The organism is Aliivibrio friggae (genome assembly GCF_057368515.1).
The window spans coordinates 1,153,427-1,268,769 of sequence record NZ_CM170649.1; the positions used below are offsets into that span (position 1 = coordinate 1,153,427).

General features: G+C 38.8%; 87 protein-coding genes (1 of these 87 cut by a window edge). 43 read left to right on the plus strand and 44 right to left on the minus strand.

The genetic code is table 11. The features are described from left to right. Positions 1 to 14: 14 nt before the first annotated feature. The 5 genes from AC2INI_RS18740 to AC2INI_RS18760 form a co-directional block, all read right to left on the minus strand. On the minus strand, positions 15 to 170 hold the full coding sequence (locus AC2INI_RS18740; RefSeq protein ID WP_174213442.1) for a YoaH family protein: 156 nt from the start codon (positions 168 to 170) through the stop codon (positions 15 to 17). Further along, positions 167 to 1,075, minus strand: a complete 909-nt coding sequence (locus tag AC2INI_RS18745; RefSeq protein WP_486305998.1) for a DUF2861 family protein — start codon at positions 1,073 to 1,075, stop codon at positions 167 to 169. Before AC2INI_RS18745 ends, AC2INI_RS18740 begins: the two co-directional genes overlap by 4 nt. Positions 1,076 to 1,080: 5 nt before the next feature. Continuing rightward, entirely contained in the window at positions 1,081 to 1,737 is a 657-nt protein-coding gene (locus AC2INI_RS18750; protein ID WP_486305999.1) for a response regulator transcription factor, read from the minus strand. Further along, complete coding sequence (gene vxrA / locus AC2INI_RS18755) at positions 1,712 to 3,157, minus strand: sensor histidine kinase VxrA (protein WP_122033583.1); 1,446 nt, start codon at positions 3,155 to 3,157, stop codon at positions 1,712 to 1,714. Before vxrA ends, AC2INI_RS18750 begins: the two co-directional genes overlap by 26 nt. 82 nt (positions 3,158 to 3,239) lie before the next feature. Continuing rightward, the gene (locus tag AC2INI_RS18760; protein WP_122033582.1) at positions 3,240 to 3,491 is read right to left on the minus strand and encodes a hypothetical protein; all 252 of its coding nucleotides are present in this window, start codon (positions 3,489 to 3,491) and stop codon (positions 3,240 to 3,242) included. A gap of 105 nt (positions 3,492 to 3,596) precedes the next feature. Between AC2INI_RS18760 and AC2INI_RS18765 the strand changes: the two genes are divergently transcribed. After that, positions 3,597 to 4,559, plus strand: coding sequence for a coproporphyrinogen III oxidase (locus AC2INI_RS18765; protein ID WP_486306000.1), 963 nt, complete (start codon positions 3,597 to 3,599; stop codon positions 4,557 to 4,559). Positions 4,560 to 4,653: 94 nt separating this feature from the next. Here the strand turns inward: AC2INI_RS18765 and AC2INI_RS18770 are convergent, their stop codons facing one another. Then, the gene (locus tag AC2INI_RS18770; RefSeq protein ID WP_486306001.1) at positions 4,654 to 6,372 is read right to left on the minus strand and encodes an SgrR family transcriptional regulator; all 1,719 of its coding nucleotides are present in this window, start codon (positions 6,370 to 6,372) and stop codon (positions 4,654 to 4,656) included. Between the two features lie 126 nt (positions 6,373 to 6,498). Between AC2INI_RS18770 and AC2INI_RS18775 the strand changes: the two genes are divergently transcribed. The 3 genes from AC2INI_RS18775 (at position 6,499) to ppnP (ending at position 8,534) form a co-directional block, all read left to right on the plus strand. Then, a complete protein-coding gene (locus AC2INI_RS18775) occupies positions 6,499 to 7,296 on the plus strand; it encodes a helix-turn-helix domain-containing protein (protein ID WP_122033579.1) in 798 nt (265 codons plus the stop codon). 60 nt (positions 7,297 to 7,356) lie between these two features. Next, positions 7,357 to 8,175, plus strand: a complete 819-nt coding sequence (locus AC2INI_RS18780) for a phosphate ABC transporter substrate-binding protein (RefSeq protein WP_486306002.1) — start codon at positions 7,357 to 7,359, stop codon at positions 8,173 to 8,175. Positions 8,176 to 8,252: 77 nt separating this feature from the next. Continuing rightward, a complete protein-coding gene (gene ppnP / locus AC2INI_RS18785) occupies positions 8,253 to 8,534 on the plus strand; it encodes a pyrimidine/purine nucleoside phosphorylase (RefSeq protein WP_122033577.1) in 282 nt (93 codons plus the stop codon). A 125-nt stretch (positions 8,535 to 8,659) separates the two neighbouring features. On the opposite strand, the gene AC2INI_RS18790 is transcribed toward ppnP, so the two are convergent. Next, positions 8,660 to 10,042, minus strand: coding sequence for a DEAD/DEAH box helicase (locus AC2INI_RS18790; protein WP_486306003.1), 1,383 nt, complete (start codon positions 10,040 to 10,042; stop codon positions 8,660 to 8,662). A gap of 123 nt (positions 10,043 to 10,165) precedes the next feature. On the opposite strand from AC2INI_RS18790, the gene AC2INI_RS18795 reads away from it, so the two are divergent. After that, positions 10,166 to 10,993 (plus strand): DUF2797 domain-containing protein, encoded by an 828-nt coding sequence (locus AC2INI_RS18795; RefSeq protein WP_122033575.1) that lies wholly within the window; start codon positions 10,166 to 10,168, stop codon positions 10,991 to 10,993. 93 nt (positions 10,994 to 11,086) lie between these two features. Here the strand turns inward: AC2INI_RS18795 and AC2INI_RS18800 are convergent, their stop codons facing one another. From AC2INI_RS18800 to AC2INI_RS18810, 3 genes are read right to left on the minus strand one after another with little or no spacing between them, the layout of a single operon-like run. Then, entirely contained in the window at positions 11,087 to 12,007 is a 921-nt protein-coding gene (locus tag AC2INI_RS18800; RefSeq protein WP_122033574.1) for an OmpA family protein, read from the minus strand. A gap of 11 nt (positions 12,008 to 12,018) precedes the next feature. Then, on the minus strand, positions 12,019 to 15,546 hold the full coding sequence (locus tag AC2INI_RS18805; protein ID WP_486306004.1) for a hypothetical protein: 3,528 nt from the start codon (positions 15,544 to 15,546) through the stop codon (positions 12,019 to 12,021). Between the two features lie 39 nt (positions 15,547 to 15,585). After that, entirely contained in the window at positions 15,586 to 25,653 is a 10,068-nt protein-coding gene (locus tag AC2INI_RS18810) for a DUF11 domain-containing protein (protein WP_486306005.1), read from the minus strand. Positions 25,654 to 26,321: 668 nt separating this feature from the next. Between AC2INI_RS18810 and ylqF the strand changes: the two genes are divergently transcribed. Then, positions 26,322 to 27,257 carry a ribosome biogenesis GTPase YlqF gene (gene ylqF, locus AC2INI_RS18815; RefSeq protein WP_122033571.1) on the plus strand — a complete coding sequence of 312 codons (936 nt, stop codon included), beginning with the start codon at positions 26,322 to 26,324 and terminating at the stop codon, positions 27,255 to 27,257. 79 nt (positions 27,258 to 27,336) lie between these two features. On the opposite strand, the gene AC2INI_RS18820 is transcribed toward ylqF, so the two are convergent. Continuing rightward, positions 27,337 to 28,311: a CobW family GTP-binding protein gene (locus AC2INI_RS18820; RefSeq protein WP_486306006.1), complete on the minus strand. Its 975-nt coding sequence runs from the start codon at positions 28,309 to 28,311 to the stop codon at positions 27,337 to 27,339. 175 nt (positions 28,312 to 28,486) lie between these two features. Between AC2INI_RS18820 and AC2INI_RS18825 the strand changes: the two genes are divergently transcribed. From AC2INI_RS18825 to gltS (AC2INI_RS18835), 3 genes are all read left to right on the plus strand, one after another. Beyond that, positions 28,487 to 30,313 (plus strand): ABC transporter ATP-binding protein, encoded by a 1,827-nt coding sequence (locus AC2INI_RS18825; protein WP_122033569.1) that lies wholly within the window; start codon positions 28,487 to 28,489, stop codon positions 30,311 to 30,313. A 181-nt stretch (positions 30,314 to 30,494) separates the two neighbouring features. Then, a complete protein-coding gene (locus AC2INI_RS18830; protein WP_486306007.1) occupies positions 30,495 to 31,478 on the plus strand; it encodes a Solitary outer membrane autotransporter beta-barrel domain in 984 nt (327 codons plus the stop codon). 215 nt (positions 31,479 to 31,693) lie between these two features. After that, entirely contained in the window at positions 31,694 to 32,917 is a 1,224-nt protein-coding gene (gene gltS, locus AC2INI_RS18835; protein WP_122033567.1) for a sodium/glutamate symporter, read from the plus strand. An 86-nt stretch (positions 32,918 to 33,003) separates the two neighbouring features. Here gltS (AC2INI_RS18835) and AC2INI_RS18840 read toward each other — a convergent pair whose 3' ends face one another. The 3 genes from AC2INI_RS18840 to AC2INI_RS18850 are packed head-to-tail and all read right to left on the minus strand — an operon-like array spanning position 33,004 to position 35,750. Then, on the minus strand, positions 33,004 to 34,758 hold the full coding sequence (locus tag AC2INI_RS18840; protein WP_486306008.1) for an HD domain-containing phosphohydrolase: 1,755 nt from the start codon (positions 34,756 to 34,758) through the stop codon (positions 33,004 to 33,006). Between the two features lie 30 nt (positions 34,759 to 34,788). Further along, positions 34,789 to 35,280 (minus strand): hypothetical protein, encoded by a 492-nt coding sequence (locus tag AC2INI_RS18845; protein WP_486306009.1) that lies wholly within the window; start codon positions 35,278 to 35,280, stop codon positions 34,789 to 34,791. A gap of 47 nt (positions 35,281 to 35,327) precedes the next feature. Further along, the gene (locus AC2INI_RS18850) at positions 35,328 to 35,750 is read right to left on the minus strand and encodes a DUF3010 family protein (protein ID WP_122033565.1); all 423 of its coding nucleotides are present in this window, start codon (positions 35,748 to 35,750) and stop codon (positions 35,328 to 35,330) included. 439 nt (positions 35,751 to 36,189) lie between these two features. Between AC2INI_RS18850 and AC2INI_RS18855 the strand changes: the two genes are divergently transcribed. Continuing rightward, positions 36,190 to 36,660, plus strand: a complete 471-nt coding sequence (locus tag AC2INI_RS18855) for a CreA family protein (protein ID WP_122033564.1) — start codon at positions 36,190 to 36,192, stop codon at positions 36,658 to 36,660. Positions 36,661 to 36,720: 60 nt separating this feature from the next. On the opposite strand, the gene AC2INI_RS18860 is transcribed toward AC2INI_RS18855, so the two are convergent. Continuing rightward, positions 36,721 to 37,347: an OmpA family protein gene (locus tag AC2INI_RS18860; protein WP_486306010.1), complete on the minus strand. Its 627-nt coding sequence runs from the start codon at positions 37,345 to 37,347 to the stop codon at positions 36,721 to 36,723. Between the two features lie 207 nt (positions 37,348 to 37,554). Here AC2INI_RS18860 and AC2INI_RS18865 point away from each other — a divergent pair, with 207 nt between their 5' ends. Both AC2INI_RS18865 and AC2INI_RS18870 read left to right on the plus strand, forming a co-directional pair. Further along, on the plus strand, positions 37,555 to 37,992 hold the full coding sequence (locus AC2INI_RS18865) for a DUF3069 domain-containing protein (protein WP_122033562.1): 438 nt from the start codon (positions 37,555 to 37,557) through the stop codon (positions 37,990 to 37,992). Between the two features lie 44 nt (positions 37,993 to 38,036). After that, a complete protein-coding gene (locus AC2INI_RS18870; RefSeq protein WP_122033561.1) occupies positions 38,037 to 38,282 on the plus strand; it encodes a DUF2960 domain-containing protein in 246 nt (81 codons plus the stop codon). A 5-nt stretch (positions 38,283 to 38,287) separates the two neighbouring features. Here the strand turns inward: AC2INI_RS18870 and viaA are convergent, their stop codons facing one another. After that, entirely contained in the window at positions 38,288 to 39,736 is a 1,449-nt protein-coding gene (viaA, locus tag AC2INI_RS18875; RefSeq protein WP_486306011.1) for an ATPase RavA stimulator ViaA, read from the minus strand. Positions 39,737 to 39,769: 33 nt separating this feature from the next. Continuing rightward, positions 39,770 to 41,419 carry an ATPase RavA domain-containing protein gene (locus AC2INI_RS18880; protein WP_122033559.1) on the minus strand — a complete coding sequence of 550 codons (1,650 nt, stop codon included), beginning with the start codon at positions 41,417 to 41,419 and terminating at the stop codon, positions 39,770 to 39,772. A 198-nt stretch (positions 41,420 to 41,617) separates the two neighbouring features. On the opposite strand from AC2INI_RS18880, the gene AC2INI_RS18885 reads away from it, so the two are divergent. After that, positions 41,618 to 42,055, plus strand: coding sequence for a GtrA family protein (locus AC2INI_RS18885; RefSeq protein ID WP_486306012.1), 438 nt, complete (start codon positions 41,618 to 41,620; stop codon positions 42,053 to 42,055). A gap of 74 nt (positions 42,056 to 42,129) precedes the next feature. Here AC2INI_RS18885 and AC2INI_RS18890 read toward each other — a convergent pair whose 3' ends face one another. Together AC2INI_RS18890 and AC2INI_RS18895 are read right to left on the minus strand one after the other, a co-directional pair. Further along, positions 42,130 to 43,557, minus strand: a complete 1,428-nt coding sequence (locus tag AC2INI_RS18890) for an ArnT family glycosyltransferase (RefSeq protein ID WP_486306013.1) — start codon at positions 43,555 to 43,557, stop codon at positions 42,130 to 42,132. 11 nt (positions 43,558 to 43,568) lie between these two features. Continuing rightward, positions 43,569 to 44,594, minus strand: a complete 1,026-nt coding sequence (locus AC2INI_RS18895; protein ID WP_486306014.1) for a glycosyltransferase family 2 protein — start codon at positions 44,592 to 44,594, stop codon at positions 43,569 to 43,571. A gap of 189 nt (positions 44,595 to 44,783) precedes the next feature. Between AC2INI_RS18895 and ltaE the strand changes: the two genes are divergently transcribed. Next, positions 44,784 to 45,788, plus strand: coding sequence for a low-specificity L-threonine aldolase (gene ltaE / locus AC2INI_RS18900; protein ID WP_486306470.1), 1,005 nt, complete (start codon positions 44,784 to 44,786; stop codon positions 45,786 to 45,788). A 65-nt stretch (positions 45,789 to 45,853) separates the two neighbouring features. Here ltaE and mlc read toward each other — a convergent pair whose 3' ends face one another. Beyond that, the gene (gene mlc / locus AC2INI_RS18905) at positions 45,854 to 47,068 is read right to left on the minus strand and encodes a sugar metabolism global transcriptional regulator Mlc (protein ID WP_486306015.1); all 1,215 of its coding nucleotides are present in this window, start codon (positions 47,066 to 47,068) and stop codon (positions 45,854 to 45,856) included. A 184-nt stretch (positions 47,069 to 47,252) separates the two neighbouring features. On the opposite strand from mlc, the gene queE reads away from it, so the two are divergent. Together queE and pyk are read left to right on the plus strand one after the other, a co-directional pair. Further along, positions 47,253 to 47,933 carry a 7-carboxy-7-deazaguanine synthase QueE gene (gene queE / locus AC2INI_RS18910; RefSeq protein WP_486306016.1) on the plus strand — a complete coding sequence of 227 codons (681 nt, stop codon included), beginning with the start codon at positions 47,253 to 47,255 and terminating at the stop codon, positions 47,931 to 47,933. Positions 47,934 to 48,038: 105 nt separating this feature from the next. Next, a complete protein-coding gene (gene pyk / locus AC2INI_RS18915; protein ID WP_122033552.1) occupies positions 48,039 to 49,484 on the plus strand; it encodes a pyruvate kinase in 1,446 nt (481 codons plus the stop codon). A gap of 91 nt (positions 49,485 to 49,575) precedes the next feature. Here pyk and treC read toward each other — a convergent pair whose 3' ends face one another. The 6 genes from treC to nagZ form a co-directional block, all read right to left on the minus strand. Then, positions 49,576 to 51,246 (minus strand): alpha,alpha-phosphotrehalase, encoded by a 1,671-nt coding sequence (gene treC / locus AC2INI_RS18920; RefSeq protein ID WP_486306017.1) that lies wholly within the window; start codon positions 51,244 to 51,246, stop codon positions 49,576 to 49,578. An 88-nt stretch (positions 51,247 to 51,334) separates the two neighbouring features. Continuing rightward, positions 51,335 to 52,759 carry a PTS trehalose transporter subunit IIBC gene (treB, locus tag AC2INI_RS18925; protein WP_486306018.1) on the minus strand — a complete coding sequence of 475 codons (1,425 nt, stop codon included), beginning with the start codon at positions 52,757 to 52,759 and terminating at the stop codon, positions 51,335 to 51,337. A 147-nt stretch (positions 52,760 to 52,906) separates the two neighbouring features. Next, positions 52,907 to 53,851, minus strand: a complete 945-nt coding sequence (treR, locus tag AC2INI_RS18930; protein ID WP_122033549.1) for a trehalose operon repressor TreR — start codon at positions 53,849 to 53,851, stop codon at positions 52,907 to 52,909. A 134-nt stretch (positions 53,852 to 53,985) separates the two neighbouring features. Then, a complete protein-coding gene (locus AC2INI_RS18935) occupies positions 53,986 to 57,051 on the minus strand; it encodes an efflux RND transporter permease subunit (protein WP_486306019.1) in 3,066 nt (1,021 codons plus the stop codon). Positions 57,052 to 57,063: 12 nt separating this feature from the next. Then, positions 57,064 to 58,164, minus strand: coding sequence for an efflux RND transporter periplasmic adaptor subunit (locus AC2INI_RS18940; protein WP_486306020.1), 1,101 nt, complete (start codon positions 58,162 to 58,164; stop codon positions 57,064 to 57,066). A 197-nt stretch (positions 58,165 to 58,361) separates the two neighbouring features. Continuing rightward, the gene (nagZ, locus tag AC2INI_RS18945) at positions 58,362 to 59,357 is read right to left on the minus strand and encodes a beta-N-acetylhexosaminidase (RefSeq protein WP_486306021.1); all 996 of its coding nucleotides are present in this window, start codon (positions 59,355 to 59,357) and stop codon (positions 58,362 to 58,364) included. Between the two features lie 172 nt (positions 59,358 to 59,529). Between nagZ and AC2INI_RS18950 the strand changes: the two genes are divergently transcribed. From AC2INI_RS18950 to AC2INI_RS18990, 9 genes are all read left to right on the plus strand, one after another. Further along, a complete protein-coding gene (locus tag AC2INI_RS18950) occupies positions 59,530 to 60,633 on the plus strand; it encodes an anhydro-N-acetylmuramic acid kinase (RefSeq protein ID WP_486306022.1) in 1,104 nt (367 codons plus the stop codon). A 31-nt stretch (positions 60,634 to 60,664) separates the two neighbouring features. Continuing rightward, complete coding sequence (locus tag AC2INI_RS18955) at positions 60,665 to 61,534, plus strand: (2Fe-2S)-binding protein (RefSeq protein WP_486306023.1); 870 nt, start codon at positions 60,665 to 60,667, stop codon at positions 61,532 to 61,534. A gap of 174 nt (positions 61,535 to 61,708) precedes the next feature. Further along, positions 61,709 to 62,647 (plus strand): porin, encoded by a 939-nt coding sequence (locus AC2INI_RS18960; RefSeq protein WP_486306024.1) that lies wholly within the window; start codon positions 61,709 to 61,711, stop codon positions 62,645 to 62,647. Positions 62,648 to 62,815: 168 nt separating this feature from the next. Beyond that, entirely contained in the window at positions 62,816 to 63,052 is a 237-nt protein-coding gene (locus tag AC2INI_RS18965; protein WP_122033542.1) for an RNA recognition motif domain-containing protein, read from the plus strand. Positions 63,053 to 63,188: 136 nt separating this feature from the next. Then, the gene (locus AC2INI_RS18970) at positions 63,189 to 64,907 is read left to right on the plus strand and encodes an RluA family pseudouridine synthase (protein WP_486306025.1); all 1,719 of its coding nucleotides are present in this window, start codon (positions 63,189 to 63,191) and stop codon (positions 64,905 to 64,907) included. Position 64,908: 1 nt separating this feature from the next. Next, positions 64,909 to 66,618: an RluA family pseudouridine synthase gene (locus AC2INI_RS18975; protein ID WP_486306026.1), complete on the plus strand. Its 1,710-nt coding sequence runs from the start codon at positions 64,909 to 64,911 to the stop codon at positions 66,616 to 66,618. A 239-nt stretch (positions 66,619 to 66,857) separates the two neighbouring features. Continuing rightward, positions 66,858 to 67,937 (plus strand): rod shape-determining protein RodA, encoded by a 1,080-nt coding sequence (gene rodA / locus AC2INI_RS18980; protein ID WP_122033539.1) that lies wholly within the window; start codon positions 66,858 to 66,860, stop codon positions 67,935 to 67,937. Between the two features lie 222 nt (positions 67,938 to 68,159). After that, the gene (gene gltS, locus AC2INI_RS18985; RefSeq protein ID WP_122033538.1) at positions 68,160 to 69,383 is read left to right on the plus strand and encodes a sodium/glutamate symporter; all 1,224 of its coding nucleotides are present in this window, start codon (positions 68,160 to 68,162) and stop codon (positions 69,381 to 69,383) included. Positions 69,384 to 69,580: 197 nt separating this feature from the next. Beyond that, positions 69,581 to 70,246: a DedA family protein gene (locus AC2INI_RS18990; RefSeq protein ID WP_122033537.1), complete on the plus strand. Its 666-nt coding sequence runs from the start codon at positions 69,581 to 69,583 to the stop codon at positions 70,244 to 70,246. A gap of 105 nt (positions 70,247 to 70,351) precedes the next feature. On the opposite strand, the gene gnd is transcribed toward AC2INI_RS18990, so the two are convergent. The 9 genes from gnd to lolC all read right to left on the minus strand — a co-directional run bounded on the left by gnd (position 70,352) and on the right by lolC (position 81,260). Next, positions 70,352 to 71,800, minus strand: coding sequence for a decarboxylating NADP(+)-dependent phosphogluconate dehydrogenase (gnd, locus tag AC2INI_RS18995; protein ID WP_122033536.1), 1,449 nt, complete (start codon positions 71,798 to 71,800; stop codon positions 70,352 to 70,354). A gap of 28 nt (positions 71,801 to 71,828) precedes the next feature. Next, on the minus strand, positions 71,829 to 72,545 hold the full coding sequence (gene pgl / locus AC2INI_RS19000) for a 6-phosphogluconolactonase (RefSeq protein ID WP_045103843.1): 717 nt from the start codon (positions 72,543 to 72,545) through the stop codon (positions 71,829 to 71,831). After that, the gene (zwf, locus tag AC2INI_RS19005; RefSeq protein WP_122033535.1) at positions 72,542 to 74,044 is read right to left on the minus strand and encodes a glucose-6-phosphate dehydrogenase; all 1,503 of its coding nucleotides are present in this window, start codon (positions 74,042 to 74,044) and stop codon (positions 72,542 to 72,544) included. Before zwf ends, pgl begins: the two co-directional genes overlap by 4 nt. Before the next feature lie 176 nt (positions 74,045 to 74,220). Then, the gene (locus tag AC2INI_RS19010) at positions 74,221 to 75,267 is read right to left on the minus strand and encodes an HlyD family secretion protein (protein WP_486306027.1); all 1,047 of its coding nucleotides are present in this window, start codon (positions 75,265 to 75,267) and stop codon (positions 74,221 to 74,223) included. Positions 75,268 to 75,272: 5 nt separating this feature from the next. After that, on the minus strand, positions 75,273 to 76,586 hold the full coding sequence (locus AC2INI_RS19015; protein WP_486306028.1) for a glycosyltransferase family 2 protein: 1,314 nt from the start codon (positions 76,584 to 76,586) through the stop codon (positions 75,273 to 75,275). Beyond that, complete coding sequence (locus AC2INI_RS19020) at positions 76,579 to 77,937, minus strand: TackOD1 domain-containing metal-binding protein (RefSeq protein WP_486306029.1); 1,359 nt, start codon at positions 77,935 to 77,937, stop codon at positions 76,579 to 76,581. The genes AC2INI_RS19015 and AC2INI_RS19020 overlap by 8 nt, the downstream gene beginning before the upstream one ends. A gap of 161 nt (positions 77,938 to 78,098) precedes the next feature. Beyond that, entirely contained in the window at positions 78,099 to 79,343 is a 1,245-nt protein-coding gene (gene lolE, locus AC2INI_RS19025; protein ID WP_486306030.1) for a lipoprotein-releasing ABC transporter permease subunit LolE, read from the minus strand. After that, entirely contained in the window at positions 79,343 to 80,059 is a 717-nt protein-coding gene (gene lolD, locus AC2INI_RS19030) for a lipoprotein-releasing ABC transporter ATP-binding protein LolD (protein WP_486306031.1), read from the minus strand. Before lolD ends, lolE begins: the two co-directional genes overlap by 1 nt. Then, a complete protein-coding gene (gene lolC / locus AC2INI_RS19035) occupies positions 80,052 to 81,260 on the minus strand; it encodes a lipoprotein-releasing ABC transporter permease subunit LolC (protein WP_486306032.1) in 1,209 nt (402 codons plus the stop codon). The genes lolD and lolC overlap by 8 nt, the downstream gene beginning before the upstream one ends. Positions 81,261 to 81,432: 172 nt before the next feature. Here lolC and AC2INI_RS19040 point away from each other — a divergent pair, with 172 nt between their 5' ends. The 5 genes from AC2INI_RS19040 (at position 81,433) to bamJ (ending at position 87,700) form a co-directional block, all read left to right on the plus strand. Next, entirely contained in the window at positions 81,433 to 82,002 is a 570-nt protein-coding gene (locus tag AC2INI_RS19040; protein WP_151655231.1) for a PilZ domain-containing protein, read from the plus strand. A 15-nt stretch (positions 82,003 to 82,017) separates the two neighbouring features. Beyond that, positions 82,018 to 85,473: a transcription-repair coupling factor gene (mfd, locus tag AC2INI_RS19045; RefSeq protein WP_486306033.1), complete on the plus strand. Its 3,456-nt coding sequence runs from the start codon at positions 82,018 to 82,020 to the stop codon at positions 85,471 to 85,473. 89 nt (positions 85,474 to 85,562) lie between these two features. Next, positions 85,563 to 86,456 carry a peptidoglycan binding protein CsiV gene (locus tag AC2INI_RS19050; protein ID WP_486306034.1) on the plus strand — a complete coding sequence of 298 codons (894 nt, stop codon included), beginning with the start codon at positions 85,563 to 85,565 and terminating at the stop codon, positions 86,454 to 86,456. Between the two features lie 117 nt (positions 86,457 to 86,573). Continuing rightward, entirely contained in the window at positions 86,574 to 87,197 is a 624-nt protein-coding gene (locus AC2INI_RS19055) for a thiol:disulfide interchange protein DsbA/DsbL (RefSeq protein ID WP_162922489.1), read from the plus strand. Between the two features lie 29 nt (positions 87,198 to 87,226). Further along, positions 87,227 to 87,700, plus strand: coding sequence for a BamJ family beta-barrel-assembly machinery protein (bamJ, locus tag AC2INI_RS19060; RefSeq protein ID WP_486306035.1), 474 nt, complete (start codon positions 87,227 to 87,229; stop codon positions 87,698 to 87,700). 94 nt (positions 87,701 to 87,794) lie between these two features. Here bamJ and AC2INI_RS19065 read toward each other — a convergent pair whose 3' ends face one another. After that, the gene (locus AC2INI_RS19065) at positions 87,795 to 88,406 is read right to left on the minus strand and encodes a class I SAM-dependent methyltransferase (RefSeq protein WP_486306036.1); all 612 of its coding nucleotides are present in this window, start codon (positions 88,404 to 88,406) and stop codon (positions 87,795 to 87,797) included. A gap of 180 nt (positions 88,407 to 88,586) precedes the next feature. On the opposite strand from AC2INI_RS19065, the gene hutC reads away from it, so the two are divergent. After that, positions 88,587 to 89,288: a histidine utilization repressor gene (gene hutC / locus AC2INI_RS19070; protein WP_486306037.1), complete on the plus strand. Its 702-nt coding sequence runs from the start codon at positions 88,587 to 88,589 to the stop codon at positions 89,286 to 89,288. Positions 89,289 to 89,343: 55 nt separating this feature from the next. On the opposite strand, the gene AC2INI_RS19075 is transcribed toward hutC, so the two are convergent. Then, on the minus strand, positions 89,344 to 90,774 hold the full coding sequence (locus AC2INI_RS19075) for a pyridoxal phosphate-dependent decarboxylase family protein (protein ID WP_486306038.1): 1,431 nt from the start codon (positions 90,772 to 90,774) through the stop codon (positions 89,344 to 89,346). Between the two features lie 259 nt (positions 90,775 to 91,033). Here AC2INI_RS19075 and hutI point away from each other — a divergent pair, with 259 nt between their 5' ends. The 7 genes from hutI to AC2INI_RS19110 all read left to right on the plus strand — a co-directional run bounded on the left by hutI (position 91,034) and on the right by AC2INI_RS19110 (position 100,213). Beyond that, complete coding sequence (gene hutI, locus AC2INI_RS19080; protein ID WP_486306039.1) at positions 91,034 to 92,275, plus strand: imidazolonepropionase; 1,242 nt, start codon at positions 91,034 to 91,036, stop codon at positions 92,273 to 92,275. Further along, the gene (gene hutG / locus AC2INI_RS19085) at positions 92,265 to 93,296 is read left to right on the plus strand and encodes a formimidoylglutamase (RefSeq protein WP_486306040.1); all 1,032 of its coding nucleotides are present in this window, start codon (positions 92,265 to 92,267) and stop codon (positions 93,294 to 93,296) included. Before hutI ends, hutG begins: the two co-directional genes overlap by 11 nt. A gap of 42 nt (positions 93,297 to 93,338) precedes the next feature. Further along, a complete protein-coding gene (hutU, locus tag AC2INI_RS19090; protein WP_122033519.1) occupies positions 93,339 to 95,027 on the plus strand; it encodes a urocanate hydratase in 1,689 nt (562 codons plus the stop codon). A gap of 102 nt (positions 95,028 to 95,129) precedes the next feature. Continuing rightward, positions 95,130 to 96,662 carry a histidine ammonia-lyase gene (gene hutH / locus AC2INI_RS19095; protein ID WP_486306041.1) on the plus strand — a complete coding sequence of 511 codons (1,533 nt, stop codon included), beginning with the start codon at positions 95,130 to 95,132 and terminating at the stop codon, positions 96,660 to 96,662. A 163-nt stretch (positions 96,663 to 96,825) separates the two neighbouring features. Continuing rightward, positions 96,826 to 98,142, plus strand: a complete 1,317-nt coding sequence (locus AC2INI_RS19100; protein ID WP_486306042.1) for an MATE family efflux transporter — start codon at positions 96,826 to 96,828, stop codon at positions 98,140 to 98,142. A gap of 9 nt (positions 98,143 to 98,151) precedes the next feature. Next, positions 98,152 to 98,397, plus strand: coding sequence for a DUF2164 domain-containing protein (locus AC2INI_RS19105; RefSeq protein ID WP_486306043.1), 246 nt, complete (start codon positions 98,152 to 98,154; stop codon positions 98,395 to 98,397). A 187-nt stretch (positions 98,398 to 98,584) separates the two neighbouring features. After that, complete coding sequence (locus tag AC2INI_RS19110) at positions 98,585 to 100,213, plus strand: methyl-accepting chemotaxis protein (RefSeq protein WP_486306044.1); 1,629 nt, start codon at positions 98,585 to 98,587, stop codon at positions 100,211 to 100,213. 77 nt (positions 100,214 to 100,290) lie between these two features. Here the strand turns inward: AC2INI_RS19110 and copI are convergent, their stop codons facing one another. The 5 genes from copI to AC2INI_RS19135 form a co-directional block, all read right to left on the minus strand. Beyond that, positions 100,291 to 100,851 (minus strand): copper-resistant cuproprotein CopI, encoded by a 561-nt coding sequence (gene copI / locus AC2INI_RS19115; protein ID WP_486306045.1) that lies wholly within the window; start codon positions 100,849 to 100,851, stop codon positions 100,291 to 100,293. 85 nt (positions 100,852 to 100,936) lie between these two features. Further along, positions 100,937 to 104,068 carry an efflux RND transporter permease subunit gene (locus AC2INI_RS19120; RefSeq protein ID WP_486306046.1) on the minus strand — a complete coding sequence of 1,044 codons (3,132 nt, stop codon included), beginning with the start codon at positions 104,066 to 104,068 and terminating at the stop codon, positions 100,937 to 100,939. Then, positions 104,065 to 105,534 (minus strand): efflux RND transporter periplasmic adaptor subunit, encoded by a 1,470-nt coding sequence (locus AC2INI_RS19125; protein ID WP_486306047.1) that lies wholly within the window; start codon positions 105,532 to 105,534, stop codon positions 104,065 to 104,067. The genes AC2INI_RS19120 and AC2INI_RS19125 overlap by 4 nt, the downstream gene beginning before the upstream one ends. 10 nt (positions 105,535 to 105,544) lie before the next feature. Further along, complete coding sequence (locus AC2INI_RS19130) at positions 105,545 to 106,879, minus strand: TolC family protein (RefSeq protein WP_486306048.1); 1,335 nt, start codon at positions 106,877 to 106,879, stop codon at positions 105,545 to 105,547. 107 nt (positions 106,880 to 106,986) lie between these two features. Then, on the minus strand, positions 106,987 to 107,403 hold the full coding sequence (locus AC2INI_RS19135; protein ID WP_375320474.1) for a hypothetical protein: 417 nt from the start codon (positions 107,401 to 107,403) through the stop codon (positions 106,987 to 106,989). 191 nt (positions 107,404 to 107,594) lie between these two features. Here AC2INI_RS19135 and AC2INI_RS19140 point away from each other — a divergent pair, with 191 nt between their 5' ends. Further along, a complete protein-coding gene (locus AC2INI_RS19140; RefSeq protein ID WP_486306049.1) occupies positions 107,595 to 108,620 on the plus strand; it encodes an acyltransferase in 1,026 nt (341 codons plus the stop codon). Between the two features lie 65 nt (positions 108,621 to 108,685). Here AC2INI_RS19140 and AC2INI_RS19145 read toward each other — a convergent pair whose 3' ends face one another. Continuing rightward, entirely contained in the window at positions 108,686 to 109,531 is an 846-nt protein-coding gene (locus AC2INI_RS19145; protein ID WP_122033507.1) for an alpha/beta fold hydrolase, read from the minus strand. A 206-nt stretch (positions 109,532 to 109,737) separates the two neighbouring features. Here AC2INI_RS19145 and AC2INI_RS19150 point away from each other — a divergent pair, with 206 nt between their 5' ends. The 4 genes from AC2INI_RS19150 to AC2INI_RS19165 all read left to right on the plus strand — a co-directional run bounded on the left by AC2INI_RS19150 (position 109,738) and on the right by AC2INI_RS19165 (position 114,765). Further along, the gene (locus AC2INI_RS19150) at positions 109,738 to 110,922 is read left to right on the plus strand and encodes an NnrS family protein (RefSeq protein ID WP_486306050.1); all 1,185 of its coding nucleotides are present in this window, start codon (positions 109,738 to 109,740) and stop codon (positions 110,920 to 110,922) included. Positions 110,923 to 111,079: 157 nt separating this feature from the next. Further along, complete coding sequence (gene nagE, locus AC2INI_RS19155; protein ID WP_486306051.1) at positions 111,080 to 112,543, plus strand: N-acetylglucosamine-specific PTS transporter subunit IIBC; 1,464 nt, start codon at positions 111,080 to 111,082, stop codon at positions 112,541 to 112,543. 211 nt (positions 112,544 to 112,754) lie between these two features. Beyond that, complete coding sequence (locus tag AC2INI_RS19160) at positions 112,755 to 113,432, plus strand: response regulator transcription factor (RefSeq protein WP_486306052.1); 678 nt, start codon at positions 112,755 to 112,757, stop codon at positions 113,430 to 113,432. After that, positions 113,413 to 114,765: a sensor histidine kinase gene (locus AC2INI_RS19165; RefSeq protein WP_486306053.1), complete on the plus strand. Its 1,353-nt coding sequence runs from the start codon at positions 113,413 to 113,415 to the stop codon at positions 114,763 to 114,765. The genes AC2INI_RS19160 and AC2INI_RS19165 overlap by 20 nt, the downstream gene beginning before the upstream one ends. Here the strand turns inward: AC2INI_RS19165 and AC2INI_RS19170 are convergent, their stop codons facing one another. Then, positions 114,766 to 115,343 carry the 3' portion of a DNA-J related domain-containing protein gene (locus AC2INI_RS19170; protein WP_486306054.1) on the minus strand. 37 nt of this gene lie beyond the right edge of the window, so only the last 578 of its 615 coding nucleotides appear in the window; the start codon falls outside the window, past its right edge; the stop codon is at positions 114,766 to 114,768.

Genomic DNA, 115,343 nt, shown 5'->3' on the forward strand with positions numbered 1-115,343 from the left:
ATCTCGGCTTATCATTATTTTTTTGCTTTCTCTGCTAGTTCAGCACGGATTTGATCAGAGATCATCTTAATTGCTTCACCACTGCTTACGCCTTGACGCATTAATTCTTGAATTTTTTCAACCGCTTGTTGTTGCTCTTCATGGGTTAACGTTGGTAAATCTAACATCAGTTACTCTCTACATTTTCGATGGTATCAAAATTGATGACTTTAGTTATTGCTTGTATTTCTTGAATTGAAATGGGCCCTTGAAAACGTTTGTGATTAAACGAAACGCTTAAGATATAACTGCCAGGTAATACATTCGTCGGTGGGAGGCTTTGAGGGAAATTTTCTTCATACGACTCCTCCCATAATTTGATGTATTCACTGTCTTGATGATCATAAACGCCAATAGACATTTCCGGTAAAGGACAATTGGACTTTAGTAAACCCGTTTGCACTGTTTTCCACTTTTCTTTACCTAACCACGAGACCGCCATTTCGGTTTTCGGTGTTGTTAAAATTATCCATGATTCCCATTGAGTTTTATTAGTATCATCGGCAGTGATTGTTAACTTATATAATCCATTTTTAACTCGATTATTCAATGACTCACTTGCATAGATGTATTGAGTTACACTCTCATCTTGAGTCGGTATTGTTTTAATCGATGGATTTGTTAGCTGTTCTTGATCTGGCCATTTAGTAAAAGCTAAGTTAGCGATGCTTTTCTTTGTATCAAATTGAACCATCAAGCGATGATGCAAGCGACCTGGACTTTGGATAATCATTCGTTGAATACTTAAAGAATTCAACCAACTAGGTACACCTATGGTTGAAAAATCTCGCCCACAATCGTTTGAAACCGCAGAGCTAATCAACTTATCAATATTCTGTACAATACTCTTTTCATTTGTACTTTGTAGTACTTCTATAGAGGTTTGAAATCCCTTTAATGGATCGCCCTCAAGAAATTGTTTATGGGCACTAAAAAGCGCAGATTGTTCATTAAACCATTCTGCTGCGCTTGTTGTAGTGCCACACACTAAACAAAAAAAACCGATAATGGTGGCAATTTTTCGTTTAAATATCATAAGAGTTAAGCTTTCATTTTATAGCCGACGCCACGTAGGGTTTCAATTTCAATCCCTACAATCTTTTGACGAAGTTGCAAAATATGCGTATCAACAGTACGGGTCGTTGGGAAGTGATTATACCCCCAAACCTGATCAAGTAATTCGTCACGAGTAAATACTTTACCTAAGTTCGATGCTAAGAACAGTAATAAATCAAACTCTGTTCGAGTTAAAATTACGTTTTCACCCGAGTTAATAACATCTCTTGTCGATGTATCAATTATTAACTGCCCAACCGTAAGCTGAGTTTTTACTTCATCTGATTCTGGTGAACGTAAATGCGCTCGTAATCTCGCGAGCAGTTCCGCCTCTGCAAATGGTTTTGTTAAATAATCATTTGCTCCGGAATCTAATCCTGTCACTTTATCTCTTATCGACACCAACGCCGTTAATAGAATAACTGGTACGTCTTTAATTTGTTTCCATTGAGGTAACCAAGTTAATGAATCTCCTTCTGGTAACTGACGATCAAGGATCACTATATCAGCATCTGGCCATAAACCCGATACGTTCGCTGCGTTTTCAGAATGTAGACAGTGATAACCCGCCTCTTCTAAACTTACAATTAAGCCATCAGCTAAGTTTTTATCGTCTTCAACAAGTAGGATTGTCTGTTTCACAAGGTATCTCCAATATAAATGTTGTTGGTGGCCCCTGAAGTGTCATGGTGCCTCCCATTCTTTTTATCATTGATTCGACAATGGTTAAGCCTAAACCTAAACCTGCTTCACTAACAAAAGGCGTTTTTAATTCTTTCCAATTTGCTTTTGTTAATTGTCCGCCATCAATGACTTCAATTCTTAATTTTTTATGTTCTACAATAACATTCAATATAACCGGTTGGATACCGTATTTATGAGCATTACTAATTAGATTATCTATACAGTTACCAAGCCAATAAATATTAACCTTAACTGCAGAGTCTTTACTTAGTTTAAATTCAACGGGCTGACTGTACTCCATACAGCGATAGCTTAACCATTCCTCTACAGAGGGGATCCACTCCGTTGAAAATCCTTTATCTTCCGATTGCAGATAATCTTTACTCGCTTCAGCTAATTGGCGTAAACGCCTTGAATCTTCACATAGGCGTCTAAACTCGTCATATAGCGATTCCGGCAAAGATTCAAACTGTCGCCTGAAACCTTCAACGGTCAGCCCTAAACTGGCAATCGGTGTGCGTAATTCATGCGTTAATATTTGCAGAACTAACATTCGACTTTTCATGTCCCGGCGCTTACCGTTCCATCGTGATATCCCCCAACCAATAGCTAAACAAAGGTTAGCGAATACGAGAAATAGAACAACAAATGAGAGCGTTTTTGAGTTACTTTCTTCCAGCCAGCAAACATTACCATTTTTAACATAGCAACTATCTCCTTGCTGAAAAACCGACATTTCTAGGTCATATTTATCCAAATTTTTACGCTTTAATTCCATTGGATATAAATAGTAACGGCTTCCTTTTCTTAACCAAAGCAGTTTATCGGCAATAATGGTATCTGAACCACTAATAATCGCGCGTATTTCATTATCATCCATCATTTGTAAATGGTGTAATAACGTTCCTTCCTCTGCTCTTTTACGTTCTTTAATATGCATATACGTAGCTAACTGATCTGTGCGTTCAGGAAAAGCTTGAGCATAACGATATGCATAAGAACCACCACCAGGGTGAATCATGCCAGAGCGTGCAAACCAACTTGCTGGAAGGGTGAACCCTTTACAAAGCGCACGAACAATGACCAAAGGCTCGCCTACCGCAGGGCTTACAGGCCATGGACCAGAACAGGTTTGTGCACTTTTATATAATTTTTGTAATTGCTTATAAGGATATGATGCTGTTTGTGGCAACAAGGTATCTGGGGATAATAATACCGTTGGATATTCTTTTTGTATCAAGCGAATGTCATATATTTCGACAGCTTGCTCTTTTTTAAACGAATTTTTAAAGCTATCAATTTTTGAAGCTAAACTCACCGCGTGTGATGAGAAACTAGTTAGCAATAAAAATGGAAGTAAAAAACGCTTATTTATCAACAGAAAGTCCTTGTGAAAATGATTTAATAAAGATCAATTTAATCAGTATATTACAATTAGGTTCGAATACGAATAATTTCAATCATTTCATCATCACTTTTCCACCTATCATCTTAAAAGCAGGAGTTCCTCTAACTAAAGCTTCTCGTGCAAATACGCTATTACACTCAGGACATACACAAGGAGTGACCGTGTGATCTTCTACGATTCGTTCTATAAAGCATTTAACCAAAGCACCTTTGCCCCCTTTTCTGTATTTATACAGTAGCGTTCTGCATTTTGAACAGTAGATTTGTACCGTTTTAGTGGGGCCCTTTTTATTTGGTTTTGCCATCTCTAATTTCAAGTTCCCTAGTTGCTATCTATAAGTACTTTATTTTACACTCAATTAATTCGATTTTTCCGTCTTTTTGATTTTTTGTTATCTACAGGTCTTCTCATGCGAATTTACGCTCAAAATGCACAAGCGAAACACGTTCTCAACTTACTTTCTGAAGTGCAATCCTACTTTAAAACTGAACTTACAAAAGTCAGTGATTTGCATTCTATCCCAACTGAATTTATTCCCGTAGATTGGTTGCGTGATGAAGGGGTTCACGGTGGTGGCAAGCGCTTTGAAGCACTTGAAGGTGGGCTATTTAATCGCGCCTCTATCAACGTTTCACAAATCCATTACGAAGATCAACCAGAAAAGTCATACGATAGCGCAACCGCCCTATCTACAATTATTCATCCAGCGCATCCGTTATTACCATCAATCCATATGCATTTTAGTTGGACGACGCTAAAAGACGGTTCAAGTTATTGGCGCATTATGGCTGATCTAAACCCTTCTCATTTTGATAAAGATGATAAAGAGTACTTTGATCAAACCTTGAAAGTTGCAGCGAAAAGCTACTATGCACAAGGTACAAAACTTGGTAATGACTATTTTGCTATTCCTGCATTAAATAAACGCAGAGGTGTAAGTCATTTTTATTTAGAAGGGTTTAATCCAGTAGAAGAAGATGGGGCTATTTTTGCGAAACAATTTGTGACAAAAGTAATTGATACCTATGCTCACATTTTAAGTTCGCACTTAATTAACTTACCTCAAGCCACTGATGCTCAGTTACAACAACAATTGGATTATCACACGTTATACTTCTATCAAGTTCTGACGCTAGACAAAGGAACCACTGCCGGTCTATTGGTTCACAATCAAAATGATATTGGCACCCTAGGTTCTATACCATCGCATATAAACAGAGATTTGCTTGAAGAATGGCAAGGTGTCTCACCTGTGCCTATAAATGGCCTTGTCGCGGAATTAATTAACGTCTTACCTAAAGACTCTCCTTGTCCTATCACTTCAAATACCAAAGCTAAGTTAGCTCAAGCGATTCGAACGTTCTATCTTTAAAACCTAAGGTAATTTTCATAACGAATAAGACAATAACTAGAGCCATTAAGTTTAGAATAATGGCTCTTTAAATAACACTGACTTCGGCCTGACTCTACGATTTAAGATCTGGTTTTATCCAAACCGTATCGAAATCAAACCAACCTAATCCATTACAAGATGCATTCTGAATGCTATTGTTCGCGTCTTCACTTATTCCCATCCAGCCATGAAACAGTGGGGTTATTTGACCGCTATCTACTAAGAATCGACAGATTTCATTCACTGGAAAATGTCTCTGAGGGGTTGATTGCCATTCTTCTATTAATGCTGTGATGCACTCAAATTCAACGATTGGCATAACACGCTCAATTTCATCAAATGCAAAAAGCCACGACAATAACGCCTCTGGACACTGCGTCCCTAAACTCATGCCTCTTAACCAAATATCAATATTGGCCGTTTTCTCATCATCAAGCAGCTCAAGCGTATCTAATGGGTGCACCTTCAAAATAATTCCATCTTGAGCTAATCGTTGTTTGATGATTTTACCTAACAGTGGGTAAAGAGGATGTTCTTTCTCATAGCCCAAATTTACGACACTGCCTTTCTCTGGTAAGTCATACTCTGCTCTAGGTCTATTTAAACAATGCTGTAATCCTGGTAATAATCCATACGCATTAAATAAACCAATGCCATTCATATTTGAGTTTTGTAGCTCATTTAACAGTAGTAAAGGTGTGATGGTTTGAGTTAAGTACGAAAGCCAATTTTTATCGGTTGTGATCCCCGTTCTTCTATTAAATAGAATATAGCTACACCCTCTATCTACATCGACTTTTTCACCATAAGAGATAGGTGATAGCTCAGTCGCGTCATAAACTTCAAGGCCTAGTTTCAATTGAATAGGCGCAATATCAGGTAAAACCCACACTTCAACGGAATCAATTAAAGGTCGGTAACCAAAATAATGTTCATTAGCAACGAGGATCAATTTTTTATCCGTATTTTCACTTATTTTATACGGTCCAGTTCCAATAGGAAGTCGGTTAAACTCTTGTGTATTATGTGCTAATGCTGGAATGATTTTGGCGTTAAACTGTGCAAGTTTCGACGGCAAACAATGATCATTTTTGTCTAATATAAAATCAATGACGTTAAGACTTGGACTGGATATGTCATTAATATGATTAAACACAAAATTGGGAGTAAGGGCTAAAAAGGTCGCTTTAATGTCTTCAAAGGTTAAAAGTTTACCATCATGAAAACTTATGCTTGGTCGTAGGTAGAAACGCCAATGTTGTGGAGTGATCATTTCCCAGTGATGAGCAATGTCCCCTTCAACCTCTCCTCTTTTGTTCCATTGCGTTAATCCATTAAATATCTGTTGAACAAGGTGCTGCTCTGAGCGCCTTATTGCCATGACTGGATTTAGAATTTTAAGAGGTCGATAATAGGGCAGTTTAACAACGTGTTTGCCCTTTTCATGGGAAACACCTAACACATTATGGATAAGATCTAACAAGGCGTCTTGATTACCTTCTAGGATATCTAAAGCGACATCAAGCTTCCCTTCTTCTACGCTTTTTCGAGCAAGTAGTGCATATACGGTTTCAGGGCTTGAGGTAAATTCAAGTATTGAACTTTTTCCTCTCCCAACCGCTGGGCTCCATATTATCCACTGTTCCTCAGACATTTTTTTGAGCACCATTCGAGTATTCCGACGAGTACAGCACAATAAATCAGCAATATCATCAATCTGAACACCTGAAGTGCTTTGATGATAATGCTGATATAATTTTTCAAATTGCTTTCGTAAACGTGGACTACCCATAACGCACCGCTCATTAAATTGATACAAGTCTTAGTATGAACTCAAATGTTGAGAGTTTGAGGCTATACTCTTGATTTTTCAATAGGTAAGTTTACACTAAATCTAGAAAAATAAGAGGAAATCATTATGCCCCCAGCTGAGTTACGCCAGTTCAATACACAAACGAGACGTAAGTCTGACCGTTACCCTGTAGAGCGCAATGGCGTATACATTGTAAAATCTGGTCAGTTCCACTATCGAGATAAGTCAGGAGAAGACATCATTCTCAACGCTGGTGACTTTCTTCTTTACAGTTCTGGTGACATTTCTAATGTAAAAATGATCAATACAAGCGGTAATTTTGAAGCAGAATCCTTAATATTTGACGTTTCTATTTTTCAAAAATTTATCACTTATACCAATAGTACAAGCTATCAAGCATCGGCTAGAGAGTCCTTCATTTTTACGCCTGAAGATACCTCAATTGTAAAACTATTAAACTTAATCAAAGAGCAATCATCAAATAATACCTGTGATGCTTCGGTTGAATTTTTAATTCTGGCTCTCTTAAGTGAAATGGTTAATCAGTTCCCAGATCTTATCGCTTTCATTCATCGAATCTCTGTACTGACAACCTCACAACAGTTAATTCGTTATGTAGAACAAAATATCTCAACAGATCTTACTATTGATACTGTTGCACCTAAACTAGGTATGTCATCCTCGACACTTAAGCGAAAATTACAATCCGATAAGCTCTCTTTTGCTCATCTGGTCAAAGTAAAACGCATCAATTACGCAGCCACTCAGTTAAGAGTCACTCGTAAAACAATCACAGAAATCGCTTATGAAACGGGATTCAAAACTGCGGCGCACTTTAGCACGACCTTTAAATCTATTCATGGGTTAACACCAAAAGAATTTAGAGAATCAATTCACTCATAACTGTCACATTGGTGTAACACTGTCACTTTATCATGCCTTTTTTCATTATGGATTTAGGTTATGTTAAAAGCGCTTAGTTACACTACTTTTGTTACAGGGTTACTTTTTTGTTCATCTGTTTATTCTGCAAACTCGAATACTGTTATTGCCGGGTCTACTTCTGTCTCTAACCTACTCGAACCCTTTATTGAAAAATACAATAATACCAATCAAGTTCAAATTGATTTACAAAGCATTGGTTCTAGTGCTGGTATTAAATTACTGGTTGATAACACGGTAAATTTAGCAATTAGCTCTCGCCAACTCTCCAATAAAGAAAAAGAAACATTAAACTCAACGATTATTGCGTATGATGCGATTGCTGTTGTTGTTCACCCTGAAAATAAAATTACTAGTTTGTCTGCCGACAATATTTGGAAAATTTATCATGGTGACATCAAAAATTGGAAAGAAGTCGGTGGTGCAGATAAGAAAATAGCAGTGATTACAAGAGAACTGGCTTCTGGCTCCCGTTTCTCATTTGAAAAGAACTTAGGATTAACTAAAGAAATCAATTCTTTTACGGTGTCAGATATTAGTTCAAGTGCGATTGTGGTAAATGGTACGAGCATGGTGAAAAGTATTGTTGCTAGAAACCCTCACGCGATAGGTTATGTCTCTGCTGGGTCTATTGGTGATCTTGCTCAATTACAAATTGTTAAAATTGATAATGTATTACCATCACCTAAAGCAATTATTGAACACAAATACCCATTATCTCGTCCTTTCTTATTTGTGTACAAAAACAAGCAGCTATCACAACAATCAAAAGATTTTATCACTTACATCAATTCGGATGATTCATCGTCTACAATTCAATCACTAGGCTATGTTAAATAAACGTTGCATCAATAATTTGTTGTAATAACACTTTTAATAACCTATTGTTTAATAGATTTTAATTACAAGGTTATATCATGCTAAGTGTAAACAGTTATTTTGAAGACAAAGTAAAATCTATCGGTTTTGACCAAAATGGCAATGCTATTTCTGTTGGAGTTATGTTACCTGGTAACTATACTTTTGGAACGAATGCTGCAGAGAAAATGACAGTTATCAGCGGCTCACTTGAAATCAAACGTACAACCGATATTGATTGGGTTACTTTTGTTTCTGGTGAAGATTTCTCAGTTGAAGGTAATTCATCTTTTGATGTAAAAGTAAGCCTTGAAACTGCTTATCTATGTGAATATTTATAGTCTTATATTCTGCATAACTTAATATAAAAAATGCCAAGTGAGATAACTCACTTGGCATTTTTATTGTCTTAAGCTTTATTGCCTTAAACTTTATTCTCTTAAACAAAAAGACTTAAAAATCAGTCTTACTCGTCATCAACAATCAACGTCTTTGGTTTTTTCTTCGGCATAAACACTTGATCACCCACAGCTACATTGGTGTGGAATGAGTTATCACGCTTCTTAGCTGTTTTTGGTTTGTGAGAACCACGTTTCGCTGTCGTTTTCTTAGCGTCGCCTTTCTTAACAAACGTACGTTTCTTCTTAGGTACAAGACCTTTAAATTTGCCTTTTAGATCTTCAAATACAGAGAACGTTAATTCTTTCTGCAGGAAGTTTTCTATACGCTTAAAGCTTTCCCAGTCTTTTGGTCCTACTAAAGAAATTGCCGTCCCTTTTTTGCCGGCACGACCAGTACGACCAACACGGTGAACGTATTCTTCCATATGTTTTGGCATATCGAAGTTGATAACGTGAGTTACGCTAGTTAAATCTAAACCACGAGAAGCAACGTCCGTCGTAACTAGAATTTTGTGTGCACGACGCTCAAACTGACTCATGATGTTATTACGAGCGGTTTGGTTCATGTCACCACTTAGCGCTACTGCTTTAAGCTTACGCTCATTAAGTAGTTCAGTTAGACGATCAGTATCAGCGCGAGTAGCTGTGAAAATCATGATTTGGAAGTATTTTTCCGTCTCAATGATTTTGTCTAATAAAGCTTGTTTATGATCTAAATGATCACACAAGTAAAAGCTTTGTGTAATATCAGTATGTTCATCTGTTGATAAACCAACAGAAACAAACTTAGGATTATCAAGCATATTACCAGCAAACTGAGTCACTGCATCATGGTCTAATGTTGCAGAGAACATTAATGTTTGACGACGACGGTGATTCGCTGCTTTATGGATCTTCTGAAGATGCTCAGCAAAGCCTAGATCAAGCATACGGTCTGCTTCATCAAGGATTAAGGTTTCAAGACCATTCAAGAACAAAGATTGATGTTCTAGGTGATCAGCCAAACGACCTGGTGTTGCTACGATAAATTTAGGGAATTTACGCAGTGCATTTACTTGGTCATTGAAGTTTTCACCACCCGTAATTAGGGTAGCGTCATAACTTAACCCACCTAACATGCTACGTAGGTGTGTGTATACTTGTTTTGCTAATTCACGCGTTGGTGCCAAGATCACTGCACGAGGATCATTCTTAGAGAACGATTTTGATTTCAGTGATTTATGAAGCATTGGCAAGACAAACGCTAACGTTTTACCTGAACCTGTTTTTGATGATGCAAGAATGTCTTTACCTGCCATCGCAACAGGGACAGCTTTACGCTGAATTTCTGTCGGTTTTTTAATGTTCTGGTGAGCGAGATTTTTTAATAGGCGATTATCTAAACCTAAATCTTTAAATTGCAAAAGCTGCACTCCAATTTCGAGTATTGTTGATGGGTAACCAGTCATTCTGGTCTAATGCGGCGGAGTATAGCATAAGTGTCGTTTATCTTGCTACAATATGCACAAACAGATAGAAAGTCTTAACGCATAAAAAAACTAACTTAAATTATAAGAAAAGTAGAAAAGTCTATGAGCATTCAAATTACTGGAACATTAGCAAAAATGCGCGCATCACTGCTTGACGGTGCGGTTCAATATCGCCTACCTGTTGGTGAAGAAGAAGTCGAACTCAACGCACTCATTGGTAAAACACTAACACTAACGCATACGGGCAATATTTTCTGTTGTTCTTGCGGTAAAAAAACAAAGAAAAGTTACTCTCAAGGCCACTGTTTTGTTTGTATGAAAAAACTGGCAAGCTGTGACATGTGCATCATGAAGCCTGAAACTTGTCATTTTGCAGAAGGGACTTGTCGTGAGCCACAATGGGGTGAAGATAACTGTTTTGTGGACCACTATGTTTATCTTTCAAATACGTCGAGCATAAAAGTGGGTATTACTCGCCATACTCAAATCCCGACGCGCTGGATTGACCAAGGTGCAACACAAGGGTTACCGATAGCTAAAGTTAAGAACCGTTTAATTTCAGGATTAGTTGAAATTGAATTAGCAAAATTAATCGCTGACAAAACCAATTGGCGCACTCTGCTAAAAGGCAATAATGAGCCTCTAGCCTTAAAAGAAGCGGCATTAGAGTTATTACCACAAGTTGAAGAAACCATCGCTAAAATTCAAGTTGAACACGGTGAAGATTCTGTTGAACTATTAGATGAGAATATTCTTGATATCACATTCCCAGTCAATGAATTTCCAACCAAAATTATCAGCCATAACTTTGATAAAAATCCTGAAGTTACTGGCGTATTAAATGGCATAAAAGGTCAATATTTACTGTTTGATACGGGTGTGATTAATATTCGTAAATTCGGGTCTTATGAAGTAACCGTGACCGCGTAACTTAATAAGGGCGTCCATTGTATAAATGAATGCCCTTCCCTAATTATTTTATTTCTAAGGTAAGTGCTACTTAGAAAAGCCTTTAATAAAAAATCACTCTTTCTCTGTCAACGATTCAATCTTCTCTTCAGGTAATGGGCCTTCTTTAAAAACAACAAATGCACGACGGTTTTCGGCATTGGCTTTCAAAGAGTGCTCTTCAATAATCGGGTCATTTTCACCAAACGATTTTACTTCCCATACAAACTGCGTTGGATCTACTCTCGTTTTTAAGTACTCTTGAACCGCAATTGAACGTTCTCTAGCTAGTTTCTCGTTATAACTTACAGAACCTTGATAATCTGTATGCCCCGCAATCAAAATTCGTCCAGTTAACCCTTCTAGCTTTAACCCTAACTTGTCTAACTCAATCTTATCTTTTTCTTTTAATATCGATTTATCAAAATCAAAGTGAGATGCCATCGTGACATAAACTTTACGCTTTGGCTCTGGTGGTAAACAAGCAGGGTTTGTCTCTTTTTCGACAGTTTGCTCAAACACTAAGAAAGCACGACGGTTAGCGGCGTTTGCTTCTAGCGTTTTGCCCTCAACTAATGGTTTTTTCTCACCGTAGTATTTTATTTCCCACTCATAATTGTCAGCATTAAGATTTTGTAGTAAATACGCTTTTATAGATTCTGCTCGTCTAAGTGATAACTGCTCATTGTATTTTACTGATCCTTGGTAATCCGTATGACCAACAATAGCAACTCGCCCTTTTAGCTTTTCTATATCACGAACAAACTGATTCAGTGACGGAAAATCAGCTTCCATGACTTCTGATTGATCAAATTCAAAATGCTCTGCCACCCCAATTTGAATTTCTCGTTGAGGAACTAAACACTCTGCGATTAAAAACTTTTGAACTCGTTCATCGTATTTATCAATATTCTCTTGGCTAACATAGGTGTCTGTGCTGCACCCAAATAAAGAAAGAAGACTTAACCCAACCAGTAATTGTTTTTTTCTATTCATCTTCTCTTCCTTTAAATTTTGCCAATGAGGTTAATAAAGACCCCTCTTGCATCATAATCATCATCATTCGTTAAATTGTCATCAAAACGAGAGAAGTTATAACCAATACCCATTTTAAAGTTATCTGTTAGGTGTTTATTAAATGAAATTAATGCGCCGTCTTCCATTTCGTCATATTGTGTATCAACCTTCCAATGATATTGCCCAGTGACATCCCAATTTTTCATAATACGATAAGAAGCGCTAAGACCCGTCAGATAAATTTGGCTGTTGACATCAACAGTAGCACCAGAAGCTCGGTCAAAACGTTCGTATTTATCTTTATAAGCGTATTTAGCACCAAAGTCCCAATGCGCATCCCACGAATAAATTGCTTCTGTTTCGATGATGTGGCTTTCTTCATCAGAATATTCTACGTCTCGATTTAAATTATCAAAATCAACTAAGTAGGTATAGCGTGCTAACAGATTAAGTTTGTCGTTATAAATAGGACGGTAGGCTAAGCCGATGCTTGATTCAATAAATCGCGCTAACATTTCATTGTTTGTTTCATTTTCAGAGCGAGAATAATTAAACTTACCAAATACAGTGTATTCTTCCGTTAAGTGGTGAGTGTAACTATTGGTTGTTACCCACTGCTCTATTTTTTCATTCGTTTCTTCAGTTTCATCTACGCGGTATTCGATCTTATTTTTCAATAAGACATCATCGAGATCGAAACTAACATTAAAGCTCACTGCCTTACGATAAACAATGCCAGTAATGCTATTATCTGGATCATTATTGTATTCAATTTCGCCTTGTTGATAAGCAATACCAATATCTATATCATCGGTAAATTCATTATCAAAGCCAAACGAATCAATGCGCCCTTTGCCATTATTCTCATTAACAAATTGGTTTTCTTGATAGAAATCGACGGTTTGTGTTAATGCTGCTCTCTGACCTAAAATAACGTTATTCTGGTCTTGATAATTATCATCAACATAGGTGACATAAGTCGAGTAATCTTGAGTTACATCATAATTTACCGTTGCTTCTGCAGCATCACCTCGACTGCCCGTGGTATACGCGCCACCTAGCGTTAAATCGTCTAAAACACGGGTTTCTGCACCAAGAGTGATGCTGTCATTATCATCATAAGAATCCGTCGCATCGACAGTAGTTTGCCCCTTAATGTAGACGCTATTTTCGCTGTCCCACAAATATTCTGCTTTGGCTCCAGCCAGTGATCCTGTCCCTGATTCTTTTTGCTGATTCAGCTCTTGAATATGCTTACCTGCCACTGACAGTTTTATATGTTCAGTAACCAAAAATTGCGCTTCAGCTTCAATTTGCTCTGTGTCTGTTTCTAAGGTGCCATCTAGCTCTTTCTCTTCCATCGAGGTAAAACGTGTAGATATTTGAACACGGTCGCTCACTTGTAAGCGAACTTCAGTACCGTAAGACTCTTGCTCTAAATCATCGCTTTGACTTGCATAAGAGTAACCAGCATCTTTAGATTTGTACCAGGCTTTAACGTCATTACCTACTGCCCCAAATAATTCTGGCGCTAAGTCATATAAACTTGCTACACCAAGAACTTGTATATTATTACCTTCACGATCATCCGTATTACCTGATGAAATTGGTGTGAAAGTCAAACCGCCATCAAAAGAGACAAAGTTACTGTCTGCCTGTGTTCCTGTCGTATGACCAAATTCCGTTTTTAAATAGGTACCTTCTGTTGCTCGAAGCGTTAGGTCTGTTGAATACAATTCGTAATCTTGGCTGTCTTTCTCTTCCGTAATATAAGTAGCACCAATACCAATATAATCGTTCGCCCAACCTTTAACTCGGCCACCATAAGCCATTGCATCTTGAGCATCTTTTCCGCGAGGAACATATTCATAGTCAACTGAAAGGTAATTCTCATAACCACCACGTGGAGAGTCATCAATGACCGAACCAAAACTGTCTGAAACAATATCAGATAAAGGACGAGTTAAAATAATTCGGCCTTGATACTCATCAATTTCATAATCTCGACCAGGTTGTAATGGAAGTTCCTTCTCGACAATACCACTGTCTTTATTCATGACTTTTATCATGACTTTATCACTGCCTGGAAGTACTTCACCATGCTGTAGGAAATACAGTGAACCACCAGTACCTAAAAATTCATCATGTGAGTACAAAGAATCAGCTTGTGATGCAAAACCAACAATATTTAAGCGGTCTTCACCATATATAGTGGTTTCTCTTGTTCGATAATCCCCTCTAAAACCATAAAGGCTTCGATTGTAATCACCGTTATCTGTTCCTGTTATTCCTGTATTAAAGTTACCCCATAGGTATTGAGATTTATCATATTGAACATCCAAATACACTTTACCTTTGGTATTGACAACTTTTTGGATATTCGCACCATCGCCATAGTTGCCATACATCATCTCATCATCTCCATCGACAATATCAAAAACAGTTGAACTGTCATTGGCTGCAAATGGATTTTTAAACATGTCTTTTACGGCACTTTCTTTAGTATCGACATGGGCAACAACGCGCAGTTTATCTCCAAATTTACCTTGCCCGAAATAGGCGAGACGCCCTTGGTTATAGATATCTTTAGCATACTGGTCATTAACCTCTAGTGCTCCAGCACTACCACCAACACGATTTGCACCGACATAAAAATCAGCTAGACCTGCTTGCGCATAGTAGGTGTCAGGAATTCGTGCGTACAATGAAAAACGACGCTCTTCACCAGAGTCAAATACGACCGTCGTAGGAAATCGATAAGCGTCAGTTGGTAAGAATATTTCGGCGTAAAGTTTTCCTTCTGTAACATCAAACTCATCTTCTCCAATAATAACTTTATCAACACCATCTAGTCCTGTACCAATAAATTTAGCCAATCCTGATGAGGTTGGAATGTTATGACGCATTAGGGTCGACTTCCCAAAATGACGACCATTATCTTCATCATTTTCATTCTTATCTATCGACAAATCTTTATCTGGACGAACTAAATCAACCACACCAATAGTGGTAACATCCATATTGCCATCTTTATCCCACACTTTAAGTCTAAACAATAATTGCTCGCCAAGCTTAAATTGATAATCCACATCCGTAGAACCATCCCATTCAATATCGGTGCTATTGGCTAAAGTATCACCTTTTTTTATCACTAAAGGCTCTGACAAATGGCGATCAGCGCCTCGATATACTTCTAGCTGCCACGTTTTTATGTAATAACTGTAGTTTGTGTTAACTGAAAAATTCACTGAATTAACTAAACTGCCATCCGAAATTTCAACTTCATCGTTAACGCTTAAATCCAATACTGGATCAAATTTAGTGATATCACGACTTGCCCAAATAGCCCCTTCCTCTAAATAGATGCGAGAGCTGTCTGTTTGTTCATGGGCATCTACTGAAATACCCATACTGTCTGAATCCAACTGCTGTAAATTGTCGGTATTTTTTGCGAGCACCATTATAGGTAATGCGGATAACACGCACACCGTTAACTGACTCTTTTTAAATACGTTCATATATCTCCTAATAACTTCTATTCTTATTTTTATATTGAGTTATTTTTCATCTTTGCTTTGAATACTGAAATTAAATTTTGTCAGTGCGTGCGGTGTTATACGTAACACCTTTGGGTTTTCACTGATAACGGTCATGCCTGTTGGCAATGAATCACTATCAACCTTTACAAGGAATTGTTTGCCTTTTTTATCCAATACCCACTGATCTGGCACGTGATAGCGACCATATTGATCCGTTTCAATAATAATACCTTCAACCGTAAGTAGCCTAACGCCAGGAATACCATCTTCATATAACCCCATATTCTCTATGATAATTTCCCATAAATAATAAGAGCCATCTTTATAGAGATTTCGAGTGATGTTCAGATTTTCTCCGGTTAGGCCCTCTTGACGCTCATCGGTATGGCTTGTGATCACTGAATCATCTTTTTTGAACAGTATATGAGTGCCATCTTCAGTCGTTACCGTAAAATCAAACTTATCTCGAGTGGTGGTTGCAAATTGAAGTACCGCTTTATTGCCTTCAGGTAAGGTTCTGTTTCTAGAAAGCCCAAATAAATGGTCAATAACAATACTTTTATTTATTGGTGCTACTTCTTTTTCAGTAAGCGCCTCTTCTTGGCCTTGAATTTCTAAAGTCGTTGAATTCACGACATAAACGGATGACGGAATATCAGCAGTGATCGTAATATCAAATGCAGTGGCTTCTGCTTGGTAACCATCACCATTATGATCTTCAAACACTTTCCCGATAATTGAAGCGGTATCAAATAGCTTATCAGGGGTTATTTCAACCGTTGCGCTACTCATGTTTGATTTAATTTCTAATGGTCCGCTTGTCATTCCTTCTGCCGGTGTCATGGCATAAGCCGTATTCACATAACTGCCAAATGTGGCACCTACCGTGACTCGCAATAAGTATCGAACACGAACTTTCTCTTGAATTGTTGAACCGCTTGAACCATACGCCAACATATCGCCAATATTGAATGTTAAAACGCTGGTGATGCTTGGGTCTTGGTTGGTAAATACATCATCAAATGTATCAAATTCGCCATCTGGACCACTGTTAGTAATTTCAGTCGAACCTTCAAGGTATTGAAAACCTGATGGGTATCTATCTTCTAGTTTAACGCCTTTAAATTCGGCTTCATTGTGATTTTCAATAATCACTTCATACTCAATAACATCACCTACTTGAGCGCTGTCTTTAAGTGCTCTTTTAGTTACTTGAAGTTCACCTTCATTATCTGCAAACTTCTTAACGTGTATTGTGACGCTGTCTTCTGCTGTTATTCCACTTGGTGTGGTCACCGTAAAAGTGTTAGTAATATCATCATCAAGTCCTTTACCTATTTTACCGACAACGATAATTTCAAAAGCATTACCTTCATAAGCTTTTAGAGTCTGTGTTGAGTTAAGATCTATCGAATCTTGGGTTTCGATAACTGCTGACCCCGGAAACTCAATAACTTTTGCCGTCCACTCAGTAAATAGTGGGTTACCATTAGCCCCTTGAAGCGCTGAAATTTCATCAACTAAGCGTACTCCGGATACATCTGCTGAGCCTCGATTCGTAACACCTAGTGTAAAGGTAATTTCGTCGTCATCATTTGTGTATTCTGCTTTATCTGCGATTTTTTTCACCATTAAAACCACTTCTTCTGGCTTTAACACGGCAGTTGAGTCTATCGTTGCTGCGCCATCATCCATACTTGCTGTATTCGAGATGTCGCCCAGAGCATTGGAATTTACAATGCCTTTAACAATAAAATCAATTGTCGCATTTGGTGCTAAATCAACAGTAACATCGATATCTTTCCCTAGCGGCAGTGGATCAATTGTTGTTGTGCTGTATTTATCATTTTGTATGTCATAGTTAATATCCCATGAACTAAACGCATCTTCAGTTGCACCTAAGATTGTCGTTACTTGTAGGTCACTAATGATGTCGGTGATCTGTATATTTTGAGCAAAGCTAGCTGCATTATTTACTAAAGTAATATGAAATTCTGCTTCTTCTCCTGCAATGTATTTCGCCTCTTGAGACCCATCTTTTACTGTTTTAATAAAAGAGACATTTTGTGCTGCAGGTTTTAATTCGGCATCATCCGTTACTGTTATGCCATTAAATTCCATTGTGGCGGTATTTTTTATAACACCAGTGGCTTTTACATTCACCTCTCCGCTAACTGTAAATGTCACGGTATCAAGCGGAGCGAGATCAATATTGACCTGAATATCTTCATTAATCGTCGAACTGGTTCGTGTTATAACGGTATCAGAATCATTCGCTTCAACATCTAGAACCCAATGGCTGAATGCTTGCTCTTGTATGCCATCTATCGTTTCTACAGTTAAAGCTGAAATGATGTCGTCTAATTTAATGTCGTCGGCAAAGCCATTGGTGCCATTGGTCACGGTAATAACAAAATCTGATGTTTCACCTGGAACATAGGTCTCAACCGGCGCTTCTTTTAGTAAAGTAACGACTGGAATAATAGGAAGGCTAATCGCTTCTGCGGTTTGAGTAACACCATCCAGTTCAACGGTAACTGTATTTTTAACTTCACCGTGAATCATTGGTAGTAGCTTACCGCTAATGTTAATTTCCAACTCATCGTTTGGCGCAATCTCAATCATTCCATTAATGTCACCGGAAGTAATCGTTGGGATAACCGTATGCCCGGTTAATGAACTTCCAGAAATACTAATAGAAGCGGGATCAAATGCAGTTAATGTATTTCCATCGATTGTTGGGCTTTCAATTGTAGATACAAAATCACTAATCTGGACATCTTTGGCCCATGCTGCAGTCGTATTTGTCACTTTAATGGTATACGTTAATGTATCACCAGCTTCATAGATTGGTTTATCTACTACTTTCGTTACCGTTAATGATGCTTTTTCCGGTGTATAAGTAGCTTCTGCTCTTTTTATTTTGTTTTCAACATCTGTAACATTAACAATATTAGTAATATCCCCCATTGCATCATCGTTTACTTTTCCTTCTAGATGCAGATTGATGATATGTGATGGTGCGATATTGTAATTAACCTCATAGCCATCAGTCCCTGTAACTTCACTGCCTGCTACCATTTGTGATAATGACGGTTCCGCTCCAATAACTGATACATCAGTAATGTCCCACTGTTCAAATGCGCGTCCTTCTCTGGCTTGGCCTGCAAAATCAGTTTTTATTGATTTACTTAGATCGCTAATATTGGCATTAGTTACATAGCCACCACCTGTATTCTCAACTTGAACATCAAACCCAATTGTCTCCCCAGGAACATAAGTAGCCGGAATTTTAGATGCAGTTTTTGTTACGGATAACTCCCCCTTTTCTGGAACAATATAGCCGACATCAACTTGATACTTTGCTCCGTTGACAGTTACCGTGTTTGTAAACTGGCCAATCGCATCTTTTCTGATCACACCATCAATAACAATCTCAACTTCTGTCATGGTTGAATCAGTATTTCTTGCTGCCATTTTTATAACAGAATTAATGTCTCCACTTGTTGGTAAGCTACTGATATCGGTATAACTCGGAGATGAATCATGATCACCATCAGAAATTACACGTGAAGTGATTGACCATGACCCTAAAGCTGGTTGCATAGAGCCGTCTGCTGTTTCAACCATAAATGTAGAGATAGAATCAACAACCGTAACTTCAGTGTTGGTATCAGATTTATTTAATACTCGAATAGTGTATTTAATTGGCTGCCCTGGTGAGTAAGTGCTGATATCAGAGGCTTTCATGGCAACTATCTTAGCCGTGCCCGCTGCCAATGTTACATCATTAGAATTTACACCATCTATCTGAGCGGTATTTACTATTGACCCTGTAGCATTATTTGACACCGTTCCTGATATCTCAAACTTCAAGCTATCCCCAGACATTAAATCAAACGTTGCGTTTAAATCCGATGAACCATCATATTGTCCAGATATAGAAAATCGAGAAGGATCTGGCTGCTCAATAAGATGCACATTACTTGATGTAAATGCATCGATACCATCTGAAGTTTTTAAAGCGCTAACTAAATCTTTTATTACGATATCATTAGCAGTACCTTCACCGTCATTTCGCACCATGACTTCATAAGTCACTTGTCCGCTTGGGTTGTATTGACACCCACTGCCAGTCGTTGACGGAAATGAACACGTATTACTGTCTGATGTTGTGTTAATCACTGTTTTTTCAAATACTAATAAAGGTGCTACTGGTGGAATAGGATCTGTTGTAACTGTGTTATTACCACCTATTGCCGTATTGGCGTCAACAACCCCCACAGCATCTTCACGAATATCACCAGTAATGGTAAAAGTAATCTCTTCCATTGGAGCAATATCTAAGCCATCTGACGCTTTAATATCAAGATCATCTTTAGGATCGTAATCTAAAGGCTTTGTATCAATATCAGCATCCAAACCTGTTGTTACTACATCCGTAATATTGGTGTTGATTAATGCAGGCTCTATCGCCCCACCAATAACTTCTACTTTTAATTCAGAAAGTAAATCTTGAATGATCGTATTATCACGCCAAACAGGTTGAATGTTTTTTACAACAAATTGATATTCTACACTGTCACCCGGCTTATAAGTGTCACCGCTACTATAAGAATTGCCTGCAATTGATATGATCTTTTTAGTAACTTCCAGTCCACTAGGGTCTGAATTAATATGTGATTTTGAAAAACCACTGCCATTATATAAAGGCTTAATTTGAATGGCATCTAAGCTATCGTCACGGATTTGTGATTCCATTACGAAGTCGATCCATCCATTAGGTGCAATAGACACATAAGCCAAATCAATATCTGCATTAACACCACCAACATAGGAACCAATAGAAGTCATCGATTCGCCTGAAGTTGTCGCTGTAACACTCCAACCGTTTGGTTGATATACGATACCTTTCTCGTTATCACCTTGGCCTAAAGCCGTTTGTGCTAATCTCACTTTTAATTCTGAGAACTTCTCAACCAACGATTTGCCATACTCAGTACCATCACCATTATTCTCTAAACGTAAGTGATAATAAACTTTCTGATCATCAACTTGGTGATTATAAGTCGTTTTAACAGCACTAAAGCTGCTATCTGAATAGGCTTTATGTGTTTTCTTAATGACCGAAGGTAGCATAACGGAACGATCAGAACTCACATGAAACCGGCCCGCGATGAGCGCTTCATTTTTAAACTCGCCAACAGCCTTCTCTACTATATGAGCTTTTATTTTATACCTAACAAACGAGCCTAATGGAGTGGCACTTTTTGCAGCTAGATCAAAGGTTGTGTCAATATTCTCGTTATCTTTAACGATTCCCGGATTAGATATTGGACTTCTATCCGTTTCCGTTATGATTTCCCAACGATCAAAAGCAGGACATGTCTGTACACTACCTGTATTGGGGTAATAACAATCTGTTGTTACTGATTGAATTCTGTCAGTAATCGCAACATTATCTAAATGCACTTCATTGTCATTAATAATTTCAATTTGATATTCAACAAATCCCCCCGGTTTATAGCCAGCTAAACCAGAGCTCAACTTAGTAACACCATCAGTATCGTAATAAGCTAAAATGGCTTTTGAATAATCAAATTTTTGAGCATCAGGCTTAGATATGGCACTCACTCGGTCACCATTAACTGATAATATGTTAATAATATCCCCAACGGCTTTAGGGTTTACGGTTGTAGTCACGACATAATCAATGGTCGCACCTGCTGGGATAGATGCTCTTGTATTAATGTCTTTTCCATCTGTTACCGTACCTACTTGGGCATTACCTCCAGCAGAACCACCAGTGACAACTGGGTTTATTGTCCAACCAGACATAAATGCAGAGCCTAAATTACCATCGACAAGCTCAACCTGAACTTTTGATATTTCATCAAGTACAGGAATATCGTAAGCATTACCTTTTCCGTCATTAGTAATAAGCAAATGGTAAGTTAGAGGTTCTCCCGGTTTATAGTTAATCTCATCAACTTCTTTAGAGAAGGTTAAATGAAACTCATTTGGTCGAATCGTTATACCACCAATATCAATATCACCTACGGCATCATCACGAACAATACCTTTTACGGTATATAAAACATAATCACCACCGGCTACATCTATTGTGGTATTAATATTTTTATTATTTTCAACCGTTCCGTCGAGGGTACCATCCGTAGTACCACGACCACCATTAGCATCATCTTTAATTACATCAACAGAGAATACGTTTGTGAATGGGTTTTCTGAAGTACCGTCCATAAGTAGAACGTTCAAACCTAAAATATCCTCAGATACTTTATGGTTATTTAAGTAACCCGTTTTAGAAAGCACTTTGATGGTATAAGTTAATTCATCACCAGGGCTGTAATACTGATTAGGAGAACCATTAACCAACACCTGTCTAATGGTATCAGCACCATTCCAAGTAATTTCATTTTCATGATGTGAAATATGAGATTGTTCTGTCACTTCTCCAAAATCACGATAAACATAAGCATCATTAGGCAGTAAATTCGTTAATGAGCCTGACATTACCGTACCAACGTAATTATCTTTAACCCTAGCCTTAATTTGAAAGGTTTTTACTTCTTGTGGTGCAAGCTCTAATACATCAGATGACCCTATTGCTGGATAAATAAAATCATCCGTATTTTGAGGGCCAAAAGAGGCCTCACCATCAAGTTTTATTTGCCAATAGTCAAAGGGAGACTGGTTTACATCATTTTCAAAATGATCATCTTTATCGTTTGCTAATACCGATTTTATTTGAGTCATTAAATCGGCAACAGTCAGCCTTTTTGCCGTTATCGTCGTACTGTTGTTCAATAATGATATGCTATAGGTAATATCTTCACCAGGAACTACTTTCACTTTATCTGAAGTTTTTAAGATCGATATATTAAATTTTTCTGTTACGGCCCCTTTACCTATTTCTGCCGTTGATGAATGATCCGTACCTGTAGCAGGATCATGGATTTCTACCGTATTTGATATTTCATCTTTCACATAATCGGATTTAACCGTGCCAGTGACTTTATAAACAACATAGCCCATGCCATTATAATCACCAGATGATTCTTTTGGATCAATATCAACTTTAGATTGAATATTTCCACCATCTGGCCACGTTGACTTTATATCAGCATAACTGCCACTCTTAGGGTGTCCTTCTGTACTTGCTTGAATTGTCCAACCTGGTTCAAATACGTCCATGCCAATAATATCATCACTGACATCTACGTCATTGGCATAACCTGCTCCTTTATTGAAAACATAAATATTGAACTCGACAGTTTCTCCAACTTTAAACACATCATTAGGCGTTGTTTTAGTTACCAATACATCCGGGTCTTTAGGATGAACCCATGCATTATCACTATTCGACTTTCCATTATCTGGTGTAGAAACTGTGGCAATATTATTAAACTTTCCCCAAACAATTTTATTATCATCAGTACGGTCAATCTGTGCTGTAATCGTATAAATAATGCGTACATTCGGCGGGATTTGTGCTGTTGTATTTAAGTCTTTATTATTCTCGACGATACCTACATCAGTAGCAGCCAAAAGCTCTGCTTCTTCTTGTGATGACAAACCAGAAGCATCAATTACTTCTTTTTCCGTTGCAATTGTCCAAGTAGTAAATACTGGAATTTGAGTATTATCCGGTTCTAATATATCCGCTTGAACACTCGAAATAGGATCTACAATATTTACATTAGTAGCATAACCATTTGATTTTTCATTTTTTAATACAAGTTGATACGTAACTATTGTTGCCGGCTTTGAATATGACGTTTGCTCTCCACTAAAGGTTGCTGCACCATCAATTTTTACCGATTTATTTATAGAAACATTGAAATCTCTTGGTACAGATCCTCTATCTGCGATTGCTTTACCATCAACAATCACCTCATTTGTTATCGTACTATTTGCTGTTGCAATTGTTCTTGCACTTATGGTGTAAGTTATTGTTGTTTTTGGTTCAATTGTCGCTTTTACATCTAAAACATCGGGATAAACAATAGATCCAGAGAGCCCTGTATCTGTTGAGTTTGCAGGGGTTCCATCAATATGCTCCGCGCTTGCTGTAACTGTCCAATAAGAATAAGCGGGAACAGAGTTGCCATAAATATCAGTCACCATAATTGCCGTTAAATCATCAACAACAGAAACTTGATCGGCAAAACCATCGCCGTTATTTGTTACTTTTATAGTATAAGTAAGCAATTGACCTGATGAATAATAATAAGAATCGACATCTTTTGTTACCGATAAACTGTCATCAGGCATTTCAACCCCAGTACCATCTTCTATGACATCATCGGTACAGCTTGGATCATTATCAATAATAATCCCAACGCTAGTGTCATTGACCGTAGCTGTCAGTTTATAGATAACCTTTTTACCGGGAGCGACATCGGGTGAAACAACTACATCACCCGTGCCTGACGCTGTAAATTTACCCGCATCTGTTCCTTGATTATCACTGCCATCAGTAACTTCTAACTTCCATGATTTAAAAGCACTTGCCGAGCCTGCACCACCCGCTTGCTCTGTTTTAATACATGATAATTTATCGACAACAATCAAATTGTTAGCAAAGTACTTACTTGACGTATTTTCAACCGTAATGTCATAAACCACCTCACCGCCTGGGGTATACTGACTTTGTGATGTCGATTTAGTGATTTTAATTTCTGGGTCGGCAGTTTGTAGCACTTTTTCAGCATTAATCGGAGTCGTAATTTGGCTCACCGAGCTAGCTAAAGACCCATCAGATTTTAAGGCTTTTGCGGTTAAATTCTTAATTTCACCGATAGTTACAGGTGTGATTGTTGCTGAAATCAAATAATCAATTGTCTCACCAGGATATACAGAAACCACATCATCAAATGCTGTATCTGTTAATTCACCACTGTTATTAAGAGCCGATACTGAATTGCTACCAATAGTATTTACTTTAGATACCCAAGAATTATATGGGTTTCCTTGTACGTCAGCCTGATCAAAATTAAGCTCATTTAAATCGTTACCTAAAGTTGATAACAATGCGGCAATATTATGTTGAACATGATAGTTATGAACAATACCACCGCCGGTATTTTCAACACTAAGATGAACTTTCATTTCGCCATTAACCAAATAAGGCGTTGTATTTTCAAATTCATGATTTGTAATGGTCAACTCACCAATAATTGGTGGCGTTGTGAGTTGGTTACTACTTAGGTTCCCTTCTTTGGTTACTGAGTCAGCAGAAGTGACAATGTCACCGACCAAAGTACCAATAACAGCAGCTTTGATTGTGTAGGTTATGCTTCCACTAACATCAAGAGTAGCATCACTAACAGCAAGATCTCCTTGTGAAGCAAAAGTACCAGTTTCACTGTCTGCTCCACTTTTTTTTGCTGTGATAGAAGCCGATGAAAATGGAGAAACTAAATTGCCATCAATAGATTCAACCGCTAAAGAGGAAAACAATTGGTTAATGGCTAGGTGCTGTACTTTATAACTGCCTGTATTTTCGGCTTTTAATGTATAAGTTAATAGATCATTTAATGCGTATTGGCTTTTATCGACAGAAAGAGTCAATGTATATTCATAAGGTGCGGGTGTGATTATTTGTGTATTTGAATCAATATTTTCGGATGATGAAGTTACATTTGCTTGAATGGAAATATCAGTAATAGCGGTATCTGAAACTCTTGCTAAAACAGTGTAAGTTAACACACCACCCTGTTGTAATTTGGCATTGCTAACCATAAGGTCACCCGACGAACTAAAATCCCCTTTATTAGAGAACCAAGTAGCAGAGCCTGAAATTTCCGTCGATTGAAAAGCGGGTTCAGACCCTGACATTGTAGACAGAAAATCTGCCGAGACAGTAATATCATTAATTGTATTTAGAGATGAGTTGGTAATTGTTATCTGATAGGCAACAATTTCATTATTTTGGTATACAGGGTCATTCACCTTTACTTCAATCGCTAAGTCTGCCGAAAGTACAGAAGTAGAAAAGAATAAACTGGTAAATAACACCAGTAACTTATTAAATAAATTGTAGCTAAATCGAGAAATAAACATACTTATCAATAAACTCATCAAATCAAACTGTCAAAATGTTAATACCAGAACAAACTCACTATAGAGTAAATAGTCAATTTAATGACATGGTAACGTTAAGTTCTGTTCATATTAAATTAATACATGTAACATTTGTGAGAATGAGTTAACAAAAGTTTATTCGTGAGATCTATTCCCCATGTTTTTTTATTTTTCTTAAATTATCATTTACAAAGTAAATAAGTATCAGAAATTCATTAATTCAGTTAATAAAAAAGGTGACTTAAAGCCTCCTTTTTATTCGTGTTACCAATTACCAAGTTTTGAATTTAGCTGGGTTTGATCCAGCTTCGAAACAACCTATTCAAGTTTGTTACTGGCTAAATCAGTATCGCGAGCTTGAGTTGTTCCTTCACGAGATACTCATGAATTGCTTCAATATTTTTCCTATATCCGCACTTACTATATGCTGCTCTTCCGATGTAGAAGCGATTTCAGCTTGTTTAACGGTGTGAACTGTCATCATCAGTAGTTACATATGGATTAAATAATATTGGTTACTTTCACGGCGGTTTATAAGAAATCACCATAGCGATACCCTAACAAAGTCATAGAGCTCTATAACTTCCCTTTACTCTTGTGACTTTGCCGCTAAAATAGCGTTTTTGATTTTTTAAAGGATTCACGCTATGTCCATCCAATGGTTCCCTGGTCACATGCATAAAGCACAAAAAGAGATCGCAGAAGTGATCCCTAAAATGGATGTGATCATCGAAGTACTTGATGCTCGTATCCCTTTCAGTAGTGAGAATCCGATGATCGCCTCTCTACGCCAAGATAAGCCTTGTATTAAAGTTTTGAACAAGCGTGATTTAGCAGATCCTGAAGTGACTCAACTTTGGATTGAACACCTTGAGAAAGAGCAAGGCGTTACAGCAATGGCAGTGACAACCAGTAACCCTGATGAAATCCATAAAATCATGGAAAGATGTCGTAAGCTGGTTCCTCACCGTGAAGCGATGGGAAAAAACGTTCGTACCATGATTATGGGTATTCCGAACGTAGGTAAATCAACTATCATTAATACCTTAGCCGGACGTATGATTGCAGTAACCGGTAACCAACCTGCCGTAACTCGTCGTCAGCAACGTATTAACTTACAAAACGGGGTCGTTCTTTCTGATACTCCTGGTATTTTATGGCCTAAAGTTGAAAATCCACACAGTGGTTTCCGTCTTGCTGCCACTGGTGCAGTTAAAGATACAGCAATGGATTACGATGAAGTGGCTTTCTATACTGTTGAATATTTAGCAAAACAGTACCCAGAGCGTTTAAAAGAGCGTTATAACTTAGATGACTTACCAGATAACGATTTAGAGTTAATGGAAGCGATTGGTCGTAGTCGTGGTTGCTTGCAAGCTGGCGGACGAATTAATATCTATAAAGCGTCTGAAATTCTGCTTCATGAACTTCGTTCTGGCACATTAGGTCAATTGACTCTGGAACTTCCAGACATGATCCCTGCTGAACTTGAAGCCGTTGAAATTGCAGCAGCGCTTAAAGTTGAACAACAAATTAAGAAAAAAGAAGAACGTCGTAAGCGTTACTTGAAAAACAAACGTTAATTCTTTTTAAACATATATATAAAAAGAGAGGTTAACCAATAAGTTAACCTCTCTTTTTTTATTCTTATTACTGAACCTATTACTCTTCAATAAGTAAACTTAATAACACACCTTCCAACTGATCCCAAGGTAACAGCTGAGTATCAATCACTTCTAATTTTGATTCCATGCCATCGATACTAAGTAAATTGACAGAAACAACACCATTAGCAACATTGAATGCATAAAAACCTTTGTTCGTGTTCATCACCGCTTTAACACGCTCAGCAGTCAGTGCTGAAAGCATTGAAAATAGTTCATCAAAATCAAATACCGACTCGGCTCCAAAGAACCAGCCACAGCTGACATAACCCTGTCCTTTATTTTCTTTACGGCAGAATTTTTGGCCCGGTTCTAATACCATTTCCACAATATCTTGTTCAGCATGATGGTGATGGTGCTCTTCAATAACTAACTCAGTCGTTCGCTCTTCATCTAACCACTGTAGAGGCAATTCACCATGGTTAATGGTGGTTGATTTTGGTTGATGTGGTAACGATTTAGCCCAAGAATGAAATAAACATTCATCATAGTCTGTCGTCATGTCCATTTTAGTCCCGACAACGACATCAGAAATATTCAGTTGGTCATTAAAGTTTTGATTACTCGTATACTTCTCATCAGAGAGATTTCGAGGATCAACAAGGCCAAGTGTTGCTTTTAAATCAATGTAATTCTTATAGTTTTCTGACTGTAAAATTGCCAATATTTTTTTAGGATGACCTAAGCCCGTTGGTTCAATAATCAAGCGGTCTGGTTTTTGTCTTAAAAGCGCATTAATTCCAACCGACATTGGTAAACCCGCAGTACAACACATACAACCGCCAGGCACCTCTTTCACCATTGCACCACTTTCCGTTAAGAAAGCACCATCAATACCAACTTCACCAAATTCATTGACTAAAACAGCCCAAGACTCTTCTTCTGGTTTGTTTTTTAACAGCTGTAATATTGTGGTGGTTTTACCGACACCAAGGAAGCCGGTAATAATATTAGTTGGTATTTTTTTCATCATATTACTCTTTATTAGTACAATCTTTTTTTATGATACCTCTAGTGTGTCTCATGATACTAATTATTTTAGAAAACTTATCTATTAACTTATAAAATCAATTACATAAAGTTCTATTTTGAGTTATGTTAATCATATGTAGACATACCGTCTATTTTCTAATTTAAAGGTTTTATGTATGTTTAACTTCTTTGAACGGCTTACTACCGCTTTTCCAAAGCAAGAACCAAAACAGCCGCCTAAAGGCTTGTATGCATTTTGTCGTCATTATACAAGAGGTTATGAGATCCCTCTTATTGCTATGTCTTCTCTAAGTGCCATTATTGCGGTAATTGAAGTCTCTTTATTTGGTTTTATGGGGCAATTGGTTGATTGGTTATCAACACATGATAGAGAGACATTTCTAGCTCAAGAAGGGCACACTTTAATGTGGCTAGGTCTACTTGTGGTGGTTGGGGTTCCTATTTTAATCCTTATACACTCTCTTATTACCCACCAAACGTTATTGGGAAATTACCCAATGGCTATTCGCTGGCAGGCCCATCGATACCTTTTAAAACAGAGTGTGTCATTTTATTCCGATGATTTCGCCGGACGTATTGCGACAAAGGTAATGCAAACCTCTCTGTCTGTTCGTGAAACGGTAATGAAATTACTTGATGTATTGGTGTATATCTCCGTTTATTTCACCTCAATGATCGTTATGGTTGGTCAAGCAGACTGGCGTTTAATGGCACCAATGCTGATCTGGCTAGCGGCCTATATTGCTATCCAGTTCTACTTTGTTCCAAAATTAAAAGCGATTTCTGAAAAACAAGCCGATGCTCGTTCGACCATGACAGGCCGTATTGTTGATAGCTATACAAACATTAATACAGTGAAACTATTTAGTCACAGTAAACGTGAAACAGAGTACGCCGAAGAAGGTATGAAAGAGTTTCTTGGTACTGTACATAAACAGATGCGTTTAGCTACTGGGATTAATATCTCTGTTGAAATTATCAACTATCTTCTTGTTTTTTCTATCGCTGCGGTATCTATCATGCTGTGGATTGATAATGTTCTTTCTGTAGGTGCCATTGCTATCGCGATTAGTCTAGCTTTACGTGTTAATGGTATGTCTCACTGGATCATGTGGGAAATCAGTTCGTTGTTTGAAAATCTAGGTACTGTAACTGATGGGATGAATACCCTCGCAAAACCTATCACCATTAACGATAAACCGAATGCGACAGAACTAAAGGTTACTCAGGGCAGTATTAAATTTGATAACGTTAATTTTCATTATGGCGAAAATAAAGGCGTCATTAACGATTTAACCCTCGAGATCAAACCAGGCGAAAAAATTGGCTTAGTTGGTCGCTCTGGTGCGGGTAAATCCACATTAGTTAATCTGTTACTCCGTTTTCATGACATTGAATCAGGTTCTATTTCTATTGATGGTCACGATCTACGGGATGTAACTCAAGATTCATTACGTAGTCAAATAGGTATGGTTAGTCAGGATACTTCCCTACTTCATCGCTCTATCAGAGATAACATCAAATATGGTAGACCTGATGCAAGTGATGACGAACTGTTTGCAGCAACCAAGCAAGCCCAAGCTCATGAGTTTATTGAAACCTTAACAGACTCATATGGCAGTAAAGGCTACGATGCACAAGTTGGTGAGCGAGGGGTTAAACTTTCTGGTGGCCAGCGTCAACGTATTGCTATATCACGAGTACTCCTCAAAGATGCACCGCTATTGATCTTAGATGAGGCAACCTCAGCACTTGATTCTGAAGTAGAAGCCGCAATACAAGACAGCTTAGATGAATTAATGGAAGGTAAAACAGTAATAGCTATTGCACACCGTTTATCAACCATTGCCGCAATGGATAGATTATTAGTGATGGATCAAGGCAAAGTGGTTGAACAAGGTACACACCAAGAGCTTGTTCAATTAGGAGGGATTTACGCTCAACTTTGGGCCCACCAAACTGGCGGATTTATCAGCGATTAAGAAAAGATAATTTATAAGTGAAAACATAATTTGATATTTTTCTTATTGTGTTTTCACTTTATATTCATATAGTAGCTAAGAGTATTAATTTTAGGACACTTTATTATAACAGGCTGATTTAGTGTAGATTTTAAGGATAATTTCTACTACATTATGAGTAACTCTTTTCAAAGGACTGACCATGCTACGCGGACCAATCTCCCTTCTTATTGTTTTATTACTTAATGTGGTAATGGACAAGGCTATTGCCCGGGATATTACCCCTGCCGATAGATTTGAAGCTGCATTCGCGACCTCGTTAGTTCTATCTGATAGTAATATGATCACCTTTGGTATCGCTGATTTTAATCCTAATAACTATTTAGAAACCGATAACGAAAATATTGGTAGCTCCGATTCTATTGATTTACGCAGTAAAATGACGGTTTACTCCCTCCCTTATACCTTTGAGTTAACTGATGATCCCGATTCTCTCTGGAGTCATGAAGTTACCTTACGAGCTTCTTATGTAAATACTGATATTGATGTTAAATTTGATGATAAATCCTCTCCAGATTCTGATTTAGATGAAGTCTTTGGTCTTTATGCTGAATACGCACAAAATTATGTTTTCCGTGAGAACTGGACCATATCCTTTGGCAATGCTTTCCACTTAATGCATTACAAAAATACACATAAATATAATTCACGTTTTAGCCAAACTCTATCCCCTTACCTCGATGGTAATTACTATAACGTAACGACGAATACATTTGTGATTGAACCTAAAATCACATTTGAGTACAAAAAAGAAACAGACTGGGGAGAGTGGCGATTCAATAATAGTTATCACTATGCATTTGGCCAAGGTTTTGGTGGGTCATCAGATGTTAGTTCTGATGTTAATCCTGAAGTGTGGCGCTTTGTAAATAGCGTTCAACTTAGATACAACATGGCGCATTGGAATCGCTTGGCTCAAGTTCTTTACTTAAAAGCAAAGCGTGTAGATCTTGGTGGTGATGTGAACGAACCTCTAGGTACTGATTACTATTATGAGTTCAATATTGCATGGTTAATCGATACTAGAAAATGGATTTCCCTTGTGGATAATGTAGGCATTGGTTTCACTTTTAATGTAGGTAGTGCTCTACGTGGTGGAAGTATTGTCTTGTTTTACGATGAATAACTACCAAAAACATCATTAAAAATAGCAACCATAACAGTGAATTTATATATTTTACTTCACGATAACCCTATCGCATTGATAAAAATGGTACTATCGCCCCTTAAAATCAGACAATATCCTTCAAGGTAAATGCATTAAAATACATTTATTCTTCATTTATTTTCGTTAGTGTTATTTAATGAAAAAAAGGAATGATATTTCAACGTAGGAGTACTATGTCAAACACTCTATCTATTGGCGCACTAGAATCATTTTTAATTGCCATTGCGGTGCTATTTTTAGGTCACCTAATCAATTCAAAAGTTGTGCTATTTAAAAAATACAACATCCCAGAACCGATTGTTGGTGGGTTAATTGTTGCTGTCGCTATTACGCTATTGCACTTCCAGGGAATTAACTTACAGTTCTCTTTACCATTACAAAGTACATTCATGTTGATGTTCTTTAGTACGGTTGGTCTAGCGGCAAATTATAAGCAATTGATAAAAGGAGGAACTAAAGTCTTCTTATTCCTTGCTGTCGCTTCTGTTTACATCATTATCCAAAACGGTATTGGTGTCAGCCTTGCTAGCTTAATGGGACTTGATCCGTTAATGGGATTAATTGCAGGTTCTATTACACTATCTGGTGGTCACGGAACTGGTGCAGCTTGGTCGCAGACGTTTGCTGAAACGTATCATCTAAATACGCTTGAGCTTGCAATGGCATCAGCAACGTTTGGTTTAATTATGGGTGGATTAATCGGTAGCCCTATTGCTCAAAAGCTAATTCATAAACATAAGCTTGAATCTGAATACGGCACAGGAATCGATACACATACCCGCTTCCCTGAAGTAGTAACCTATAATGAACGCGAAGAAGAAAAAGTCACCGCTAAAAAAGTAATTGAAACTCTATTCGTACTTTTACTTTGTGTTGTGGGTGCTGGTTATCTTGGTGATTTTGTAGCTACCTTTGATATTGCGTGGCTAAAAATCCCTGATTTTGTCTACGCCTTGTTTATTGGTGTATTCATTACCAACATTACTGAAGTGACTAAGGTTCATAAAATAGATACTGAGACCGTGGATATCTTGGGTACTGTCTCACTGGCTCTATTTTTAGCTATGGCATTAATGAGTCTAAAATTATGGAATATCTTTGATTTAGCCATTCCATTGTTAGTTATTCTGTCGGTTCAAACTGTTGTATTAGCATTGTTCTCATACTTTATTACGTTCCGTGCTATGGGCTCAAACTATGATGCGGCTGTAATGGCAGGCGGACACTGTGGCTTTGGCCTAGGTGCAACGCCTACCGCGGTAATGAACATGGGATCATTAGTTTCTCGTTTTGGTCCCTCTCCACAAGCATTTATGGTAGTACCTATTGTAGGTGCGTTCTTTATCGATATTGTAAATTTAATTATTTTACAAACCTACATTAGCTTTATTGGATAATCTTTATTTCAAATAACAAAAAGCCGACCATTCAGTTTTGAATCGTCGGCTTTATTTGTATGAGTTCACAGCGTATAGTTAACAATTCAATCTGGGTATTGTTGGCGTATATCTACAAATTCATCTATATTTCTAAGAAACAAATCGCATAATTCTGGATCAAATTGCTTCCCACACTCTCGAGTAAACAGCTCAACAACCTTTTCTAGCGGCCATGCTTCTTTATAGCAACGTTTACTCATTAATGCATCAAACACGTCAGTAATGGCAGTAATACGAGCAAAAATATGTATCTCATGTTCGGCGAGTTTATTTGGATACCCTTTCCCATCCCAGCGTTCATGATGTTCCAATGCTATTCTAGCGGCCGATTGCATTAGTTCGCCATCACCAGAGCTTAACAACTTATAGCCAATTTCAGTATGAGTTTCAATAATCACTCTTTCTTCTTGGGTTAATCTTCCAGGCTTATCCAATATTGCTTCAGGGATCCCAATTTTACCAACATCATGCATTGGGCTTATCACTTCAATAAGTTTATATTCACTTTTAGGCAAGCCATATATCTTACCTAACAATCGTGACATTTTAGCTACACGACGTACATGATTTCCCGTTTCTCCTGAGCGTGTTTCAATCGCCTCTCCGAGAACTTCAATCATTTCCCTTTGTACGTTTAACGTTTTATTTTGTAGAGCTAAAATATGTGACTTGTTCTCGTTCAATTCTTTTTTACGACGAATAGCGATGAACTGAGTAATAATTATCCCTAACATCATTGCGATTAAGAGAACGGTTACCGTGATTATATTTCTATTTTCATAAAGGTATGAGGATGGTTTATTTACAATCCTTGATGCGTATGGCAAATCTTCTTTTTCTAACTTAAACTTTTCAACTACCCCATGCTCAAAGACAAATCCTTCCCATGCGGTAGGAAAATCTATCACACTATCAATCAATGAAAATTTCAATTTATGGCTTAGTGATAAAATCGATTGAACGCCTAGTGAGTATGAACGGTTAACATAACCACCTAGCACACCATAGCCAATATAATGTTCCCAAAACACAAAGATTGGCGCTGAACTATTTTTTGCTAATATAGAAGCCACCGACGCATAATCATAATATCGCCCCTGTTGTAATTCAGTATTATAGTGCGTTAAAAAAACTACCGATTTAGGAGGAAGTTGCGATAAGAATAATGCGGCTTCTGCCAGAGGTTTATCACTAATGGTAATGATGGTTAAATTTGGAAAGTTTTTTGCTTCATTTAAAAATCGACGGCGGATGAGTTGAGACGTTAAACTATCATCGCTAAGCAGATAAACGTTTTTTGTTTGAGGAAAAAGAGATTGAACCAATTCTAAATTTTTAGAAATATGGTCCCTTTCATAATAAACCGTGGTTCGATCTTTTAACGAACCGAGTTCAATATTAAGATTATTTATACCAACAGCAACAATAGGAATGCTAGGAAATAACTGGTCGCCATTTTGAATAAGAAAGTTGAGTCCATTATCATCAGAAACAACAATCGCATCAAAGTAATCTCTTGTGTACTTAGCTTCTAAATAAATAGTATATTGCGCTCTATACTCATTACCTTTAATTCGTTTTGAATCCATATACTCAATGGACAGTCGAATTGGTCTATCACTATTTTTAATTGTGTTTTTTATTCCGTCTTCAATATTTTTGGTCCACTCATAAGAAGGACTGTATGAGTGTAAAACCAAAATATTAATCGGTTTATCTGTACCAGCAGCCTGCGCAGCAGAACTCAACGAGAAAAACACTATAAATAAACTAAACAATAATGAAGAGTAATTACGCATACATTTATCGCTCAATAAACAAACAAAAAATTAGTTTTTAATGCAAGTCTTAAAGGTATTTTTAAATTTGATAGACTGCTGAGCCATCACTGCACTTAAAAAGCCACTTTCATTGATAGTATCACTGGTTAGCGCGATGTCAGAAACATACATGATATCTTCAGCAACGTGAGATAAACATGCTGCGATCGGTTTCATACCATCAAGAGCAACAAACAATTGATACTCATCACACAGATCAATTTGAGTTAAAAACTCAAGCATATCATCGTATTCGGCAGTCCATTGACTTGCCACTGTCATTGCCCAACGAATAGTTAATCTATGTTCTGTAACAGGTAAAACGGATACTGTCTCAGGAAGGGAAACTTCAGAGAATAGATGTTCTACAGCGTCTTTAGCAGGTTGCTTTAAGTAAACATCGCGACCTTTTACACTTTCAGGTGTAGGAAAGTCAACATTAACTTGATTTACTAACCAAGCCAGCTTTTGCTGATGGAATGTTTCAGAATTAATCGTCATAGCACCTACAAAAAAGGATGGTTACCCATCCTTTATATCATTAAATTTTAGAGGTTTAAGAAAGCATAAGCAGCTTCATATGCTTCTTGTTGGTAACCTTTAAGGCCAATCTCTTTTACACGTACCATTTCAGGTGCACGTTTAAGGCTTGCTTTTTGGTCTGCTGCAGTTAGTACTTCAACTTCAATGTCATCAATAAGTTGAATAGCGGCTTCTAGTTTAAAACCAACAGCGCCACCAGCAAATTTACCTTTCATCAAACGTTCTTTAATTACAACCGTTTCAATTTGGTAATCTTGCATTAATTTTTTAAATTTAAACTGAAAATCACGGATAGATTCCGTTTTAGATGGCTCAGTAATATCAAATTTAGCAACACGACAATCTGGTAGGTCAATCATGCCATCTGATTTATTCACTAAACAGATGATTGCTTCATTACCTTTAAGCTCTACGCCACATACTTTCATTTTAAAATCCTAACAATGTCTTGAACTTATTGATTATAAGCTTAAATTAATTAAATAGATACGTTGAATCTAACAATAAAAATGAGCTACTAAAAATCATTGCCCCCAAATATTACAAAAATCAGGAACACACATTCTTTGTTGTGGTGCAGAACTACAACCGGCCATTAATGCTGCCATCATCAAAACGGTAATGATTTGTTTTTTCACAATATAATCCACAATCAAATTCTATAAAATAAATACTAGCGTATTTCTAATAAATGAAACACTCATATTTACCCTCTTTTAGCTCTACGTACCTTAACAAGTAATCACTGCTAATGAGTAGAAACCTCAACGCCTAATAAAAAGGCTTTGACCTCAAAAGAGATCCTCTTCACTAAAAAATCACATTTAATGTTATAGTTACTGTATCGCCCATTTAGAGAATAACTTTATGAAAAAATTACTAATAGCGTTAAGTATTGTAGGATTACTTGCTGGCTGCTCAGATAACGAGGTTGGCGATGTGTCGCTAGGCTTATTTACTATGAAAGACATCAAAATCTCAAACCTTGATGATGACAAAATTCCTGGTGTGACTTGCCACATTGCTTCAGTTGAAGCGAACTTAAGTCTAGCTGACCCAAGTGACTCTTCAATCTCATGCCGTCAAACGGGCGAGATTACCCCTGAGATGATAGCTCAAATTGATAGAGGTAAATCAGGTGAAGTTGTGTTCAAGCAATCGAAAAGTATTTTCTTCAAATCGATGAAAGTTAGACGTATCTATGATGCAGAAAACCAAACTCTACTTTACTTATCTTATACAACTAAAGAAACCGAAGGTAGTTTTAAACACAGCCTGTCTACAGTACCACTGTGGGGTACTAAGGCATATGTAGAGCCTGTAATCTCTACTCAATAATATAAATCACAAACTGGATAATGGTTTCCCCTATCCAGTTTGCATTTTATCTCTCAATTTCTACCAATGAATTTTCAGCACGGTAATCTCTACTCGGCGATTGCATTTTCGTCCAAGAAGCGTCTCGTTGTCACATAATGGTAAATACTCACCAAAGCCACGAGAATAAAGCTGTGCAGCATTCAATTTATTGGCTAATAAATAACGACGAACTTCGTTTGATCTCATCTCTGACAAATTCTGATTATTAACCGCATTACCCGTTACATCAGTGTGTCCATCCAATACCAAAGCAAGTTCAGGTTTTGTTGCCATAACAGAGATAAGTTTATTTAATAAGTTTTTTGCTAATGGCGTTAATTCCGCTTTTGCACTAGAGAAATGAACCTTCTCTTGAATCGAAATTACAAGCTGATCATCACTCACTTCATGATAAGTAACACCTAACTCAGTTAATTGTTCTGCCACTTTTCTCATATCATCATCTTTTAGCTCGCCATTTGGCCCAGTTAGCGTATGAGTCACCTCTACAGATTCTGTTTCCTCTGCTGATGACTTATAAGGGTCTTCAAATGTTGGGTGTGGCGTCTCTTCTTTAGTTTTAGGTGCTGTATCTAATAAAGAGTTACCTTGATAAACACAGCCCACTAATAATAATGAAGTGCAAAGTGATAAAATTCTAACCATAATTAATCCAAGTATTGTTATTCCTTTAAACCCTATCGGCGTTAAGAGTTATTCCTTTAAGTATAAAGCGTGACTTTGTGACCCTTATTCCTTCTTTTTGCTTCTAAATAGAACAATTACTTCCCAATTTACCTTTACTGTTATGAATAGAATTGACATTTCTTGTGGTCTGGTTACCATTTCATTTTTATATGACGAGAAATGCCCATGTCTGAAGTTGAAAATACAAAAAAAGAAGCTATTGATTTAGCAACTATCTCTCCAGAACTTAAAAAAGTAATTGAGTTTGAAAGCGTTCCTGAAGAAATGTGGCACATGCTTGTTTCTGTTCATGAAGTTGCAGAAATTGCTGTTCGTGAATCTTGGGATGAAATGCCAAGAAGTGCTCAACAAGTTCTAGATAACTTTGAGCAATTCCACGCATTAGTTTCTTTAAGCCAAAGCTACGCTGGTTATGATTTCATGGCTGAGTTCGAAACTATCGAACTTCCTGAAAACATGGACGACGACGCTAAAGCAGAATATCGCTCTCAGCTTCTTGACCAAGTTCTTCATAACTGTGTGAAAGATCTTACTAAGCAAATTAAGAAAGCACGTCGTGATCCAATCATGAGACGTGAACTTGCTGACATCTTTAAGAAGTAATTGATGTTAAAGGTGGCCAAGCCACCTTTTTTCGAGGAATTATAATGGCTCGTACTGTTCGTTACACTTATAAATCAGAAACGAAAGAGATCCCTTTTTCGTTCCGTGAATTTCACGGCCCATTTGAAGCCGCTGCGGCAGCTGAAGGCATTGATATCTCAAAATTTGATACCATGCTTAAGCAAGTGGAAATGGCATCAAGTAACCCTGGTGCAGTAAAGGATTTCCGTCACAGCTACTTTACTAAATTAGGTTTTAGTAAAGTTCGCTTTGTGAGAGATGGAGAATAACGCAATTATCTGATTTGCGTTAATCTACCTAGCATTGATGGATGATAAGACCAAGTATGGTCAAACATCGCCATTAATGCTGGATTTCCATATTTAGATAGACACACCGCATGAAAACGATTCTGACACTGTTTTAAGTCCCCTATCATCGCATCGATATGTTCAGATTGCATTGGTGCTATAAAGTCTGACAATACAACTAAATCTGCATTTTTGTATTTATCCCCGTGCATAAGCTCAATTGATTGCTCTAACACCGGTTCTAAATCTGTCCCACCATGGAATCTATACGATAAAAAGTCTGCAACTTCTTTAAGCCCGTCTTGTTTTGATAGCTCATAGGTGATTTGTTGAGTTGAAAATAAAATCACGTAACAATCTCGCTCTTCTGCCAATGCTATTTGCATTAGCCCATAGGCAAGAGCCTTAGCGCACTGCTCTGGGAAGCCACTCATTGAGCCTGATGCATCAACACAGATAACAAATGGCCCTTTCTCAATCAGAGCGTTATTTGATGCTCTTGATTGAGCAGTGACTTTACGCAATTTTCTGTCAGCTCCTTCCATACGATAATTCATTAAGCGTTTATCGACTAAGTGCTGATAAAAAATCACTTCAAGTTCAGGGTGAGATAAGAATAACGTTTCATTTGGTAATAATCGACTGAGATCATCTCCTTCCTGTATGCCTACGATATCGTCAGTAACAAAATCACTTTTCTCTTCCACCACTTTGACTTCTTCAGCAACGGCTTGTGAACGGTCATGATCTTGTGCTTCATTAGCCATACGACCCAGCTTTGCAGCTATCTCTTGTAGGCCTTTATTTTTCTTAAGAAAACGAGCATGAAGCTTCATGATATCAACATTTGACTTTGTTAATCTTGCCGATGCCATGTCCCAGAGTTTACCTATCTGCGCTTCATCACCTTCCGCTGAAACTGATTCCATCGTTTTCAGTGTTTCAATCCGTTGATATAAATCGGCTAACAGCTTCTCTTTATCTTCTTTAAGTTCTGTTAATTGCGCTTTTTTTATCGCATCGGAAAGGCTTTCGTACCAGCGCTCACAAAAAAAACGAGGAAACATTGGGTTAAATAACCCTTTGTTATTTTTTACCAATTTACTGGCTTCAATATAAAATGAAGAGTGCCATTCTAACTTAACAACCACTTCCTCTATCTTTTGATAGAACCCATCTTCACTCCAGTGTATTACTTCTTGATATAAAGCCAGCTCTTCTTGTATACGCTCAGTTTCACACACTTTTGTCATCTTGTGTTTCACTTTGCCACGCCATTTTAAGATATGGTTTTTAAGGGTGGGTTTTATATTAGGGTTAGATTTAGCCGCCGTTAAGAATTGCGGTCTTGATAAAATCTCAGTAATTGAGGAGTCTATCATCCCTGATTCGGCAACCATCACTACCAAGTTTAATGCATCTACACCTAACATAAATCTCCCCGCATACTAAGACACACCATACTTTTAAGAATAGTAATCACTAAATTTCAACATTCGACGACTTGCTCCATCAAATTGAGTTTTACAACTTTCAATACGCTGCCCCAAAAGATGCAAGCTATTTTCAATCACAGATGGCAAGCCCTCTTCTATAAAATGATGAGGCAGTGCCGCATGAAATTGCGCACGACTTTTTCTTAATTGATGCTCTGCTTCATCCAGTTGACGTTGATTATGTGCGATCTTTTTTGACCACTCGTCAAACTGAACCTGTGTAGGATCATTATGACCGACCATACCAACAAGAACAGAACGATTTGCGATATCTTTGATTACTAATCTGGAGTCAGCATCCAATTCAAACGTTAAGCTGCACAGGTTTTGATTCTGGTTTACATAACCATACACCGTGGCTCTGCCTTCTTTCATCTGCTTAGCCAGCTCTTCAGGGTTAACATACACCCAACGACTGTCCCCTTTTTCACTTTCAGAAACAGACATATTTGATTGCAACATAATAAACTTCACCAGTTGATTCGTATGACCAACGCTGTAACGTTTTCCTTTATTGAAATCAAATTCAAAGCTTTCTTTTTTCATCAAACGATTACCGCCAGATTCAATATGAAAAGCAATGCCTTGTTCAACAAGAACTTGCGCTTCCATCTCTGCGATATCGGTTTGAATCATCTCTATGTTCATTGAGACATTTTTTTGGTCAAACGCTTTGTCCGAAGCAAAAGAACGAATACTTTCTCTTACTTGCTCGCGGTTATCTGGGGTTGTCCATAAACAATCTTGAAGTAACAGTAAATCCATTGGATTAATTTCATCACGACCACTAAAGAATGCAGAGGCTTTAAGTAATTTAACTGATTTTTTCCAACGGCGATCTGAAACATATAATGAATCATCATAAGACGCATTATGTTTCTCAAGCATTGTTTTTAGCTCAAACAGTTTTTCAAATACTTCTTCGGATAGGGTCAGTCCATCAAACTCTTTTTGCCACTGATGGTATTCCGCATCTGTAACGACTAATGTTGGGTCGATTTCAGTTTCTTGGATCGTGCCCGTCATCAACATAGATTTAAAATTGTTTTTATCTTGGATTCGATTTACAAATATGCGAACTAACATACGGTCATATAAGGCGTCTAGACCACTGTCTTCATCCGGTAATTCATTCGAGGCGGAAATAAGAAGGCGCATTGGAACTGGAAGGATTTCATTACCATTTTTAAAGGTTTTTTCATTAACAACAGTTAACAAGGTATTAAGAATGGCAGGACCCGCTTTCCAAATCTCATCTAAGAAGACAACTTGAGCCGTAGGTAAATACCCTTGAGTCAATCGAACGTATTTTCCATTGTCTTTAAGTTCTTGAATTGATAATGGCCCAAACACCTCTTCTGGTGTCGAGAACCTTGTCATTAAATATTCAAAATAACTACTGTTATCAAACGCTTTAATTAATCGTTTTGCTATTAAACTTTTCGCGATACCTGGAGGACCAAGCAAGAATACACTTTCACCAGAGAGTGCAGCAAGCAGACACAACCTCATTGTATCTTCTCTTTCATATACCCCATCAGATAGCGCGGTTGTCAGTTTTTGAATACGTTCTGATAACAACGCTCGCTCTGCACTGGTTCTTATTGAGTTACCTTGCATTACATTCCCTTACATTTCAGATACCACATTTCTCTTGAGTATAATGTAATTTTTAGAAGGTACATAGTTAGATATTGATACAATCGCTTGATTAATAACCACTTCATCTACCCAATTAGTCGTATTTCTCTATTTTCACGCTTTTTTTACACTCTCAACTCTATAGTTACTCTCTATGATTTTCATGAGTTAGTGTATATGAATAAAAAGAAACCAGTCCTATTTGGGCTAGTTGGTGGGGCTGGATTTGTGGTCGATGTGACGGCTATGGCACTCTTATCACAGTGGCTACCTATATCTTCTGCTCGTGCTGGTTCATTTTGGGTGGCAGCCTCGTCAAACTGGTGGCTCAACCGTCAGCTCACTTTTAAAAAGCAACAAAGCAAAAACAAAACGAAAGAATGGTTAAAGTTTCTGACGTCTTCTTGCTTTGGCTTTATTCCAAACTGGGGCTGTTACGCTTTATTGATCCCAAAGCTGGGTTTCTTTATTTCCCTTTTTGAAAGTCTAGGGCTAAATCATGACTTATTTATCTCTACTATTCCTTATCTTTTAATGATCCCTGGCATCTTACTTGGCATGATCATTAATTTTAATTTTGCCGATAAATGGGTTTTTTCTCACACCACGCCATAGCTCTTTCAAAAAAATCCCGACCTAATCATTGATTACATCGGGATTTATTTTATCTACTTCACTTCAATTTATCCTTATGGACAATAAAGTAAGCGTCTTCTCTTAGAGTCAGCAATGGCATTACAACCGTTAATCGACTCAATTCTTTTAGTATCAATAACTACATAGCTTGGTGTTGTTATTTCTTCTTGATTTGTCACTTGCTGCGCTAAACCATCAGAGTAAAATTGGCCCGAAAATGGACGTTTACCTACATAATACAAAGGCAGTTCTGTATGGTTTGATTGTAATTTCCATGATGTAAGTAGCCCTTTCTCCGCCTGCTTACTGGTTAAGTTATTTCCTAGTAAACCCGTTACTATGATCAAGATAACCGAAATACTTAATCCACAAATCTTAACCAGAGTGAATTGCTTTTTACTCTCAAAATTAATATTCATTGCCACCAATATCGCCATAGCAGGGATCGCTGGCATGGTATAACTGGCTAATATATTTCCTGACATGGTGAATAAAATCATTGGAGCTAACATCCAACACCAAAGAAAGCTTCTTAATGATGGCTTTCCTTTTTCTGAAGCATCACCACTACGTAATCCTTTAATCGTCTGCCAAATTAATAATGGGGACCAAGGTAACGCGGCACCTAACCAATGGACCCAAATCATCCCTCTCGCTTCTTTGTGAGCAGAGCCGTATAAGTCACCTTCCCAGCCGCTAACCACAAAGCGCTTAAAGTGCTCTCCGACAATAAAGTAATCTAAGAATCCTGGAGTTTTTAATTCTGCCGCTATATACCAAGGCACAGATAAAGCAAAGAATAAACCTAATGAACTTATCCACGGAAAGCTCAATAGCAAACGCCATTGATTGTTAAATGCTAACCAACCAAATAAAGAGATCCCAACAAGAACTAAAGTTAACGGCCCTTTAGAAAGCATTCCTATTGACATTGCAACAGCAAAAATCAACCCCCACTTATAGGCTTCTTTGCTTTTCACCTCACTTTGAGAAAACTTCCAAAATGACATCATTCCAAGAGTTATTGCTAGGGTTAATGCCGTATCGGTCATTACTGAACCACCCACCACAATAAATACCGCGCTGGTTGCCGTAATTGCAACTGTCGTTAATGCTAAGACTCTGTTTTTCAATTCACTATTAACGAACCAGTAGCTCATTACTAGCATTAGTACGGTCAACAATAAATGAGGCACTCGTACTGCAAATTCATTGATACCAAATAATTCAATACCAGCAGCACTGATCCAAGTAAAGATCGGCGGTTTTCCCCAAAATGGAACGTTGTAATCAAACATTGGGGTGATCCAATCCCCCGTTTCCGCCATGATACGTGCCATTTCGCCATATCTTGCTTCAGTCGTATCCATAAGTGGGAATGAAAAGAGTGATATCAACCGAACGACCAAAACACAACCAATTAGGAGCATTGCCATCTTGCCCCATAATAACGTGTTATTTTTCTCTATATTATTGCTCATGTATTCTTAACCTAACCTAGTTTTTGTTCTACTTCAGTGACGTTGTCACTCATTATTTTATTATTTTTATCCATAATTAAATAAAGCGGTCTGCCTTTTGCTTCAATAAATAATCGACCTACGTATTCGCCCATTAAGCCTATGGAAAGAAGTTGTACCCCTCCCAATAATAAGATCACGGTGATTAATGTCGGATACCCCGCAACCATCTCGCCAAATAATACGGTTTTAAACAGCACAAATAACATCATTGCGATTGCACATGCAGAGGTAAACAAACCTGCCATTGTTGCTACTCGTAACGGTTTAGTGCTGAATGAGGTAATGCCTTCAAAGGCGAGATGGATTAATTTTGTATAGTTCCATTTTGTTTCACCTGCAATACGGGGATCACGGTTGAATTCTAATGTGGTACGACGAAAGCCCGGCCACGCAAACAGCCCTTTCATAAAGCGGGTTTTCTCAGGTAGCTGATTAATTTGATCAACTACTTTTCGATCAAGGAGCCTAAAGTCTCCGACATTTTCAGGAATTGGTAGGTCAGATAAGTTATTAATTACTTTATAGAATAGAGAGGCAGTAAATATCTTAAACCAACTTTCACCATCACGGCTTTTGCGTTTCATATCCACAACATCATAGCCTTTACGCCATTCAGTCAGCATTTCTGGAATGAGTTCTGGGGGATCTTGTAGATCGGCATCAAGCAATATTACCGCATCCCCTTTAGCTTCAACTAAGCCAGCGCTCATCGCGGCTTCTTTACCAAAATTTCGTGACAAATTTATTGTTGTAATAGTTACATGCTTTGCAGGAGATGAGAGCTCAAACAATTGTCCCCAAGAGTCATCCGTACTACCATCATTAACATAGATTATTTCAGATGCTTCGTTAAGTGATTCTAGTACTGAACAAACTCGTGAATGACACTCTATTATCGATTCACTTTCATTAAAAACGGGGATGATAACTGAGAGTTCAGCTTCTACAGAGAAAGGGATTGAATGTGGCTCTGTGACTAAAGTTAGTGCAGACATAATGATTAAGCTCGATTAATAAATACCTAATAACAGTACTATCAACGATGTATAAAAGTTGTTGTCGACATTATTTTCACATTTATAAACACTATGTTATCTTTGCTCTAAAGTGAAACATAATAATAACACTGCCATTCTGTATTCATCTGAAAATATATAATGCGCCAATGCAAGGAAGTAAACATGATTGATTTTCGCTCTGATACCGTAACAAGACCAACCCAAGCCATGCGTGATGCTATGGCGAATGCCCTAGTGGGCGATGATGTGTATGGTGATGATCCTACCATTAATGAATTAGAAGCATGGGCAGCAGAGCGACACGGCTTTGAAGCAGCACTTTTCACTTCATCAGGTACTCAGGCTAACCTACTTGGCTTAATGGCACACTGTGAACGTGGTGATGAGTATTTATGTGGTCAACAAGCGCATAATTATAAGTATGAAGCTGGAGGAGCTGCGGTATTAGGCTCAATTCAACCTCAACCTGTTGAAAACAATCCTGATGGTTCACTTTGCTTTAGTAAGCTTGAAGCTGCTATTAAACCTGATGACTTTCATTTTGCCAGAACCAAATTACTGAGTTTAGAAAACACAATTAATGGTAAGGTTTTACCTCTTTCTTATCTGGCACAAGCGCGTGAGTTTGTAAATAAACACAACTTACAACTTCACCTTGATGGCGCACGAGTTTATAACGCAGCAGTTGCACTGGATGTTGATATTAAAGAGATAGCTCAGCATTTTGACAGCATGACAATTTGTTTATCAAAAGGATTATCAGCCCCTGTTGGTTCTTTATTATTAGGCACTACAGAATATATCCAAAAAGCACGCCGCATTAGAAAAATGCTCGGTGGTGGGATGAGACAAGCGGGGATTTTAGGAGCTGCAGCAAAATTGGCGCTCACAGAGCAAGTACCACAATTAGCCATTGACCATAGCAACGCTAAGTATTTAGCAGAACAACTGAATACAGTTGCTGGTTTCAACGTTAATGTTAAGCATATACAGACGAATATCGTCTTTGCTCGTTTAGATAGTCAAATCGATATTCATGACGTTGTACAAAAAGCGAAAGAGCAAGATATCTTACTGTCTGCAAGTAACCCTATTCGATTTGTTACTCATAAAGACGTTTCAAAAGAAAATATTGATACTTTTATTGAGTTTCTTAAACGCGAAGTCTAATTGCCTACAAATAAAAATAGCAGCTCATTTCAGCTGCTATTTTATAGAATAAAAGATTATAAATATTACCCTTCAATTACCCTCATTAACAACGAACCATCACACATCGCTTGTTTCACTAACGCTGCACCCGGCATCGTTGCTTGAGTATAAAAACGACTTTCAACTAGCTTAGTGTCTTTGGCATACAGTGGCAATACTTGGTTTTGAATTGCATCCATAATCACAGGATAAAGTAGTTCTTTTGAGAGGTTAATTTCTCCCCCAATTAATACAATTTCAGGATTAAATAGATTCACCATAATCGCAATTGCTTCGCCAAGGTTATGACCTAGCTCTGTAATCACTTGTTTTGCCAACATATCTCCTGCATTAGCCGCAAGACAGATATTTTCTATTGTTATCTCTTTATTTGTTAAGGACGTTTGATGCCCATCCTTAATTAACTTTTGAACTTGGTCACGTAACGATTTAGCACTGGCTACTGTTTCTAGGCAACCTGAATTACCACAATGACATCGAGCACCCAGTTTATTGATTTTGATGTGTCCCATCTCACCAATATTGCCCGTTCTGCCTTGTAAAACTTCACCGTTCATAATGATACCAGCACCAACACCATGATGAATTGATACCAATATTGAGTTATCGTGTTCTTGAGAGTTTCCAAATAGCTTCTCTGCCAATGCCCAACTACGCGTGTCATTACCAACAAAAACAGGCAGCCCCGTTGCTTCGTGTATTTTGGGTCCTAGAGGCAAATTATCAACATTATAATGAGGCATTTGAATAACAAGGCCTTGTGTTGAAATCACTAAACCTGGTAATGAAATGGCAATACTCGTGATCCTTCCAAGCACTTTAGAATGCTTTTGAAAAAACAGTTCAATCTCAACCAATAATTTAGCAAGTAATTCATCTTGCTCTATTTCCTGAATAGTTTGTCTTTCTTCAATGAGCTGCTCACCACCTAACTCATGCAATGCAATTGTTAAGTACCCTCTGCCTAAACGTAGAGATAGAAAGTGCCAACCTTCATTATCAACTTCAAGTCCAATTGCAGGTCTTCCGCGACTATTTGCTTCTTGTACTTGCGTTTCTTTGATAAGGTGTGCATCAATTAATTCACGTGTGATTTTTGTAATACTGGCAGGAGCTAAATTACTTTTTTTAGAAAGGTCGATTCGAGAGATAGGGCCAAGTTGATCAATTAACTTATACACCCGTCCAGCATTTACTTGTTTTAAGTGATCAATGTGTCCGGGTTGGGCCACGTACATGCGTCTCTCCAATAAATAATTTTTCATCAAATTTCATTTTTTTACTTTGCGAACAAATTGTGAAGTCCAAGTGTTAACCTACGTGATGTCTATCACGAAGATTATGAAATATTTACTGAAAATGCGACTTTAACACGTATTTCAACCACCAAATTTTGTAGTTTTTTATTTGAGTAAAATAATTATGTCATCGTCAACATTTAAGATTAATGAGCTATTCGAAACCATCCAAGGTGAAGGCACATTTACCGGAGTTCCTTCTATTTTCCTACGTTTACAGGGTTGTCCTGTGGGTTGCTCTTGGTGTGATACCAAACAAACATGGGATGTAGAGCTCAGCGACCAAACTGATTTAGCCACTATTTTAGCGAAAACTCAAGATAACCCTAGCTGGACAGAGCTCACTAGTACTCAAATTATTAACATGCTTAAAGAACAAGGCTACACAGCCAAGCACATGGTTATCACAGGTGGTGAACCATGCATGTATGATTTAACGCCATTAACAGAAGAATTAGAACAGCATGGTTACCGTTGCCAGATCGAAACCAGTGGCACGTACCCTGTTCTAACATCAGAAAATACATGGGTAACCGTATCACCAAAGATTAATATGAAAGGCAAACTTCCTGTTTTAGAAGAAGCCTTAATGCGTGCAAACGAAATTAAACACCCTGTTGGTACCAATAAAGACATTGAGCAATTAGAAACACTCTTAGACGGTGTAAAACTGCTTGATGATGTCACCATTGCATTGCAACCAATTAGCCAAAAACCACGAGCAACCGAGCTTTGTATTGAAACTTGCATCAAACGAAACTGGCGACTTTCTATACAAACACACAAATATTTAGCGATTGCGTAATGGTTTTTTACAATTTCCTTGTTTGAATCATGGAATTGTCATCATTCTCGATATATGTTTACTTGATCACAGAATAAACACAACAACATCCATCTTGGAGATAATATGTCTAACAGACTACGTAGAACAAAAATTGTTACCACTCTTGGCCCTGCAACTGATCGTGATAATAACCTAGAAAAAATCATTGCCGCTGGTGCAAACGTTGTTCGTATGAACTTTTCACACGGTAGCCCAGAAGACCACATCATGCGTACTAAGAAAGTACGTGAAATCGCTGCAAAACTTGGTACTCACGTTGCTATTCTTGGTGACCTTCAAGGTCCTAAAATTCGTGTATCTACTTTTAAAGACGGTAAAATCCAATTAGCTATTGGTGATAAATTCACCCTAGATAGCGATTTACCTAAAGGCGAAGGTAATCAAGACTCTGTTGGTCTAGATTATAAAGAACTTCCACAAGACGTTGTTACTGGTGATGTATTGCTTCTTGATGACGGCCGTGTTCAACTTAAAGTAACTTCAGTTGAAGGTAACAAGGTTCACACTGAAGTAACCGTTGCTGGTCCTTTATCAAACAACAAAGGCATCAACAAACAAGGCGGCGGTCTTTCTGCTGACGCACTGACTGAAAAAGACAAAGCTGACATCATCACTGCTGCTGCGATGAAAGTTGATTACCTAGCGGTTTCTTTCCCACGTAACGGCGAAGACATGAACTACGCTCGTCGTCTAGCTCGTGAAGCGGGCCTTGAAGCAAAATTAGTTGCTAAAGTTGAGCGTGCTGAAACAGTAGCTACAGAAGAAGCAATGGATGACATCATCATGGCTTCTGACGTGGTAATGGTTGCTCGTGGTGATCTAGGTGTTGAAATCGGCGATCCTGAGTTAGTTGGTGTTCAAAAGCAACTTATCCGTCGTGCTCGTAGCCTTAACCGTACGGTTATTACTGCAACACAAATGATGGAATCAATGATCACAAGCCCAATGCCTACACGTGCTGAAGTTATGGATGTTGCTAACGCCGTACTTGATGGCTCGGATGCGGTAATGCTTTCTGCTGAAACAGCAGCTGGTGACTTCCCTGTTGAGACAGTAATGTCTATGGCAAGTGTATGTATTGGTGCTGAAAAAGTTCCAACTGTAAACGTATCTAATCACCGTTTAGACCGTCGTTTCACTACACCTGAAGAAACGATTGCAATGTCTACTATGTATGCTGCAAACCACATGGAAGGCATTACAGCGATGATCACGCTTACTGAGTCTGGTCGTACTCCACTAATGATGTCACGTCTAAGCTCTGGTTTACCAATCTTTGCTTTATCTCGTAACGAAAGCACACTAAACCGCGCTGCTCTTTACCGTGGTGTAACGCCTGTATTCTTTGATGAAAACGCTGACTCTGGTCTTCCATCAACGTACGCAGCAATCAGTACGCTAAAAGAGAAAGGCCTATTGAGTTCTGGCGACCAAGTTATCATCACTCAAGGTGATGTAATGGATATCGTTGGTTCTACTAACTGTATGCGTATCATTACGGTTGAATAATTGATCGACATTTAAAATAAAAACCTCGTAAATCAATTTGAGTTACGAGGTTTTTTATGTGTTCTATTTTTTATAATGACTCAGATTTATATTATTTTTCAATAAGAATCACTCTGCATTCATAAGGTCTAAGAACCATACTCGCCTGTGGTTTCTCCGCTTCCATATCTCCATAATTACTCAAAATATATTCAGTGCCTTGTCCTTGAACATCAAGGCTTAATCCCACTTCATTGTCATAAAAGTTATGAACGGCAATTAATCGATGAGTTTCATTTTCACGTTGATAGCAGAACAATTCTTCATGCTCTGGCATCAAATCGACATAATCCCCAGTGGTAATCACATCGATATCTTTACGCAATTGAATTAGCTTTTTATAAAAATAAAATACCGACTCTTGATTTGTTAATGCGGATTCTGCATTCACTTGTGGATAATTGTTAGCTACAGATAACCACGGTGCTCCTTGAGTAAAACCGGCATGACTCGTACCATTCCATTGCATCGGTGTTCGTGAATTATCACGAGATTTTTGATCTAAGATCTCCAACATTTCAGCTTCAGATACTGATTTTTCTTGATTGACCATAATGTCGAACATATTGGTACTTTCAAGATCTCGGTATTGTTCAATAGACGTATAATGTGGGTTGGTCATCCCGATCTCTTCACCTTGATAAATATACGGTGTTCCTTGCATCATATGCACCGAAGAAGCGAGCATTTTAGCGGATAATTCACGGTACTCTTTATCATTACCTAAGCGACTCACCACTCTTGGTTGATCATGGTTACACCAAAAAAGAGCCCCCCAACCTTTGCCATTTAAGCCAGTTTGCCAATGATTGAAGATCGACTTTAACGATAAAAAATCAAACGGAGCTTTGGTCCACTTTTCTCCATTTTTGTAATCAGCTTTAAGGTGATGGAAATTAAATACCATCGATAATTCTTTACCATCTTGAGCAGAGTATTGCTGACAATGCTCTAACGTAGTTGATGACATTTCACCTACGGTAACAGAGCCATACTTTTGAAAAACGGCGTCGCTGATCTCTTGCAGGTATTGATGCACTTTAGGACCATCGGTATAAAAACGACGTCCATCGCCACTTTCATCGTTAATAAATTCATTCGGTTTTGAAATAAGGTTAATAACATCTAATCGAAAACCATCAACCCCTTTCTCAGCCCAAAAACTAATGATTTCTTTTACTTCTTGGCGAACCTTTGGGTTTTCCCAGTTTAAATCCGCTTGCTCTTTAGCAAACAGATGCAAATAGTATTGATTTGTCGCTTCATCTAGCGCCCATGCATTGCCACCAAATTTTGATTGCCAATTAGTTGGGGCTTTTCCATCGATTGGATCTTTCCAAATGTAATAATCACGGTATTCACTCTCTTTATTTCCCAAAGCAGATTGAAACCAATGATGATCTGTCGATGTATGGTTAACCACAATATCCATAATAAGGCGTATACCACGAGACTTTGCTTCTTCAAGTAGATTATCAAAGTCAGCCATGGTGCCAAAATCTGGATTAATTGAGTAATAATCAGCGATATCATACCCATTATCGATCATCGGTGATTGATACACTGGTGTTAGCCATATTGCATCGACACCCAGTTTTTGAAGGTAATCTAATTTAGAAATAATACCTTGAATATCACCAGTACCTTTATCGCTACTGTCACAAAAACTTTTTGGGTAAATTTGATAGATAGTCGCTGTACGCCACCATTCTGAATTTGTCATGTTTATTCTCTCAACCACTAAAAAAGAGAACACCTCTGTTCATATACACATCATGCAAAGGTGTTATTTCATATTTGTTTATTACTGTTTATACCGCTGACACATCTAGCTGATCTTTCGTTTGTGCGCGTTTATACATCGCAAGTGTCAATATTGCTGGAACAAAAATCGCGACTAGCATGGCAATACCATAAATGCCCCAATATTGTGGTTGAATAGAAAGAATACCAGGTAAACCACCAACACCAATACCATTTGCCATCACGCCGGCCCCACCACAAATAGCCGCAGCCATAGCAGAACCAATCATTGCGCTTAGCATTGGAAATTTATATTTTAAGTTAATCCCGTACATCGCAGGTTCAGTCACACCAAGGTAAGCTGAAATCGCGGCAGGCACTGAAATATCACGTTCGCCACTTTTCTTACTGATAATGATAATCCCAACAACAGCAGACGCCTGAGCAATATTTGATAACGCAATTAATGGCCAAATAGGTGTGCCGCCTAACTCTTGCATTAGCTGTAAGTCAACCGCATTGGTTGTGTGATGAATACCCGTAATAACCAATGGCGCATAGAAGAAACCAAAGATCACAGACCCAACAATCGCAAAATCTCCAGTCATTGCCGCTTTAGCAGCCATCGCAACACCATCACCAAGCACTCGCCCAAATGGACCGATAAATGCGTGAGCTAAAATGACAGAAACAATAATTGAAACAAAAGGCACAACAACAAGATATAGATAAGAAGGAACGATGCGCTTTAAATTTGTTTCAATAAAAGCCAGTGCAACCCCTGCTAGCATTGCAGGAATAACTTGTGCTTGATAACCAACCTTCTCGATAACAAACAGGCCAAAATCCCACACTTCAGGGACTTCTTTACCAATAAGATAAGCATTCATCAATTGTGGTGATACTAGAGTCACCCCTAATGTAATACCTAAAATTGGCGTCCCGCCTAACTTTTTCACCGTTGACCAACACACGCCAACAGGCAAGAAGAAGAATATAGCTTCACCAATCAACCATAAGAATGAATGAACGGTTGCCCAAAACTGGCTGATTTCAACCAAGGTTTGGCCATCAAACATTTTTAGATCGCCAATGACGTTTCTAAAACCTAGGATCAAACCACCAGTGATAATGGCAGGCAGTAATGGAACAAATATTTCAGCAAGATGTGAAATACCACGCTCTAATATATTCATATTTTGGCGAGCTGCGAGTTTTGCATCCTCTTTTGACTCACCTTTATCGCCTGAAAGTTCATTCAATATCTTAAATACTTCATCAACTTCAGTCCCAATGACGACTTGAAATTGCCCAGCGTTGGTAAAACACCCTTTTACCATTGGGATTTTTTCAATCGCTTTTACATCAGCACCTTTGGTGTTATTTAATACAAAACGTAAGCGAGTCAAACAATGACTTACGCTAGCGATATTTTCTGATCCCCCGATCAGTTCGATCAAACGTTGTACGTCCTTTCTCTCTATTTTACTCATACCTTTGTCCACGTTGATTGTTATTTTATATTTATGGGAATGTTCCCATTTCGTTTTAAGTATAATTACAAAGATGAAACAAAAAATAAATGGGAACAATCCCACAAGGTGAATCAGATCACAATAAAGCGTGTTTTTTAGACAATATTAAAGAGATAAAGGCTGGGTTAGATGCGCGATACTTACGCTTGCTTCTAATTGTTGTAAAAGCTGCTTAGCGGCACTCTCCCCTGCATATTGATAGCCTGGGTTAATACTAATAATGTTGGGGAATAGAAATGAAAGTAGCTCATTACCACCGACACCAGTGATCTGAACATCATTGCGCTGTAGCTCTTGAAGACGTTTCGCAACCCCTAAGGCTAACGTATCACTAGCACAAACAATCGCTTGAATTTCATCATCAAGAACAGAATCAACTAACGCATAAGCACTTTTGTGATCTAACTGCCCTGTGGCAAAATTCGGCAAAAGATCATGCTCTTGGCACCATTCAAGGTAAGCATCCAAACGTAATTTACCCGTTGTTTTATCGTTTGGATCAACACCGATATACGCAATATTCGTTAAGTGTAGTTCAGAAAGGTAATGTAACGCTTGTCTGATAACACCATGATTATCGTAATTAATTGAGCTCACCTTATCCGTGTCCATTGCAATCACGATAATACGCTCATTCCAACGCTCAATTTCAGCCATATCACAGTCTGTAAAACCAAATAGAATGACACCATCCACGCTGCGTTTTCTTAATACCTCTAAGTGCTCGTTGGTTTTTTGAGTATCAAACTGGCTCTCCATGATCACGGCATCATAACCTTGCTGATAAATAATCTCTAAAATGCCGCTAATGGCTTTATTTTCTGAAGGTGAATCAAGACGAGATGTGATGATCCCTATTACTTTTTGACTGCCACCACGCATACTCTGAGCGGATTTAGAGGGAGTAAAACCAGACTCTTTAATTATCTGTTCTACTTTCAGTCGAGTTTCTGGCTTCACTTTTGGATCATTGGTTAATACACGAGAAACCGTCGATTTTCCAACACCAGCCATTTTAGCTATATCAAGAATCGTCAATTTTTTCGTCATGTCTACTATATCCAATAAGTAAAGGGGTAGTCCTGATTATAACGTTAACGCTTTCTATTCTAAACCAAAAAGAAAAAGCCTGACCATAAACATGATCAGGCTTTGAAAATTATCTATTTTCGGTTTAAAACAAACTACGCTTTGGCTTCTCTGTCGTATTTATTTGCTCTAAAGAACAAGCTGTACAATACAGGGACAACACCCAGTGTTAATAGCGTACCTACCGCCATACCAAAGATCATCACAATTGACATTGAATACCAGAATTCACCACCAGAAATTGCCAGTGGAACTAAACCTAGTATTGTTGTTAATGTTGTCATTACAATTGGTCGTAATCGAGTCATACAGGCGTCAATAATCGAATCTCTTATCAACATTCCTTCTGCTCGATTACTCTCAATACAATCAATTAATACAATGCCATTATTAATAATGATCCCCGCGAGACTGAAAATACCAAGCATTGCTGGGAAAGTGAAATACGCATCCATTATCAGTAACCCACTCACCGCTCCAATTAAGGATAATGGGATCGTCAGCAGAATAATGGCAGGTCGACGCACAGAATTGAATTGTAATAACAACAGCAAAACCATAACAGCAAAACAGTGTGGAAGGTAACCAAACAGTGCTCCATTAGCTTTACTTGCTCCCCTTAGCTCTCCTCCTAACTCAATAGAATAACCGTCAGGTAGCTTCAAGTTCTCTAAGTAAGGCTGCACCAACTTATTCAATTCACTTGCTTGAAGATTGGCGTGCTTAACGCTGACAGTCATCACTCTTTGCAAGTCTTCACGTCGAATAACAGCAGATTCTCGCGTAGTTGAGAAATCAGCAAACTGTAATAACGGCAGTGGTTCACCTGAACTGCTTGAAATGATCCTCATACTAAAGAGTTTACCAATTTCATTTCGCTCATCATTACCACGGATCATTACAGGGATAACATCATCATCTTCACGATAACTAGTCACTTCATAACCCTCAAGAAAACTATTCAAACTAATCGCAATATCACGACTGGTGATCCCTGCCCTTTGCGCTGCGGTTTGATCAATATCAATAGTGATTTTAGGGACGCTGTTTTCCCAGTTATTATCAATACCAACGGTTCCTGGGATATGATGTAACGCATTTTCAATTTGACTCGCAATAACCCTAAGTACGTTCTCATCATCACCCACGACTTTATATTCAATCAACCCAAGCTCTGTACCGCCTAACCACATACGTTTGGCTTGCCCTGAGGCTTCTGGTAATTCTTGAACAATAAAATCATTAGTTTTAGCGACCATTTCTAAAGCAGAATCGGTATCTGTGGTGTTAACCACCATAGATGCACGGTTCGTTGCACGATCCACTGGCGCTAGTGCAAGGAAGAAGCGAGGGCCACCATCGCCAATATACGCCACCGTATTCGTGACGTCTGGGTTTTGCTCTTTATCTAATAGCCATGAATTTAAACGACGAGTCACTTTTGTCGTTTCTGTAACGGTAGTTCCTGCTGGTAAATTTAAGAACACTAGATATTGATTACGCTCAGAGCCTGGCATAAATTGAATCGTAACGAATTTCAAACCAAAAATAGCCAAGAAAAATAACGCTACACATGCTGAAATAAACAACAATCGATAATTAAGCGCATAACCAATTACGTTTTTATAAGCTTGAGTTAGAAGCGTTTCTTTCTTTAGTGTCTCTTTCTTAATACCTGGTTTTGGCGATTTTAAGAACCAAACACATAAGGCGGGTGTTGCAAATAGACATAAGAACCACGAAGCCAACAATGCTAACGTAATAACTTGAGATAAAGATCGAAGATATTCTCCCGTCACATCTTGAGCTAATAATAACGGCATAAAGGCCAAAATACTGGTCAGTGAAGACGTTAGTAACGGCAAGGCCATGGTTTTAGACGCCAATACCGCCGCCTCTACCTTCTCCATTCCCTCTGAAATTTTAGTCTTAATAAACTCAGCAATAACAATGCCATTATCCACCAATAAACCCAGAGCGATAATAATGGCAGCAATGGACATTCGCTGCAGTTCTACGCCCCATACCGACATACCAATAATGGTTAATAGAATGGTTAAAGGGACGATACTACCTACAATCAAGCCCATTCTTACCCCAAGAAAAAGCATAACAACAGCAAGCACAACAACAACCGTTTGCATTAAATTTGAGGTTGCAGAAGAGACTGATGCGGTGACTTTTTCAGGTTGAAATGTCGCTAATTCCAAAGCCATTCCAGCCGGTAATTGTTTTTGGTATTCAGCTAAAAATGATTCAATATCTGCCCCGAAATCATCACTGCGAGTGCCATCTGCCATTGATGCAGCAATCACAATCGCTGATTGATTATTAAAGAATACGGGCGTTTTGAAGGGGTCTTCATAACCTCGGCTTAAGTCGATCAAATCTCGAAGGTAGACACTCTGTCCACTGTCTCGCTCAAACAACACCATATTTTGAATCTCTTCAACTGATTCAAAATTTCCTGACGGCTCGATAACAACTTCTAATGCTCCTGCATCTATTGTTCCTCCGGGTAAAACAACGTTGCGAGCTTGAACACTTGTTTTTATCTGTTTAACCGAAAACTTATTTTCTGCAATCGTATCGTCTTTTGGCGTTAACCAAATACGCTCTTCTTGAACCCCGTATAATGCGACTTGAGAAATGGTTGAATAGGTGCTCATTTTATCTTGTAAAAACTCAGCCATACGTCGTCGTTCACGAGGCGTAAAGTCATCACCAGTTAAGGCAATAGTCGCAGAATATACTCGTCCAAACTCATCATTCACATAAGGTCCATAAGTCCCTTCAGGCAATTTGTTTTGGACTTCTTCCATCCTATTACGTAACGTGTCCCAAATTGGCTGCAGCTCGAAGTACTTATCATGAACCGATACATTAATTTGAGTAACACCCGTTCTAACCCATGACTTAATCTCTGACACTTCGGGGATTTGTTTTATTTCACGTTCTAAAGGTTTGGTGATCAGTTTTTCTATACGGTCAGGTGACATTCCTGGGAATTGAGCCACCACAATCGCGTTACGGATCATTATCTCAGGATCTTCTTTACTGGGTGATTTCAGAAATGTAGAAATCCCAATAATAAAAAGCATGATGATAAAAACTTGCGTAAAGCGAGCATTAGTTAGTGCAAAACGAGTTAATTTTTCCATAATAATGCTTCCTTATTTTTCCTGCCAAAGTTGTACTTTTTGGCCTTCAAATAAGAACGGAACACCAGCAATAACAACATGCTCGCCTTCAACTAATCCATCATAAACTTTAAACTTATTATCCAATGTACGCTCTGTTGCTACATAGCGTTTTTCTAATGTCATCGTCGTTGGGTTTACGACATAGATTGCCGCTTTTTTCTCTTCTCCCGCTGCGCTAATATCATCAAAATTCACCGCACTTAACGGTAATACAATCGCCGTTGGATCTTCATTACCAAGGGTAACCATCACATTGGCTGACATTCCATTACGGATTTTATTGTTACTTTCTAAAATTCGAACCGTTACTGAATAGGCGTTTCCTTTTTCAACGACGGCGCCAATTTCAGTTAACTCCCCAGAGACTTGTAAATCATCAAGGGCCGGAATTTCTATCGTTACTCCCATACCAAAACTAAAATACTGTATCAAGCTTTCAGGAACAAGTACGGCAACCTCTAAAGAGTTATTATTAACCAATTCAAGTACTTTCTGACCTGAATTTACCTTTGTAAAATCATCAATCATGATATGACTAATGAGGCCTGCGTAAGGTGCAATCAATTCCGTACGTGATAAATTTAATTTTGCATTACGTAGATCAATTTGAGCAGAAAGCATTTGCTGATTCTTAGCATCAAAATCAGCTTTAATATTTAATAATTCTGAGTCGCTCACAAACCCTTTAAGTTGTAACTTCTCAGCTCTGCTGTATTTATCTTCAGCCTGAACTAATGCAGCTTGAGCTGCCCCTAAGGACGCCGAAGCTTTGCCAATTGTTAGTTCTAACTCATCCGTCTCTAATCTCGCAAGTACTTGTCCTTTTTTCACTCGATTGCCCTTAGCAATCAAGATATCACTTACTGTACCGCCAACTTTAAAACTCAATGGTGAAGTTCGTGTGCTTTGGACTACTCCCGCTAACTCTCTTTCAATAATAAAAGAGGTTCGGGCTGTCGTAAGGTATTTAACGTTATGAATGACTTCTGCTTTCGTATCGTTATTTAAAGCTGGTTCTTTTTCACAACCAACTAATAAAAAAGCAGTAAATAGAATAATGAGATAGTTCACAATGGACTCCAATGTTACGCTGATAACACATACCGTACCAGTATAGCGTTCCATACAGTGAAATAAAAGTAAAAGCACAATAAAATTGGATCGATATCAACTTGTTATTGTCATTCAATCGCATGTAACTCATTAATAATAAGACATAAAAAAACGCACCAACCTAAGCTAGTGCGTTTTTTGTTCGTGAAATACGATTACGATTTCCATTTATCATAGGCTTTATTTATTGCGAAACTAGCCTCTTTCCACTCTTTGCTGCTCAGTAATTCACTGCGATTAAAATTCGTAGTTTTAAGTAAATTATTGGCCTTTTCTACGGATTGAATAGCTAAGTTATCCAACACTTCGACGGCTGATTTTCGATTATTACACATTAATACCATGTCGCAACCGGCATCAAGGGCTTGCTGAGAACGCTCTGCTGGTCCACCCATAATAGTGGCGCCTTCCATACTTAAATCGTCAGAGAACACCAAGCCATTAAAGTTAAGTTGTTTACGTAATACGTCTTTCAACCAATATGAAGAACCACTTGCTGGTGACGAATCGTATTCAGGATAGATAACGTGGGCAGGCATCATCGCATCTAAAATGCCCGCTTCGATTTGTGCTTTAAAAATCGCCATATCCAATTCAAAAATATTGTCACGGTGATCATAAGGGGTTTCTAAATGCGAATCAGCGATCACACCACCGTGCCCAGGGAAATGTTTCCCTGTCGTAGAAGTGCCCGCGGATTTCATGCCTTTCATAAAAGCAGTGCTGTATTTAACGATAGTATTAATATCATCACCAAATGCACGGTTACCAATGGCTTTACAATCAAAACCATTATCAAGCACTGGTGCAAACGTAAGATCGATGTCATGAGCAACGAGCTCTGAACACAATAACCAGCCTGCCGTTTTCGCTAACTCAAGACCATTATCCATTTCAGCATACGCTTGCGCTGGTGGAATAAGCGTAAATTCATCTCTAAAACGCTGAACTCGACCGCCTTCTTGGTCAACACCAATTAGAATTGGACGCCCTGCCGCTTTACGAATAGAAGCGGTTAATGCTGCTAATTGCTTTGGATCATGATAATTTCGAGCGAAAAGAATTAATCCGCCCACTGTTGGATGTTGAAGCAACTCACGCTCTTCTGCATCTATTTCGTACCCTTCAACATCTAGCCATAACGGACCCATAACGTTCTCCAAATCGTCTTAATTTTTATAGGCTTAAAGTATCACGCCCTTTCTCATTTTAAAATCTTATCTATGGAAATTTTGTGTCAATTGTGTGAGTAACATAGATATTATCCCAACACTTTATGGCACAATAAAACCGTTAATTAATCCGTAGTTATGGAGTATCCACATGGAAAAATACATTGGCTTAATGTCAGGAACCAGTTTAGACGGTGTCGATGCGGTTGTCGTTGAGACAAATGGCACAAAAATCAACCTACTTGGTCATGCCGATTTCCCAATGGATCCTCAACTAAAAGCAGATTTACTGGCGGTTTGTACTGGGCAGCAAACCAACCTAAAAGTAATTGGAGAGATTGACCATCGTTTAGGTCATTTATTTGCGGATGCAACACTTCATCTTCTTCATACACTCAACCTTAAACCAGAAGATATCACTGCCATTGGTAGCCATGGACAAACGGTTTTTCATTCGCCTGACGCACAATATCCTTTTACGATGCAACTTGGCGATAGCAATATTATTGCGGCTAAAACAGGAATTAATACCGTTGCTGACTTTCGCCGTAAAGACATGGCACTAGGCGGACAAGGCGCACCATTAGTACCCGCTTTCCACCACACCTTATTTGGGAAATCCGAAAGTACTCACGTTATTTTAAATATTGGTGGCATCTCTAATATTTCTATTCTACAGAAAGACTCCCCTGTTATCGGTTATGACACAGGCCCGGGTAACATGTTAATGGATGCATGGATCACCGAACACCAACAAGTCAGCTACGATAAGAATGGCGATTGGGCTCGCAGTGGAGCCGTGATTGATGAACTTTTGATAAACCTGAAGCAACATAGCTATTTTGCTCGCCCTTATCCAAAAAGTACCGGGCGCGAGTTATTCAACTTAGATTGGTTTTCTCAATATATTGAAAATCCCCCTTATCTACCACAAGATGTGCAAGCAACGTTATTGGAGTTCACCGTATCTACGATTGTCGATCAGGTTCTAAAATTCCATGTTGGAAATAATGCAAAACTGCTCGTTTGTGGGGGTGGTGCTCATAACCAATATCTAATGGAAAGACTGCAATTCCATTTAGCAAATTGGGCAGTTATTACCACGAACGACTACAATGTAGATAGTGACAATATGGAAGCAATGGCGTTTGCATGGTTAGCACATCAACGAATTCATGATTTACCAAGTAACGAACCGGATGTCACGGGCGCTTCTCGTTATGCAAGTTTAGGTGTAATCTACCCGGCATCTTAAATACAAATAATAATAATTTAAAGTAGCTCATATGCATATTGCAGAACAATTAACGCCATTATGGCGCAGCAAAAAATCATCTGATCCATGCCACTCTTTAAAAGAGCAATTGGCATGGTTAAACGATGCTGACGACAATTTCAAACTCAAAGCAATCAATAAAGAACAGCTGGATGATAAGCACTTACCATTAAATCAGTGGTTACCAGCCAACTTATCCAACGCGATTGAGTTATTCGGTAAAAAAAACGACGTCAATACGAACGTTTCGGCTTCCATGTGGCTAAAATCATTTAATAACCAATTTTTTACTAGCCTAGTCGCTCTACGTTTACGCTTTAATCGCGTTCCTATTATTCAGTTTAACGATATTTTCATTTCAACACCCAATGGCGAAAAGATAAAATCACTGAAAATTAATAACGCCTGCCCTTTTGTTTGCCTTGCAACGGATCCTTTGGCTTCTGAACCACAAGCAACCGTCGTAGAGAGCCAAGAGAAACTTGATGAAGCATTTACCCATTTATTACAGCAGATAGGTGGTGGACTAAGTGTGTTATTTGAACAAGAAAGACTAAAACACAAACCATTTTGGGGAGCCGTTTCACTGGCAGTCAGTGTCTTTTTCATGCGCTTAACTGAAAATGGATTGGCCTCTGATCTAGCAAATCAACTTGCGCCACAAGCACAGCAATGGCTCGAGAGCGTTATGCCAGAAATTGGCAAAAACCTTGCACATATACGAGTAGCAGAAAATAAACAGCAAGCAATTCTCTATGTTCAGCGTGAAACCTGTTGCATGAAGTACAAAATAGACGGCAAGAAGAACTGTGCAACCTGCCAACTATTAAATGAAGAAGAGCGCCATAAAAAGAACATTAAGCGAATTCCTAGCTCATAAACTAATAAATAATCCTATCAAGAGTAATATGTTAGTCACTCAACTGACATATTACTTTTATAAATTCTAAACAAAACTTACATCAATCTTTCATATATAAATTTTATCTTAGAACCCAAGCAAATAACTAAGCCTAAACGGACTGTTTTGGTTAATTTAAAGGTATGGGATCTAATGAAAAAATTACTACTATCGACAGCTATTTTATCTTCTTTTGTATCAGCCCCTCTTTTAGCAGCAACGGTTTATGATCAAGATGACACTCAACTAAAAATAGGTGGCAGAGCCGAAGCTCGTGCAAATATCTCTGATAATAATGAAACCGCAGCAGATAGTTCATTTGAAGACAAAAGTCGTGCTCGTATTAATTTAAAAGGGAAAACTAAAATCAACGATAGCTTAGGGGCATTTGGTACCTATGAAGTAGAGATTGGCAGCGGTAAAGACAATACTGTAAATACGCGTTACCTATTCGCAGGTTTAAGCACAAACGTTGGTAACTTCTCGTATGGTCAACAAGATTCAGCGCAAGTAATGCTGACCGATTACACCGATATTTTAGCTACTTTCGGTGGTGACGCAGCTGACTTAACCACAGGCAACAAAGATAAGCGTGAGAATAACTTTTTATACTCAGGTGAATTTGATGCACTCACTATTCAAGCAAACTACATTGCAAGTAACGAAAAGAAAAACGACAGCTTTGGTATTTCAGGTATGTACGCATTACCAATGGGCTTAGATTTTGGTCTTGGTTATACCTCTGGAGAACAATCTCCAAATGGCATCACAACACTAGATGCAGATCAAATTAACTTAGCGGTTCGCTACACGCTTAATGCCTTTATGGTGTCTGGTCTATTTACAACGGGTGAAGTCGATAAACTTGATGCAAGTGGATATGAATTAGCTGCCGCTTATAAACTTGACCAATGGGTGTTCCAAGGCGTTTATAACTTCCAAGAAAGAGACAGCAATGACACCGTAAACAATGTTGCCATTGAAGCCATTTACAAATTAAACAAAAGCTTTCGTACCTATGCAGGCTACAAGTTTGAACAGATTGATAACCTAGATGACCAACTTCAGTTTGGCTTACGTTACGATTTCTAATCCAGCTTAATACGCCCAAATTTTAGCGCTCTGGGTGGAGGGCTAAATACAAATCCGAAACCATTACTGCATGGTTTCGGATTTTCTTTTCTTAAAGAGACAGAGTACTTGGGTAAAGTACCAAGATCTGTTATAACGTACCCTTAAATCACTACTATATGGTTACTCATGAAATTACTTGTTCGCAATCTTCCTCGTACTATGTCTGAATTCCAACTGCGTGAAATGTTCCAAGCACACGGTTCATTCAAATACTGTAAGTTAGTAATCGACGAAATCACTGGTGAATCAAAGGGCTTTGGCTTTGTTGAAATGCTAGTAGAAGAAGAAGCGTTAGCCGCTATTGCAGCAGAAGACGGTAAAAAGTTTGGTAAAGACAAAATTCGCGTAAAAGCAGCAGAATAAGCCACTTACTTCTGTAAACCAAACGCATTCGAGTGATTCAAAAATCAGCGGTCTCAACCTATTTTTGAATCACTTATCTTTATGCGCATCATTCTGCAATATCCCCCTATTTCATCCCTGCTAAATAGATATCATTATGCCTACGTCTGATCTGTGTTTTACCTCTTTTTCTCATCCAATTGACAACTATGCTTTGCCAGAGCGATTCACTTTTCCATTTTATTATGAACCGCATCCCTTATGTGAACTGGCTGCTAATCAGTTACAGTGTCACTTAGAGAGCCAAGCTGAATGGCAACATAACTTTGGCTTAGAGATTCAATTACCGGCCACAGACAACAGCGAAAAAGCCATTGGTAAGATGTTTGGCGTATTACTCGTTCAACATTCATCAGGCGAGATCGGGTTCTTATCTGCGTTTTCAGGCAAAGTGGCTGACAGCAATCACCTTCCCCACTTTGTTCCTCCTGTCTTTGATATGTTAGAAGAAGACGGATTCTTCAAAGCAGAGTTAGCAGAGATCACCGAAATAAATGCAACCATCAAACAACAGCAGATCAATCCATTACTTGCTGATTTAACCGCAGCAGTAAAAGCCGAGACTATCGCTTCACAAGAGCAATTAGAAGCCCAACGCCAAGTGATGATTGAAGGGCGAAAGTCACGTAAAGAGCAACGTGCAGAAGCAGAAATCAACGCTAAGGATAGCTCTCAAGAATCAATTGATGCGCTAAAGCAATTAAAGATAAAATTGGGCAGAGAAAGTGTCCAAGAGAAAAATACGTTAAGAGATCTTAAGATCTTTTGGGACGATAAAATTAGCCGTATTCAACAGCAGTTAGATGAAATCAATACCGAATTATCGCAATTAAAAACAGCGCGTAAAAATCTATCTAATGCATTGCAAAAGAAGCTGTTTCAACAATATAAGTTCTTAAATACCCATGGTGTAGAAAAAGATCTCAATGATATTTTTAAAGACACGCCAAACCATATTCCTCCAGCAGGCTCTGGTGAATGTGCCGCACCTAAATTATTACAATACGCCTTTGCTCATGGTTTAAAACCGTTAGCATTAGCTGAATTTTGGTGGGGGGTTGCTCCAAAATCTGAAATACGCCAACATAAAAAGTTCTATGCTTCTTGCCAAAGTAAATGCCAGCCAATTTTAGGCCATATGCTTGATGGTATTGAAATGGATGAAAACCCATTACTGATAAACCCAGCAGAAGGCAAAGACATTGAGATCGTTTATGAGGATGAGTTTATGCTTATCATCAATAAACCTGCTGATTTTTTATCAGTACCCGGTAAGAATATACAAGACTCAGTATATACACGCATTCAGCAGCGCTACCCTAATGCAACTGGTGGATTGATCGTTCATCGCTTAGATATGGCGACCTCTGGATTAATGATATTAGGGCTAACCAAAAAATCACATAAACGATTACAAAAGCAGTTTATCAATCGCACCATCGAGAAGCGTTACACCGCCTTAATTGAGGGTGTATTAGCACAAGATGAAGGCATGATCACACTGCCACTGCGTGGGGATTTATATGATCGCCCTCGTCAGTTAGTCTGCTTTGAACATGGAAAACCGGCAGAGACAACGTATCAAGTCATCGAGCGCATAAAAGATAAAACTAAAGTTTACCTGTACCCAAAAACAGGACGCACACATCAATTACGAGTTCACTGCGCCCATAATTTAGGCTTAAATATGCCGATTGTTGGCGATGATTTATATGGTAAAAAAGCGGATCGACTACACCTACACGCTGGCTATTTATCTCTGACCCATCCAATGACTAAAGAACCAATGGAATTTGATATTGAGGCGGAGTTTTAATATGCAACAACACAACATAGCATCTTCAAAATTTACACGATTTTCTGGTCAGATCGATACTATTGCTCTGCCTGAACGTTTTACCTTTCCTTATTTCTACGTTCCACATCCATTGGCGTCACTTGCAATGGAAGAGCTGCAGCACTATTTAGATAATCAGAAAACATGGCAGCATGACTTTAGCACTCAAGGTAAAATGTTTGCCGTTCTTGTCGTCAAAAATCAACAAGGCGAGCTTGGTTATCTCTCCTCTTTTGCTGGCACGCTTTTAGACAGTGAAGAGAGCCTCAGTCAAGCGCCTGATTTTTTTGTTAATGCCATTTTTAATAACCAAGCGCACCATAATCTATTTTCTAATCAAGAAGACGAAATCAAAGCCCTTGAAGCAACTATTATCCAATTAGAAAACGCGCCTGATTTTGTCGCATTAAAAGAGAACCTAGCCGCAAGTACGGCTCAATCAGAACAAGAAATTTCAGCGTTTCAGCAAGCAATGGCAGTAGCAAAAAAAGAACGAAAGCTGCGTCGATCTCATGCTGAATCAGACTCTGAATCACCACTATCTCCAGATGAATTAAGCGCCTTAATTAGTGAGCTTGGAAATCAAAGCAGTCGTGAAAAACGAGATTTAAAGCAGTTAAAACAGCAATGGCAGCAGACTATTACTGAGTTAACCACGCAGCACAATGAATACCTTGAAGCGCTTAACTTAGTTAAACACCAGCATGATAAATTACAACAAAAAGTAAAAAATGATGCATTAAAAGCGACTCTATTTCTTAATCAATCTGGTGTATCAAAGAGTCTGTTTGAGCTATTTGAACAAAATAATTCAACTAAACATACTCAAGAACCAATCCCTTATTCAAGTGAGCAAAACTTACCTAAGCTACTGCAAGCGGCTTTTACATTAGGCTATACACCAATAACATTAGGTGAATTTTGGTGGGGTTCAGCACCGTATGAGCAAGTTCGCCAACATAAAAACCGCTATCCAGTATGTCAAAGCAAATGTTTTGAAATCATCAAACACATGCTTGATGGTATTGATGTTGATGATAGCCCATTAGAACAAACGCCTTCTTATGGAAAAGAGTTAGAGATCGTTTATGAAGATGATGTCATGGTCGTTGTTAATAAGCCTGTTGAGTTTTTATCGGTTCCCGGTAAGTTTATTACTGATTCTGTCTATACTCGAATTCAAGCGCGCTACCCTACCGCAACCGGGCCTTTAATTGTTCATCGCTTAGATATGTCGACCTCTGGCTTACTCGTATTAACGTTAACGCCAGAAACCAATAAACAGGTACAAAAGCAGTTTATTGAACGCACAGTAGAAAAACGCTATACCGCTCTACTTGAAGGTAATATCAGCAATGACAGTGGTTTAATTACGCTACCATTACGCGGGGATCTGGAAGATAGACCTCGTCAAATGGTTTGTCATAGTGACGGTAGAAGTGCAGAAACATCTTACCAAGTTATTGAGCGTGAAAATAATCGCACTAAAGTTCACCTATACCCTAAAACGGGACGCACTCACCAACTGCGAGTACATTGTTCACATCAAGCAGGATTAAACACCCCGATTGTGGGCGATGATATATATGGCTTTAAAGCGAATAGACTGCATTTACACGCAGGATATTTAAAGTTGCGTCACCCTATCACTGGTAATGAGATGGAATTTGAAGTCGAAGCTGAATTTTAATCGCCTTCTAAATAGCTCCAACTAGTAAACTGGCACTGAGTCGTGCCAGTTTTTTATCTTATTCATCAAGTAAAGATTGCTTTTTTTTGTAAAAGAGTTACTTTTCGTCATCTTATAAATCACTCGGTCACATTGCCCGATTATAAAAAGCCCTTAATCAAGCACTTTTCTCTACCCAATTTATCGCTCAATGCTATGAGCTCTCGCTTGTCTATCTGTTTTATAATGAATGATTAACTATGTTTAAGTACGCACCTCGAATTGACTACCCACTACTGATTGCGATTTCATTACTCATTTTACTTGGCTCACTCACAGTCTGGAGTGCCAGTGGTTTTAGTGAACCCATGTTAGAGCGACACCTTATTCGTGCTTTTATTGCTATTGGCTGTATTGTAGTGATGTCTGCTATTTCACCACGAACCTATGAGCGAATAACCCCTTATTTATTTGGTTTAGCCGTTATTCTATTGCTTGGCGTTATCGTTGCGGGTGACAGTACTAATGGCTCTCAACGCTGGTTGGCTATTGGGCCGATTCGATTCCAACCTTCAGAACTGGTTAAAGTTGCCATCCCTCTAATGGTTGCATGGATACTGGTCGCAGAAGCAGGCCGTCCTGATATGAAAAAAATCATCATCTGCTTACTTGTCACCGCCATTCCTGCCGGTTTGATATTTATCCAGCCTGACCTTGATGGTGCCATATTTACGATTATTTATGCTCTATTTGTCCTCTACTTTGCAGGGATGAGCTGGAAGATTATTGGCTCTTTTCTTGGTGGAATTGCCGTTATCGTTCCAATGCTATGGATCTTTGTGATGGCCGCTTATCAAAAAAAGCGTGTGACTCAGTTTCTTGATCCAGAGTCAGATCCCCTTGGCGCTGGATACCAAATTATTCAATCATTAATAGCGGTTGGTTCCGGTGGAATGCGTGGTAAAGGCTGGACGAACGCAACACAAGGACAGTTAGGGTTTATTCCTGAAAGTCATACTGACTTTATTTTTTCAACTTATGCTGAAGAATGGGGCTTTTTAGGTTGTCTAATTTTACTTGGATTATATCTGTTTATTACAGGTCGAGTAATTTGGCTTGCTTACCAATGTGAATCTTCATTTAATCGCTTAGTCAGTACTACGTTTGCTCTTAGTTTCTTTCTGTATGCTTTTATCAATATAGGAATGGTAACAGGGCTATTACCAGTAATGGGCAGTCCATTACCCTTTTTTAGTTATGGTGGTACAGCCATGATTACCCAAGGGATCTGTTTTGGTATCATTATGTCCCTTTGTCTAAATAAAGCATATAAACCTTAATAATCAGTAAATTATAAAGTATACAGCAGCGGTATTGAGATTGTATTTGTTATGTCACATTTCTAATATGAACTTTTTATGACAGTGAATATTTATAGTGACATTTTTAATAACTTAGCATAATCTCGATCTTCCTAACAATGCTCATCTTAGTAAGATATCAAAGACTTACTTGGATTAGCATCATACCTATTGGTTTGATAATTTTAACTTCGAGCTTTTATGACAAATACTCTATCTATCGGTGCTTTAGAATCGTTTCTAATTGCTATTGCCGTACTGTTTCTTGGTCATTTCATTAACTCAAAAATTGACCTTTTTAAACGATATAATATCCCCGAGCCTATTGTTGGTGGATTAATTGTGGCTTTTGCCATTACACTTTTACACTTTCAAGGCATCAGTCTCGAGTTTTCACTGCCTTTACAAAATACATTCATGCTAATGTTTTTTAGTACGGTTGGCCTTGCCGCTAATTACACACAATTACTCAAAGGCGGTACCAAAGTATTCCTTTTCTTAGCCGTTGCTTCGTTCTATATCATCATCCAGAACGCGGTCGGTGTTGGACTTGCTAGCGCAATGGGATTAGATCCTTTAATGGGATTGATTGCCGGTTCAATTACCTTGTCTGGTGGTCACGGAACAGGAGCAGCTTGGTCGCAAACCTTTGCTGAGAACTACCAAATCAACACTCTTGAGTTGGCAATGGCTTCTGCTACTTTTGGCTTAATCATGGGTGGCATCATTGGTAGCCCTATTGCACAGCGATTAATTAAAAAACATAACCTTGAATCTGAATATGGTGTTGGGGTTAATACTCACGAGCGATTCCCCGAGCTTGTCACTTATAATGAGCATGAAGAAGATAAAGTCACCGCTAAAAAAGTGATCGAAATGCTGTTTATCTTGCTTATTTGTGTGGTTGGCTCTAAATATTTAAGTCAATTTGTAAACAGTTTCGGTGTTGCTTGGCTAAAAATCCCTGATTTTGTTTATGCCCTATTTGTCGGTGTATTCATTACTAATATTTGTGAAATCACAAAAGTACGTAAGATCGATACTGAAACTGTCGACATTTTAGGAACGGTTTCTCTTTCACTATTTTTAGCCATGGCATTAATGAGCTTAAAACTTTGGAATATCTTTGACTTAGCCATACCCTTCTTAATTATCTTAACCGTTCAAACTATTGTTCTGGGGTTATTCTCATACTTTGTGACTTTCCGAGCAATGGGATCTAACTATGATGCTGCAGTAATGGTAGGTGGTCATTGTGGCTTTGGATTAGGGGCTACGCCGACAGCGGTAATGAATATGGGCTCTCTCGTTTCTCGTTTTGGACCTTCTCCACAAGCATTTATGGTGGTGCCAATTGTTGGTGCATTCTTTATCGATATAACCAACCTCATTATTCTTCAGGCTTATATTAGTTTTATTGGTTAGATCAACGTATCTAACTGATTTAACGGTTAAAATAGAAAAAGATCGAGTGACAAATATTCGGTCTTTTTTTTATCTGCAATTCAATTATGAACTTTTTATGACAGTGTATATTTTTAGTGACTTTATCAATAAGTTAACTTAATCTCGAAGTACCTACCTAATTAGTTTACGACTTATTTTTCGTCTGGAGAATGGCGATGTTTGACTCATTTGTTTCGATTTTAACGGCTCTTTGGCAACAAGATTTCACCGTACTACAAAATCCAGCAAGTATGACGATGATTTACTTTTGTTTGATTTTATTTATTTGGTTAGAAAGTGCTTTCATTCCTGCGGCTCCCCTTCCTTGTGACAGTGTTGTTATCCTTGCGGGATCACTAGCGGCGGCAAATGTCATTAGCTATCCTGTGATTGTCGCTGGATTAATTATGGCGGCAGCTATTGGTAGTCAGCTTGCATTTATTCAAGGCCGTTGGCTGCATAAATTTCCAATGATTCAAAAATGGATCAATGCGGTTCCTGCTCATCGCTTACAAACCGTAGATTCTTTATTAGCTAAACACGGGCTGATTGCTTTATTTGTGGCTCGTTTTATTCCTGTTGTGCGCCCTCTTTTGCCGTTAATGATGGGATTAAGAATGCAGAAAGCATCTCGCTTCCATTATTTCGCATGGATGAGTGCCGTTATTTGGATTTTGTTGTTAACTGGTTTTGGTTACTCTCTTTCATTTTTACCAGAAAAATTGTCTAAGTACATAACGATGGCCTTAATGGCAGCTCCTGTAATTACTTTAGCAATTGCAGTAGGTAGCTTTGTTAGCGGTTACTGTGTCAAAAGATATCGACGCAAACGCATTATTTAAATTGTTTCCACTTAGAAAAAACACAGATCGACAGATACAAAAAAGCCCTTAACTTATTATTAGCTAAGGGCTTTTTATCAGATTTCAATAACTACTTTACGTATATTACACGTCGTAAGTTGTTGATGCTGTATTACCACCTGTACCAGTCCAGTTTGTGTGGAAGAATTCACCACGTGGACGGTCAGTACGCTCATAAGTGTGAGCACCAAAGTAATCACGTTGAGCTTGTAAAAGGTTCGCAGGAAGACGCGCTGTTGTGTAGCCATCTAGGAACGTAAGTGCAGAAGTCATACATGGCATTGGGATGCCAGATTCCATAGACTTAGCTGCTACTTTACGCCATGCACCCATACAGTTGTCTAGGATGCCTTTAAAGTAAGCATCTGAACCTAAGAATGCGATCTCTGGGTTTGCTTCATAAGCATCACGAATGTTACCTAGGAATGCAGAACGGATGATACAACCACCACGCCACATTAGAGCTACGTTACCGTAGTTAAGATCCCAACCATTTTCGTTCGACGCTTCGCGCATTAGCATGAAACCTTGAGCGTAAGAGATGATCTTAGATGCTAGTAGTGCTTGACGAACTGCATCAACCCACTCTTGCTTATCGCCTTCAATTGGAGCGATTGTCTTACCGAATAATACTTCAGCTTCAACACGTTGATCTTTAAGAGCAGATAGGCAACGAGAGAATACAGATTCAGTGATTAGCGTTAGTGGGATACCCATATCTAGCGCGTTGATACCAGTCCACTTACCAGTACCTTTTTGGCCTGCTGTGTCTAGGATCTTTTCAACTAGTGCTTCACCATCTTCATCTTTGTAACCAAGGATGTCAGCGGTGATTTCTACTAGGTAGCTGTCTAGCTCAGTTTTATTCCAATCTGCAAATACAGCCTGCATTTCGTCAGAATTCATACCAAGACCATCTTTCATGAACTGGTATGCTTCAGTGATAAGCTGCATGTCACCGTATTCGATGCCATTGTGAACCATCTTAACGAAGTGACCAGCACCGTCGTTACCAACCCAATCACAACAAGGCTCACCTGCATCAGTTTTCGCAGAGATACCTTGGAAGATAGGCTTAACCGCTTCCCAAGCTTCTGGAGAACCACCAGGCATGATAGAAGGACCGAAACGAGCACCTTCTTCACCACCAGAAACACCCGTACCGATAAAGTGAATGCCTTTCTCACGAAGAGCAGCTACACGACGGTTAGTATCTGGGAAGTTAGTGTTACCACCATCAATGATGATGTCACCTTTGTCTAGAAGTGGTACAAGCTTGTCGATGAACGTATCAACAACATCACCAGCACGTACCATTAGCATTACTTTACGTGGCGCTTCTAGTTTCTCAACTAGCTCTTCTAGAGAGTAAGCACCAACAATGTTAGTTCCTTTAGCTGGACCTTCTAGAAACTCGTCTACTTTTGCAGCAGTACGGTTATGAGCAACAACTTTGAAGCCGTGGTCGTTCATGTTTAAGATAAGGTTTTGACCCATTACTGCTAGGCCGATTACACCGATATCACCTTTCATTATTTTCTCTCCTTGCGGCTATTCGCGATTATGCGATAGCGCTTGCTGCATTTGAATCGAGGAACCACTCTGTTTCACCAGTTGTAGACTGGATTTTTGCTGCCGGATAAGGCAACTCTGAAGCAGGTGTCGTATGAATTTCTTTAACGATCTCAACTTTGCCAGAACCTAATACTAGGTAGCTGATTCGCTTTGCGGCTTCTAAAACTTTTGCCGTTTTAGAAACACGGATTTGACCAGACTCAGGATGAGAAGCCAGTACAGACAAGTTCTCATCTTGGTAATTAGTCACACCAGGGAACAATGAAGCAGTGTGGCCATCAGCGCCAACACCTAATAAAATCCAATCAAAAACTGGCGTGCCATTTTCAGATGGGATCACGTCTGCCATTTCTTTAGCAAAACGCTCCGCTTCTACCGCAGGTTCATCTTCACCACGAATGCGGTGAATATTTTCTGCTGGTAAATTTACTTTAGTGAAAAGTAATGTATTAGCTTCACCAAAATTACTCTCAGCATCATCAGGGGCAACACAACGCTCATCACCCCACCAAAAGTGTAAGTTATTCCATTGAATGCCTTCTGCATATGGTGCTTGTGCTAACAATTTGAACAGCATTTTAGGCGTACTTCCGCCAGAAAGTGAAATATGAACAGCTTTACCCTGCTCACTATACGCTTTCATTTCATTTGCTAAGTTTTCAACAACTAGCTCAGGTGTAGCAAAAATTTTGTGATTGATCATAATTCGCAGTAATCCGTATCTGTTAAATTTTTGCATGGGAAACGCCATGCACGATCATCTCTTTGTAAAAGCTCATCCGCTTCTTGTGGTCCCCAAGTACCACAGGCATATCCAAACAAAGATTGAGGATCTTGTTTAAAGTCTAAAATCGGTTGAACATATTTCCAACACGCTTCCACTGCATCAGTACGAGCAAATAACGTTGCGTCGCCATTCAGTGCATCTAGCAATAGACGTTCATACGCAGTAAGCATTTGAGTTTCTTGCAAGTCAGCATATGAGAAGTTCATCTTAACTTCTTTTGCCTTAAAACCAGCGCCAGGCTCTTTTAAGCCAAAGCTCATCTGAATGCCTTCATCTGGTTGAATACGGATAATCAACTTATTCTCAGGCGCATTCTGACCAAAGACTGGATGTGGGGTTTGTTTAAAGTGAATAACAATCTCTGTTACTCGGGTCGGTAAACGCTTACCAGTACGAACATAGAAAGGAACACCATTCCAACGCCAGTTATTGATATAAGCTTTTAAACCGATGTAAGTTTCTGTTCGAGAATCATCGGCAACACCATGTTCTTCACGATAACCCGCTAACTGTTGGCCACGTACATCAGATGCAGTGTATTGACCTAACACAAGGTTTTTACGCAAATCATCTTCTTCAAGCGGTTTAAGGCATTGAAGAACTTTAACCACTTCATCACGAATCGAATCAGCGTTAATTTGAGCAGGTGGTTCCATGCCTACCATTGCTAATACTTGTAGCAAATGGTTTTGGAACATATCACGAACGGCACCAGAACCATCGTAATAGCCACCACGTTCTTCAACACCAAGGAATTCCGCACCAGTGATTTCAACATAATCAATAAAATTACGGTTCCATAACGGTTCAAACATCGCATTTGAAAAACGAAGAACAAGTAGGTTTTGAACGGTTTCTTTACCTAGGTAATGGTCAATGCGGTAAATTTGGTGTTCTTGAAAATGGTTATGAATTTCTTTATCAAGGCTTTGTGCTGATTCAAGATCATATCCGAATGGTTTTTCAATAATCAGACGCTTCCAGCCATTAGATTCATCGTTGAGACCATGAGTCGCCAAGCAAGCTGGAATAACACCGTAAAGGCTTGGCGGAGTTGCTAGATAAAAAAGCGTATTCTGTTGCTCAAGTTGGTATTTGTCAGCCAATAAGTCTAACTTAACAGCCAGTTTACTGTAATCATCAACATCTGAGGTATTTACCGCTTGATAATGTAAATGCTCACAAAATGCAATAAGCGTTTCTGGATCTGTTTTTTCCATCTCTTGCAGTGATTTTTTCATCTTTTCACGATACGACTCATCGTCATATTGAGAGCGGCTCACGCCTAAGATTGAAAAAGATTCTGAAAGTTGATTACTCGCGTACAGATGATACAAAGCAGGAATAAGCTTGCGGAAAGTAAGATCTCCCGAAGCTCCAAAAATTACGATGGTATTGTTGTCCGAAATTGTCATTATTTCTCTATCCGATACACAGTAAAGTATGCGCGTATAATAGAGAAAATCTTTTCGAATTTCTAATCAATTTTAATTATTATATCAATAGGTAAAACCTAACAACAGAGTAACCACATAAAGTAAAAGGGTATAAACCTCCTAATTTATATAATCTATCGGTTTTTTATTCTAAATTAAAAATAAATCTCTACTGGCATCCCTTCTACCCATTCGCTCTCTAGTAGCCCGCCCAAAAAGGTAATTTTCACCTTTAGTAATGCTTTCGCCCCTTCAAAAGGTTTGGCTAATTGTGCAGGTAACTTAGACGTTAACCCTATTGATTGCGCTACCCTTGCTTTCACTTTCTGCCCACTAGGAAGCACAACACTCACTAAGGTTCCTAATTTAGCTTTGTCTATATGCTTAGGCTCTAAATAACTGATCACAAATGGGGCGACATCAGGAGAAATCGTTACAAGCGAGTCTCCGATACTCACTCGCTGCCCTTCAAGTGCATTAATATCGATAACGAGCCCCATATAAGGTGCTTTAATTGCTAATGCTTCTAATTGGTTCATTTTTGTTGTTAGACTTTGATTTAACGTTCTCGTGACTTGAGCAATACCGCCAGCTAACTCTCTCTGTTTTTGAGCAATTTTAGCTTGATTCAAAGCAATGTAGGCACTTGTTAATGAGCTCTGTGAGGTATTATAAATCCCAATAATAGCCGCATAATCTACTTGTGACACCTTTCCTTCCTGAGCATATTGGTCGTAATTCAATTTAATTTTAGTGACTTTTCGTAAGTTATGCTTAGCTGCCGTAATTGCTGCGTAGTAAGGTGATAAATCCTCTTCATCCCTTCCTTCTTTCGCCTCATTTAAACGTAATAATTCCTCTTTAACAAAAGCAACTTCTTTCTCTAAAACGGGAGCTTTAAGTTGTATAAGCAATTGCTCCTCAAGTACAAATTCATTTTCATCTACGGCTATCTTTTTAACTATTCCATTCTGAGACGCAGTAATGACTACTGGACCCGTAGTTATCACTCCAGGAGCAGTAATGAATAGATATTGTTTAGCATAAGTGTAAATTATAAGAAAAATAGGGCTTAATATAATCGCTAAAATCAAATACCAGCGAAAGCGATACCCCCCTCGCTTAGCGGTACCATATACCACCTTCATACCATGTTCAGTCGTCGGTTTTTGGCTTTTCTCTAAGTGAAATTTAACTTTCATAATCGTTAAAACCTTTTACCTCGTTTAAGTACCCACCATGGAGCCATACTTGACTCTTCATGGCCCCTCCTAACCACTTCATTAATCATCGCAAAGGCGGTAACGACTCTCATAAACAATGCATAGAATGGATAGATAAATAGCCAAAGTACCATCTCTCTATCTTCTTTTACTCTTTCTGAAATTAATGCTAAATAGACAATAAAGGTAAGTGAAATGAACAAAAAATAAATGACATACAAACAACTTAATACCGCGAGTACGACTGTTGTCGGATAAAATAAAAAAAGATAGACATTAAAAAGTGTCATAATTAGAGGTAACAACACAGTTTGAAGTACCCCATAAACTAAAATATATAAGAAGCTTCCCCACCCTAATAAATTAGGAGCTAACCCTCTTCGGTGCTTACGTAAGTACAGAAATAACAAATCACCATCCCAACGTAATCTTTGTAACAGTAAAGAATGTAGCGTTGAAGGAACATCAGTATGACCAATTGCTTGTGGAGAAAAATTAAGTCGCATATCAGGATAGCGTTTTTTATATTGCTTTAGGCGAAAAGTAAGGTCGAGATCTTCAGCGGTATGCGTATCCCATCCACCTATTTGTTTTAGCATTGGTCTTTTGAATGCCCCAAATGCGCCTGATATATTATTAAGCAGGCCCCACGTTGCCATCCCTGTTTTACTTGTTTGCATCGACATCATGTACTCAAGTGACTGCATTCTTGCCCAAAAACTATCTTGTCTATTTCGAACTCTTAACGCCCCACCACAAGCGACGACATTAGGATCAGAAAATGACATGGCTAATTGACACGCCATATTATTATCAAAAGAGGTATCACCATCTACATTAACAACCAGATCGTACTTAGCTTCAGATAGACCTGCGTTCAATGTAGATACTCTTCCTCCACGCTGCCATTTTGGTAATACTTTTATCGCTCTATCTTTTCTTAAGTGATGACGTTTCTGTCCTTTAATAGCAGCACGATAAGTTAATAAATTCTGCTCTGCACCATCAATCACAATCAGAATTTCAATCAAACCCGAATATCTTTGCTCAACTAAGGTATCAATCGTCTTAGTAATCTCATCACCTTCTCCATAGCAGGTAATAATAAAACTCATTGATGGTGTTGAACTTAAATAGGTATTACTTGCTTCTCTTGACCAAAATAACACCCCAATAAATACAAAAAGCAACAAGGGGACTTCAATAGCTAACATGATAGGAAGAAAAGTAAGAATTAATTCAAAATAAGTCCCTAACGTTCCGGTAAGCGTATGCAAAATATATTGAAATTCATTCATGCGAGTTACCCTTAATCAACTGAGCTAACCAAGAAGGTGCATTATCGCTTAATGAAGTACTAGGCAATTGCCATAAATACACATTCAGTGTTATCAATTCTGACTCTATATCATTGGCTATTTTCTCAATTTTGCTTTCTATAATGGAGTAAGAATCAATTGGAGTCATTGGCATCAATAGCAACATTATTTCAGAACTATAATGACAACAAATATCAGTATCGCGCAGTAGTCGATTAAAATGATTCGATATTTCTTCAATCAATTGCAGCCGTTTTATTTCACCAAACTGTTGAGAATATTCCTCAATACCTGATAGCTTTACTCCTAACAATAAATGGCTCTGTTGATGCCTTATCGCAAGCTTATTTACCCAACTTAATAAGTTATGAAACGATTTCTGATCTATAAGCCCATTTAATTTTAGCTCTTGATCTAACGGTCTTCGGCCATACATCATTAAGCTTTTAACTTGTTCTCCTACTCGAAATTGATTAATTTTTCGAGCGATTAATTCATTAGTCTCATTAACCAAAGAACAAGATAAACAGCGAGCACGTACGACTGATTCAGAAAATAGCAACTTGCATTCTTCACATTTATATCGCTCTAAAGGTCGATCATAATCAACGCCAATATGACGCAATTGAGTTAAACAATTCGGACAAGCGAGTTTATCTTGTTGGGTAAATTGACTCTCTTCAGCGATATGCCCACAAGTAAAACAGTGCAGAGATACCATTTCTTCGATATTAGTGCTTTTGCAATCAGGACAGGTTTCAATATAGTTTAAATGCCCACTATGACAATAGGAGCATAACCTCACTTTATCTATCGTCTTTTCTCGCTCTAAATACCCTCGCTTTTCCTCTAACTGAAAATATGTATAAGGGCTATTGTCTTCTCCTGAATAGCATTGCATCAACGGATAATAATAAAGATCTTGTCTTTCACTCTGACAAAGCGGTGCCAATCGTCGTTGAGACCCTAGCCACAGCCACGCAAGTAATTTATCAAGTGGTTCTTCTTTTATTAAGGTTAATTTTTCCTGATGTATCTCCCACTTATCGACAACCTCATTAGGTTCTAAAATTCCATCTGATAAATATGGGCTTAATGTACTCTCTTGCAGAACGTAGACTTGGCAGTTCCAAATAGGCTGCTTACTATGTAAATGTAATAAGGCTTTATTTTGCGCTACTGGCGAAAGAGATAATATACAAATCGATGGTTCTGATAATGTTAATTCTTCATAATCATTAACATGAATAAACTGACCTTCTTTATTATCTATTGGGATATCATCACCAATAATATAACCATGAACTCTACTATTAATATTTGTATTCATAGCATTACCTCTAAAGACAAGGGTTCATTCTTTTTATCCCAATCTATTAATATCAATAAAACACTCACGTTTTATATATTATAGTCGGTATTTTTACTTTACATAAAAAAGGCCCCTAATTAGTTAGGGGCCTGATGAATATAACTATCTATCTGTGGGGGTTATTTAGAGCTCAACACCGCTGCAGGATGTAACTGGCTTGCCTTTCTTGCAGGATACCAAGTCGCGATGGCACTTAAAAATATCGCCGTCGCTGTCACAATAGCGACATCACTCCAAACTAGCTCAGAGGGTAAAAAATCAACAAAATAAATATCACCAGATAAGAACTGATGACCAATCAGTGACTCTAACCCTTTAATCATAGGTGTTAAATTTAAGGCAACAAACGAACCTAATGCAGAGCCTGCTAAACTGCCTGTCACACCTGAGAATATCCCTTGGCATACAAAGATACGTTTAATTAAACCGTCATTTGCACCCATGGTTCTTAAAATAGCAATGTCACCAGAGCGATCTTTCACGGCCATCATTAGAGTTGATACGATATTAAAACAAGCAACCCCAATAACGAGAACCATAACTAGGTACATGATTGAACGAACTAATTGAATGTCTCGGTATAAGTAACCGTATTTCTGAACCCAACTGCGTAAATAAACATACTCGGTTAATGTTCCCCCTACTTCGCGGACAATATTTTGAGCATCTAAAACACTACTGACTTGTAATGACACACCCGTGACACTGTCACCTAGATTAATATACTGCTGAGCATCTTTTAGAGGAACAATCGCTAAACCATGATCAACTTGCCCACCTAAAGACAATAGTCCAACCACTTGCAAACGTTGACGCTTTGGAGAACGAAGTTGCTTACTTGCATTTTCATCAGGGATCATCGCCGTGATCCAATCTCCAACTTTTACATCTAATGTATCCGCAACGCCCTTGCCTAAAATAACGCTTTGCTGGTTCGCTTCAAACGCTTTCCATGCCTCGTTATCAATATACTCAGGTAGTTTAGAAACCGCTCCTTCTAATATAGGTTCAACACCTCGAACTTCAACCGCTTTTAATTTACTGCCTCTTTCAAGTAAGGCGGTAAATCGCACATAGGGTGCAGCACCAGTAACCTTTGGGTGCTTCTTAGCTTGGATCATCATGGTTTGCCAATCAGATACTGGGTTTTTAACCCCTTCAAGCTCAGCATGTGGAATAACAGAAAGCACACGATTTTGCAGCTCACGCTCAAAACCATTCATTGCAGAAAGGCCAATGATGATCACTGCCACACCAATAGCGATACCAAGTGTGGATGAAATCGAAATAAACGACACCATCTTGTTGCGCTGTTTAGCTCGCGCAAAACGACCACCAATAAAAAGAGAAAGCGGTGAAAACATTACGCCTCCTGCTCTTGGCTTAATGCAGAACGAACTGTTTCAGTAATAAAACGGCCATCTTGCATGCTTAGTTGCTTATCCAGTTTCGCTGCCAATTCATTATCATGTGTCACCACTAAGAATGCAGTACCTGACTCTTGATTCAATTCGCGCATTAAATTGTAAATATCCAATGCTGTTTTATGATCCAAGTTACCTGTTGGTTCATCAGCAAGCACTAAAGCAGGCTTGTTAACTAACGCCCGAGCAATCGCTACACGTTGACGCTCACCACCTGACAGTTCAGAAGGACGATGTTCAATACGATGAGCTAATCCAACTTTCTCAAGTAATTCTGTTGCACGTAGTGCGGCTTCTTTCTTATGGATACCACCAATTAACAACGGCATCGCCACATTCTCTAACGCGCTAAAATCAGACAGAAGGTGATGAAATTGATACACAAATCCAATATGTTGATTACGGATTTTTGCTTGCTTATTCGCACTCAATTTTGTCAGTTCATTTTGTTGAAAATGTACCGTTCCTGCTGTGGGCTCATCAAGTGCGCCAAGAATGTGCAGTAATGTACTTTTGCCAGAGCCAGATGAACCGACTATCGCCACTAATTCACTTTCATTAATCTGAAAATCAACACCCTTTAGCACTTCAGTTTCCATTGTGCCTTCTTGGTAAACCTTACGAATACCCTGACAAACTAATAATGGATTACTCATATCTTAATGCCTCTGCTGGTTGTACGACTGCCGCTCGATAAGATGGGAATACGGTCGCTAATAAACTTAATAAAATTGCTAGAATAATGACTACGCACACTTGTAATGGTTCAACCTGTGCTGGCAAAGATCCACCAACAGTAAATAACGATAATCCAAGTGTAGAAAGAATAACATTAATATTACTGGCAAATAATGCACCTAACGTGCCACCAACAATGGCACCAATCACACCGCTGCTCGCCCCTTGAACCATGAAGATAGAAAGCACTTGATTACTCGTCATACCTTGCGTTTTTAATATCGCTACTTCCGCTTGTTTTTCCATTACCACCATAATAAGTGCAGAAATGATATTAAACGCCGCGATCGCCACAATAAGGCCTAGCATTAGACCCATCATGTTTTTTTCCATTTTTACCGCCTGGAATAATTCACCACGTTGATCACGCCAATCACTCCATGTCATATCATTTTCTAAAGGCAGTTTTGCTAATTCAGTCACTTGGAATGGGTCGTCGAAAAATAAACGCCACCCCGTAATGTTGCCTTTTTTAAGTTTCATCAAACGGGCGGTATCTTGAATGTTCGCGACCATTAATTGGCCATCGACATCAGAACCCGTATTAAATACGCCCACAACTTTAAAATTACGCTGGCTCGGAATACGGCCTAGTGGCGTATATTGGCTTGCATTTGTCACCATAATACGAACCGTATCACCATAACGAACGCTCAACTCACGCGCTAACTTTGAACCAAGAAAGATGCCATATTCACCCGCTTTAAGTTGACGAACATTGCCTGAAATTAAATCATATGCAATAGGGTCATATTCATCTGGGTCAATACCAACAAGCATACCCGCACTTAACCCTTTTGCGCTTTGAATAATCGCTTCACCACGAACCACAGGCGTTACTTGAGTAACATGAGGCAAGCTTGCAACATAATCGCGGTCATCCTCAGAGGGCGTGATTTGATCATCCACCGTTGATATCACCGCTTGCGGTAGTACACCAAGGATCCTATCTTTTAGTTGAGCTTCAAACCCATTCATCACAGACAACACCGTCACTAACGATAACACGCCAATAGTAATGCCTGCGGTAGACATATAAGAGATAAAACGACTGAACCTATCGCCAGAACGTCCTCTTAAATATCGCAACCCTATAAATACTGATACTGGATGAAACATAAATTCTCTCAATCATGCTTTTTGAAGCTATAATAATGAATACAGTCTATCACGTAAAATACTGGTATTTATTCCTTTTTTTGCTCTTTTGTTCATCATACTTACCGATTAAACACTTGCTGATACCCAGTGACTTCGCCATAATCAGTAAATAATAAATAGAGGGACGCTTATGTCACACGATGAATACTTTTCGGTTCACTACGATTTAACAGTTAATGTAGAACCGCTTGCTATAGACGCGATACTGCCAAACATGGAAACGTTTGAACGTGAGATCCCAGCCCCATTTCGAGTTGCTCAAGAGTGCAGTTCTATTGATGACCTCTCTGAGAACGAGCTTTCTTTCTTGAAGTTAGATGATGGTAAACGTCTTGCTAACTATTTAAAAAATCAGAATCAAAAACTGAATCTACTGCTGTCATATTTGTTAATTCAACAAGATGATGAAGCTTATCGCTATAAAACGTCGAGCTTTGGTGCGAGTAAATTTACTTTTGAAAGTAAGACAGCACTCAATTTAACTCAAAAAGCCAAAGTAAAACTCTTTCTTGAGCATCCGCCATCAGCGATTTACTGCTATGCTACGGTGACTCAATGCACCGAAACTGAAACAGGCTATAGTATTGAAATGGCTTATGAGCTTCTTCGTGATATCGATCAAGATTTACTGATCAAAGCCGCTCTGTTTCAACAACAAAAAGTGCTTAAACTTCGTGCTCAAGAACGCAACTTAACCTAATAATTGAATATCCTGATGCCTATAAAAAACTTACTGTCATTACCGTTACCAACGAAAGCCAATGATACACGCTCAATTGGTAATCTTACGGGTTCTTCTCTAGCACTTGCGATTGCAGAGATTGAGCAACAACACACTGGCCCTGTCGTGGTTGCGGTTACTGAGCCGCAATTGGCGTTTCGTTTACAGAATGAAATTAATCAATTTAGCCAACATTCAGTCGAGGTTTTTCCTGACTGGGAAACCCTTCCTTACGACAGTTTTTCTCCGCATCAGGACATTATTTCTGACCGTTTATCGCGCCTATATCACTTACCTCAGCAAAAAGATGGCACGCTAATCGTTCCTGTTAGTACCTTATTACAACGTCAATCACCACAATCTTTCTTGCACAAGCACGCATTGGTTGTAAACGTCGGTGATCGTCTATCGTTTGATAAGCTAAAATTACAGCTAGAAAAATCCGGTTATTTACACGTTGACCAAGTCATGAGCCACGGTGAATACGCAAGTCGTGGATCTATTCTTGATTTATTCCCAATGGGTAATGCACACCCTTATCGAATTGATTTTTTCGATGATGAAATTGACACCATTCGTCAGTTTGACCCAGAAAACCAACGTACGATTGAAGAAGTAAAATCCATTAATCTACTTCCTGCTCATGAGTTCCCTACTGATGATGTAGCGATTGAAGATTTCCGTATTCGCTGGCGCCAACGTTTTGATGCTCGTCGTGAGCCAGAATCGGTTTACCAACAGATCAGCAAAGGCGCTTGGCCTGCAGGTATAGAATATTGGCAGCCACTGTTCTTTGATGAAACGGAAACTCTGTTTGATTATCTACCAGATAACACATTACTGGTTACTATTGGTGATATAGAAAAAGCAGCCAATGATTTCTTAGCGGATGCTGAATACCGCTATGATCAGCGTCGAGTGGATCCACTACGCCCTCTTCTACCTGTAAACGAGCTGTGGCTTCAAACGGCGGATATGTTTGGTTTATTCAAACAATATCCACGAGTTAAATTATCTAAAGAAGCCGAAATAGAAAAAGCAGGTCGTTTTAATCCAGATTTACTTGAGTTGCCAGAAATTGCAATTCAGCATCAAAACAAAGAACCCTTCGCTCAATTTCGTCAATTCTATGAGAAATTCAGTGGTCAGGTTATTTTCTCAGTTGAATCTGAAGGTCGCCGTGAAGCCCTCCTTGAATTATTAGCACGTATTAAGCTAAAGCCTGCGATTTGTAATTCAATGAAAGATGCCGTCGCACATAAAAATAAAGCCACGTTAGTGATTGGCTCGGCTGAACACGGCTTTATTCTTCAAAACCCATGCGTTGCTTTTATTTGTGAAAGTGACTTACTGGGTGAGCGAGTAATTCAACGTCGCCGTCGTGGTGATAACAAATCAATAAACAGCAATACACTGATCCGTAATCTCGCTGAATTAAAAATTGGTCAGCCAGTGGTTCACATTGATCACGGTATTGGCCGTTACATGGGGCTTCAAACGTTAGACGTTGGTGATATGCCAGCGGAATATATGATGTTGGAATACCTCAATGAAACCAAACTGTATGTTCCTGTTTCATCATTAAATCTGATCAGTCGATATTCAGCAGGAGCCGATGAAACTGCCCCTATCAGCAAACTGGGCAGTGATACGTGGAGCAAAGCACGTCGTAAAGCAGCCGAAAAAGTACGTGATGTTGCAGCAGAGTTACTGGATGTTTATGCTAAACGAGCAATTAAACCGGGCTTTGCTTTTAAACAAGATCGCGAGGCCTACGCTGATTTTAGATCAAGCTTCCCGTTTGAAGAAACGCATGACCAAGAAATCGCCATTAACGATGTGCTATCCGATATGTGCCAAGCTAAAGCGATGGATCGTCTCGTTTGTGGTGATGTAGGTTTTGGTAAAACAGAAGTTGCCATGCGTGCAGCATTCTTAGCAACACACAACGAAAAACAAGTGGCGGTATTAGTTCCTACCACTCTACTTGCTCAGCAGCATTTTGAGAATTTCCGAGATCGTTTTGCTAACTTCCCAATTCGAGTGGAAGTGTTGTCTCGCTTTAAATCAGCCAAAGAGCAAAAAGAAATATTAGCTGCCACTGCGGAAGGCAAAGTGGATATCTTAATCGGAACTCACAAATTACTGCAAGACAGTATCAAGTTTGAAGATCTTGGTTTACTAATTGTGGATGAAGAGCACCGTTTTGGTGTCCGTCAAAAAGAAAAAGTAAAAGCGATGCGTTCAGACGTAGATATTCTAACGCTAACCGCAACGCCAATTCCAAGAACCTTGAATATGGCAATGAGTGGCATGCGCGATTTATCAATCATCGCAACACCACCGGCTCGTCGATTAGCGATTAAAACATTTGTGCGTGAAAAAGCGGATGACGTGATCAAAGAAGCGATTCTTCGTGAGATCAAACGTGGTGGACAAGTGTATGTCCTGCATAACAATGTAGAAACGATTCAGAACGCCGCTGAAGAGATTGAAAAGCTGATCCCAGAAGCTCGTGTCACCTTAGCTCATGGTCAAATGCGTGAACGTGAATTAGAACGCATCATGGGTGACTTTTATCATCAGCGTTTTAATGTTCTTGTTTGTACAACGATCATTGAAACCGGTATTGATGTTCCAACTGCCAACACCATTATCATGGATCGCGCCGATAAACTCGGTTTAGCACAATTACACCAACTGCGTGGTCGTGTGGGTCGCTCACACCACCAAGCGTATGCGTATTTACTGACGCCACATCCAAAAGCATTGAGTAAAGATGCAAGAAAACGTTTGGATGCGATAGCTTCACTGGAAGACTTAGGTGCCGGTTTTACTCTTGCTACTCACGATTTAGAGATCCGTGGTGCCGGTGAGTTATTAGGTGATGGGCAAAGTGGTCAAATTCAATCTGTTGGCTTTACCCTTTACATGGAAATGCTTGAGCAAGCAGTTGAAGCATTAAAAGAAGGTAAAGAGCCATCGTTAGATGATTTATTGCGAGAACAAACAGAAGTCGAACTTCGTTTGCCAGCATTAATTCCTGAAGATTACATCCCTGATGTCAATACTCGCTTGTCGCTCTACAAACGTATTGCGAGTGTTTCAGACAATGGCGAATTAGATGAACTAAAAGTAGAAATCATTGACCGTTTTGGATCATTACCAGAAGCGACTCAAACATTATTAGTCAGCTCAGAAGTTAAAATGTTAGCAGCTTCATTAAAAGTGAAGAAATTAGAGGCTCATGGAAATGGTGGTTACATTGAATTTGAACCTACCGCTGACATAAACCCTATGTTCCTTGTGTCATTATTACAAAAAGATCCAACAGGCTTTGCGCTAGATGGCCCAACTAAGGTTAAATTTATAAAAGACTTAACTGAGAGACAAGTGCGAATTAAATACGTAATGGACTTGCTCAAATTGTTTTACGAAAATAGAATCTAACTATTAGATTTAAATAATAAGAAAATACTAATTTTTGGTCTTGATTATGGACAACCAAGACTTTAAAGAACCATTTCACTGGAGTTTGAATGAAAAAAATAATTTACGCGTTAATTTTACTGGCAAGCTGGCCTTCTTTTGCTCGTCAATTTGACGTCGAAGTCATCATTTTTAAACGCAATGTTGAGCCATCTTCTTATCAAGAATCTTGGCCTGACATTCTTGCGCCTATCAATTTAGATCGTGCTTTCTCATATCGCGATAAAAAGATGATGAATAGTAATGGTGCATCACTACTTCCTTCTGGCTACTATAAGTTAAATGAAGCTTATACTAAACTGCAAAATCACGCTGGATTTAAGCCGTTAGTACATGTTGCTTGGCGCCAAGGTGATTCAGGCTCATCTCGTTCTCCTATTTTCCATATTCAAGCAGGACAAGATTTCTCTGATCGTTTTGTTGCTGATGGTCGAACTATTGAAGATGCAAACGCTGATTTATCACTGGTTCCTTTAGACGCACCAAAACCTGCGCTTATTGAAGGCTCAGAAACTCTTGAGGCAGATACAACAGCAACAACACCATCTTCTGGCCCTCTTCTTGAGTTAGATGGAACAATGCAGGTTTACGTTCAACATTACCTATACGTAAATACGATTTTAGACCTTAAAGTTCCTGGTCAACACGAATTTATCGTCAGCACACCAAAAGAAGAAAAAGACGTTATTACAGAAACAACCTCTACTTCTTCTGACGAAGTAACAACCACGGAAACCGCAGAACTATCGACTGAAGCGACAGCAATTGAAGATCCAAATGCGGATGTTCAGTTAGGCCATTTAGAAGACGTAACTCCGGAAACTGAAATTAAAGAGTTTTTAAAATCTTACCGCATGGAAGAAAGACGTAAAATGCGCAGTGGTGAAACTCACTATATTGATCACCCACTAATGGGCATGATCATCCAAGTGCGTAAAGTATAACATCGTAATTTCTTTACATAGTTTTACTAAATAGGACAACAATTGTTGTCCTATTTTATTTCTACTTTTTTAAAATCATGCTATTTTCACTCGAAATAATAACCTATGAGAATTCACATGAAATCCATTATCAAACCATTGTTACTTGTTCTTTCTTCAGCTCTTTTTTTAACAGCATGTGGCGATACTAACGAACCAAAAGAAGGCGTTCAATATGAAGTGCTTTCTACCACATTACCTACAGATTCAATTGCACCAGTAACTGAAGTTTTTGCCCTATCTTGTGGTCACTGCCGTAACATGGAAAACTTTTTACCTGTGATCAGCCAAGAAGCAGGCACTGATATTGATAAAATGCACATCACATTTAATCAATCAGCTCATGTTGCTGCTATGTTCTACTACGCTGCAGAAATGCAAGTAGATGGCACTCCTGATCACGCCTTTATGGAAGACTTATTTGCTGCAACCCAAATGGGTGAAGGTACAACGCTTACTCAACAACAAGAAGCCTATGCAAAAGCGTTCACATCTCGTGGTTTAACAAGCCCTTACGACTTTAATGAAGAGCAACGTGATATTCTTATTCAAAAAGTAGATAATGCTAAGATGCTTTCTGAGCAATCAGGTATTAGCTCTGTTCCTACTTTTGTTGTTAACGGTAAATACAACGTATTAATTGGTGGTCATGATGATCCTAAGAAAATCGCTGAAACTATTCGTTACCTACTAGAAAAATAATTGATTTAATACCAATATAAGGAAATAACGTGACTAAAATTATCATTACCATTGCGCTTATCGTTGTTGGTTATATGCTGTTTCAGCACTTTGTAAATAACCCAAAAGCAGCAAAAGAGAACATTGAAATTGGAAACGCATTTTTAGCTGAAAATGCAACAAAAGAAGGTGTTCAAACAACTGCATCTGGTCTTCAATATCTTGTACTTGAAGAAGGTACAGGTACTGAGCATCCTACAGCGAAGAGCAAAGTTAAAGTTCATTACCACGGTACCACTATCGATGGTAACGTATTTGATAGTTCAGTTGAGCGCGGTGAGCCGATTGAATTTGGTTTAGGTCAAGTAATCAAAGGCTGGACAGAAGGTGTTCAACTGATGGTAGTTGGTCAAAAAATGCGTTTCTTTATTCCTAGCAATTTAGCTTACGGTAACCGTTCTGCAGGCTCTATTCAGCCAGGTTCAGTACTGATTTTTGAAGTTGAGCTATTAGATTTTAAATAATCATTTATCAGCGTAAAGCTTCAATATCATATAATAAAAATGGCGAATCACTTTGATCCGCCATTTTTTGTTTCTAACTGTCGATAAACTTAACTTAGTTTAATTTACGCATCACGATTGTAAAATCTTCATCTGCATAGTCATCTATCAATTCACAATTTGGGCATAAGCTTAAACAATAACTAAGCACCTGCTGCGGATCATGTGCTTCTAGTAAATTGGTTTCTTTAAAATGATGGCGGTTTAATAAATTAAAAACAACGGCCTCTTCTGCCTTCTCAGACATAGTTCTAATTACTTTTGCATGATAGGTTTTGTTACGAGCTCGATAATTAAGAGAACCACTTGCCACCACAATATCTGCCATTGGTAGCTTAGTTGATGAAAAATCCCCTTTAATAAACGCACAATTATGTTGATGCTCAAAATGTTTTTTTGCTTGTTTAATGAAACTCCCCTGCTGATCAACACCGGTATAAGACTCCACAGTGCAACTCATATCAAGAAAGGTTTTAAAATCACCATAACCACAACCTAAATCCAATACTCGTTTGCCATCAAAATTAACGGCTTTAGCTATGGTTTTAAAACGTAAAAATTGAGATTCAGTCGAATTCCAACCTAATGATCTGGCATGATCACCTGCATATTGTTTCAGTCTTTCATCATGATAAAGACGAATACTCAATCTATCTAATAAGTGCATATGTTGTTTTTACCATTTTATTCTTAGAATCATACGGCTTGAAGTGTACTCCTGATAATTCTAGTTTTCATCTACTTATCGTTAGCTAGTCCGTATAAATAGCACTGTATTGATTAATTTACTTGCAACTCAGACTAAAAATTGCTTTTATTTGTATAGTCAATTGAAAAAGCGAATCCTATGTCACAACCACGCTATCTACAGATTAAGCAATATCTTAATGAAAAGATTCAAACACGTACTTGGCCTGTCGGGTATAAAATTCCAACAGAGATCGAGCTGGCTGATGAATTTTCAGTAAGTCGCATGACAGCAAACAAAGCAATTAAAGAATTAGTCACTGATGGACTACTCAAACGAACACCGCGCTTAGGAACTTTTGTTTGCCATAAAAAAGCCGAATCACCTTTAATGGAAATTCGCAATATCGCGGTTGAGGTACGTCAGCGAGGTCATCAGTACAGTAGTAAAGTGATCAAAAAAGAAGAAGTTATTGCTAGAGATAATGTTGCGCTAAAAATTGGAGTTCGTAACGAAACGGCTGTCTACTTTACTCAAATTGTTCATTACGAAAATGACGTTCCCATTCAATTAGAAGAACGCTGGGTTAATCCATTATTTGTGACCGATTATTTAAAACAAGATTTTAGTATTCAAACACCCAATGAATACTTAGTTCAAATTTGTCCTTTAAGTGATATTGAACATTCTGTTGAAGCCATCATCCCAAATAACCATGTTTCGGACCTTTTAAGTATGGATAATAAAACGCCCTGCTTATTACTTAATAGACGTACTTGGAGTGAAAACAAATTAATTAGCGTTGCTCTTTTATATCATCCTGGTGACCGATATAAGCTAACCTCACGTAGTAAAGTATAAATAGATTATGAACAAGTTAGAAAAAGCGCTGAATTTCTCAGCGCTTTTTATTAAACTAGATTAATGCTTTTTCAATATTATATGCTTGAATTATTTTATCCGCAGACATAATAATATCTTCTTCTGATGTATGGTAATTAAGTACAGAGAATAGCATTGTTTTCAAACCTTTATAGCCAGAAGTTGATGGGTAAAGATAGCCTTCCTCTTGTAGACGGTGTACTACACGATCAGTAATTTCATTTCTATAATCATCATCACCAATACCAAATTGAGCAGAAAATCGGTTAGAAACCACATCGTTCAAAATAGTAATCCCTTCAACTTCAGAAAGAATCTCTGCCATTTGTTTAGCTAAGTCACTGCAATTATCTAAATGTTTAACAATCCCTTCTTTGCCTAACGATTTAAATGCCGCGTATACAGGTAATCCACGAGCACGTCTTGATGCTGAAATACCAAAGTTAATTGCATTTCTATCTGGTTTTTCCATCGCGTCATTTAGATAATCTCCCATGTTGCTTCCCCCCATTGCTGAGGTAATTTTTGCAGGATCTTTCACAATTACCATGCCGCAATCATATGGCATATTAAACCATTTATGTCCGTCAGTATCGATTGAATCTGCTCTTTCAATACCTTTTAATAAGTGTTTTTGTTTATCACTTGCCGCAGCCCAAAGACCAATTGCGCCATCCACATGTAGCCAAGCATTTTGATGATTAGCAACCGCATCTGCAATATCATCAAACGGGTCAAAAGCCCCAGAATCGATACAACCAGCCTGTGCACAAACCAGTGTTGGTCCATCACATTCAGCTAAAACACGACTTAATTCACTAGGAATAATACGTAAGTTCTTATCTGTTGGTACCTTAATAATATCTTCAATACCTAGGCCAATCATTGATAATGCACGCTTGATCGTTGAATGGATCTGATCACTTGTTACCACCGTAATACGAGGAGAACCATACAACCCTTTAGTAGCAACATCCCAATCTTCTTTATCTAAAAGAGAGTTTCGAGCGGTAATCAATGAGGTATAAATTGCCTCCTGAGCACCTGATGTAAAACCAACAGCAGAGCCTTTGGTAAGCCCTAACAACTCAACCATCCATTCAGCGGCTGTCTCTTCAGCTACTGCCATTGCAGGGCTTGAAACATAATATGGCACATTTTGATCCCAAGCACTTACTAGCCAATCAGCAGCAAGCGATGCAGGAAAAGTTCCACCTATTGCATATCCAAAAAAGCGTGGACCTCCAGAAGCAATAAGGCCTGCATCTAAGGCCGCCGCCATTTCATCAATCACTTTCTCGGGTGCAGATGTATGAAGTGGTAATTCCCCTCCAATTAAATTGCGTAAATCTTGCGATGTAACTTCTTTAGCTACAGGTCGATCATCTAAAGACTCTAGGCATGAAACTGAGTGTGCAAATGAACGTTCAAGTGATGCGCGATAATCTTTAAAGTGATGTGTCATTGTTATTACTCTTTCTGGATTAATTTAGGTCTAATATACCGATTAAATTAATATTAAATTGCCATTTGATGACACCATGCAAAAAGACATATTAACCATAGCCGATGTGAAGGGTAAGCTTGGTTTTACCTCAATTTTAGACATAAAAAGAGCCTGAAATTAATTTTTGATCACAACTTTATTACATACCACCTTGTATTTTATTTCAAAAAAGACTATTTATTTGTATATACATATTAACTCTATTGAGGTTGTTACCATGGACAGAGTCTTTACCAATCTGAATCTTGTTACATTAAAGGCTAATTCGCCCAACACAAATGACGGCTATCGAGTAATCGAAAACGTTATGATCGGCGTGGCCAATGGCAAGATTGGATATGTCGGTAAATCTTACTCTGATATTTTACATGGCCATCCTGATGTCACTGATTGTGCGAATGCTTTAGTCACTCCTGGCTTAATTGATTGCCACACTCACCTTGTTTTTGCAGGTAATCGAGCTAATGAATTTGAGCAACGGTTACAAGGCGTACCTTACGAAGAAATAGCTAAACAAGGGGGGGGGATTTTATCTACCGTCTATGCCACTCGTGGAGCTACAGAAGATGAGCTTTATCATTTAGCATTACAACGCTTAGAAGGCTTAAAACGTGACGGTGTCACTACAGTGGAGATTAAATCAGGCTATGGCTTAACGCTTGATGATGAAATCAAAATGCTTAGAGTAGCCAAACGCATTGCTGAATTACCAGATATAAAAGTCTCTGCCACTCTGCTTGCTGCTCATGCCCTTCCTCCCGAATATAAAGATTGTCCTGATGATTACATTCGCTTAATTTGTGACACCATTATTCCTCACGTTGCCAAACAAAAATTGGCGGATCATGTTGATGTTTTCTGTGAAGGGATTGGGTTTTCGATTACGCAGTGTGAGCGGGTATTCAATGCTGCATTAGAGCACGGTCTAAAAATCAAAGGCCATACTGAGCAGTTATCGAATCTTGGCGGCAGTGCATTAGCCGCTTCAATGGGCGCCTCTTCGGTTGATCATATTGAATACCTTGATGAAGATGGGGTCAAAGCATTAGCACAGAATAATACCGTAGCAACTCTTTTACCTGGTGCCTTTTATTTCTTGCGAGAAACCAAACTCCCACCGATTGAATTGCTGCGTAAACATCAAGTTCCAATGGCCATTGCCACTGATTTCAACCCCGGTACGTCACCTATAGCTTCGCTTCGAACCATGATGAATATGGCTTGCACTTTATTTAAATTAACACCTGAAGAATCCTTACGGGGCGTAACTTGCAATGCTGCTCAAGCTCTTGGATTGCAAGCCTCACGCGGAACGATTGAAGTGGGTATGGATGCTGATTTTGCACTTTGGCAATTGGACTCTCCTGCTGAACTCTCCTATCGATTAGGCGTTCCCGATCTTATTGCACGGGTGGTTGATGGTAACGTTTTTTATAGTAAGGACACTTATGAAAAATAATACCTTAATAGACATGACAAGTTGGACAGGCAGACTTGATCTTGAAGATGGTGAACTCGGTTTACGTTGGCATCAAAAAATTACAGCAGCAACGAGTTCAAGCACAGACGGGATCATGTTGCTTGGTTTTGCTTGTGATGAAGGTGTTTATCGTAACAAAGGTCGTATTGGTGCTTATTCTGCTCCACAAATCATTCGACGCGCCTTAGCCAATTTAGCTTGGCATCATAATAAAGCCGTTTTTGATGGGGGCGATGTCTACTGTGATGATGCAGAACTTGAAATAGCACAGCATCAACTTGGTGATAATGTTGAACATGCCCTTGCTAACCACAACCAAGTGATTGTTTTTGGTGGCGGTCATGAAATTGCGTGGGGTTCCTTTCAAGGCATTGCGCGTCATTTAAAAAATATAGCTGAATCAAACCAACAAAAAACGCCACCACGCATTGGTATTATTAACTTTGATGCACATTTTGATCTACGAAATCCACCACAAAAAGAACACTTATCTGAAGTCTCATCAGAACAGCAGCTTGGCAGCTCAGGCACTCCTTTTCATCAAATCGCTCAATATTGTAAAACGAATGGGTGGCCATTTAATTACGCCTGCTTAGGATTAAACCGAGGCAGTAATACTCAAGCTCTTTACCAAAAAGCGGGTGATCTGGGCGTGCTTTATTTTGATGATACAGAAATGACGCACGCTAATTTTCCGACAATCCAACGGGGTTTATCCAATTTTATTGACCAAAATGACTACCTTTATCTCACGATAGATATCGATGTTTTTCCTGCATCAACGGCTCCCGGAGTGAGCGCACCTGCTGTTCGTGGGGTTTCGCTTGAGATCATTGAGCCTCTAATCTGTCATATTTTAAAGGCTAAAAATCATCACGGTAAGTCTAAATTACTCTTAGCTGATATGGCTGAATTTAACCCTAATTTTGATATTGATAATCAAACAGCACGCTTAGCAGCAAGGCTCGCTTGGACCATTACTCATGGAATGAAAGCGTAATGCTTTTATTTTTAGATCTATTAACTCGCAAGGAGAGCAACAATGACACATGCATCGCCATCTAACCCTAGATTGGATGAGACTCGTACTATTATTGCCCCAACAGGTACAACACTCACCGCGAAATCTTGGCTAACCGAAGCCCCACTTCGTATGTTAATGAATAACTTACATCCTGATGTAGCAGAGCACCCTCATGCTCTGGTTGTGTATGGTGGTATTGGTCGTGCTGCACGAAATTGGCAATGCTACGACAAAATTGTAGAGGTGCTGACTCGCCTTGAAGACGATGAAACCTTAATGGTGCAATCAGGAAAGCCTGTTGGTGTGTTTAAAACTCACACTAATGCACCACGCGTATTAATTGCCAATTCCAACTTGGTTCCTCACTGGGCGAATTGGGAACACTTTAACGAATTAGATAAGCAAGGTTTGATGATGTACGGTCAAATGACGGCTGGTAGTTGGATCTACATTGGATCTCAAGGCATCGTTCAAGGGACTTATGAAACCTTTGTTGCAATGGCAAAGCAACATTTTGATGGTAAGGCTCAAGGGCGCTGGGTTCTTACTGGTGGACTTGGAGGTATGGGTGGCGCACAACCTCTTGCCGCAACGATGGCTGGTTTTTCAATGCTTGCGGTTGAATGTGATGAGTCGCGTATCGATTATCGTCTCCGTACTGGCTATGTTGATCGTAAAGCCACCACATTAGATGAAGCTCTTGCCATTATTGAAGACGCAAAACAGACAGCAACACAAATCTCAGTAGGTTTACTAGGAAATGCCGCTGATGTTTATGCAGAAATTGTTCAACGCGGCATTGTGCCTGATGTAACAACCGATCAAACCTCTGCACACGATCCTCTCAACGGCTATCTTCCGCAAGGTTGGTCAATGGAACATGCTGTTGAAATGCGTTTAGAAGATGAATCAGTAGTCGTATCAGCGGCTAAAAAATCAATGGCAATTCAAGTTCAAGCCATGCTGGATTTACAAAAATCAGGCTCTGCAACTGTCGATTACGGTAATAATATTCGTCAAATGGCCTTAGAAGAAGGTATCGCTAATGCCTTTGATTTTCCGGGTTTTGTACCTGCTTATATTCGTCCGCTATTTTGTGAAGGGATTGGTCCTTTCCGTTGGGCTGCCCTTTCTGGCGATCCAGAAGATATCTATAAAACCGATCAAAAAGTAAAAGAACTCATTCCTGATAATCCACATCTGCACAACTGGCTTGATATGGCGCGAGAACGTATTCAATTCCAAGGATTACCTGCACGAATTTGTTGGGTTGGTTTAAAAGATCGTGCACGTCTCGGTAAAGCCTTTAATGAAATGGTAAAAAATGGAGAACTAAAAGCACCGATTGTCATTGGTCGAGATCATCTTGATTCAGGCTCGGTTGCCAGTCCAAACCGTGAAACCGAAGGCATGATGGATGGATCTGACGCGGTATCTGATTGGCCACTATTAAATGCCCTATTAAATACAGCTTCGGGCGCGACTTGGGTATCTCTGCATCACGGCGGTGGTGTGGGTATGGGGTTCTCTCAACATTCAGGCATGGTGATTGTGTGTGATGGCAGTGATGATGCGGCAGAGCGTGTTGGTCGAGTACTTCACAATGATCCTGCTACCGGCGTCATGCGTCATGCGGATGCGGGTTATGACATCGCGATTAATTGCGCCAAGAAGCAAGGCTTGGATTTGCCTATGCTACCAGAATAAAACCAACAGACATAAACTCTACATTTCAATTTTAAAAATAATTATAAAGAATACCAACCTAGCGACACGAGTTGGTATCACAACCATAACGAGAAACGAACTATGTATTCATTAGAAATTATTCCAGGCAAGTTATCTCTAAAACAATTACGTGAAGTTAGCCGCCATCCTACTCAGCTATCATTAAGTCCAGATGCATTGCCCGATATGCTGACCAGTGCCGAAGTGGTTGCTCAAGTGATCCGTGAAGATAAAACCGTCTATGGCATTAACACTGGTTTTGGTCTGTTGGCAAACACTCGAATTGCTGAAGAAGATTTAGAAACTCTACAGCGTAGTATTGTTCTCTCCCATGCTGCTGGCATCGGTGAGTTCATGAATGATGCCACTGTGCGCTTAATGATTGTACTTAAAGTAAACAGTCTTTCACGTGGTTATTCTGGTATTCGCCCATCCGTCGTTAATGCATTAATACAATTGGTCAATTCAGAGGTTTATCCGTGCATTCCTAAAAAAGGATCTGTGGGTGCTTCTGGTGATCTTGCTCCTTTAGCGCACATGAGTACCGTTTTACTAGGCGAAGGGGAAGCTCGTTATAAAGGCGAAGTGATTTCAGGACTAAAAGCCTTAGAAATAGCAGGATTAGAGCCAATAACACTCGCACCAAAAGAAGGATTAGCACTTCTCAACGGAACTCAGGCCTCTACTGCCTTTGCTTTAGAAGGCTTATTTGCGGCTGAAGATCTTTATGCTGCAGCCACCGTATGTGGTGCCATGTCTGTAGAAGCCGCACTTGGCAGCCGTAAGCCGTTTGATCCACGAATTCACCGTGTGCGTGGCCATCGTAGTCAAATGGATGCCGCTTTAGGTTATCGTCATTTATTAGATCAAAACAGTGAGATCGGTCTTTCTCATCAATGCTGTGAACGAGTACAAGACCCCTATTCATTACGTTGCCAGCCCCAAGTGATGGGCGCTTGCTTACAGCAAATAAGAAATTCGGCAGACACACTAGAAGTAGAAGCCAACTCAGTGTCAGATAATCCTTTAGTCTTTGCTGATGATGGTGACATTATCTCTGGTGGTAATTTCCATGCAGAACCTGTTGCTATGGCAGCAGATAACCTTGCTCTCGCCATTGCCGAAATAGGCAGTTTATCAGAGCGTAGAATGGCGCTTCTTATCGACAGCGGCTTAAGTAAACTTCCTCCATTCTTAGTTGATAATGGCGGAGTAAACTCGGGCTTTATGATTGCTCAGGTTACCGCGGCTGCACTAGCTAGTGAAAACAAAAGTCTTGCTCATCCAGCCTCTGTTGATAGCTTACCGACGTCTGCAAATCAAGAAGATCACGTATCAATGGCTACCTTTGCCGGCCGTCGCCTAGGGGATATGGCGGAGAATACGCGTGGAATATTAGCCGTAGAGCTATTGGCATCAGCACAAGGTCTAGACTTTAGATCACCAAATAAGAGTTCAGAACGTATTGAAGAAGCCAAGAGCATACTTCGTGAGCGTGTCGATTTTTATGATAAAGACCGCTATTTTGCACTAGACATAGCTAAAGCAAATACCTTATTACTTGAAGCAAAATACAATGCGCTAATGCCTGAGTCCTTACTTCCTAGTATCTAAAAACGTAGAAAATCCTCAAAAAACATAGCCGTAATTTCTTTATTCATGATTAAGAAAATGCGGCTATGACATAAAGTCTTCCTCTATTCTCACTCATGCCTTTGAGTCTTGCTCTATAATCAGTACAATGGCCGACCAATACTTTTAGAGCACCCTTTTAATCATGCCAAGTCCTTCTCTCTCAAAACAGCTTTTTCAAATGACATGGCCAATGATGTTTGGTGTTCTTTCTCTAATGAGCTTTCAATTAGTTGATAGTGCCTTTATCGGCCAACTAGGAATACTTCCTCTTGCTGCTCAAGGGTTTACCATGCCATTACAGATGGTCATTATTGGTTTGCAAGTTGGATTAGGCATTGCGACAACCGCTGTAATCGCACGAGTATTAGGCGCTCAACAAATAAAAAAAGCCAAGCAGCTTGCCGGATTAGTTCTCTCGCTGGGCGCGGCAATGGTATTCATCATGTGTCTACTCATTTGGTTCTCTCGAGGTTTATTGCTTGACCTACTAGGCGCAGAAGCCAATGTATTTACCATAATCGATAGTTATTGGCCAGTATGGTTAGCAAGTTGCTGGGCAGGAGCTATGATCTATTTTGCTTACAGTGTGTGTCGTGCCAACGGTGATACTAAACTACCGGGCTTAATGATGATGGCGACCAGTATCCTAAATATGATCCTTGACCCTATTTTCATCTTTCAATTTAACTTAGGCTTAAACGGTGCAGCTTGGGCGACGATAGTCTCGTTCACTATTGGTTTTTGTATCATTCTTCCCCCTATTTTTAAACGTCATTGGATCTCTTTTTCATGGCACGATCTCAATATCCTGCAATCCATTAAAGAGCTAAACGCAGTAATGGCCCCTGCAATGATGAGCCAACTTCTGCCACCCCTCTCTTCTATGATGGCAACGAAAATTATCGCCGGTTTTGGAGCAGCTGCCGTTGCCGGTTGGGCGATGGCCTCTCGTATCGAATTTTTTGCTATTGTCGTTGTACTTGCACTTACCATGTCGATTCCGCCAATGGTTGGGAGAATGTTAGGGGCTAAACAGTTCGACGAGATTCAAAAGCTAATCAAAATCGCGGCTAAATTTGTTCTCTGTTGGCAGATTGGTCTTGCGATCCTTCTGTTTATTATTGCCAAACCACTCGCAAGCCTGCTAAGTACCGATAGCAATGTCATTGATGTTATTTACCATTATTTATTATGGGTTCCTATCAGCCTTGGCTCTTTAGGTATTTGCATGTTAATGGTGTCAACCTGCAACGCTCTTGGTGTGTCTATGCGCGCATTAGTGATTTCAATTCTTCGTCTATTTATCTGTTTCTTACCCATGATATGGATAGGTTCAAATTTATTTGGCTTGTATGGCATCTTTATGGGAGCACTTGTGGGTAATAGTTTCGCAGGGTTCATGGCATGGGTTATGTATAATCAAGCCATTAGTAAGATCCAAACAGATAATCAAAATTAAGGGAATACAATGAGCACAATTACTATACCTAAAAACAAACGTGACGAGCTTGTGCAAAAGTTCCAAGACTATTTTGAACAAGAATTAGAGACAGAACTTGGTCAATTTGATGGTGAATTCTTATTAGATTTTATAATTAAGCAAGCGGGTCCGGTTTTTTATAATCAAGGATTGACTGATGCTCAAACGATTATTGAGCGAAAAACACAAGATATTGCCGATGAAATATATGAAATCGAAATGCCTGAAAGCTAAACCCTCCGCTTTGTTCCAATAAATTTATTTTAAAACAATAATGTAACTGATAAATATATATTCAACGACAAAGTTAGTTACATTAACTTACATTTACCATCGACAAAACTGTGACAAACGTCTAAAATTTAAGAAATCATAAAATCACATGTAGATTAACCATTTTCTTAAAAACGAGAGAGCTTTGATGCAATTTTCATTAAAAAATACGTCTATTCGTATTCAAATACTATTACCTGTCCTCCTTACTGCCTTAGCTTTATTTGTTGCGCTAGGTTTTACCGCTTCTATTTTAGAAAAAGAACAAAATATCATAGCCAGTAATACTGATTCATTTGTCTTTTATAAAGATCAACTGGCTGAGATTGACGATATTGTCTACCCATTGCGTATAGGAGCTGTTTACGCAATTTATGATACTAGCCGCCGTGACAGTTTCACTTCTAAATTAAGAAATAAAGTTCGTGAAATAACGGTTCTATTAGACGAACTAGAAGCAAGAAAAACATTTGCTCGTGAAGTCAACCAAGTTCGTGATAACGTCAATGCTTATGTTCAGTTCTCTCACAAAGTTGTTGAATACTTAAATAAGAAAGAGAGTGGCTTAGCCGTAAATGAAAGTTACGAAGCATTAATCTCGCAATACCGTGACATTGGTAATAGCATGGTTTCTTCTATCAACTCTCTGTCTCAACAAGTGAATAAATTCTCTGATATTGCGATGAGTGAAAGTTATGAGAAAAACACTCAAGTTAAGGTTAATGCTGGCTTAACTATATTGGCTGTATTTATCATTTCAATGGTCACGGCATGGTGGCTATCTGGCCTTATCGTTACGCCTATTAAACACATTCAATTAATCATTCGTCGTTTGGCTGAAGGTGACTTAACCGTTCGTGCTGACGCTGATGGTGATAATGAAGTTGCAGAGTTAGGCAAAGATATCAATGGCACCACAATTCAACTCCAAACAACAGTAGAAGCGTTATCTCGCATTAGTGAAGATGTGGCAGCAGCCTCAACAGAACTTGCTGCAGTAATGACTGAATCAGAAACAAATTCACAAAAAGAATTAAGCGAAATAGAACAAGTTGCTTCTGCTGTTAATGAGCTATCAAGTACTGCAGATAACGTGAGTGATAATGCGCTATCTGCCGATCAAACCGCTCGTAATACTAATGATCTTGCTCGTTCTGGTTTAGACATTTTTACTCAAAGTAACCAAGCAAGCGAAGACATGGCAAACGCTCTAACTGATGCCGCTGTTGTGGTTAATCGCTTAAAAGAGCAATCAGAGCAGATCAATAACGTGGTTGAAGTGATCCGTGGTGTTTCAGAGCAAACTAACCTGCTTGCACTAAATGCTGCAATTGAAGCGGCTCGTGCAGGTGAATCTGGTCGTGGATTTGCGGTGGTTGCTGATGAAGTTCGTCTACTCGCTGCTCGTACTCAAGAGTCAACCAAAGAGATTCAAACCATTATTGAATCACTGCAAGAACAGTCAGGTTTAGCTAATGACAGTATGCAAACGAGTCTTGATAAACTTGAATTAAATAAAGAGTTAACCGCAAAAGCGGGAGATGCGTTGGTCAGCATCACTGAATCAATTACTGCGATTAATGACATGAACACTCAAGTTGCTACCGCAGCAGAAGAGCAGTCTCAAGTAACTCAAGATATTAATCGTAACGTGGTAAACATGTCTGAACTTGTAAATCAAAACGTAACTGGTATTAGCCAAAGTGCGAGTGCAAGTAATGAATTATCTCGATTAGCTGAACAACAAAAAGAGCAACTGGCGTTCTTTAAGTTGTAATTTCTAGATAAAGTGTTGATATAAATAAAGCGGTAAGGCCACCCACCTTACCGCTTTTTCATATCATCTAATTAGCATTATAACGTTACTTTTTTTACCATCCCTGCTTCTGCATGTCCTGGGATATTACAAGCAAACTCTACGTTATTATCACCATGGAAATGCCATGTAATTTGTTTTGCTTTACCAGGTTGAACGGTTACGGTACTGCCACTGTCATGTGCATGACCCGATGTCATTTTTTTCATCATTTCGCGATGTTCTAACTGCTCAGTTTCATTACCAATCGCAAACTCATGATCAATCTTACCTGTATTCATTATCACAAATTGAACGATGTCGTTTGGTTCAATATTCACTTCTTTTTTGAATGTGATTTTCATATCATCAGATAAGATAACGTGTACAACTTTGTTTGGTTTCATACCAGTTGCTGGCATACCTACTGCATTCATATCCTTCATAGACATGCCTTCCATCTTACTCATATCCATGTCTTTCATTTTTGAATGGTCCATTTGATTCATGTCCATCCCTTTCATATCCATTGAACCATGATCCATTTTACTGTGGTCCATCTCTGCCATTGCTGAGCTTGCTACTAATGATAATGCAATTGCTAATACTGTCTTTTTCATTTTATTTTCCTTTTTAGATATTTATTAATGGGCTTATTACTTAGAACAATAAGCCATTGATATTTTTAGGTTAAGTTAATTGGTGCTATATTTGATCACTTTGACACTGACGCTGTTTCCAGAGTTTAAATACGGCAGGAATAACAACTAATGTCAGTAACAATGCTGATACCATTCCACCAATCATTGGCGCTGCAATTCGTTGCATTACTTCAGATCCTGTACCTGAGCCATACATAATTGGAATTAGACCAATAATTACAGTAAGCACAGTCATCATGACAGGACGAACACGTAAACCCGCCCCCTCCCCAATCGCTTGTGTTAAGTCTTGTTGAGTCGGTAAGTTGTTTTTCTCAGAAGCATTATTCTGTTTTTCATTCCATGCTTGATTTAAATACACCAACATAATTACGCCTATTTCAACCGCAACACCTGCTAAAGCAATAAAGCCAACCCCAACAGCAATAGAGAAATTAAAGTTTAAAATATGCATGAGCCACAGGCCGCCAACCATAGCTAACGGTAATGTGCCCATGATAATTAACACTTCAGAAATTCGCTTAAAACTAAGATAAAGAAGCAACATAATAATGCCAATCGTAATGGGAACTACCGTTGTTAAGCGCTCTTTAGCTCGTTCCATATATTCATATTGACCAGACCAACCTAATGAATAACCTGCAGGTAAATCTAATTGCTCATGAACGACTTGTTGAGCTTCGTGAACATAAGAGCCCAAATCTCGACCATCAATATCAACAAACACCCAACCATTAGGTCGTGCATTTTCTGTTTTGATCATTGGTGGACCATCTTCATAACGAATATCAGCCACATCAGCTAACGCAATTCGAGCACCATTAGCGGTAATGAGCGGTAAGTTTTGCAATTTAACGACAGAATCTCGATACGACTGTGGATAACGAACATTGATCGGATAACGCTCTAACCCTTCAATGGTTTCACCTACATTCATTCCACCAACAGCGGTTGAAATAACTTGCTGTATATCTTTAATATTCAATCCATATCGAGCTGCTTGGCGACGTTTTATATCTATGGTTACATAACGGCCACCAGCTACACGTTCTGCATAAACAGAGGTTGTACCTTGAATGTCGTTTAAAATAGGTTCTAATTCTGCGCCGATCTTCTCTATAACTTTAAGATCTGGCCCCGCAATCTTTATTCCTATTGGGGTTTTAATCCCTGTCGCCAACATATCGATACGCGTTTTGATTGGCATTACCCATGCGTTCGTAATTCCGGGAAATTGAATCAATTGGTCTAGCTCGTTCTTGATCGATTCCGTTGTGACACCGTCACGCCATTCATCTTTTGGTTTGAATTGAATAACCGTCTCTATCATGGTCAATGGTGCCGGATCAGTCGCGGTTTCCGCTCGACCAATTTTTCCCCACACGGTATCGACTTCAGGAACGGTTTTAATCAGTTTATTGGTTTGTTGTAGTAACTCTCTCGCCTTACCAATTGAGATCCCTGGATAGGTTGTTGGCATGTACATTAAATCGCCCTCATCCAATGGCGGAATAAACTCACTGCCCATTTTAGAGATCGGATAATACGCAGAGCCCATAAGTACGATAGCAACAAGTAAAACCGTTTTAGGAAAACGTAAACTCACATTAAGTAGCGGGCGATATAACGCCACTAATGTTTTATTAATTGGATTCTTATGCTCAGGTAGAATCTTTCCTCGAACAAAATAACCCATTAATACTGGAACTAAAGTAATAGCCAAACCTGCTGATGCTGCCATGGCAAAAGTTTTTGTAAAGGCTAATGGGGAAAACATCTTTCCTTCTTGGCCTTCTAACGCAAAGACGGGAACAAAACTTAACGTAATGATAAGTAATGAGAAAAATAATGGAGTTCCCACCTCTTCCGCAGCTTTACCGATAACTTGCCAACGGTTCTCATCCGTTAATGGCGTTTTCTCTATGTGCTTATGTACGTTTTCTATCATTACAATCGCACCATCGACCATGGCACCAATGGCAATCGCAATACCACCTAACGACATAATATTGGCATTAATACCTTGCCAATGCATCACGATGAACGCGGCTAAAATTCCAACCGGTAAACTTAATGCAATAACCAGTGATGAGCGAATATGGAATAAAAACAGAGCACACACAATCGCAACAACAATAAATTCTTCTGCCAATTTTTCCCATAGATTAGTTACAGCATGGTCTATTAAGGTTGATCTATCATAAGTCGCTTTTATTTCAACGCCTTCTGGTAATCCCTTCTGAAGTTGAGCAAGCTTTTCTTTCACGTTAGCAATAACTTCACTGGCATTCTCACCAAATCGCATCACGATCACACCACCAACCGCTTCACCCTCGCCGTTAAATTCGGAGATCCCACGGCGCATTTGTGGTCCAAGGTTAATGTCTGCAATATCGCCAAGCAGCAATGGCGTTCCTTTATCTGTTACTTTTAATGGCAGTGACTGAATATCTTCAATACTGCTTAAATAACCTGAAGTGCGAACCATATGCTCAGCTTCTGCTACTTCAATAACGGAGGCGCCTGCTTCTTGATTTCCGTCTTTAATCGCTTTATTAATTTGTTGTAGTGTTAGGTTATAAGCTCGTAATTTATCAGGATCAATTTCAACCTGATATTGCTTGACCATTCCGCCAACGGTCGCGACTTCCGATACGCCATCAACGGTTTGTAATTCATACTTTAAGAACCAATCCTGCAAACTACGTAATTCAGCGAGATCATGTTTTCCTGTTTTATCTTGTAAAACATAACTGTAAACCCAACCCACACCTGTCGCATCTGGACCTAATGTCGGTTTTGCTTCTGCTGGTAACTTAGGTGCGACTTGACTTAAGTACTCTAAAACACGCGAACGTGCCCAGTACATGTCGGTATCATCATTAAAAATAATATAAACATACGAGTCACCAAAGAAGGAATAGCCGCGAACGGTTTCAGCTCCCGGAACCGCAAGCATGGCTGTCGTTAACGGATAGGTAACCTGATCTTCCACCACTTGTGGTGCTTGTCCTGGGTAACTTGTTTTGATGATCACCTGTACATCAGAAAGATCAGGCAGAGCATCTACTGGCGTATTCTTTACACTGTAAATCCCTGCTACGACTAAGGCGAACGTTGCAACTAACACTAAAAATCGATTTTTTATCGACCAACGAATAATGGCAGGGATCATAATAATTCCCCTTCTTTCTCTATCTCAAGCAGTTGATATTCATCATTTATCTTTTGAACTAGAAACTGAACCGCTTCACCTTCACGAAAAGAAACTAAATCAATCTCTTTATCGACCGAAAAATTCATTTCACCCGCTTTCCAATCCCATTGTGATACGGGTTTATGAGCAAAGGTGACCATACCAAAATCAGCCATAAGCATGGTGATATTTCCAGAGATCCAAACACTGTTTTCTGGTCCATTAATTCGACTTAGTTCTGCCGTTTTACTTGATTCAGAATCTAATAAGAATTGAGCTGATGTAACTACTTTATCGTTTTCTTTCAATCCCTTAACGATTTCAACTTTATTCGCAGCTTCACGGCCTGCAATGATGCGAACTGAACGATATTTACCTTCTCCTTCATCTAATACAACACGTTCCATACCATTTGAACGTATTACCGCTTGGCGAGGAATCGTCAATACTTCCTCTTTTGTTTTAGGATGAATTGTAATGTTTGCGAACATGTTGGGCTTTAATGCACCATCTTGGTTATCAAATTTTAAGCGCATACGCATGGTTCGTGTTTTTGGATCTAAAATCGGATAAACGTAATCAACTTCGCCTTCCCATTTTTTTCCAGGGACAGCATCGAGTGTCATTACCGCTTTATTACCTGACGATAACCAGTGTGCCTGACGCTCAAAAACTTCTGCATCTACCCAAACTTCTTCTAAAGGCCCCGCGCTTATCACAACCTGAGAAGGCGATAAATACCCTCCTTCACGAATATTCAGACTTGCAATAACACCACTAGATGTTGCTTTTATCTCTATGTTTTTATTTGCTTTACCTTGTCTAACAATATAATTAATCTGTTTAATATCAACGCCAAAAGAATGTAATCGCTCTCTTGCGCCTTTAACTAATCCTTTGCGGCCAGTGCGATACGCGTTTAATAATTCTTCTTGTGCTTTTACAAGCTCTGGAGAGTAAAGCGTAAATAATACATCGCCTTTATTTACTTTTTCACCAATCGCGTTGATATTCAGTTTCTCAACCCAACCCGCAGCCCGCACGTTGACTTGCCATAATCGACTTTCATCAAATGCGATGTAACCGACGGTATCTATATTTGGTGACAAAATCGTTTTCTCGACAAACGCACTTTTTACGCCAAGGTTATTAACCACGCTTGGATCAATTGTTACCGTCCCTGCTAGTGCTTTCTCACCTTGTCCTTCATCGGCATAAACAGGCACTAAATCCATTCCCATTGGTGATTTACCTGGCTGATCTCGACGATAATTTGCATCCATAGGAGCAACCCAATATAAAGGCTCACTTTTCTCAGCACCGACTTCTGAACTGTTATTCATCGTCATAGACGCCATATCATGCCCTGAGTACAAGCTCATACCCGAAGCGCCAATAACGCCACCAATCACGATTGAAAGTAATGCTATTTTAACTGGTTTCATTTTCTCTTCCTTACTGCTCTGATGGCGAAAGTTGTGGCGCAGAAACGTGATAATCAAAGCCATTTAGATAAAAAGCTAAGTTACTGTATGTTTTATCTAAATCACTGAATAAACGTTGTTTTTCTAGTTCAATACTCAACTCATCGCTGGCTGCTGAAATCACATCATTAAATTGTGCGGTATTATTTTCATAACCACGCTCAACGGCTCGAGTTCTGTCTTTTGCTTGGGGCAGTAAAGTATGGTTATAACGAGAAAGACGCTGCTCAAGATTGTTTTTATCAACCAATAGCGAATTTACTTTTGCGTTCATTTGACGAAGTAATACGTCACGTTGTGATTTTGCAGCACCCACTTGATATTGCGCAGCTGCATAGTTTTGGTCTTGACGTTTGTCGGTAAATAGCGGGAGATCCATGGTTACATATGCACTCACCAAATCAGACGCAGGTTGTCCACCCATGCCATTCGCTTGACGATAGGCATACATTACTTCTACACCAAATTGAGGTGAATAAGATTCATCGGCAATATCCACTTTGGTTTTGGTTGCGGTTATCGCTAATTCACTCATTTTTATTGTTGGATTCGACTTCAATAAGTCATAAAATTCAGTATCTTGACTTGCCTTTGAATTTAATAATTTATTCAATGTCGACCACTCTAGTGCTTTTATACCTTGCGATTTTTGCTCGGCTAAATTAGGCAACCATTCTGTGAGTTGTGCATAGATACGGCCTTGCAACTGACGATTCGTTTGCAACTTTTCATCCAATCGACTCAATTGAAGCTGAGCTTGTAGCAAGTCCTGACTTTCACTTTTACCAATCGAATAATTGGTCTTAATGTAGGTTTCCATCTCTGACAGTAGTTGACGATTCTCATGTAAAATAGCTTCTGCTTTTTGTAAGAACCCCAACTCAATCCAAAGTTGAGTAATGGCATTTGCCACTTCTAACTCACGAACTTGAACCTGCATTGCTAATACATCGGCTTGTTGCCCCGTTTGCTTTTGTTGTAAGTCTAAACTTGAGCCTCGACCAAACTTTTGCATTAATCCGACCGATATATTGGTCATAGGGTCTTCATCAAATTTAAAACTGTCCACCGGTAAACCACCAAAACCGACTTTTAGCGTAGGATCGGCAAGCGTTGAACTCGCAATACCTGTAGATCGAAGTGCTTGAGCTTGTGCGTATATTTGCTCTCTACTTGCATCAGAAGAGAGTGCTTGTTCGATAAGTTGTGTTAGCTGACTTTCTGCCATCACTTGATTTGAAATCATTAACGAGATCGCAGAGGCTAACCACACTTTAGTAAAGTGTTTACGTGCTGTATTTTTCATGGAAACATTCCAATAACGACATGATCGTAAAGACAGATCAGTGCCATGATTAAACCGGAAAATAAGAAAGCTTATTTAGCGTATTGATTTAATAGATATAATTGGAATTAAACTATTGGAGGTCGATATAAGGAAGAAGATGAAAATGAACGAGGCTGTTCATTGTACAAACCATATTTGATAGCAAAAGCTAATGAGTTAATTTGAGTATTCAAGCCAATTGGTAAAGCATAAACCGATACTGTACATACTGTTTTACAACAGTTATCACCTTTATCAGAACAATGGTCATTATTATTCATCGACATAGATGACATATCACATTCCAAGTCACTACTTTGAGACTCTTTTGGTGAATGGCAATCAGGCATGCTATAACTCATAGGCGACATTTGACTTTGAGGCATTGCCATGTTCATGGTCATTCCTTCCATTTTCACTGGATAGCTGTAAGCAACACTAGATAGCACTAATGCCATCAGCGTAACGCTTACCACTAACCACTTAGAAAAAGAAGAAAACACTATAAATGATCCATATATTCAGAATTAGCCAGATACTAAGGCTTCCACTAGGGGTAAGGTCAATAGTTTTATGTGAAAACCCTCTCATTTATGAAAACATCCAATGCAAAAATCTCAACGAATTAATCTAACTCATATATTTTGTTAAAAGTCCTTGATAGATTACGCAAAAAATTAAGGATGTTATTTTAATGGAAAACTCTCAAAAAATCGCAAGCTTAGAGCTCGGAAGGCTTATTGCTATGTTTGCGATTATTGCTTTGCACTCACAAGTATTTATGACGTATCTCCTGATGGAGGATATTCCTGTTTTTGGCTATGCTTTTAATCAATTCACTCGTTTTGCCGTTCCTTTCTTTTTCATTTTATCCGGTTATTTTATTCAACCTAAATTAACTGCGGCTCCTTTAAAAACAGTACAGTCTTACTCTGCTCCGTTACTTAAAATTTGGTTAGTATGGAGTTTTTTATGCCTAGTAATGCCTTTTAACTGGAAAAAGGTTGCTGAAAGCGGTTATCTAGCGGAGCGTACAGGATATTGGAGCTGGCTAACTCAGAACCCTCTTAATGCAATTATGGAAGGTGGTATGGTGCACTTATGGTTTATTCCAGCTCTTATTATCGCCGTTGCTATTATTGGTTTATTAGTTCATTTTAACAAAACAAGATGGCTTATTCCTGTTGCTGTTATCTTGTATGTATATGGCCTTGCTGGTGGCAGCTACCAAACATTAACTGAAGTTTGGACTCCATTCTTTACTAGGAATGGCCCTTTCTTTAGTACCTTAATGCTTGTCATTGGCTTTGAATTAAGAAGAAGATCAATCACACTATCATCAACAAAAGCGATTATCTTATTAGTCTTAGGCTTTGTTATTCATTTTAGTGAGGCTTATTGGCTAACAAGTTTTGACGTTCCTTTTAACCTGCATGATTTCTTAATCGGTACCCCATTAATTGGCATCGGCATGTTTTTTCTATTGTTATCAAAGCCGAGCTTAGGTCATCACCCTATCACTTTCACATTAAGCAAGCATGTTCTTGGTATTTATGTATGCCACCTACTCTTTGTGGTTGTGTTCTTAAATATTACCGGAATGATGGGACTGACTTTAGCACTAAGAGATTTTGTGATTGTATTTGGAACGGCTGGGGCATCTACTTTGTTTGTTTTAACGATGAACAGAACGTCGTTACGTCGGTTGTTATTTAGATAAATAAAAAACAGATGCATTCAGCTCCTGCGATGCATCTGCTTTATCTCACAGCTTATTGATTTAAGTTAACTTAATACATCAAATGCTTTCTTCGCCTCATCACTCGCCATTACTCGACCATGACCCAAACCTGTTGTTGGGTATAGTGTGACATGCTTAATATGCTCAGACGCTGATTTTGAAAGATCAAAACTGGTAAAGCGATCCTCTTTATCATGCACAATGATGGTTAGCGCTTCTCTTTGCGTTAATCGTTGATACGGGTTAAAACTATCAATAGAACGCTGGTATTGATCTTCTATATCACCAACAATCGCTTTAAATAATTTAATTGAGTACCCAGAGCGCTCAATGCTACGGAATAAATTCTCGGTATAGTTAAGTACTGGTGCAATTAACAGTAAAGGTGCATTATCCAACTTCACATGATGACATTCCAGTACCGCAGCCGTTCCCATGCTATGTGCGACTACCCCCACCACATCACCACAAGAATCCAATACCGCATTTAAACCTTCAATAAACGCAGGTAAATGGGCATGTTTTCCCTCACTTGCACCATGTGCAGGGTGATCAAAAGCAACAGCGGTAAAACCTTGAGAAGCGATGTGCTCCATTAATGGATAGAATTGACTCGAATTCCCCGACCAGCCATGAGCCAATACCCAAGTAGGACCAGAGCCAAGTTGATAAAGACTAAGTTCACCTTCAGATGAGTTCAACTTACTCTTTATTAACCCTTCTGGCTCAGAGTTTTTTGATTTGGTTCTTACAGGAGTTAATAGTAATTTACGCCCCATCTTCTTCGCGTGACTGGGGATCAATAAGTGATGCAAACGCGTTACTGCATTTAAAGCACTTCGTTTAAAGCTAAACTTGTTCTCTGTACCAAAGTAAATTTCCTGACTCATGAGTACGTCCATTAATAATTTCTATCTGTGCATCTTATCTAAAGTATCCTCTTTGTCGATAGAGCACTTTAAAATTTAACAATTAGATCACAAACTCTATTGTGTAATCTAAAAATACACCTGAAACATAACATGCATAAAAAATACATGTTATTGGTTTTTATTTCAGTTATACTTATTTTGTCCTTACGAATTGAGAAGATCTTATGATGAATATTACAGATAAAGCTGTCGAAGAAAGAATTCCACCTATACTGCGTTTAGGGTTTCGACCGTTTTTTTTATTAGGTAGTATCTATGCCATTATTGCTGTAGCTGTATGGGTTTGGGCATTTCAAACAGGCCAACCTAGTTACCTAAACGTACCTGCTCTTTGGTGGCACGTACATGAAATGCTTTTTGGTTTTTCAATGGCAATTGTCGCTGGTTTTGTTTTAAGTGCCGTTCAGAATTGGACTGGTGTTAAAGGAACTTCCGATAAACGACTCGGTTTGATTGTCTTATTATGGTTGTTACCGCGAGTGTTATTTTGGACTTCAGCACCACTTTGGTTAATTTCAAGTATCGAAGCATTGTTTATGCTTACTATTGCGTATGAAGTTGGATTCCGTGTAATCAAAACTAAAGGAGTTCGTAACTTCTTCTTCATTCCGCTATTTTTAGTCGCTATTGCCGCGAACTTCGCTAGTTACGCAACAATTAAAGGCATGCCACCATTTACTTCTGCTGCGGTTTGGGAATCCATGCTTTGGTGGTTTACGTTATTAATTTCAGTAATGGGGGCACGAGTAATCCCATTCTTTACTGCACGTCGCTTTCAGTTTGAAAAAGCACAGCCGATGATGTGGTTAGAAGCCTTATGTAATATTCCGCTGGCAATGCTATTTATTCTTAGCTTTTTCCCTATTACCTCTGCCGAAATTAGCCCGTACTTAATGGTGATAGCAGGATCAGCACAACTTATTCGTATGCTTAGCTGGAAAGGGTATAAAACACTGAGTGAGCCATTAGTATGGTCTCTTCATGCTGGTTATTTATGTATCCCTTTAAGCCTATTAATTCGTGGTTTTGCTAATAATAATTTTATTTCGCACACAGCAATTCATCTCTTCGCTATTGGTGCATTAGGCGGGGTGATTTTAGCGATGATTGCTCGTGTCACTATGGGTCATACTGGTAGAGAAATCTATAAAGGACCTGTTATGTGGCCTGCTTTCTCGGCTATTATTCTTGCTGCTGTGGTTCGCTCTGTCGGCGTGATCTTGTTCCCTGAATACATGATGAATATGATCAATATTGCTGCAGTATTATGGGCATTTGCATTTGGTCTATTTGTTTGGCATTTTGCCCCTATGCTATGCAAAAAACGTGTTGATGGTCACCCAGGTTAATTTACAGCACGAATAAACAAGATCCAACTCACACATTCTTAATATTACTGTCAACATTAACAATAGTTAATGTTGGCACAACCTTTCCTTAATCTTCCCCTCTGTATTCTTCTCTTAGTTTAAAAATAATTACGATTTTTACTTTGAGGAATATAATATGAATGTATTAGGTTACATGCAAAAAGTAGGTAAAGCGCTGATGGTTCCTGTCGCTACGCTTCCTGCTGCCGCGATATTAATGGGTGTTGGTTACTGGATGGATCCAACTGGTTGGGGTGCCAACAGTGTATTCGCTGCGTTTTTAATTAAATCAGGCGGAGCTATCATTGATGTGATGCCGATGCTATTTGCCATTGGTGTGGCGTTTGGTTTGAGTAAAGACAAAAACGGTTCGGCGGCACTAGCAGGTTTCATTTCTTTTACCGTTGTTACTACCCTTCTTTCTCCTGCGGTTGTTGCTCAACTTGAAAACATCCCTTTAGATCAAGTTCCTGCGGCGTTCGCTAAAATTAATAACCAGTTTATTGGTATTATTGTTGGTATTATTTCTGCTGAAATTTACAACAAATACTCTACGGTTGAGCTACCAAAAGCACTTGCTTTCTTTAGTGGCAAGCGTCTTGTTCCTATCTTGACTTCAATTGCAGGTATGGCTTTATCATTCGTACTTCTTTACGTATGGCCTGCTATTTTTGATGCACTCATCTCGTTTGGTACTCAACTTCAATCAATGGGTGCTGTAGGTGCGGGTCTATTTGGTTTCTTTAACCGTTTAATGTTAAGTGTTGGTATGCACCATGCGCTTTACCCTGTGTTCTGGTTTGATGTTGTTGGTATTAACGATATTCCAAATTTCTTAGGTGGCGCACAGTCTATTGCTAACGGTACTGGTATTCCTGGTCAAACAGGCATGTACCAAGCTGGCTTCTTCCCTATCATGATGTTTGGTCTTCCAGGTGCTGCACTGGCTATGTACCACTGTGCAGAAAAACGCAATAAAGCCGCGGTATTCTCTATCATGCTTGCTGCTGCAATGGCGTCATTCTTTACTGGTATCACTGAACCGCTAGAATTCAGCTTCATGTTCCTTGCTCCGTGGTTATACCTGATCCATGCAATCTTAACGGGTCTATCTCTATTCATCGCTGCAAGCATGGAATGGATGGCTGGTTTTGGTTTCTCTGCTGGTTTAGTCGATTTTGTACTTTCAAGCCAAAACCCATTAGCGGTTAAATGGTACATGTTGATCCCACAAGGTCTTGTATTCTTTGTTCTTTACTACACCATCTTTAGATTCGCGATTAAGAAGTTTAACTTCCTAACTCCAGGTCGTGGTGAAGACATGAATAAAGATGACTCTGTAGAAGAGAACATTACAGATATAACAAATGCCTACATTGAAGCAATTGGTGGAGCAGACAACATTCTAGAAGTAGATAACTGTATTACTCGCCTACGTTTAACAGTAAAAGACTCTGGACTTGCTGATAAAGATAAGCTGAAATCAATTGGTGCAGCAGGTGTTGTTCCAATGGGTAAAGGTGGCTTACAAGTAATCATTGGCCTAGGAAAAGTAGATAAAGTTGCTGCTGAAATGAAAGTGATTTTAAAAGCAGAATAGCAATCTAATTAAATACGAACCATATTTAGTTAAATTGGTATCAGCCCCATAATATTCGTACCAGATGTTATGGAGTACAACTCAAGAGCCTTAATTCTTCCCCCTTTAAGGCTCTTTATGATGTATTCCTATTTTCGTTATTTTCAAAACTAGTTATCTAATCACTCTCTTTTTCTTGCTACAATGTATGAACTAAATATAGAGAATTCTTATGAAAATATTGGTTATAGAAGACGATCAAACCACCCGTAACTTTATTGCTAAAGCATTAGAACAAGAAGGCTTTATTGTCGATAGTTCTGGCGATGGTAAAGAAGGCTTAATGATGGCAATTAGCTGTGAATATCAGTTAATTGTGCTAGATCGCATGCTTCCTAACCTTGATGGCTTAAAGATTTTATCTGCAATTAGAGCGACGGATAACAATACACCCGTTCTTATTCTTAGCGCACTAGATAGCGTAGACCAACGTGTTGAAGGCTTAACCGCGGGCAGTGATGATTATCTAACTAAACCTTTTGCTTTGGCAGAGTTGCTAGCACGCATTAATATTATCTTGCGCCGTAACCGTCCAATAGAAAATACGCTAAACGAAATACAGATCAATAATCTAACCATTAACCTTCGCTCTCAAAAAGTCACAATAAACAACGTCCCTATCGCATTACAGAATAAAGAGTTTATTTTATTACGTTTTCTTGTAGAGCATGTCGATGAAGTCGTTTCTCGTATGCGATTATTTGAAGCTGCTTGGGATTATCATTTTGATCCTAAAACCAACGTCATTGATGTTCATATCGCTAAATTGCGTAAAAAGCTAGAACACGGTGGTGCAGTAAACCTGATCGAAACGGTACGTGGAGCGGGTTATGTTATTAGACAAGCGTGATGAACTGTATCGCTCATCCATCTTAAAACTATTAATCTGGTTTGCTGTTGGCTTATTCTTGATGATGGCTCTTCTTCTTTATCAACTGTATTCCACGTCTCTGCATTTATATAACCAAAACCTTGATGATTGGCTACAGGGCGAAACCTCACAACTTCAATCCATAGCAAATAGCGAAGGCATTGAGGGCGTTCAGCAAAGCATTGATAATAGTAAAGATAATAATCGCTACATTTATCAAATTGTAAACCATGCCTTCCCAATACCAACAGATACATCGTCAACCTCTTACCCTGTTATTGCACAGATCAGACAATATCAAGCCAATAATGATTTACCCAATATGAGAGCAACAAGAATAGAACTTCCTGATGGCTCTCTACTAACGGTAGGTATTGATCAAGAACGCTATTTAAGTTTTAAAAAACAACTAGATAGTTCTGTTATTTGGGGCACGTTTTTCCCCTTTATCGCTTTGTGCTTAATCGCAATCCTAATTGCCGTATATATCCTTAAACGCTTAAATCTTGTCAATCAGACCATGAACCGAGTGATGCTAGGTGAGCGTAATGTTCGCTTAAAAGTCGGCCCTGATATGAATGAATTTGATTTACTGGCTTTGCATTTGAATAATATGCTAGAGCAAATGGAACAGAGTGAATCTAAACTTAAATCATTAACCGTAGATATTGCTCATGATTTAAGAACCCCAATGGGACGCATTAAACTACGTATTGAAGATCTTTTGTATGATAATACTGTAAGCGATTATCATCAGGATAAATTAGAAAACATACAATCCGATTTCTCCCTTCTGCTTGATACCTTCAATGGCATGATGGAGTTATATCACTTAGAGAATGGGGGAACTCCCGTTAATAAACAGCAATGTGAATTAAGCAAAATAGTTCAAGACGCCATCGAATTTGCAGAGCCTACCGCATTAGATAAACAACAAAAGTTATATTTGACTATAGAGATGCCCTGCCCACTCTACGCTAACCCAAGTCTGCTTTTTCGTGCTGTATTTAATATCATCGATAATGCGATTAAATATACTCATAATGGTGGTGTGATTGAAGTGATTGTCGATTGCTTTGGTGTCGTTGTTGCTGATAATGGTATGGGGATAAAACCAGAAGATAGAGAGCGAGCATTAGATCAATTAGTACGTTTAGATCCTAGCCGAACAGAGCATGGCTTTGGTTTAGGCCTTGCTCTGGTTAAAACAGTAATGAAGATACACACTGGAAAGATCAGCCTAAGTGACAACTACCCAGGCCTACGAGCCCGTTTGTTATTTGATGACACCGTGAAAGTACTCAATAAATGATTAACGCAGTACATTCCAAGCTTCACACATCACTCTAAACTTATCGGCATTACCTGTCGCTCTGTCTGGATGATGTTTCATTGCCAATTTTCGCCATTGCTTTCGAATGTCTTTTGCAGTGGCGCTTTCTGACAAACCAAACAGTTTTAACGCTTGGATCCGATCCATTGAGGAAATAGCGCTAGATCCTCCTAAATAACGACGGTAATTACTCCAAAATTCGTTCAATAAACGCTTAACTTCATCTTCTTCTACTTGGTAATTTGTCCACTCTAAATAATATTCTCTAAGTGGATGCGTGGTATTAATAGCCTGTGTTGAGCCTTCTGTTTCTGCCACCGAGAACAACTGTATGCTCATGGCTTCTACTTGCAACCATTGCTCTGGATACAACTCAGTTTGCAGTTGATAGAGTGCATTCATGATCAAAAAATTACGCTTAAACAGATCTTTATCTGGGCTTTCATCAAGCTGTGCTAATAAGCCTTTTTCGATCAAATGCGAAGATAGCGTATGAACTTTCCACTCTTGATTTGTTTCTTGTAGTACCTCAAACAACGGCCATACCAATGGATTTT

Excerpts from the sequence above, each read along its gene's own strand:
- mlc (WP_486306015.1), bottom strand. The coding sequence starts at position 47,068 with ATGTACGTGGCCCAACCCGGACACATTGATCACTTAAAACAAGTAAAT.
- AC2INI_RS18825 (WP_122033569.1), top strand. The coding sequence starts at position 28,487 with ATGTTTAACTTCTTTGAACGGCTTACTACCGCTTTTCCAAAGCAAGAA.
- hutU (WP_122033519.1), top strand. The coding sequence starts at position 93,339 with ATGACACATGCATCGCCATCTAACCCTAGATTGGATGAGACTCGTACT.
- AC2INI_RS18790 (WP_486306003.1), bottom strand. The coding sequence starts at position 10,042 with ATGACTGGTTACCCATCAACAATACTCGAAATTGGAGTGCAGCTTTTG.
- AC2INI_RS18950 (WP_486306022.1), top strand. The coding sequence starts at position 59,530 with ATGGAAAAATACATTGGCTTAATGTCAGGAACCAGTTTAGACGGTGTC.
- AC2INI_RS19110 (WP_486306044.1), top strand. The coding sequence starts at position 98,585 with ATGCAATTTTCATTAAAAAATACGTCTATTCGTATTCAAATACTATTA.
- queE (WP_486306016.1), top strand. The coding sequence starts at position 47,253 with ATGTCATCGTCAACATTTAAGATTAATGAGCTATTCGAAACCATCCAA.
- treC (WP_486306017.1), bottom strand. The coding sequence starts at position 51,246 with ATGACAAATTCAGAATGGTGGCGTACAGCGACTATCTATCAAATTTAC.
- AC2INI_RS18795 (WP_122033575.1), top strand. The coding sequence starts at position 10,166 with ATGAGCATTCAAATTACTGGAACATTAGCAAAAATGCGCGCATCACTG.
- AC2INI_RS18805 (WP_486306004.1), bottom strand. The coding sequence starts at position 15,546 with ATGAACGTATTTAAAAAGAGTCAGTTAACGGTGTGCGTGTTATCCGCA.
- AC2INI_RS19055 (WP_162922489.1), top strand. The coding sequence starts at position 86,574 with ATGAAATCCATTATCAAACCATTGTTACTTGTTCTTTCTTCAGCTCTT.
- AC2INI_RS19125 (WP_486306047.1), bottom strand. The coding sequence starts at position 105,534 with ATGAAACCAGTTAAAATAGCATTACTTTCAATCGTGATTGGTGGCGTT.
- AC2INI_RS19120 (WP_486306046.1), bottom strand. The coding sequence starts at position 104,068 with ATGATCCCTGCCATTATTCGTTGGTCGATAAAAAATCGATTTTTAGTG.
- AC2INI_RS19015 (WP_486306028.1), bottom strand. The coding sequence starts at position 76,586 with ATGAATGAATTTCAATATATTTTGCATACGCTTACCGGAACGTTAGGG.
- copI (WP_486306045.1), bottom strand. The coding sequence starts at position 100,851 with ATGAAAAAGACAGTATTAGCAATTGCATTATCATTAGTAGCAAGCTCA.
- pgl (WP_045103843.1), bottom strand. The coding sequence starts at position 72,545 with ATGATCAATCACAAAATTTTTGCTACACCTGAGCTAGTTGTTGAAAAC.
- lolC (WP_486306032.1), bottom strand. The coding sequence starts at position 81,260 with ATGTTTCATCCAGTATCAGTATTTATAGGGTTGCGATATTTAAGAGGA.
- pyk (WP_122033552.1), top strand. The coding sequence starts at position 48,039 with ATGTCTAACAGACTACGTAGAACAAAAATTGTTACCACTCTTGGCCCT.
- AC2INI_RS18820 (WP_486306006.1), bottom strand. The coding sequence starts at position 28,311 with ATGATGAAAAAAATACCAACTAATATTATTACCGGCTTCCTTGGTGTC.
- gltS (WP_122033567.1), top strand. The coding sequence starts at position 31,694 with ATGTCAAACACTCTATCTATTGGCGCACTAGAATCATTTTTAATTGCC.
- AC2INI_RS19130 (WP_486306048.1), bottom strand. The coding sequence starts at position 106,879 with ATGAAAAATACAGCACGTAAACACTTTACTAAAGTGTGGTTAGCCTCT.
- AC2INI_RS18885 (WP_486306012.1), top strand. The coding sequence starts at position 41,618 with ATGAATAAAAAGAAACCAGTCCTATTTGGGCTAGTTGGTGGGGCTGGA.
- lolD (WP_486306031.1), bottom strand. The coding sequence starts at position 80,059 with ATGAGTAATCCATTATTAGTTTGTCAGGGTATTCGTAAGGTTTACCAA.
- AC2INI_RS19050 (WP_486306034.1), top strand. The coding sequence starts at position 85,563 with ATGAAAAAAATAATTTACGCGTTAATTTTACTGGCAAGCTGGCCTTCT.
- AC2INI_RS19100 (WP_486306042.1), top strand. The coding sequence starts at position 96,826 with ATGCCAAGTCCTTCTCTCTCAAAACAGCTTTTTCAAATGACATGGCCA.
- AC2INI_RS18770 (WP_486306001.1), bottom strand. The coding sequence starts at position 6,372 with ATGGGTAGTCCACGTTTACGAAAGCAATTTGAAAAATTATATCAGCAT.
- AC2INI_RS18800 (WP_122033574.1), bottom strand. The coding sequence starts at position 12,007 with ATGAATAGAAAAAAACAATTACTGGTTGGGTTAAGTCTTCTTTCTTTA.
- hutC (WP_486306037.1), top strand. The coding sequence starts at position 88,587 with ATGTCACAACCACGCTATCTACAGATTAAGCAATATCTTAATGAAAAG.
- AC2INI_RS19105 (WP_486306043.1), top strand. The coding sequence starts at position 98,152 with ATGAGCACAATTACTATACCTAAAAACAAACGTGACGAGCTTGTGCAA.
- AC2INI_RS18975 (WP_486306026.1), top strand. The coding sequence starts at position 64,909 with ATGCAACAACACAACATAGCATCTTCAAAATTTACACGATTTTCTGGT.
- mfd (WP_486306033.1), top strand. The coding sequence starts at position 82,018 with ATGCCTATAAAAAACTTACTGTCATTACCGTTACCAACGAAAGCCAAT.
- AC2INI_RS19065 (WP_486306036.1), bottom strand. The coding sequence starts at position 88,406 with ATGCACTTATTAGATAGATTGAGTATTCGTCTTTATCATGATGAAAGA.
- AC2INI_RS18955 (WP_486306023.1), top strand. The coding sequence starts at position 60,665 with ATGCATATTGCAGAACAATTAACGCCATTATGGCGCAGCAAAAAATCA.
- rodA (WP_122033539.1), top strand. The coding sequence starts at position 66,858 with ATGTTTAAGTACGCACCTCGAATTGACTACCCACTACTGATTGCGATT.
- AC2INI_RS19160 (WP_486306052.1), top strand. The coding sequence starts at position 112,755 with ATGAAAATATTGGTTATAGAAGACGATCAAACCACCCGTAACTTTATT.
- gnd (WP_122033536.1), bottom strand. The coding sequence starts at position 71,800 with ATGAAAGGTGATATCGGTGTAATCGGCCTAGCAGTAATGGGTCAAAAC.
- AC2INI_RS18830 (WP_486306007.1), top strand. The coding sequence starts at position 30,495 with ATGCTACGCGGACCAATCTCCCTTCTTATTGTTTTATTACTTAATGTG.
- AC2INI_RS18760 (WP_122033582.1), bottom strand. The coding sequence starts at position 3,491 with ATGGCAAAACCAAATAAAAAGGGCCCCACTAAAACGGTACAAATCTAC.
- AC2INI_RS18870 (WP_122033561.1), top strand. The coding sequence starts at position 38,037 with ATGGCTCGTACTGTTCGTTACACTTATAAATCAGAAACGAAAGAGATC.
- AC2INI_RS19140 (WP_486306049.1), top strand. The coding sequence starts at position 107,595 with ATGGAAAACTCTCAAAAAATCGCAAGCTTAGAGCTCGGAAGGCTTATT.
- nagZ (WP_486306021.1), bottom strand. The coding sequence starts at position 59,357 with ATGGGTCCGTTATGGCTAGATGTTGAAGGGTACGAAATAGATGCAGAA.
- zwf (WP_122033535.1), bottom strand. The coding sequence starts at position 74,044 with ATGACAATTTCGGACAACAATACCATCGTAATTTTTGGAGCTTCGGGA.
- treR (WP_122033549.1), bottom strand. The coding sequence starts at position 53,851 with ATGACGAAAAAATTGACGATTCTTGATATAGCTAAAATGGCTGGTGTT.
- AC2INI_RS19150 (WP_486306050.1), top strand. The coding sequence starts at position 109,738 with ATGATGAATATTACAGATAAAGCTGTCGAAGAAAGAATTCCACCTATA.
- AC2INI_RS18810 (WP_486306005.1), bottom strand. The coding sequence starts at position 25,653 with ATGTTTATTTCTCGATTTAGCTACAATTTATTTAATAAGTTACTGGTG.
- AC2INI_RS18845 (WP_486306009.1), bottom strand. The coding sequence starts at position 35,280 with ATGACGATTAATTCTGAAACATTCCATCAGCAAAAGCTGGCTTGGTTA.
- AC2INI_RS18745 (WP_486305998.1), bottom strand. The coding sequence starts at position 1,075 with ATGATATTTAAACGAAAAATTGCCACCATTATCGGTTTTTTTTGTTTA.
- hutG (WP_486306040.1), top strand. The coding sequence starts at position 92,265 with ATGAAAAATAATACCTTAATAGACATGACAAGTTGGACAGGCAGACTT.
- treB (WP_486306018.1), bottom strand. The coding sequence starts at position 52,759 with ATGAGTAAAATAGAGAGAAAGGACGTACAACGTTTGATCGAACTGATC.
- AC2INI_RS18960 (WP_486306024.1), top strand. The coding sequence starts at position 61,709 with ATGAAAAAATTACTACTATCGACAGCTATTTTATCTTCTTTTGTATCA.
- nagE (WP_486306051.1), top strand. The coding sequence starts at position 111,080 with ATGAATGTATTAGGTTACATGCAAAAAGTAGGTAAAGCGCTGATGGTT.
- AC2INI_RS18965 (WP_122033542.1), top strand. The coding sequence starts at position 62,816 with ATGAAATTACTTGTTCGCAATCTTCCTCGTACTATGTCTGAATTCCAA.
- AC2INI_RS19075 (WP_486306038.1), bottom strand. The coding sequence starts at position 90,774 with ATGACACATCACTTTAAAGATTATCGCGCATCACTTGAACGTTCATTT.
- AC2INI_RS18935 (WP_486306019.1), bottom strand. The coding sequence starts at position 57,051 with ATGGAAAAATTAACTCGTTTTGCACTAACTAATGCTCGCTTTACGCAA.
- gltS (WP_122033538.1), top strand. The coding sequence starts at position 68,160 with ATGACAAATACTCTATCTATCGGTGCTTTAGAATCGTTTCTAATTGCT.
- AC2INI_RS19010 (WP_486306027.1), bottom strand. The coding sequence starts at position 75,267 with ATGAAAGTTAAATTTCACTTAGAGAAAAGCCAAAAACCGACGACTGAA.
- AC2INI_RS18855 (WP_122033564.1), top strand. The coding sequence starts at position 36,190 with ATGAAAAAATTACTAATAGCGTTAAGTATTGTAGGATTACTTGCTGGC.
- AC2INI_RS19040 (WP_151655231.1), top strand. The coding sequence starts at position 81,433 with ATGTCACACGATGAATACTTTTCGGTTCACTACGATTTAACAGTTAAT.
- ppnP (WP_122033577.1), top strand. The coding sequence starts at position 8,253 with ATGCTAAGTGTAAACAGTTATTTTGAAGACAAAGTAAAATCTATCGGT.
- AC2INI_RS18840 (WP_486306008.1), bottom strand. The coding sequence starts at position 34,758 with ATGCGTAATTACTCTTCATTATTGTTTAGTTTATTTATAGTGTTTTTC.
- AC2INI_RS19020 (WP_486306029.1), bottom strand. The coding sequence starts at position 77,937 with ATGAATACAAATATTAATAGTAGAGTTCATGGTTATATTATTGGTGAT.
- lolE (WP_486306030.1), bottom strand. The coding sequence starts at position 79,343 with ATGTTTTCACCGCTTTCTCTTTTTATTGGTGGTCGTTTTGCGCGAGCT.
- AC2INI_RS19165 (WP_486306053.1), top strand. The coding sequence starts at position 113,413 with ATGTTATTAGACAAGCGTGATGAACTGTATCGCTCATCCATCTTAAAA.
- AC2INI_RS18890 (WP_486306013.1), bottom strand. The coding sequence starts at position 43,557 with ATGAGCAATAATATAGAGAAAAATAACACGTTATTATGGGGCAAGATG.
- AC2INI_RS18880 (WP_122033559.1), bottom strand. The coding sequence starts at position 41,419 with ATGCAAGGTAACTCAATAAGAACCAGTGCAGAGCGAGCGTTGTTATCA.
- AC2INI_RS18775 (WP_122033579.1), top strand. The coding sequence starts at position 6,499 with ATGCCCCCAGCTGAGTTACGCCAGTTCAATACACAAACGAGACGTAAG.
- hutI (WP_486306039.1), top strand. The coding sequence starts at position 91,034 with ATGGACAGAGTCTTTACCAATCTGAATCTTGTTACATTAAAGGCTAAT.
- AC2INI_RS18865 (WP_122033562.1), top strand. The coding sequence starts at position 37,555 with ATGTCTGAAGTTGAAAATACAAAAAAAGAAGCTATTGATTTAGCAACT.
- viaA (WP_486306011.1), bottom strand. The coding sequence starts at position 39,736 with ATGTTAGGTGTAGATGCATTAAACTTGGTAGTGATGGTTGCCGAATCA.
- ylqF (WP_122033571.1), top strand. The coding sequence starts at position 26,322 with ATGTCCATCCAATGGTTCCCTGGTCACATGCATAAAGCACAAAAAGAG.
- AC2INI_RS18895 (WP_486306014.1), bottom strand. The coding sequence starts at position 44,594 with ATGTCTGCACTAACTTTAGTCACAGAGCCACATTCAATCCCTTTCTCT.
- AC2INI_RS19145 (WP_122033507.1), bottom strand. The coding sequence starts at position 109,531 with ATGAGTCAGGAAATTTACTTTGGTACAGAGAACAAGTTTAGCTTTAAA.
- AC2INI_RS18780 (WP_486306002.1), top strand. The coding sequence starts at position 7,357 with ATGTTAAAAGCGCTTAGTTACACTACTTTTGTTACAGGGTTACTTTTT.
- AC2INI_RS18850 (WP_122033565.1), bottom strand. The coding sequence starts at position 35,750 with ATGAAAGTATGTGGCGTAGAGCTTAAAGGTAATGAAGCAATCATCTGT.
- AC2INI_RS18860 (WP_486306010.1), bottom strand. The coding sequence starts at position 37,347 with ATGGTTAGAATTTTATCACTTTGCACTTCATTATTATTAGTGGGCTGT.
- AC2INI_RS18990 (WP_122033537.1), top strand. The coding sequence starts at position 69,581 with ATGTTTGACTCATTTGTTTCGATTTTAACGGCTCTTTGGCAACAAGAT.
- AC2INI_RS18765 (WP_486306000.1), top strand. The coding sequence starts at position 3,597 with ATGCGAATTTACGCTCAAAATGCACAAGCGAAACACGTTCTCAACTTA.
- hutH (WP_486306041.1), top strand. The coding sequence starts at position 95,130 with ATGTATTCATTAGAAATTATTCCAGGCAAGTTATCTCTAAAACAATTA.
- AC2INI_RS18970 (WP_486306025.1), top strand. The coding sequence starts at position 63,189 with ATGCCTACGTCTGATCTGTGTTTTACCTCTTTTTCTCATCCAATTGAC.